This window comes from Xanthomonas sp. WHRI 10207 (assembly GCF_040202975.1).
In the GTDB taxonomy this organism is placed as follows: domain Bacteria; phylum Pseudomonadota; class Gammaproteobacteria; order Xanthomonadales; family Xanthomonadaceae; genus Xanthomonas.
Genome location: NZ_JBEGDX010000007.1, coordinates 115,344 through 230,686 on the forward strand (window position 1 = coordinate 115,344; position 115,343 = coordinate 230,686).

The 115,343-nt window shown below is 64.4% G+C and carries 88 protein-coding genes, 4 other RNA genes and 1 pseudogene (2 of these 93 cut by a window edge); 49 read left to right on the forward strand and 44 right to left on the reverse strand.

Features of this window, described 5'->3' with window-relative positions:
* Both ABQU90_RS19580 and ABQU90_RS19585 read right to left on the reverse strand, forming a co-directional pair.
* A protein-coding gene (locus ABQU90_RS19580) for an ATP-binding protein (RefSeq protein WP_323520837.1) crosses the window boundary here: on the reverse strand, positions 1-689 show its beginning. The gene continues 703 nt to the left of window position 1, outside the view; the window shows 689 of its 1,392 coding nt (coding positions 1-689); its start codon is at positions 687-689; its stop codon lies beyond the left edge, outside the window.
* Positions 686-1,351 carry a response regulator transcription factor gene (locus tag ABQU90_RS19585; RefSeq protein ID WP_323520836.1) on the reverse strand — a complete coding sequence of 222 codons (666 nt, stop codon included), beginning with the start codon at positions 1,349-1,351 and terminating at the stop codon, positions 686-688. Before ABQU90_RS19585 ends, ABQU90_RS19580 begins: the two co-directional genes overlap by 4 nt.
* Positions 1,352-1,742: 391 nt before the next feature.
* Between ABQU90_RS19585 and ABQU90_RS19590 the strand changes: the two genes are divergently transcribed.
* Together ABQU90_RS19590 and ABQU90_RS19595 are read left to right on the forward strand one after the other, a co-directional pair.
* The gene (locus tag ABQU90_RS19590) at positions 1,743-2,417 is read left to right on the forward strand and encodes a response regulator transcription factor (RefSeq protein WP_055852661.1); all 675 of its coding nucleotides are present in this window, start codon (positions 1,743-1,745) and stop codon (positions 2,415-2,417) included.
* A complete protein-coding gene (locus ABQU90_RS19595) occupies positions 2,414-3,778 on the forward strand; it encodes a sensor histidine kinase (protein WP_323520835.1) in 1,365 nt (454 codons plus the stop codon). The genes ABQU90_RS19590 and ABQU90_RS19595 overlap by 4 nt, the downstream gene beginning before the upstream one ends.
* A 75-nt stretch (positions 3,779-3,853) precedes the next feature.
* Here ABQU90_RS19595 and ABQU90_RS19600 read toward each other — a convergent pair whose 3' ends face one another.
* The 3 genes from ABQU90_RS19600 to ABQU90_RS19610 form a co-directional block, all read right to left on the reverse strand.
* Positions 3,854-5,803, reverse strand: coding sequence for a MacB family efflux pump subunit (locus ABQU90_RS19600; RefSeq protein WP_323520834.1), 1,950 nt, complete (start codon positions 5,801-5,803; stop codon positions 3,854-3,856).
* 70 nt (positions 5,804-5,873) lie between these two features.
* Entirely contained in the window at positions 5,874-7,064 is a 1,191-nt protein-coding gene (locus ABQU90_RS19605; RefSeq protein ID WP_202974300.1) for an efflux RND transporter periplasmic adaptor subunit, read from the reverse strand.
* Complete coding sequence (locus ABQU90_RS19610) at positions 7,061-8,446, reverse strand: efflux transporter outer membrane subunit (protein WP_323520833.1); 1,386 nt, start codon at positions 8,444-8,446, stop codon at positions 7,061-7,063. The genes ABQU90_RS19605 and ABQU90_RS19610 overlap by 4 nt, the downstream gene beginning before the upstream one ends.
* A gap of 428 nt (positions 8,447-8,874) precedes the next feature.
* On the opposite strand from ABQU90_RS19610, the gene ABQU90_RS19615 reads away from it, so the two are divergent.
* The 4 genes from ABQU90_RS19615 (at position 8,875) to ABQU90_RS19630 (ending at position 11,808) form a co-directional block, all read left to right on the forward strand.
* Positions 8,875-9,438 carry a class I SAM-dependent methyltransferase gene (locus ABQU90_RS19615; protein ID WP_244907798.1) on the forward strand — a complete coding sequence of 188 codons (564 nt, stop codon included), beginning with the start codon at positions 8,875-8,877 and terminating at the stop codon, positions 9,436-9,438.
* A 6-nt stretch (positions 9,439-9,444) separates the two neighbouring features.
* A complete protein-coding gene (locus ABQU90_RS19620) occupies positions 9,445-10,053 on the forward strand; it encodes a DedA family protein (RefSeq protein ID WP_115560784.1) in 609 nt (202 codons plus the stop codon).
* 545 nt (positions 10,054-10,598) lie between these two features.
* Entirely contained in the window at positions 10,599-10,811 is a 213-nt protein-coding gene (locus ABQU90_RS19625) for a hypothetical protein (protein WP_115584238.1), read from the forward strand.
* 73 nt (positions 10,812-10,884) lie between these two features.
* Positions 10,885-11,808 carry an MlaA family lipoprotein gene (locus tag ABQU90_RS19630; protein ID WP_323520832.1) on the forward strand — a complete coding sequence of 308 codons (924 nt, stop codon included), beginning with the start codon at positions 10,885-10,887 and terminating at the stop codon, positions 11,806-11,808.
* Positions 11,809-11,940: 132 nt separating this feature from the next.
* Here ABQU90_RS19630 and ABQU90_RS19635 read toward each other — a convergent pair whose 3' ends face one another.
* Entirely contained in the window at positions 11,941-13,260 is a 1,320-nt protein-coding gene (locus tag ABQU90_RS19635) for a DNA topoisomerase IB (protein ID WP_323521129.1), read from the reverse strand.
* 57 nt (positions 13,261-13,317) lie between these two features.
* Between ABQU90_RS19635 and ABQU90_RS19640 the strand changes: the two genes are divergently transcribed.
* The 6 genes from ABQU90_RS19640 to ABQU90_RS19665 all read left to right on the forward strand — a co-directional run bounded on the left by ABQU90_RS19640 (position 13,318) and on the right by ABQU90_RS19665 (position 21,129).
* Complete coding sequence (locus ABQU90_RS19640; RefSeq protein ID WP_055852636.1) at positions 13,318-13,698, forward strand: I78 family peptidase inhibitor; 381 nt, start codon at positions 13,318-13,320, stop codon at positions 13,696-13,698.
* Between the two features lie 61 nt (positions 13,699-13,759).
* A non-coding RNA gene (locus tag ABQU90_RS19645) (sX9 sRNA) lies at positions 13,760-13,836 on the forward strand.
* A gap of 210 nt (positions 13,837-14,046) precedes the next feature.
* Entirely contained in the window at positions 14,047-18,519 is a 4,473-nt protein-coding gene (gltB, locus tag ABQU90_RS19650) for a glutamate synthase large subunit (RefSeq protein ID WP_115559389.1), read from the forward strand.
* 128 nt (positions 18,520-18,647) lie between these two features.
* Positions 18,648-20,135, forward strand: coding sequence for a glutamate synthase small subunit GltD family protein (locus ABQU90_RS19655; protein ID WP_115552398.1), 1,488 nt, complete (start codon positions 18,648-18,650; stop codon positions 20,133-20,135).
* Between the two features lie 21 nt (positions 20,136-20,156).
* Complete coding sequence (locus ABQU90_RS19660; protein ID WP_323520831.1) at positions 20,157-20,510, forward strand: hypothetical protein; 354 nt, start codon at positions 20,157-20,159, stop codon at positions 20,508-20,510.
* A 190-nt stretch (positions 20,511-20,700) separates the two neighbouring features.
* Positions 20,701-21,129, forward strand: a complete 429-nt coding sequence (locus tag ABQU90_RS19665) for a hypothetical protein (RefSeq protein ID WP_323520830.1) — start codon at positions 20,701-20,703, stop codon at positions 21,127-21,129.
* 588 nt (positions 21,130-21,717) lie between these two features.
* Here the strand turns inward: ABQU90_RS19665 and ABQU90_RS19670 are convergent.
* Positions 21,718-22,776, reverse strand: a complete 1,059-nt coding sequence (locus ABQU90_RS19670; RefSeq protein ID WP_055852622.1) for an NAD(P)-dependent alcohol dehydrogenase — start codon at positions 22,774-22,776, stop codon at positions 21,718-21,720.
* A 306-nt stretch (positions 22,777-23,082) separates the two neighbouring features.
* On the opposite strand from ABQU90_RS19670, the gene ABQU90_RS19675 reads away from it, so the two are divergent.
* The 4 genes from ABQU90_RS19675 to ABQU90_RS19690 all read left to right on the forward strand — a co-directional run bounded on the left by ABQU90_RS19675 (position 23,083) and on the right by ABQU90_RS19690 (position 28,039).
* Entirely contained in the window at positions 23,083-24,159 is a 1,077-nt protein-coding gene (locus tag ABQU90_RS19675; RefSeq protein ID WP_115559387.1) for a glycoside hydrolase family 5 protein, read from the forward strand.
* A 669-nt stretch (positions 24,160-24,828) separates the two neighbouring features.
* Positions 24,829-25,878, forward strand: a complete 1,050-nt coding sequence (locus tag ABQU90_RS19680; protein WP_323520829.1) for a glycoside hydrolase family 5 protein — start codon at positions 24,829-24,831, stop codon at positions 25,876-25,878.
* Between the two features lie 360 nt (positions 25,879-26,238).
* Positions 26,239-27,351: a glycoside hydrolase family 5 protein gene (locus ABQU90_RS19685; RefSeq protein WP_407078721.1), complete on the forward strand. Its 1,113-nt coding sequence runs from the start codon at positions 26,239-26,241 to the stop codon at positions 27,349-27,351.
* A 244-nt stretch (positions 27,352-27,595) separates the two neighbouring features.
* Positions 27,596-28,039: a PepSY domain-containing protein gene (locus tag ABQU90_RS19690; protein WP_323519655.1), complete on the forward strand. Its 444-nt coding sequence runs from the start codon at positions 27,596-27,598 to the stop codon at positions 28,037-28,039.
* A gap of 280 nt (positions 28,040-28,319) precedes the next feature.
* Here the strand turns inward: ABQU90_RS19690 and ABQU90_RS19695 are convergent, their stop codons facing one another.
* Together ABQU90_RS19695 and ABQU90_RS19700 are read right to left on the reverse strand one after the other, a co-directional pair.
* The gene (locus tag ABQU90_RS19695) at positions 28,320-30,146 is read right to left on the reverse strand and encodes a M28 family metallopeptidase (protein ID WP_323520828.1); all 1,827 of its coding nucleotides are present in this window, start codon (positions 30,144-30,146) and stop codon (positions 28,320-28,322) included.
* 55 nt (positions 30,147-30,201) lie between these two features.
* Positions 30,202-30,858, reverse strand: a complete 657-nt coding sequence (locus tag ABQU90_RS19700) for a DUF4097 family beta strand repeat-containing protein (RefSeq protein ID WP_323520827.1) — start codon at positions 30,856-30,858, stop codon at positions 30,202-30,204.
* A gap of 97 nt (positions 30,859-30,955) precedes the next feature.
* Here ABQU90_RS19700 and ABQU90_RS19705 point away from each other — a divergent pair, with 97 nt between their 5' ends.
* From ABQU90_RS19705 to ABQU90_RS19715, 3 genes are all read left to right on the forward strand, one after another.
* A complete protein-coding gene (locus ABQU90_RS19705) occupies positions 30,956-32,254 on the forward strand; it encodes a murein hydrolase activator EnvC family protein (RefSeq protein WP_323520826.1) in 1,299 nt (432 codons plus the stop codon).
* 494 nt (positions 32,255-32,748) lie between these two features.
* On the forward strand, positions 32,749-34,323 hold the full coding sequence (locus ABQU90_RS19710) for a S41 family peptidase (RefSeq protein ID WP_323520825.1): 1,575 nt from the start codon (positions 32,749-32,751) through the stop codon (positions 34,321-34,323).
* Positions 34,324-34,900: 577 nt separating this feature from the next.
* Positions 34,901-34,976: non-coding RNA, sX9 sRNA (locus ABQU90_RS19715), on the forward strand.
* A 127-nt stretch (positions 34,977-35,103) separates the two neighbouring features.
* Here the strand turns inward: ABQU90_RS19715 and ABQU90_RS19720 are convergent.
* The 3 genes from ABQU90_RS19720 to ABQU90_RS19730 all read right to left on the reverse strand — a co-directional run bounded on the left by ABQU90_RS19720 (position 35,104) and on the right by ABQU90_RS19730 (position 37,208).
* Positions 35,104-36,090 (reverse strand): D-2-hydroxyacid dehydrogenase family protein, encoded by a 987-nt coding sequence (locus tag ABQU90_RS19720; protein ID WP_323520824.1) that lies wholly within the window; start codon positions 36,088-36,090, stop codon positions 35,104-35,106.
* Positions 36,090-36,407 carry a DUF1820 family protein gene (locus ABQU90_RS19725; protein WP_055852962.1) on the reverse strand — a complete coding sequence of 106 codons (318 nt, stop codon included), beginning with the start codon at positions 36,405-36,407 and terminating at the stop codon, positions 36,090-36,092. The genes ABQU90_RS19720 and ABQU90_RS19725 overlap by 1 nt, the downstream gene beginning before the upstream one ends.
* 108 nt (positions 36,408-36,515) lie before the next feature.
* The gene (locus ABQU90_RS19730) at positions 36,516-37,208 is read right to left on the reverse strand and encodes a rhomboid family intramembrane serine protease (RefSeq protein WP_323520823.1); all 693 of its coding nucleotides are present in this window, start codon (positions 37,206-37,208) and stop codon (positions 36,516-36,518) included.
* Between the two features lie 218 nt (positions 37,209-37,426).
* Between ABQU90_RS19730 and ABQU90_RS19735 the strand changes: the two genes are divergently transcribed.
* Positions 37,427-38,767, forward strand: coding sequence for an outer membrane protein transport protein (locus ABQU90_RS19735; protein ID WP_323520822.1), 1,341 nt, complete (start codon positions 37,427-37,429; stop codon positions 38,765-38,767).
* A gap of 361 nt (positions 38,768-39,128) precedes the next feature.
* The gene (locus tag ABQU90_RS19740) at positions 39,129-39,830 is read left to right on the forward strand and encodes a 2OG-Fe(II) oxygenase family protein (RefSeq protein WP_055852961.1); all 702 of its coding nucleotides are present in this window, start codon (positions 39,129-39,131) and stop codon (positions 39,828-39,830) included.
* A gap of 275 nt (positions 39,831-40,105) precedes the next feature.
* Here the strand turns inward: ABQU90_RS19740 and ABQU90_RS19745 are convergent, their stop codons facing one another.
* Complete coding sequence (locus ABQU90_RS19745) at positions 40,106-41,200, reverse strand: PA0069 family radical SAM protein (RefSeq protein ID WP_323520821.1); 1,095 nt, start codon at positions 41,198-41,200, stop codon at positions 40,106-40,108.
* Positions 41,201-41,339: 139 nt separating this feature from the next.
* Between ABQU90_RS19745 and cls the strand changes: the two genes are divergently transcribed.
* From cls to ABQU90_RS19760, 3 genes are all read left to right on the forward strand, one after another.
* Positions 41,340-42,800 carry a cardiolipin synthase gene (cls, locus tag ABQU90_RS19750; RefSeq protein WP_323520820.1) on the forward strand — a complete coding sequence of 487 codons (1,461 nt, stop codon included), beginning with the start codon at positions 41,340-41,342 and terminating at the stop codon, positions 42,798-42,800.
* Positions 42,801-42,871: 71 nt separating this feature from the next.
* The gene (locus tag ABQU90_RS19755) at positions 42,872-43,141 is read left to right on the forward strand and encodes a hypothetical protein (protein ID WP_104615556.1); all 270 of its coding nucleotides are present in this window, start codon (positions 42,872-42,874) and stop codon (positions 43,139-43,141) included.
* 11 nt (positions 43,142-43,152) lie between these two features.
* Entirely contained in the window at positions 43,153-43,920 is a 768-nt protein-coding gene (locus tag ABQU90_RS19760; RefSeq protein ID WP_323520819.1) for a pyridoxine 5'-phosphate synthase, read from the forward strand.
* A 130-nt stretch (positions 43,921-44,050) separates the two neighbouring features.
* On the opposite strand, the gene ABQU90_RS19765 is transcribed toward ABQU90_RS19760, so the two are convergent.
* The 13 genes from ABQU90_RS19765 to dnaA form a co-directional block, all read right to left on the reverse strand.
* A non-coding RNA gene (locus tag ABQU90_RS19765) (sX9 sRNA) lies at positions 44,051-44,127 on the reverse strand.
* A 384-nt stretch (positions 44,128-44,511) separates the two neighbouring features.
* On the reverse strand, positions 44,512-44,919 hold the full coding sequence (locus tag ABQU90_RS19770; RefSeq protein WP_323520818.1) for an ExbD/TolR family protein: 408 nt from the start codon (positions 44,917-44,919) through the stop codon (positions 44,512-44,514).
* Between the two features lie 831 nt (positions 44,920-45,750).
* Entirely contained in the window at positions 45,751-46,164 is a 414-nt protein-coding gene (locus ABQU90_RS19775; protein WP_055852577.1) for an ExbD/TolR family protein, read from the reverse strand.
* Positions 46,165-46,167: 3 nt separating this feature from the next.
* Entirely contained in the window at positions 46,168-46,590 is a 423-nt protein-coding gene (locus ABQU90_RS19780) for an ExbD/TolR family protein (protein WP_005912447.1), read from the reverse strand.
* Between the two features lie 46 nt (positions 46,591-46,636).
* Positions 46,637-47,398 (reverse strand): TonB-system energizer ExbB, encoded by a 762-nt coding sequence (exbB, locus tag ABQU90_RS19785; protein ID WP_005912445.1) that lies wholly within the window; start codon positions 47,396-47,398, stop codon positions 46,637-46,639.
* 85 nt (positions 47,399-47,483) lie between these two features.
* Entirely contained in the window at positions 47,484-48,155 is a 672-nt protein-coding gene (locus ABQU90_RS19790) for an energy transducer TonB (protein WP_033897859.1), read from the reverse strand.
* Positions 48,156-48,308: 153 nt separating this feature from the next.
* Positions 48,309-49,505, reverse strand: a complete 1,197-nt coding sequence (locus ABQU90_RS19795) for a tetratricopeptide repeat protein (protein WP_323520817.1) — start codon at positions 49,503-49,505, stop codon at positions 48,309-48,311.
* 287 nt (positions 49,506-49,792) lie between these two features.
* Positions 49,793-50,599: a M48 family metallopeptidase gene (locus tag ABQU90_RS19800; RefSeq protein ID WP_323520816.1), complete on the reverse strand. Its 807-nt coding sequence runs from the start codon at positions 50,597-50,599 to the stop codon at positions 49,793-49,795.
* 206 nt (positions 50,600-50,805) lie between these two features.
* Positions 50,806-51,642: a CPBP family intramembrane glutamic endopeptidase gene (locus ABQU90_RS19805; protein ID WP_055852571.1), complete on the reverse strand. Its 837-nt coding sequence runs from the start codon at positions 51,640-51,642 to the stop codon at positions 50,806-50,808.
* A 67-nt stretch (positions 51,643-51,709) separates the two neighbouring features.
* A complete protein-coding gene (gyrB, locus tag ABQU90_RS19810) occupies positions 51,710-54,154 on the reverse strand; it encodes a DNA topoisomerase (ATP-hydrolyzing) subunit B (protein WP_115552383.1) in 2,445 nt (814 codons plus the stop codon).
* Positions 54,155-54,268: 114 nt separating this feature from the next.
* Positions 54,269-55,375, reverse strand: a complete 1,107-nt coding sequence (recF, locus tag ABQU90_RS19815; RefSeq protein ID WP_323520815.1) for a DNA replication/repair protein RecF — start codon at positions 55,373-55,375, stop codon at positions 54,269-54,271.
* 1,029 nt (positions 55,376-56,404) lie between these two features.
* On the reverse strand, positions 56,405-57,505 hold the full coding sequence (dnaN, locus tag ABQU90_RS19820) for a DNA polymerase III subunit beta (RefSeq protein WP_055852563.1): 1,101 nt from the start codon (positions 57,503-57,505) through the stop codon (positions 56,405-56,407).
* A gap of 276 nt (positions 57,506-57,781) precedes the next feature.
* Positions 57,782-59,110: a chromosomal replication initiator protein DnaA gene (gene dnaA, locus ABQU90_RS19825; protein ID WP_311240095.1), complete on the reverse strand. Its 1,329-nt coding sequence runs from the start codon at positions 59,108-59,110 to the stop codon at positions 57,782-57,784.
* 242 nt (positions 59,111-59,352) lie between these two features.
* Between dnaA and rpmH the strand changes: the two genes are divergently transcribed.
* From rpmH to mnmE, 5 genes are all read left to right on the forward strand, one after another.
* Positions 59,353-59,493: a 50S ribosomal protein L34 gene (gene rpmH / locus ABQU90_RS19830; RefSeq protein WP_002805908.1), complete on the forward strand. Its 141-nt coding sequence runs from the start codon at positions 59,353-59,355 to the stop codon at positions 59,491-59,493.
* Positions 59,494-59,531: 38 nt separating this feature from the next.
* Positions 59,532-59,969, forward strand: coding sequence for a ribonuclease P protein component (gene rnpA, locus ABQU90_RS19835; RefSeq protein ID WP_082861703.1), 438 nt, complete (start codon positions 59,532-59,534; stop codon positions 59,967-59,969).
* Positions 59,970-59,994: 25 nt separating this feature from the next.
* A complete protein-coding gene (gene yidC, locus ABQU90_RS19840) occupies positions 59,995-61,719 on the forward strand; it encodes a membrane protein insertase YidC (RefSeq protein ID WP_323520814.1) in 1,725 nt (574 codons plus the stop codon).
* Positions 61,720-61,809: 90 nt separating this feature from the next.
* Positions 61,810-64,515 (forward strand): polysaccharide deacetylase family protein, encoded by a 2,706-nt coding sequence (locus tag ABQU90_RS19845; protein WP_323520813.1) that lies wholly within the window; start codon positions 61,810-61,812, stop codon positions 64,513-64,515.
* Between the two features lie 149 nt (positions 64,516-64,664).
* Positions 64,665-66,008, forward strand: a complete 1,344-nt coding sequence (gene mnmE / locus ABQU90_RS19850) for a tRNA uridine-5-carboxymethylaminomethyl(34) synthesis GTPase MnmE (protein ID WP_323520812.1) — start codon at positions 64,665-64,667, stop codon at positions 66,006-66,008.
* 100 nt (positions 66,009-66,108) lie between these two features.
* Here mnmE and ABQU90_RS19855 read toward each other — a convergent pair whose 3' ends face one another.
* Both ABQU90_RS19855 and ABQU90_RS19860 read right to left on the reverse strand, forming a co-directional pair.
* Entirely contained in the window at positions 66,109-69,153 is a 3,045-nt protein-coding gene (locus ABQU90_RS19855; RefSeq protein ID WP_323520811.1) for a TonB-dependent receptor, read from the reverse strand.
* Positions 69,154-69,960: 807 nt separating this feature from the next.
* Positions 69,961-70,803 carry an acid phosphatase gene (locus ABQU90_RS19860; protein WP_323520810.1) on the reverse strand — a complete coding sequence of 281 codons (843 nt, stop codon included), beginning with the start codon at positions 70,801-70,803 and terminating at the stop codon, positions 69,961-69,963.
* Between the two features lie 198 nt (positions 70,804-71,001).
* Between ABQU90_RS19860 and ABQU90_RS19865 the strand changes: the two genes are divergently transcribed.
* Positions 71,002-73,308, forward strand: a complete 2,307-nt coding sequence (locus tag ABQU90_RS19865) for a TonB-dependent receptor (protein ID WP_323520809.1) — start codon at positions 71,002-71,004, stop codon at positions 73,306-73,308.
* 98 nt (positions 73,309-73,406) lie between these two features.
* Here the strand turns inward: ABQU90_RS19865 and ABQU90_RS19870 are convergent.
* A non-coding RNA gene (locus ABQU90_RS19870) (sX9 sRNA) lies at positions 73,407-73,481 on the reverse strand.
* 77 nt (positions 73,482-73,558) lie between these two features.
* Between ABQU90_RS19870 and ABQU90_RS19875 the strand changes: the two genes are divergently transcribed.
* Positions 73,559-74,659: a glycerophosphodiester phosphodiesterase gene (locus tag ABQU90_RS19875; RefSeq protein ID WP_323520808.1), complete on the forward strand. Its 1,101-nt coding sequence runs from the start codon at positions 73,559-73,561 to the stop codon at positions 74,657-74,659.
* Positions 74,660-74,893: 234 nt separating this feature from the next.
* Here the strand turns inward: ABQU90_RS19875 and ABQU90_RS19880 are convergent, their stop codons facing one another.
* On the reverse strand, positions 74,894-75,679 hold the full coding sequence (locus ABQU90_RS19880) for a rhomboid family intramembrane serine protease (protein ID WP_055852532.1): 786 nt from the start codon (positions 75,677-75,679) through the stop codon (positions 74,894-74,896).
* Between the two features lie 386 nt (positions 75,680-76,065).
* On the reverse strand, positions 76,066-77,022 hold the full coding sequence (locus tag ABQU90_RS19885) for a TerC family protein (protein WP_323520807.1): 957 nt from the start codon (positions 77,020-77,022) through the stop codon (positions 76,066-76,068).
* Between the two features lie 265 nt (positions 77,023-77,287).
* Between ABQU90_RS19885 and ABQU90_RS19890 the strand changes: the two genes are divergently transcribed.
* Together ABQU90_RS19890 and ABQU90_RS19895 are read left to right on the forward strand one after the other, a co-directional pair.
* Positions 77,288-78,454 carry a class I SAM-dependent rRNA methyltransferase gene (locus ABQU90_RS19890; protein WP_055852526.1) on the forward strand — a complete coding sequence of 389 codons (1,167 nt, stop codon included), beginning with the start codon at positions 77,288-77,290 and terminating at the stop codon, positions 78,452-78,454.
* A gap of 315 nt (positions 78,455-78,769) precedes the next feature.
* A complete protein-coding gene (locus ABQU90_RS19895; protein WP_115514768.1) occupies positions 78,770-79,090 on the forward strand; it encodes a hypothetical protein in 321 nt (106 codons plus the stop codon).
* 338 nt (positions 79,091-79,428) lie between these two features.
* On the opposite strand, the gene ABQU90_RS19900 is transcribed toward ABQU90_RS19895, so the two are convergent.
* Positions 79,429-81,279, reverse strand: coding sequence for an Svx/AvrXca family virulence/avirulence protein (locus ABQU90_RS19900; RefSeq protein WP_323520806.1), 1,851 nt, complete (start codon positions 81,277-81,279; stop codon positions 79,429-79,431).
* Positions 81,280-81,588: 309 nt separating this feature from the next.
* Here ABQU90_RS19900 and ABQU90_RS19905 point away from each other — a divergent pair, with 309 nt between their 5' ends.
* From ABQU90_RS19905 to ABQU90_RS19945, 8 genes and pseudogenes are all read left to right on the forward strand, one after another.
* Positions 81,589-82,827, forward strand: coding sequence for a dipeptidase (locus ABQU90_RS19905; RefSeq protein WP_323520805.1), 1,239 nt, complete (start codon positions 81,589-81,591; stop codon positions 82,825-82,827).
* An 84-nt stretch (positions 82,828-82,911) separates the two neighbouring features.
* A complete protein-coding gene (locus tag ABQU90_RS19910; RefSeq protein WP_323520804.1) occupies positions 82,912-84,081 on the forward strand; it encodes a glycerate kinase in 1,170 nt (389 codons plus the stop codon).
* Between the two features lie 148 nt (positions 84,082-84,229).
* Entirely contained in the window at positions 84,230-85,978 is a 1,749-nt protein-coding gene (locus ABQU90_RS19915) for a sensor domain-containing diguanylate cyclase (protein ID WP_323521127.1), read from the forward strand.
* A 148-nt stretch (positions 85,979-86,126) separates the two neighbouring features.
* The gene (locus tag ABQU90_RS19920) at positions 86,127-86,519 is read left to right on the forward strand and encodes a DUF2628 domain-containing protein (protein ID WP_115514765.1); all 393 of its coding nucleotides are present in this window, start codon (positions 86,127-86,129) and stop codon (positions 86,517-86,519) included.
* 408 nt (positions 86,520-86,927) lie between these two features.
* Positions 86,928-87,620, forward strand: coding sequence for a hypothetical protein (locus tag ABQU90_RS19925; protein ID WP_323520803.1), 693 nt, complete (start codon positions 86,928-86,930; stop codon positions 87,618-87,620).
* Positions 87,613-88,263: a hypothetical protein gene (locus ABQU90_RS19930; protein ID WP_323520802.1), complete on the forward strand. Its 651-nt coding sequence runs from the start codon at positions 87,613-87,615 to the stop codon at positions 88,261-88,263. The genes ABQU90_RS19925 and ABQU90_RS19930 overlap by 8 nt, the downstream gene beginning before the upstream one ends.
* 356 nt (positions 88,264-88,619) lie before the next feature.
* Positions 88,620-89,033: pseudogene (locus tag ABQU90_RS22845) on the forward strand (XVIPCD domain-containing protein); the annotation flags it as partial.
* A gap of 474 nt (positions 89,034-89,507) precedes the next feature.
* On the forward strand, positions 89,508-91,982 hold the full coding sequence (locus tag ABQU90_RS19945; RefSeq protein ID WP_323520800.1) for a GH92 family glycosyl hydrolase: 2,475 nt from the start codon (positions 89,508-89,510) through the stop codon (positions 91,980-91,982).
* Positions 91,983-92,459: 477 nt separating this feature from the next.
* Here ABQU90_RS19945 and ABQU90_RS19950 read toward each other — a convergent pair whose 3' ends face one another.
* Both ABQU90_RS19950 and ABQU90_RS19955 read right to left on the reverse strand, forming a co-directional pair.
* Positions 92,460-93,875: an amino acid permease gene (locus ABQU90_RS19950; RefSeq protein WP_323520799.1), complete on the reverse strand. Its 1,416-nt coding sequence runs from the start codon at positions 93,873-93,875 to the stop codon at positions 92,460-92,462.
* Between the two features lie 152 nt (positions 93,876-94,027).
* Positions 94,028-94,651, reverse strand: coding sequence for a glutathione S-transferase family protein (locus tag ABQU90_RS19955; protein ID WP_115526521.1), 624 nt, complete (start codon positions 94,649-94,651; stop codon positions 94,028-94,030).
* 277 nt (positions 94,652-94,928) lie between these two features.
* Here ABQU90_RS19955 and ABQU90_RS19960 point away from each other — a divergent pair, with 277 nt between their 5' ends.
* The 5 genes from ABQU90_RS19960 to ABQU90_RS19980 all read left to right on the forward strand — a co-directional run bounded on the left by ABQU90_RS19960 (position 94,929) and on the right by ABQU90_RS19980 (position 99,159).
* A complete protein-coding gene (locus ABQU90_RS19960) occupies positions 94,929-96,461 on the forward strand; it encodes a DNA recombination protein RmuC (protein WP_323521126.1) in 1,533 nt (510 codons plus the stop codon).
* A gap of 548 nt (positions 96,462-97,009) precedes the next feature.
* Positions 97,010-97,390 carry a hypothetical protein gene (locus ABQU90_RS19965; RefSeq protein WP_055852496.1) on the forward strand — a complete coding sequence of 127 codons (381 nt, stop codon included), beginning with the start codon at positions 97,010-97,012 and terminating at the stop codon, positions 97,388-97,390.
* An 84-nt stretch (positions 97,391-97,474) separates the two neighbouring features.
* Positions 97,475-98,026 (forward strand): glutathione peroxidase, encoded by a 552-nt coding sequence (locus ABQU90_RS19970; RefSeq protein ID WP_311239200.1) that lies wholly within the window; start codon positions 97,475-97,477, stop codon positions 98,024-98,026.
* Positions 98,027-98,081: 55 nt separating this feature from the next.
* Positions 98,082-98,324 carry a hypothetical protein gene (locus tag ABQU90_RS19975; RefSeq protein WP_323520798.1) on the forward strand — a complete coding sequence of 81 codons (243 nt, stop codon included), beginning with the start codon at positions 98,082-98,084 and terminating at the stop codon, positions 98,322-98,324.
* A gap of 265 nt (positions 98,325-98,589) precedes the next feature.
* Positions 98,590-99,159, forward strand: a complete 570-nt coding sequence (locus tag ABQU90_RS19980) for a hypothetical protein (protein ID WP_323520797.1) — start codon at positions 98,590-98,592, stop codon at positions 99,157-99,159.
* Positions 99,160-99,477: 318 nt separating this feature from the next.
* On the opposite strand, the gene ABQU90_RS19985 is transcribed toward ABQU90_RS19980, so the two are convergent.
* The 6 genes from ABQU90_RS19985 to ABQU90_RS20010 are packed head-to-tail and all read right to left on the reverse strand — an operon-like array spanning position 99,478 to position 103,592.
* A complete protein-coding gene (locus ABQU90_RS19985) occupies positions 99,478-100,536 on the reverse strand; it encodes an MlaA family lipoprotein (protein WP_323520796.1) in 1,059 nt (352 codons plus the stop codon).
* Between the two features lie 10 nt (positions 100,537-100,546).
* Positions 100,547-100,840: an STAS domain-containing protein gene (locus ABQU90_RS19990; protein ID WP_055852476.1), complete on the reverse strand. Its 294-nt coding sequence runs from the start codon at positions 100,838-100,840 to the stop codon at positions 100,547-100,549.
* Complete coding sequence (locus tag ABQU90_RS19995) at positions 100,830-101,492, reverse strand: MlaC/ttg2D family ABC transporter substrate-binding protein (RefSeq protein WP_115552364.1); 663 nt, start codon at positions 101,490-101,492, stop codon at positions 100,830-100,832. The genes ABQU90_RS19990 and ABQU90_RS19995 overlap by 11 nt, the downstream gene beginning before the upstream one ends.
* A complete protein-coding gene (gene mlaD, locus ABQU90_RS20000; protein ID WP_115526514.1) occupies positions 101,489-102,040 on the reverse strand; it encodes an outer membrane lipid asymmetry maintenance protein MlaD in 552 nt (183 codons plus the stop codon). The genes ABQU90_RS19995 and mlaD overlap by 4 nt, the downstream gene beginning before the upstream one ends.
* Positions 102,041-102,048: 8 nt before the next feature.
* Complete coding sequence (locus ABQU90_RS20005; protein WP_055852470.1) at positions 102,049-102,798, reverse strand: MlaE family lipid ABC transporter permease subunit; 750 nt, start codon at positions 102,796-102,798, stop codon at positions 102,049-102,051.
* Positions 102,798-103,592, reverse strand: a complete 795-nt coding sequence (locus tag ABQU90_RS20010) for an ABC transporter ATP-binding protein (protein ID WP_055852468.1) — start codon at positions 103,590-103,592, stop codon at positions 102,798-102,800. The genes ABQU90_RS20005 and ABQU90_RS20010 overlap by 1 nt, the downstream gene beginning before the upstream one ends.
* Before the next feature lie 395 nt (positions 103,593-103,987).
* On the opposite strand from ABQU90_RS20010, the gene ABQU90_RS20015 reads away from it, so the two are divergent.
* Entirely contained in the window at positions 103,988-104,275 is a 288-nt protein-coding gene (locus tag ABQU90_RS20015; protein ID WP_311239203.1) for a DUF6916 family protein, read from the forward strand.
* A 6-nt stretch (positions 104,276-104,281) separates the two neighbouring features.
* Here ABQU90_RS20015 and ABQU90_RS20020 read toward each other — a convergent pair whose 3' ends face one another.
* The 4 genes from ABQU90_RS20020 to ABQU90_RS20035 all read right to left on the reverse strand — a co-directional run bounded on the left by ABQU90_RS20020 (position 104,282) and on the right by ABQU90_RS20035 (position 106,593).
* Positions 104,282-104,791 carry a GNAT family N-acetyltransferase gene (locus ABQU90_RS20020; RefSeq protein ID WP_407078720.1) on the reverse strand — a complete coding sequence of 170 codons (510 nt, stop codon included), beginning with the start codon at positions 104,789-104,791 and terminating at the stop codon, positions 104,282-104,284.
* A gap of 58 nt (positions 104,792-104,849) precedes the next feature.
* Positions 104,850-105,389: a phage tail protein gene (locus tag ABQU90_RS20025; RefSeq protein WP_115560749.1), complete on the reverse strand. Its 540-nt coding sequence runs from the start codon at positions 105,387-105,389 to the stop codon at positions 104,850-104,852.
* Positions 105,390-105,449: 60 nt separating this feature from the next.
* Positions 105,450-105,977: a phage tail protein gene (locus ABQU90_RS20030; RefSeq protein ID WP_115560748.1), complete on the reverse strand. Its 528-nt coding sequence runs from the start codon at positions 105,975-105,977 to the stop codon at positions 105,450-105,452.
* Positions 105,978-106,047: 70 nt separating this feature from the next.
* Positions 106,048-106,593: a phage tail protein gene (locus ABQU90_RS20035; RefSeq protein ID WP_323520794.1), complete on the reverse strand. Its 546-nt coding sequence runs from the start codon at positions 106,591-106,593 to the stop codon at positions 106,048-106,050.
* 316 nt (positions 106,594-106,909) lie between these two features.
* On the opposite strand from ABQU90_RS20035, the gene ABQU90_RS20040 reads away from it, so the two are divergent.
* Both ABQU90_RS20040 and recC read left to right on the forward strand, forming a co-directional pair.
* Positions 106,910-111,658 (forward strand): putative Ig domain-containing protein, encoded by a 4,749-nt coding sequence (locus ABQU90_RS20040; protein WP_407078719.1) that lies wholly within the window; start codon positions 106,910-106,912, stop codon positions 111,656-111,658.
* 373 nt (positions 111,659-112,031) lie between these two features.
* Positions 112,032-115,343 carry the 5' portion of an exodeoxyribonuclease V subunit gamma gene (gene recC / locus ABQU90_RS20045; RefSeq protein WP_323520792.1) on the forward strand. The gene runs 93 nt beyond the window's last position, so only the first 3,312 of its 3,405 coding nucleotides appear in the window; the start codon lies at positions 112,032-112,034; its stop codon lies beyond the right edge, outside the window.

The window sequence follows — 115,343 nt, forward strand, 5'->3', positions numbered from 1 at the left end:
TCGATCGCCGCATCCAGCCGCTCGAGCAGATGATTGAACGACGCCACCAGCGCGTGTATTTCGCGCGGGAGTTTGGACAACGGCAACGGGGCGAGGTCCAGGCTCTTGCGCCGCCGCAACGCCTTGCCCAGCGCTCTGACCGGCTGCAGCGAGCGGCGCACCACACACCACATCACCACGCCCGCCACCACCACCAACACCGTGGCCAAGGCGAGCGCGTGCCACGCCTCGTGGCGCAGGTCCGCATCCACCACACTCTGCGGGTTGCCGACCTGAACGCTGACACGGCCGGTTCTGTCGGTGACCGAGTACACCCGCCAGTGTTCGCCCTGGATGAGGGTGGTGGCCGCCCCATCGGTAAACGATGGCTGCAGCGCCGAATCGGGCGCGCCAGGCGTGCGTGCCACCATCGTTGTGCGGTTGATCCAGACCTGGAACACCAACTGTTCGCGCGCACCGGTGAAGGTGTCCGGCAATTGCAGGCCCGGGCCGGCCCTCTGGTCGAACCTGCTCTTGGCCGGAATGGTGATCAGCATCTGCGTGGCGATGGCTTCGAGCTTTTCGTCCCACGTACTCTTCAGATTGAGCGAGAGCAGCGTGAGCACCAGCGCGATGACCGCGACCCAGCACAAGGCGATGACGCTGACGATCACCATGAACAATTGCGCAGTGATGGATTGCGGTCTCATCCGGTCGGCTGCCCCACCACGTAACCCAGTCCGTGCACGGTTCTGATCAGGTCCTCGCCCAGCTTGCGCCGCAACTGATGGATGAACACCGCAATGGTATTGCTCTCCAGCTCGCTGGTCGGCCCGTACACCAGGTCCTGCAGACGGTCGCGGGTCAGCACATGGCCGGGGCGTTCGATCAACGCCATCAGGGTGCGGTATTCGTGTGCGCTCAACACTACATCGACACCGGCCTTGCTCACCGCGCGGCGACTCCGGTCCACCTTCACGTCGCCGAAGCTGAAGATCGGCACCACGCTGCCCTGGCTGCGCCGAATGACCGACCGCACGCGCGCCCACAATTCGTCGAACTGGAACGGCTTGACCAGGTAATCGTCGGCACCGGCGTCCAGACCGACGATGCGCTCACTCAGCTGCCCGCGTGCGGTCAGGATCAACACCGGAGTGGGGTCGCACCGGGCGCGCATGCCGCGCAGCACCGACAGCCCCGACTCGCCAGGAAGCCCCAGATCCAGCAGCACTGCCGCATAGGGATGATCGATCAGCGCCACCTGCGCCCCAGCGGCATCCACGACATGGTCCACCTCCCACCCGCCCTGTTGTGCGCCATCGCAGATGGTGTCGCCCAACATGGCGTCGTCTTCGACAAGGAGCAGCTTCATTCGGTGCTGGTCGGTAGGCACTAGGGGGCCACAGCATCCTGGAGTGGGTTTAATTCTGCATTAAGCGGCCCGCGATGGCGGCTGGATTGGGCAGCGTCGTGCGCGAACAGGGCAGTTGCGTCCCAATGTGCCTGTCGGTGCCTGTCGCAGTCGCTCGACAACCGACGCGCTTGCGCCAGGAAAGCGGACATATGCAGGCAGGTAGGCGAAAACGCCGGCCGCAACCCGCCACTGCGGTCGATCGGCTGCACCGCCTTGCGCTCCAGTCCGCCATGCCCCCGCCCGCTGCAGGTGCCAAGTCCTGCGGTAGGCTGGGGCGTCGCATGCCGGGACATGTTCACGACAGGTCGCGGGTGTAGAAGGACCGATCCACCGGGGCAGGAGCGCAACCATGAAGGTGCTTTTGATCGAGGACGAGCCCGAGATGGCGTCTGCCATCCGCGACGTCCTGGCAACGTACAACATGATCGTGGATCACGCCCCGACCTTGGCAGCGGCGGCCAGCGCGGCCGCACTGGGCGCGTTCGACGTGATGATTCTCGATCGGCAATTGCCCGACGGCGATGGCTTGCAGTTTCTCAAGACCCTGCGCGAGCAGGGCAATGTCACCCCCGTGCTGGTGCTCACCGCGCTGGCCGAGTTGTCCGAACGCGTGGTCGGCCTGGACATCGGCGCAGACGATTACCTTGCCAAGCCGTTCGCGGTGGAAGAACTGATGGCCCGGCTGCGCGCACTGGTCCGCCGGCCGGCACATTTGCAGACCGATATTGTCACTGCCGGCAATCTGTCCTACGACTTCGTCAATCGCACCGCCAGCATCGGCGGCGAGGCGCTGGATCTCAAGCGCAGGGAGTTGCTGGTGCTTGAAGCATTGCTCAAGCGCGTCGGACGCATGGTGCCGCGCGGCACGCTGATGCAGGCGGTGTTCTCGATGGACGACGACGTGCAACCGAATGCGCTGGACACTCATGTCTCGCGGTTGCGCCGCAAGCTGTCCGATGCGGGTAGCGCGCTTGCGATCAATGTGGTGCGCGGCGTGGGCTACATGTTGAGTGTGAGCGCATGACCTACAAGCCGCCGTCGTTGCGATGGCGTCTGGTGCGTGGCCTGGCCGCCGCGCAGACCGCCATGATCGCGCTGGCCGGCGTCGTCATCTTCGTCCTGGTCATCCAGGCCACGATGGAGTTTCCCAACGGCAACCTGACCTACGAGTTGCAGACCCTGGAAACGCTCACGCGGTCGGTCGCGCACGACCGCACGGGTCGGCTGTACATGCGCCCGAGCGCAGACATGTCCGAGCTGCGTGCCAAGTCGACCACGTTGTGGTTCATCGTCACCGACAAACACGGGCAGCGCCTTGTGGAGGGAACGCCGCCAGCGGCCATCCGGCCGGCGCTGTCCGCATTGCCGTTGGTGGAGTCGGCAAGCTTCGATGTGGGCGGTGCCAGCACCACCGACACGCGTGCAAGCGTGGCCTGGGTGGAGTCGGATGCCGGGCAGGTGCAGATCGCATTCTGGGCACGCGGGCCGGTGAGCACTTGGGAACTGCTGCGGCTGGCCTCGCCGGTGCTGTGGCAAACCCTGTTGATCATTGCGCTGGTCTCGGTGTCCACCATGCTGGTGATGCCGCTTGCGGTGAAGCGCGGCCTCAAGGGGCTGGACAAGGCCGCGCAAGAGGCCAGATCGATCGATTTTCATCGCACCGGCATGCGCCTGGGCCTTGATCAGGTACCGGCCGAAGTGGCGCCCTTCGTGCAGGCCATCAACGACGCCCTGGCGCGCCTGGACACTGCGTTGGCCAAGCACAAGCGGTTCATCGCCGATGCCGCGCACGAACTGCGCACCCCCGTGGCGATTCTGACCACGCGCCTGTCCGCGCTGCCGGCCAGCCCCTTGCGGACGCGGCTGATGGAAGATGCCGTCCGCCTCGGCGCATTGACCGGGCAGCTGCTGGACATCCAGCGGCTCGACTCCGACACCATCGTGTTTTCGCGTCTGAATCTGGCCACGATCGCAGAACGCGTGGTACTCGATCTGGCGCCGCTGGCATTCGCCGCAGGCTACCAGGTGGCGTTCGAGACCGATGCTGCGGTGGTGCCTGTCGATGGCGATGAAGTGTCCATCGAGCGCGCACTCACCAACCTGATCCAGAATGCGATCAGCTATGGCGGGCGTCAGGGAACGATCACGATCCGGGTCTCGGCAGCAGGCACGGTGGATGTTGCCGACGAAGGACGCGGGGTCAAGGATTCCGAGCGCGAACGCATCTTCGAGGCGTTTCATCGCGACAGCAAGGACGGCCGTGGCGCCGGCCTGGGACTGGACCTGGTGCAAACCATCATGCGACACCATGGCGGCAGCGTCCTGCTGGTCCCGGACACCGCAGCGGGTGCCTGCTTCCGGCTGGTGTTTCCTGCGGCGGTGTAGTGCCGGCATCCCTACGCTGTCTTGCCTGGACATGACCGCAGCGGGGCTTGTTCATCCACGTCACCGCACCGCACATCAGCTGCGCGCAAGCGCCTTGATCGGATCCAGGCGTGCCGCACGCCGTGCCGGCAGAAAACCGAATACCACGCCGATCGCTGTGGACACGGTGAACGCGCCGATGATCGACCACTGCGAGAACACCATTCCGAAACTCGGGCTCACCCAACCGACGAGGACGCCCGCACCCAGTGCCAGCGCCACGCCCAAGGTGCCGCCGACCAGACAGACCAGCGTCGCTTCGATCAGGAACTGGCGCAGGATGTCGGACTGACGCGCACCCACCGCCATCCGCACGCCAATCTCCTGAATCCGCTCGGTCACCGACACCAGCATGATGTTCATCACCCCGATGCCGCCGACCAGCAACGAAATCAGCGCAATGGAGGAAATCAGCAGCGTGATGGTGCGTGTGGTCTGTTCGACGGTCTTGCGCACGCTGTCGGAATTGGACAGAAAGAAATCCCGGCGCCCATGCCGTTGCAGCAGCAGCGTGTCGATACCACGCTCGGCCACCGCGCTTGGCACCTGCGTCGAGACACGCACCGTCAGGCTGCGCACGCGTGCATCGCCGGAGACGCGCGCCATCACCGTGGTGTAGGGCAGCCACACGTTGAGCGAGGTGTCGCCGGCAAACCCCGAGGTCGGCCTGGCAGTGACGCCAACGACCCGCAGCGGCACCGATCCCACCAGAATCACCTTGCCCAGCGCCGATGTGCTGCCTGGAAACAGCGCACGTTGGGTCGCCTGGTCGATGACCGCCTCCGGCGCCCTGGCCTGGATCGCATGCGCGTCGAACCCGCGCCCCTGCGCGAATGCGTAGCCACGCACCCGGAAAAACTGATCGCCGACGCCGGTGATGCTGGCGGCGACATCGTGGGGCCCATAGCGCAGGCCGGCGCTGGTGGAGATCGAGGGCGTGGCGCTGTCCACGTACTCCAGCCCGGCGATGGCGACCGCATCGTCGGCACTCAACGTACGCACCGTATCGGCCGCACGATCGCCGATGCTCGCCCCCGGCATCACTTCGATCGTATTTGTGCCCAGCGCATCGATGTCGGACAGGATCGACCGCCGCGACCCTTCGCCGAGCGCAACCACCGATACCACCGACGAGATGCCGATGATGATGCCCAGCATGGTCAACAAGGTCCGCAGGCGATGGTTGAACATCGAGCGCAGCGCCATCTGACCGGCTTCGGCAAAGCGCCCCAGCAGGTCTGCCAGGCGCCCCGCTCTATCGGCGACCACGGCGTCCTTGATCGCGGTGCGAGGGGTCGCCGGACGCAGCTGGCGGTCGGCCACGATCTGGCCGTCGCGGATCTCGATGATGCGTTGCGCATGCGCCGCCACCTCGGGGTCATGCGTGACCAGGATGATGGTGTGACCTGCCGCGTGCAGCTCCTGCAGTACCGTCATGACCTCCTTGCCGCTGGCTTGATCCAATGCGCCGGTCGGTTCGTCGGCCAGAATGACCTCGCCGCCATTCATCAGCGCGCGGGCGATCGACACGCGTTGTTGCTGCCCGCCGGACAGCTGCCCCGGCCGGTGGTGCAGCCGTGTGCCCAGCCCCAGACGCTCCAGCAAGGCCTGCGCGCGCGCGCGGCGCGCACTAGCCGCGGTCCCGTTATAGATCGCAGGGATTTCGACATTGCCGATCGCATCCAGCTCCCCCAGCAGCTGATAGCGCTGGAAAATGAAGCCGAAGTGGGCACGCCGCAGACGCGCCAGGCTGTCCGGATCCAGTTGACCAATGTCCTGCCCGGCGACCTGGTAGCTCCCGCGCGTCGGGCGATCCAGGCAGCCCAGGATGTTCATCAAGGTGGATTTGCCCGAGCCCGATGGCCCCATGATGGCGACCATTTCCCCGGCGTGGATGCGCAGCGTGACATCGCGCAGGATCGCAACGCTGCCGTCGGCAGACGGAAACTCTTTGCAAAGCGCGCTCACTTGCAACAGTGCGGGCATGACGCAGGCTCCAATGATGGATGTGGGCAGGCGGTGCATGAGCGCCTGCCCGTGACAACGCGACGACGCATCAAGGCGTCTGCGCAGGCGTATCGAGATCGCTGGTGATCACCCTCTCGCCCAGCTCAAGGCCTGCGATCACCTGTGCGTTGATGCGGTTATTGAGCCCCACACGGATGCGGCGCATCTGCCGCCCGCCATCGGCGGTCAGCACGTGGACCACATAGCTTCCATCGGCGGTGCGCTCGCCCAGCGCACCACTCGGGATGAGGCGTGCAGCGCGTGCGCGTGCCAACACGATCGTGGTTTGCGCGGTCATGTCGATGCGCAAGGTGCGATGCGGATTGGGCACATCGAAGATGCCATTGAAGTACACCGCATTGGACGCGGCACTGCTCGCCTGGCCCGCCACGACGCCGGAGGCATCGCTGGCGATCGTGGTCGGACCCGGCTCCAACGCAGACAGCACCGCGCGATAGCGGGTGTCGGGCTCGCCCAGCAAGGTGAAATAGACGCCCATCCCGGCCGATACCCGGGTGACATCGGCTTCGGAGATCTGCGCCTTGACGGTCATGGTGTCCAGACGGGCGAGCTTGATGATGGTCGGCGCGCTCTGGTTGGCATTCACCGTTTGTCCCTGCTCGGTGACGATGGCCACCACTTCGCCATCCATTGGCGCCACCACGCGTGTGTAGCTCAGATTGAGCTCGGCGGTGCTTGCCGCGATCGTGGCTTGCTCCCGCTCCGCGCGTAAGGCCTGGATGTCTGCCCGCACCGTCGCCAGCGTGGCTTCTGCCGCCTCGGCATCGACCCTGGCCACCGCATCATCTGCCATCAAGGCGCGCTGGCGACGGTCCGCCAGGGTGGCCTGACGCAGGCTGGCCAACCGTGCCGTCAACCTGGCGTCGGCGCTGCGCACTTGCGCCTGTGCGGTGCGCAGCGCGTTCTGCTGCGGCAACGCGTCGATCTCGGCGATCGGCTGCCCTTTCTTGACCGAGTCTCCAAGTTTGACGTGCAGGGCCACTACCTGGCCGGTGACCTGCGCGCCAACGCTCACCAACTGCGAGGCGTTGATCCTGCCGGTCGCCAGCACGGTCTCTTCGATATCCCCCAGCACCACCGCCGAGCTGGCCACCTGCGGTGCAACCGGTGGAGAAAAAAACTGCACCTTCACCAGCCAGCCGACGAACAACGACAGCACCACAATCGACCACCAACGGTAGCGCCCTAGGCGCTGCAACCACAGCATCGAACGGCTCATGGCGCGCTGCCTCCCCGCGTGGGTGCCTGCATCCATTCGCCACCCAGCACGCGATAGGCGGTCACCAGGTTGCTGTCGCGTAACAGGGTGGTGTCCAGCAAGGCCTGCTGCGCCGCATACAACGCACGCTCGGCATTCAGCAGGTCGACCAATCCGGTCTGCCCGCGCTCGTATCTGGCGGCGGCAATGCGCGCCTGCTTGCTTGCGGCGTCGATCAGTTGCGTCTGCGCCTGCAGTCGCGCAGCGATGCTCCCGCCGATGGCCAACGCATCGGCCACATCGCGGAACGCGATCTGCAGCGTCTTCTGATACTGCGCCTGGGCGATTTGGGTATCGAGCTCGGTCACCTTCAGGTTGGCGCGGTTGGCGCCGTGATCGAACAGTGGCACCGCTGCGGAGGCAGCGATGTTCCAGCCACCTCCGCCAAGCAGCGTGGACAACGCCGTGCTGGTGTTGCCGTAGCTGCCGGTCAGGGCAATGCGAGGGAAGAATCGTGCGCGCGCAACCCCGATATCGGCATTGGCGCCGATCAGCGCATGCTCTGCGGCCATGACATCGGGGCGACGCAGCAGCAGTGACGACGGAACCCCTGCCGGCAACGGACCGTTGAGCGACAGTGCTGCATGACCACGCGCGTCGGCATCGGGCAACAGCGTCTCGGGTACCTCGGCACCAACCAGCAAAGTCAGCGCATTGCGATCTTGCTGCAGCTGCGCTTCCAGGCCAGCCTGCTCGGTGCCGATCTGCGCCAACGCGGTGTCCGCCTGCGCCAACTCCAGCCCGCTGATGGCACCCTGGTTGTAACGGGCCAATGTCAACTCGTACACCCGTTGCAGATTCCCCGCGGTCTTGTTCACCAACGCAAAGCGTTGCTGATCAGCATCCAGTCTCAGCCATGCAGTCGCCACTTCGGCGATCAGGCTGAGCGAGGCACTGCGTCGATTCTCATCGCTCTGAAGAACATCCTGCAAGGCCGCTTCTTTGAGATTTTTCACGCGTCCAAAGAAGTCTAGCTCATAGCTGGCAAACCCGAGCGATACCGAAAGTTGACCTTGCTGACGACTGGCATCGACGCCGCTACCGTCCAGTGTCACTGTCGGCAGCGTCTCGGCGCCACGCAACCGGTAGCTCGCCCTGGCGCGTTGCACATTCAACATCGCAAGCGCCAGGTCCTGATTGCGCTCCAGTGCAAGCGCGACGGTATCGCGCAGGCGTGGGCTGGCGAACACCTCGCTCAGCGCCGTGGGTGCGAAACCATGTTCGGAGGTCGTTTGCTGTTGCGGGATCCGTGGCGGCGGCCGCACGTACTGCGGCGCCAGGTTGGCGCAGCCACCCAGCGCCAGCAACGCCATCGCATAGGCGATGTTGGCTGAAAGTCTCATCGTGTTCTCAAACGTCGTTATGCAGCGGTAACGTGCATCGCATGTGGCGCGTATCGAGGCGGCAGTGCGACAGCACAGGCAGGAGTCGGTTGCAGCGCATGCTGGCAGCGCTCTCTGTCGATAGCCTGTCTGCTGTCGTGTTTAGTCCACCGTTAGCCAGTGCATTCAGCCAACGGCAGCCATCGTCGGTCGCTCGAGGTGTTCGTTACCGCGCAAGGTTGCGACGATGCATCGCTACCGAGTTGTAGTCGATGCTGATGCGTGGCTGAACTTTCAATCACGGCTCGGCATCAACGACAGACTGCGGACAGATTGATGCCCTAGCCTTGTGATGCCGACTGCGTGTCATCCATCGATCGGATGACTGTTGCGTTTCGCAGATTGGCCTAACTCTTTCAACGCTGTGAGGATAGATGGCACGTTCGTATATGGCTTCGTTTCTTCGCGAATGGATCACGGCCCCCTGCTCCGTTGCGGCAATCCTTCCTTCCGGACGTGCACTGTCCTCCATCATCACCTCCGAACTCTCGGAGCGTACCGGGCGGGTCCTGGAACTTGGTCCGGGTACCGGTGCGTTTACCCGGGCGATGATCGACAAGGGCGTGCGCGAAAAGAACCTCATCCTGCTCGAATACAACCAGAGGTTTGCATCGCTGCTCACGCAGCGCTTCCCGCACGCGTCAGTGCTGCAGATGGATGTCACCGATCTTGAATCGGTACCTCGCTTCGATGGAGCCTGCGTCGATGCAGTGGTCTGCGGCCTTGGCTTCTTGAACATGCCAGCACATCAGGTGGCCGCCATCGTGCGTGGCGCCTTCCTGCATCTCAAACCGGGCGGCCGCATGTATCTGTTTACCTACGGCTTCAAATGCTCGGTGCCAGCGCACATTCTCGATGCGCTCGATCTGGAGGCCGTCAAGATCGGGCGCACGTATTGGAACGTCCCGCCAGCGACGACCTATCGTCTGCAGCGCCGTGCGTACACAGGCTAGGCCACCATGCAGACCAACGACGTATTAACGCTGGTGTTGAGCTTCGGCCTGCCAGGCGTGCTGGCGATGTCCTACCTCGAAAAATTCATCCCGGTGATCCCCTCCTATCTGATGCTGATGGTTGTCGGCATGACTGCCGAGAGCGTGCCGGCGCTGCTGGCGGTGTGGGCTATCAGCGTGGCCGGATCGGTACTGGCGACGGTCAGTTGGTACGAGATCGGCCGTGCGCTCGGTAACGATCGCGTGCGCGCCCTGGTACGCAACTACGGCCGTTTCGTGTTTCTGCGCATCGCTACTTACGACCGCCTTGCGCTGTCGTACCGACGCAACGATTTCCGGGTCACGCTGGCCGGTCAGGCGATCCCGGTGGCACGGATCTATCTGGCCTTGCCGGCAGGCGTGATCCGGGTGCGCTTCTGGACCTTCCTGCTCGCCGCAGCACTTGGAATTGCCGGCTACAACCTGTGCTTTCTGTTGGTCGGCTTCTGCCTGCGCGGAACCGGACATGATCCGCTGATCACCGGCATGGTCATCGCCGCAGCGCTGGTCGCATTGGAATGCGTGGTGTTCTTTTCGATACGCAAGAAGTCGCGCGCCAAGTCGGTGAACGTCTAGTCGGCTGGCGTGTTCCGCAGCGGTGATGACATCGGCCCGCTTCGCTGGTTGCGCGCGGTGTCCTTGCATGCTCCGACATTGATGGCCATGCGTACTTAGGGTGCGATTTAGCGCTGCACAGCGCTCACGAGCACTGACGTGGATGGGCAAAGCGCATTGCAATGTATCGGCAGCACGCCGGACGAAGCGTATGACACGCATGCCGTGCAGTGATGCATGTCGTCCACCCGCATCGCTGCATGTCCAGCATGTGCTATCCGGGAAATCGAGGCGTATGCGCGATACCACGCCACGCGTTACCTGCCGCGTCTGTGCCGGAGCCGATCGAGTCGTCCGGCGCACGCTTGCAGACGGCATTCGTGAACGCATGCCTACCAATGGCAAGCGATCAAAAAACTCTTAAAACGTGATCCGCAGCGAATCCATAGGATCACTTCCAGCAACCTCGCTGCAGCACCGCCACCTCGCCATCGCATCCATCTGGCCGCTCGTCAGAGGCCGATGCGGTGTCGAGCGACTGCAGCCTCATCTCTTCGGAGCGCAGCATGATTTCCCAACGCCCCTCCACCGTTTCACGGCGGCCGTCGCCCACCAGCAATCGGCAGGCATGGCAGGACCTGCCAGATCTGCAGCATCACCACGCCAGGCGTCAGCGGCTGACGCAGCTGCGCTGGATGGCCGGCATTGCCGGCGGCGCAGTCGCCGTGTTGTGGGCCGGCCCCTTGCTGTGGTCATGCATGTGCCGCCTGCTGACCTAGGGCGATCACGCAGCTGGTCGCGGTTGTGTCGTGCCCTTCTCCCTTGCATCACTTACCCCACAAGGACCCTGCAATGACGATTCCCCGTTACCTGGTGGCTGCCGGCACGCTGCTGTTGCTATCGGCCTGCGCGAGCCGCCCCGTCGCGCCGCAGACATCGATGCGGACCTCGATCGGCCCGGCGTCGACGGCAACATTGGTGATGCCGCCCGCTGCGCAGCCGCTGCCTGGCCCGTCCGATCAACAGCTGGTGGCGAGCGATCGCCCCATCGATAGCGATGGTGGCAACGCAGCGCCGGCATCACCGGATGCAGCACTTGCCGCTCCCGCCGTGTCTGCAGCGGCCGCTCCCATCACCAACGCCGAGCAGGATGCACAAGCGCTCTACAGTGCCGCACCGGTGCGCGACCCGTGGGAGGGTTACAACCGCAAGATCCACGCATTCAACAACGGTGCCGACAAGGTGCTGTTCCGTCCCGTCGCAGTCGCCTACGACAAGGTCACACCCAAGCCGGTCAAGACCGGCATCCGCAACATGTTTTCCAATTTCGGTCAGCCGGGCACTGCGGTCAGTCAGGTGTTGCAGGGCCGCCCGGTCAAGGCGACGCAGTCGCTGGGTCGGTTCGTGGTCAACAGCACGCTTGGCGTGGCCGGGCTGTTCGATCCGGCCACCCGCTTCGGCATGCCCAAATACAACGAGGATGTCGGACAAGCATTTGCGACATGGGGCTGGGACAACTCGCGCTACTTCGTAATGCCGATCCTAGGACCAGGCACGGTACGCGATACCTTTGGTCGCGTCGCCGACCAACAGCTGACGCCGATCAACTATCTGGACAATGCGCGCGTAGCCAATTCGCTGATGGGCCTGCAATTGGCCGACGGCCGCGCACGGATGCTGCCGATGGACGCGCTGCGACGCGATGCCGTGGACGATTACACCTTTGTGCGCGATGCCTGGGCGCAGCGCCGTGAAAAGCAAATTGCAGACGACTGATCGCCGCCAACACGAGGCGTGCGCGGTAACTCAGCGTAGGCGTTCACGCGCTGGATCAGCAGCTTGCCAGTCACAGCGAGCAGGCTGTGGCTCCCAACGACCTCACCAGCGCTCTCGCAAAGATTCGCAGCATCACGCAGCACGCTTACGGCGGCTGGGCTTGGGATTGGGATTGGGCTTCGGCGTAGCCGCCTTGCCTGGCTTGTTGGCCTTGCGTTGCTTGCTGCGCGAGTCGGTCAAAAAGCGCAGCGTGGCCGCTTCCCACTGACGCTCGCCGCGCACGCCGCTGGCCATCGCCTGCAGTTGCCCGGCGCGCCAGCCTTCGAACACGCAGGGGTCGATGTAGGCCTTGCGACACACCGATGGCGTGTTGCCCAGCGCATCGGCCACCTCGCGGATGACATCGTTCTGCACCTGCATGAGCGCGCGCTCGCTGCTGCGCTCGGGCAACGGCAAACGCGCCAGGCGCTGCAAGGCGGCCAGCGTGCCGCCCCAGGTGCGGAAGTCCTTGGCGGTGAAATCCTCGCCCATCGCTTCGCGCAGATAGTCGTTGACCTCGCCCGAATCCACCGGCTGCAGCTGGCCGCCGTCGTCGCGGTATTGAAACAGCGATTGCCCCGGCAGCTGCTGACATTGCCGGATCAGTTTGACCAGATGCTTGTCGTCCACTTCGATGTCGTGATCCTGGCCGCTCTTGCCGCGGAATTTGAGCCGTGCACGCCCGCCTTTCAAAAATTCCATGTGGCGGTTGCGTAGCGTGGTCAGCCCGTACGAGCGATTGCTGCGCGCATATTCGGCATTGCCCACGCGCACCAAGGTGTCGGCCAGCAGCGCGACCACAATCGCCAGCACCTTCTCACGCGGAAAGCCGGGCAGTGCCAGATCGCGTCGCAAGCGCCGCCGCAGTTTGGGCAGTGCCGTGCCGAAGGCGATCACGCGCTCGAACTTGCCTTCGCCACGCACCTGCGCCCAATCGGCGTGATAGCGGTACTGCTTGCGCCGCCGCGCGTCGCGCCCGGTGGCCTGCAGGTGACCGTTGGGTTTGGCGCAGATCCACACCTCGGTATAAGCCGGCGGAATGGCCAACGCGCGGATGCGCTGCAAGGTGTCGGCATCGGCGATGCGCTGCCCGTCGGCACTGCGGTAGCTGAAGCTCTTGCCCGCCTTGCGCCGGCTGATGCCTGGCTGCTGATCGTTGACGTAGGTCAGCCCCGCCGCCCGCGCGGTGGCTTTGGCCTGTGCCACCGCAGCCACGGTGGCGACGGCGGCCGTTGCGACGACCGCACCGGTGGCGGCGGTGGCGAGCGTGCCGGCGGCACTGGCCGTGGCGGCGACATTGCGAAGAACACGTTTGGCTTTCATTGCGCACGGATCGAAGGACTGGCACCGATTGTTGGGCCGCGCAGCGCTAGGCCGCGTCAACGCAACGACAACGCCGTGTGGGCAAGCGATGCCCGCGGCGCAACTTTGTGCTTATGCTTGGGCATCCCCCCTTTGCTGGAGTCATCGATGCGCGCTGTCCTGCCTATTGCCCGTCTGGCTTGCACCTTGGTCGTGCTGACTGCATTGACTGCCTGCAACAAACCGCAACCCGATGAGCAGGAAGCCGTCGCGGCCAACGCACAACAGGCGGCCGAACAAGCCTCCGCGCCGGTGCCGGATGCAGCGCCGGAAGCGCCGCCGATCGGCAGTTGCGACGCCACCCAGGTGCAGTCGCTGGTTGGCCAGCCCATCACCGATGCGGTGGGCGAGCAGGCCCGCAGCGACGCCGGCGCCAAGTCGGTGCGGGTGCTCAAGCCCGGCCAGATGGTGACGATGGAATTCAACGGCGAACGGCTCAATGTCGAAGTGGACGCCAAGAACATCATCACCGCGGTGCGTTGCGGCTAAGAGCAGCTAACAAACCGACTGTGCGCACCGCCAAGCGGGCGCGGGCGGTGCTCGGTGCGGCATGGTCCACGCGTACACGCAGGCTCTGAGCGCGCCGTCCACACCCACCTGACGACTGCTCGTTACGTTTTGTTAGCCACTTTAAGGCTGCGCTGGCGCCTGTCTCCCGACAGGCGCCAAGCCAGCTGGCACAAGGGATTGCGACAGGCCTCGTTGCAGCTGTAACGGTGTATTGCGGCACCGCATCAACTGTGGTCTAGTCGATCATCCGGTGACCTCTTCGAAACGCTCCACGGATCGAGCGGTGCAACGTCGTCGCCGCTCTCCCAAGATCGCAAAGAGGCAGACATGGCCCCCCGCACTCGCCAAGGGCTCAACGACTACGGTCTCTACAACAGCGCGCGCGACGAACGCGACGCCTGTGGTTTTGGCATGGTCGCCCAGCTGGACGACCAACCTTCCCGTTCGCTGGTAGACACCGCGATTGCGGCGCTCTCGCGCATGACCCACCGCGGCGGTGTGGCGGCCGACGGGCTCACCGGCGATGGCTGCGGCCTGCTGATCCGCAAACCCGATGCATTCCTGCGCGGGCTGGCCCGCGATGCCGGCATCCCACTGGGCACGCGCTATGCGGCCGGTGTGGTGTTCCTGCCGCTGGACGAGGCCGAGGCAGCGCGCTGTCGCACCGAACTGGAAGCGCAGCTGCACACTGCCGGCGTGCAGTTCCGCGGCTGGCGCGTGGTGCCCACCGACGACAGCGTGTGCGGCCAGCTGGCGCGCGACACCCTGCCACGCATCGAACAGGTGTTTGTCGATGCCGGTGCCGAACAGACCGAAGACGGCTTCACCCTGGCGCTGTTTCTGGCGCGCCGCCGCGCCGAGCAGGCGCTGCGCGAGGTGGAGAACTTCTATGTCACCACGCTCTCGCCCAACGGCATCAGCTACAAGGGCATGGTGCTGCCGGACAAGCTGAGCACGTTCTATCCGGACCTGCAGCGCAGCGATCTGTCGTCCAGCGCGATCGTGTTTCACCAGCGCTTTTCCACCAACACGCTGCCGCGCTGGCCGCTGGCGCATCCGTTCCGCCTGCTCGCGCACAACGGCGAAATCAACACCATCGAGGGCAACCGCCGCTGGGCGCAGGCGCGCAGCAAGGTGTGGCAGACCCCGCGCTTCGATATCGCCGAGTTCGATCCGGTGATCTCCATGCACGGTTCGGACTCGCAGAGCCTGGACAACATGCTGGAGCTGCTGATCGCCGGTGGCATGGACCTGCTGCAGGCGCTGCGCATCCTGGTGCCGCCGGCGACCCAGTCGCTGGAGTTCAAGGACGCCGATCTGGCTGCGTTCTACGAGTTCTACGGCCTCAACACCGAGCCGTGGGACGGCCCGGCCGGCATCGTGGCCTGCGACAGCCGCTATGCCGCCTGCATGCTCGACCGCAACGGCCTGCGCCCCGCGCGCTGGATGCTGACCTCCGACCGCCACTTCCTGGTGGCCTCCGAGGCCGGCGTGTGGGAGCTGCCGGCCGAGCGCATCACCCGCAAGGGCAAGCTGGGCCCGGGCGAGATGATGGCGATCGATCTCAAGCGCGGCGACCTGCTCGATTCCGATGCCATCGACCGCATCAACCGCGCACGTGCGCCGTACAAGCAATGGCTGCAGCAGGGCGTGACCTATCTGCAGACCGAGCTGATCGACCCCTCGCTGGTGGAAGAACCCTTCAGCGAGCAAACCCTGCGCAGCTACCACAAGCTGTTCCAGCTCAGCACCGAGGAAGTGGAGCAGATCCTGCGCCCGCTGGCCGAGACCGAGCAGGAAGCCACCGGCTCGATGGGCGACGACACCCCGATGGCGGTGCTCAGCCGCCAGACCCGGCCGCTGTACGACTACTTCCGCCAGGCGTTCGCGCAGGTCACCAACCCGCCGATCGACCCGCTGCGCGAAGGCATCGCGATGTCGCTCACCACCCAGCTCGGCAAGGAGACCAACATCTTCCATGCCGGTGCGGAGACGGTGAACCACGTCATCCTGAATTCGCCGGTGCTCAGCCAGCGCAAGCTGCGCCAGCTGCTGAAGATGGAGCAGTACGTCGCCCGCAATCGCCTGATCGACCTGTCCTACAGCGTCGAAGAAGGGCTGAAGGCCGGCCTGGAGCGCATCTGCCAGGAAGTGGAAGCCGCCGCCCGCGACGGCGCGGTGATGCTGCTGCTGTCCGACCGCTACCCGGTGCCGGACCGGCCGATGGCGCATGCGCTGCTGGCCACCGGCGCGGTGCATCACCACCTGTGCAAGGTGGGCCTGCGCTGCGACGTCAACCTGATCATCGAAACCGGCACCGCGCGCGATGCGCACCACATGGCCTGCCTGCTCGGCTTCGGCGCCACCGCGGTGTACCCGTATCTGGCCTACCAGACCCTGTTCGATCTGGGCCGGCGCGGCATCCTGCAGCTGAGCAAGGGTGGCGAGCAGTCGCAGATCGGCCGCCGCTACCGCAAGGGCATCTACAAGGGCCTGTCCAAGATCATCTCCAAGATGGGCATCTGCACCATCGCCAGCTACCGTGGCGCGCAGTTGTTCGAGATCGTCGGGCTGGACCCGGACGTGGTGGAGCTGTGCTTTGCCGACACCCCCGCACGCATCGGTGGCGTCAATCTGGGGCGGCTGGACACCGAGGCGCGCGAGCTCACCGCACGCGCCTGGAACGACCAGCTCAAGCCGGAAGTGGGCGGCCTGCTCAAGTACGTGCACGGCGGCGAGTACCACATGTACAACCCCGACGTGGTCATGACGCTGCAGCGCGCCACCCGTACCGGCGATGCTGACGACTGGCAAAAATACGTGGACGCGGTGCATTCGCGCCCGGCCTCCACGCTGCGCGATCTGGTCCAGCTCAAGCGTGCCGACACCCCCACCCCGCTGGACGAGGTGGCCCCGGCCGAAGATGTGTTGCGTCGCTTCGACACCGCCGCGATCAGCCTGGGCGCGTTGTCGCCCGAGGCGCACGAAGCGCTGGCCATTGCGATGAACCGCCTGGGCGGGCGCAGCAATTCCGGCGAAGGCGGCGAAGACCCGGCCCGCTATGGCACCGAGAAGCGCTCCAAGATCAAGCAGGTGGCCTCCGGCCGCTTTGGCGTGACCCCGGAATACCTGGTCAACGCCGAAGTACTGCAGATCAAGGTTGCCCAGGGCGCCAAGCCCGGCGAAGGCGGCCAGCTGCCCGGCCACAAGGTCAACGAGCTGATCGCCCGCCTGCGCTATGCCAAACCCGGCATTGGCCTGATCAGCCCGCCGCCGCATCACGACATCTATTCGATCGAAGACCTGGCCCAGCTGATCTACGACCTCAAGCAGGTCAACCCGACCGCGCTGGTGTCGGTGAAGCTGGTCGCGCATGCCGGCGTCGGCACGATTGCCGCCGGCGTGGTCAAGGCCGGTGCCGATCTGATCACCGTGTCCGGCCATGACGGCGGCACCGGCGCCAGCCCGGTCAGCTCGATCCGCTATGCCGGCGTGCCGTGGGAACTGGGCGTGGCCGAGTCGCACCAGGCGCTGGTGGCCAACGACCTGCGCGAGCGCACCATCCTGCAGACCGACGGCGGCCTGAAGACTGGCCTGGATGTGGTCAAGGCCGCGCTGCTGGGCGCCGACAGCTTCGGCTTCGGCACCGCGCCGATGATCGTGCTGGGCTGCAAATACCTGCGCATCTGTCACCTCAACAACTGCGCCACCGGCGTGGCCACCCAGGACGAGCGCCTGCGTGCGAACTACTTCACCGGTCTGCCGGAGCGCGTGGAGCACTTCTTCCGCCTGCTGGCCGAAGAAGTGCGGCAGTGGTTGTCGTACCTGGGCGTGCGTTCGCTGGATGAGATCGTCGGCCGCACCGATCTGCTGGAACAGCTGGAGGTCTCCCCGCGCGCAGGCGTCAAGGTCGATCTGTCGCGCCTGCTCACCCATGCGCGCTACGACGGCAGCCATTGCGCCGCCCAACGCCTGTACGAATCGCCGGACAGCCTGGCCACGCAGATGGACGGCCTGCTTGCCGATGCCATCGCCAACAAGACCGGCGGCGACCATCGCTTCTTGATCCACAACACCGACCGTTCGATCGGTGCGCGCCTGTCCGGCACCATCGCGCGCGCGCACGGCAACCACGGCATGAGCGATGCGCCGTTGAACCTGCGCTTCCGCGGCACCGCCGGGCAGAGCTTCGGCGCGTTCAACGCCGGCGGCCTGCAACTGGAGCTGGAAGGCGAGGCGAACGACTACGTCGGCAAGGGCATGGCCGGCGGCCGGCTGGTGGTGCGTCCGCCGCGTGGCGCGCGCTTCGAGGCGCGCAGCACCCCGATCGTCGGCAACACCTGCCTGTACGGCGCCACCGGCGGCGAGCTGTTCGCCGCAGGCCGCGCCGGCGAGCGCTTTGCGGTGCGTAACTCCGGCGCGCTGGCGGTGGTGGAAGGCGCCGGCGACCATTGCTGCGAATACATGACCGACGGCGTGGTGCTGGTGCTGGGCAAGGTAGGCCTGAACTTCGGCGCCGGCTTCACCGGTGGCCTGGCCTACGTGCTGGATATCGAACGCGACTTCGTGGACCGCTACAACCACGAGCTGATCGACATCCACCGCGTCTCCGCCGAGGGCTTCGAGAACCACCGCCAGCATCTGCACACCCTGATCAGCCGCCACCGCGAGCTGACCGGCAGCATCTGGGCGCAGCAGATCCTGGACGAGTTCCGCGACTACATCGGCAAGTTCTGGCTGGTCAAACCCAAGGCCGCCAGCATCGAGTCGCTGACCGAGTCGCTGCGGCGCGCCGCCTGAGTTTTTGCACCCCTCTCCCGCCCGCGGGAGAGGGGCTGGGGGTGAGGGCAGTGGCCCGCAACCCTTATCCGCCCCTTAGGGCACCTTCTCCCTTACACGGAAGAAGGGAATCAGCCACGGATTTTCTTATGAGCCGCAAGCAAGCCTTCCAATTCCTCGACCTGCCGCGGACCATGCCCACCCGCATCCCGGTGGAACTGCGCACGTCCGGCGACTGGGGCGAGTTGTACGGCAAGTTCGACAAGGCCGACGCGCAGTACCAGTCCGGCCGCTGCCTGGACTGCGGCAACCCGTACTGCAGCTGGAAGTGCCCGGTGCACAATGCCATCCCGCAATGGCTGCAGCTGGTGCAGGAAAACCGCATCGAAGAAGCCGCCGCGCTGTGCCATTCCACCAACCCGCTGCCGGAAGTGTGCGGGCGCGTGTGTCCGCAAGACCGTCTGTGCGAAGGCAGCTGCACGCTGGAAGAATTCGGTGCGGTCACCATCGGCGCGGTGGAAAAGTACATCGTCGACACCGCCTTCAAGATGGGCTGGCGCCCGGACCTGGGCAACGTGCAGCCCACTGGCTGGCGCGTGGCGGTGATCGGCGCCGGCCCGGCCGGGCTGTCGTGCGCGGACAGGTTGGCGCGCGCCGGTATCGAAGCGGTGGTCTACGACCGCTACGAGCAGATCGGCGGGCTGCTGCAGTTCGGCATTCCCAGCTTCAAGCTGGACAAGTCGGTGATCGGCAAGCGTCGCGAGATCCTCGAAGGCATGGGCGTGCAATTCCGCTTGGGCGTGGAGATCGGCAAGGACGTCAGCATCGAGCAGTTGCTGGGCGAATACGATGCCGTGTTCCTGGGCACCGGCGCCTACCGCTACACCGATGGCGGCCTGCCCGGGCAGGACCTGAAGAATGTGCTGCCGGCGCTGCCGTTCCTGGTGCAGAACAGCCGCATCGTCAGCGGCAACGACCCGCACGGCCGCCCGATCGCCGGCTGGGAAGACCAGATGGCCCTGCCCGACCTCAACGGCAAGCGCGTGGTGGTGCTGGGCGGCGGCGACACCGGCATGGACTGCGTGCGTAGCGCCATCCGCCTGGGCGCGGCCAAGGTCACCTGCGCCTACCGCCGCGACGAAGCCAGCATGCCCGGCTCGGCGCGCGAAGTGGCCAACGCGCGCGAGGAAGGCGTGCGCTTCCTGTTCAACCGCCAGCCGCTGTCGATCGAATCCGGCGCCGACGACGAAGCCATTGGCGTCACCGTCGTGGAAACCAGACTCGGCGAACCCGATGCCAACGGGCGCCGCAACGCGGTGCCGGTGGAAGACAGCGAATCGCTGCTGGAAGCGGACGTGGTGATCATCGCCTTCGGCTTCTCCCCGACCCTGCCCGACTGGCTCGCCTCGCAAGGTGTGGAAGCTGGCAGCAACGGGCGCATCGTCGCTCCGGCCGATACCAACAACGGAGACCGCCTGCCCTACCAGACCACCAACCCGCGCCTGTTCGCCGGCGGCGACTGCGTGCGCGGCGCCGACCTGGTCGTGACGGCCGTGGCCGAAGGCCGCGATGCGGCGGCAAGCATCGTGCAGCTGCTGGGCGTCAAAGCGCAGGTCAAGGAGCCGGCTGCGGCTTGAGGCTGAGGGATACTAGGCCCCATGCTCAGGTCACTCTTTACCTGTTTGCTGATCTTCACTGCCGGTAGCGCTGCGGCGGCGCCGGCCGCCACATGCCAGGAATCGGACAACCTACGTCTTGATGGCTTGCCCCTTTCCACCTTGCAGATGGAAGAAATTGGTCTCAAGTACGCGGCTGCAAATACAAAGGCGCCGCAAGTGCCATTTGCTTATGGCAACAAAGAGTGGCTGTGGCTCAAGAAGCAGTACCGCTCCGGTGATTACTTCGTGGCTTATGAGCAGCTTTGGCCGGCGAGTGGGAAGCCGTTTGCCTGGGGGTACGCGCTTGTTCGAGGAAAATGTGTCCTTGGAGTGCTGAACACTCGAGTCTCATAGGCCTAACACCTCTTCTGATCGAAACGCGTTCGTGGCGCAATTTACTTCAGGGGCGGCTTCTACTCCGCGCTGCAATACCTGTTTCGCTCAGGTCGCTGTTGTGGATAATGCCCGTCGACGATTCGTCCGGTCGACGCTGTTTCGCGGGTTGGCTCAACTCAACTGCTGTGCCATGAGATCAACACGCTTTATGCGCAAATTCCTGAAGTACGGCACATTGACCTTCATGGTGTTTTGCACGCTTTTTGTCATTTTTGGTGTAGGTAGAGGCGTGGTAAACGGCTGGAAGAAATCGGCGGCAGAACGCCAATCAGCGGGGGGTATGCCACGAGATGTCTGGCTTTCGCGGTTCAAGTCTGTGGCGTTATCCGGTCTATGCACGGATTCTCCTTTGCAGCGGTCTTTGAATGGAAGTCGCCAGGACTGTCTCGTCGTCGTCGAGCCACTGTTTGAGCGCTGCGCCACGAGTAAGCTGATTGCGATTCCCGCCGTCATCGGTTCGCGCGAAGACGCACAGCGGTATGGCTCGCTCATGGGCGAGTGTATAGCGGCCAATCATTTCGGTGGCAGCCATCTGGACGCGTTCAACCGCTCATTGCAAATGACCAAGCAACCCTAGTCAGTGAACGACGCAATGACGTCGCCAAGCGTAGCCATGGCGTTAGGTGTTAAACCATCGTGGAAAGTATGTCGCTAAATTCCGTTTGGTTCTTCGCGGCAGTGTCGCCACTGATGATTTGGGCCGCGCATCGTTTTTTCTGGAGCAGACATGCACGGCCTAGCGTCCGTTCCCGTGTCGTACTCCGAGCCGTCTTGGCATTCAGCATGGGGGCAGCACCAGCATTGCTGGTCTGGAAAGCGCTGGTGACTGGTACGGTAGCGTGTCGCCGCTGTAGCGCCGGTTTTTATTCAATTTCTGATGCGGCGTTTGGTTACTGGTTTACTGTTTCAATTCTTTATTTCGCTGCAATCGCATCCTTGTCTGCCTTCGTTTTCAGTATCTCTTTCCTCGTAGGCGGATCGCGACATCTGACAAGACTCCGTCCAGACAGTAGGCGCAGCAAAACAGTTCGATGCACATAGGGGTTGGGACATTAATTTTTTTGCTGGTCGATAGCTCCGCGGGTGACACGACGGACCCAGCCACCGCTTGCGTCATACAACAACGCAAGCGGTGACTGACATCACAAGCTATTGCAACCGCAAATCAGGCCGCCTTATCCAGCGTGGCCATATCGATGACGAAGCGGTACTTCACGTCGCTCTTGAGCATGCGCTCGTAGGCCTCGTTGATCTGGTCGGCGCGGATGGTTTCGATGTCCGAGACGATGTTGTGCTTGGCGCAGAAGTCCAGCATTTCCTGGGTCTGGCGGATGCCGCCGATCAGCGAGCCGGCCAGGGTGCGGCGCTTCATCACCAGGTTGAACACGGCCGGCGACGGGTGCGATTCCTCGGGCACGCCCACCAGCACCATGGCGCCGTCGCGCTTGAGCGCATTGATGAACGGGTCCAGGTTATGCGGTGCGGCCACGGTGTTGAGGATGAAATCCAGGGTGTTGTACTGCGCCGCCATCTGCGCTTCGTCCTTGGAGATCACCACTTCGCTGGCGCCCAGGCGCATCGCATCGGCGCGCTTGTTCTCTGAGGTGGTGAACAGCACCACGGTGGCGCCCATCGCCTTGGCGATCTTCACACCCATGTGGCCCAGGCCACCCAGACCGACCACACCCACCTTCTGCCCCGGGCCCACCTTCCAGTGCGCCAGCGGCGAATAGGTGGTGATGCCGGCGCACAGCAGCGGCGCCACGGCGGCCAGGTTGTCGGTATGCGAGATGCGCAGCACGTACTTCTGGTCGACCACGATATGGTCGGAGTAACCGCCGTAGGTGTTCTCGCCGCCGCCGAACATCGGGCCGTTGTAGGTGCCGGTGAAGCCGGCTTCGCAGTACTGCTCCTCGCCTTCCTGGCAGGAGGCGCAGCTGCGGCAGCTGTCGACCATGCAACCAACGCCAGCCAGGTCGCCGACCTTGAAGCCGGTGACGGCGCTACCGACGGCGGTCACACGGCCGACGATCTCGTGGCCCGGTACCACCGGATACCGCGTGTTGTGCCATTCGTTGCGTGCGGTATGCAGGTCCGAGTGACACACGCCGCAATAGGCGATGTCGATCTGCACATCGTCAGGGCCAGGCGCGCGGCGTTCGAACGCGAACGGGGCAAGCGGCTGGTCGGCGGCTTGGGCGGCAAAGGCGTGGGCTTGGCTCATGGGAGGCTCCGGGCGTGATGTCATTCGCATATGCGAACAACAGAAGAAAATGGAAGCGGTAGCTTAAGACAGGGGCCCGTCGCGCTCCTGCGACAGTGCGTCTTGTGTGTCGTGTTGCGGACGCTACCGGAGCAGCATCATGCGCTGCGCAGGTGTTCGATCCCGATCAAATCCATGTTGCACGGCGTGAATGGGGCGCTAACGCCTGAGCTTCTAGGCTCATCAGGTACCCGATCGCCCTGCACCATCCCAGCTGGCCGTGCCCTCCCCCCGCGGCCACCCACGTCGATGCCGAAGGAGGCTTCCATGTTCCGCGCTCCCAAAAAATTCCCCAGTCTGCGTAGCGCTGCGCTCGCACTGACCTTGCTCGCAGCAATGCCGCTGGCGCACGCCAAAGAGCCCAATGGTCCGAAGAAGGAGTCCACTGGCCTGAAATATGTCGGCGTCAATCTGTCCGGCGCCGAGTTCAACTCGCGCAAGAAGCCCGGCACCTTGTTCAAGGACTACACCTACCCGGCCGCCTCGGATTTCAGCTATTTCGCCGGTAAGGGCATGAATACGATCCGCCTGCCGTTTCTTTGGGAGCGTCTGCAACCCGAGCTCAACGGCGAGCTGGATGCGGCGCAGTTGGGGCTGATCAAGAAATCGCTCGAAGCGGCCAAGGCGAACAAGCAGTTCCTGATCCTGGATCTGCACAACTACGCCAAATACAACGGCAAGCGCATCGGCACCGACGAGGTGCCCCCTGCCGCACTGGCCGATCTGTGGCGCCGGCTGGCGCTGGAGTTCAAGGACGACAAGGCGGTGATCTTCGGGCTGATGAATGAGCCCAACGGCATCTCCGCAACCGACTGGGCCACCGCTGCGCAAGGCGCGATCAACACGATCCGCAAGACCGGCGCTCGCAACCTGATCCTGGTGCCGGGCACCGCGTATACAGGCGCGCACAGCTGGCGCAGCAGCAGCTACGGTGTCTCCAACGCCAAGGCGCTGGCCATCCTCAAGGACCCCGGCAACAACCTGGCCTTCGAAGCGCACCAGTATCTGGACAACGACTACAGCGGCACCAAACCGCAATGCACCAGCGACAGCGTGGGCGAAGAAAAACTGCGCGGCTTTACCGACTGGCTGCGCGAGAACAAGCAGAAGGGCTTTCTGGGCGAATTCGGCACCGCCAACAATCCGGTCTGCGACAAGGCGCTGGAAGGCATGCTGACCTACATGGAAAAGAACAGCGACGTGTGGCTGGGCTGGACCTGGTGGGCCGCCGGCGCATGGTGGAAGCCGGATTACTTTTTCACCGTGCAACCGGGCAAGGACGGCAGCGACAAACCGCAGATCAGGATTCTGAGCAAGTACGCACGCCGCGCAGGCAAGCACTGACGGCAGCGGTCTAAATCAATAAGACACGGGCGACGCTGGTAGGTCGCCCGTTTTTTTTGCGTCGCGTTGCAGTGCTCATGGTTAGCGCTGGATATCGGGCGGGACTGCGGCTGATTGATGACAGCCATGCGGTGGACGAACGTTGGCGCGATATGGACCTCGCCACGCCGCTGCTGCAGGTCAGGTTTCGGTGGATGCAGCTGCCGTTGTCGCCGGGAGCGTTGTCTCGAAGATGGATGCACCGCCATCGACCACGATCATGGCAGTGGGTCGCGCGCTGCGCGCGCAAAGCACAATCGCCCTACTCCGTGCTACGCGATTGCAGTGCTCGGCGCATGCAGGCACGCATGCGTCCGCGCGTTGCGTCATGCGTGTCCGTGCACGCCAGCATTGGCGCAGTCGCTGTCATCGCATCAACGCCGATGCATTGATGCGACCAATACCATTGCGAAGTTGCAGCAGAGCCGCTGATTCAAGGCGTTCTGGCAACACGCGCAGTGCATCGACAAAAACAGCTCGCAACTGCGAAGCACTGCACAGCTTGATGCAGTGATACCTCGCATCCGTAGTTGCGCGCGGTAGATGCGCATAGGCTGAGGTCGATGCGTTGTGCTTGCGAACAACTGCGATGCAACGCATCTCCCCCCGTAGATGCTTCAGGAGTTCCCCATGTCCCCCTCCCCCACCTGGCCGCGCCAGCTGCTGTGCTGTGCGCTGGCCGTGCTGTTGCTGGCGGCGCTTCCGCGTGCGCAGGCACAAAGCGGTGCGCTGCGTCTTGCAGGTATCAATCTGTCCGGCGCAGAAATCGCCTCGGCAAAACGCCCCGGCGTCGTCAATGTCGATTATCGCTATCCAACTCCCGGCGAATACCAGCACTTCGCCAACACCGGCATGAACGTGGTACGCCTGCCCGTCTTGTGGGAGCGGCTGCAGCCCAAACCGCAAGGCCCACTGGACCCCGCACAACTTGCGCTGATCCGGCAGGCCGTGGCCAATGCCAAGGCAGCGAACATGGTGTTGATCGTGGATATCCACAACTACGCCAAGTACTACGGGCAGAAGATCGGCACCCCGCGCGTGCCGATCAGCACCTTCACCGATGTGTGGAAGCGGTTGGCGACGGCCTTCAAGAACGATAACGCGGTGATCTTCGGGCTGATGAACGAGCCCTACGACATTGCGCCGCAGAATTGGGCCGCCGCCGCACAGGCAGCGATCGACGGCATCCGCGCCACCGGCGCCAACAACCTCATCCTGGTACCCGGCGCGCTGTGGTCGGGTGCGCACAGTTGGTATTCCACCATCGCCGGGCAATCCAACGCGGTTGCGCTGGCCTCTCTCCGCGACCCGCTCAATCGGTACGCCATTGAGGTGCACCAGTATCTGGATACCGATTCCAGCGGCACCAGTGCCGGGTGTGTGAGCGCTACCATCGGTGCCGAACGCTTGCGCAGCTTTACCGGTTGGTTGCGTACCCAGCGCAAGCGTGGGTTCTTGGGCGAATTTGGCGCCTCAACCAACCCCACCTGCATGCGCGCGCTGGATGGCATGCTGCGGTATCTGGAGGCAAACCGCGATGTCTGGCTGGGTTCCAGCGCCTGGGCCGCCGGCGCCTGGTGGCGTGGCGATTACCCCTTTACGTTGCAGCCCGATCGCAATGGACGCGACAAACCGCAGCTGTCCATCCTGAGTGCGCACGCACGTCGCATCGCGCGCTGATTCAACCCTGCGTGCTTTGCCAGCGGTGCCGTTTTCGCGACGGCATCGCTTTTGTGGATATCGGAAATGACCGCGCCACCGAGATGGCGCCATGCAACTGGCACATTGCCAAATTCCGCCAGCATCTCGGCACATACCCGTGCGTATCGCGAGAATCACGGCTCTTTAGTGATAACCGATATGCACGCATAAACGTGCTCTTCCATATTAAGTGCGCAGTGGTTCGCACTTCTTACCGTATTCATTGATTTACCACTCTTTGGCACACGTGATGCATCGCAACACGCAGATGCAGCGCACCTTGCGCCGATCGCACGCCATTGGGGCGGCGACGCATCTTACCCGCCCAGGAGTTGCTTCATGTCACGTCCATCTTTTCCACTACGCCACCTTGCTGCGTGCGCCCTGTGTTTCATGTTGCTTGTCGGGACGTCGTGCGCGTACGCGCAGACACGCGCACTGACGCATGCCGGCGTCAATTTATCCGGTGCCGAATTTGCGTCATCCAAGAAACCCGGCGTGCTTAACAAAGACTATATGTACGCATCGGCCAACGATTACAGTTATTTTGCCGGCGTCGGAATGAATACGATCCGCTTGCCGATCTTGTGGGAGCGTCTGCAACCCAGTGCGCGCGGCGAGCTGGATCCGGTGCAGCTGGCCCTGGTGCAACAGGCGGTGGCGCGTGCCAAGGCCTCGGGCATGTATCTGGTCATCGATATTCACAATTACGCCAAATACTACGGTTACAGGATCGGCGGACCGGAAGTGCCGGTGGCCACCTTTACCGATCTATGGCGCCGTCTTGCAGTGGCATTCAATGGCGACAACACCGTGATCTTCGGGCTGATGAACGAGCCCAACAATATCTCGTCCAGCGAATGGGCCGGCACTGCGCAAGCGGCCATCGATGCGATTCGCAGGACCGGTGCCAACAATCTGATCCTGGTGCCCGGCGCCTTGTGGACGGGTGCGCACAGCTGGTATTCGCCCACCAGCGATGGCTACTCCAACGCCACTGCGCTGGCGGCCATCAATGACCCGCTCAACCGGTACGCATTCGAAGTGCATCAATATCTGGACGCCGATTCCAGCGGCACCAGCAGCGTCTGCGTCAGCTCCACCATCGGCGCCGAGCGTTTGCGCAATTTCACCGAATGGCTGCGCACCAATCGCAAACGTGGCTTTTTGGCCGAATTCGGTACTGCCAACAACCCTGTCTGCAATGAGGCGCTGCAAGGCATGCTCGGCTACATGGAAAGCAATGCGGACGTGTGGCTGGGTTGGACGTGGTGGGCGGCAGGTTCGTGGTGGAATCTCTCCTACGCCTACAACGTGCATCCGAACAAGGACGGCACCGACAAACCGCAGATGACGATCCTCTCGCCGCAGGCCGCAAGCGCAACCCGTACACCCGGCACCGCCGCTGCACGTCTAGCTGCACCTGCACCTGCAGCGCGCACCACGCGCTGAACACACGACACGACAAGCCGCCGCAAGGCGGCTTTTTTTATTGGATGACTTGAGCATCGTGGTCCACGTCTGCAATGCAATGCCGGCGCACTGGAATCAAAATGTAAATCCAACGTGCAGAAGCGATGAAGAGCGACCACGACTTTCAGTTAACTGAACTTTTCTAACTGAATTTTCCAGGTTTTCACCCAGCCACGATCCAAGGGCGGCGAGCATGGCGGCACTTCACAGCAGGAGCCTTCTCATGGCACATCGCATGATGACCACCGCATTGATCGGCGCGCTGACGCTTGTTTCGCATGGCGCGTTTGCGCAGGACGCCGCCAAGCCGGCCAAGGCGCTCACCTCCAACGAGGTGACCAGCATGTTGACCGCCAAGGGTTACACCAAGGTGCACGACGTCAAATTCGAGCACGGCGTGTGGACCGCCGATGCCCGCAGCGGCGATGGCAAGGATGTGGATGTCCACATCGATCCGGTCACGGGGCGCGTCTATGGCGACCAGACCGCATCGCGGCTGAGCGAAGCCGACGTCCGCGCGGCGCTGTCCACTGGCGGCTACGCAGACGTGCACGATCTCAAGTTCAAGGATGGCCTGTGGAAGGCCGATGCAAAGCACAACGGGCAGAAGGTCGAGTTGCACGTGGATCCCGACGATGGGCATGTGGTCAGCGTCGACAACGATTGAGTGCGCTTGAACGCGGGTGCATCGGGCGGGCAGGTCAGGGCGCTGGTTGAGATGCACAGTGAGCAGCAGTTGTAGCTAGCATCGAATCTGATGCGACATTTAGCGACGTCGCGGGGTCTGTTGGCCAACGCTCTATCGCCACCCACGAAACACGACTGACAACAAAGGGCCTCCAATCGGAGGCCCTTTGTCTTGCACGCAACTCGCTTCAGCGGCCAGCGCCGGCACAACAGCGCAGGCTGCATCCCTCACCGCACGAACAGCGAGCTCCTTGCACGCCTCACCGCGCAGGCGCGGCGTTCTTTGCATCCGCCTCCTTGGCGTTGTTTGGTTTGGCATTCTTCGGATCGGCGTTGCCTGCGACCGGCTGCGCTGCCGCGGCGCCAGCGCCCGGCTTGCCGGCCAGCATGCGGTCGCGCGCAGCCTTGAACGGATTGCCGGGATACCAGTTGGGCCAACGGTCGCCCGCGGCCACGTCCTTGCCGACGCCATACACCGCTTGCAGATCTTCCATGGTGCCGTCGAGCTTCCAGGTCGCCGCATCGTACTCATCGCCCGGCGCGTGATAGCGATTGCGGCCGTAATCCTGGGCGGCCGCACGTCCGGCTGCGGTGCCACCGTCGCGCAGGTCTTCGCCACCATCGGCATACAGCGCCGGCACGCCGGCCTTGGCGAAGTTGAAGTGGTCCGAGCGGAAGTACGAGCCGCTTTCCGGCGTGGCCTCGGCGTGCAGCGTGCGTCCCTGCATCGCGGCGATCGGTTTGAGGATGTCTTCCAGTTCCGAGCTACCCATGCCCACCACGGTGACATCGCGTGCGCGCCCGGCCACCGACATTGCGTCCAGGTTGATCACCGCAGCGATCTTGTCCAACGGGAAGCTCGGGTTGGCCACGTAGTACTTGGACCCGAGCAAGCCGGATTCTTCCAGCGTCACCGCCACGAACACCACCGAGCGCGCGGGCTTGGGGTCCTGATGCGCAAAGGCGTCGGCAATTTCCAGAATGCCGGCCACGCCGGTGGCGTTGTCCACTGCACCGTTGTAGATGTTGTCGCCGGTTTCGCCCGGATGCTTGCCCAGGTGATCCCAGTGCGCCATGTACAGCACCGCCTCATCGGCATGGCTGCTGCCGGGCAGCACACCGACCACGTTGCGCGAGGTCTTTTCGGCGATGCTGCTCTTCAGATCTACCGACCAATTGGCCTTCAACGGCACCGGCTTGAAGCCGCGCTTGCTGGCATCCTTGTAGGCCTGTGCCAGGTCCAGCCCGGCGTTGGCGAACAATTGCTTGGCGGTGTCGGCGCTGATCCAACCCTGTACCGGCAGGCGCGGGTCCGGGTCGTCCTTGGCCGGCAGATCGTATTGCGGGCCGGACCAGGAGTTTTTGACCACGTCCCAGCCGTAACTGGCGCCGGGCGTGTCGTGCACGATCAACGCCGCCGCTGCGCCCTTGCGTGCGGCCTCTTCGAATTTATAGGTCCAGCGCCCGTAATAGGTCATGCGCTTGCCGTCGAACAACTTGGCATCGCCGGTATGGAAGCCAGGGTCGTTGACGAACATCACCACCGTCTTGCCCTTCCAATCCTGGCCGGCGTAATCGTTCCATTGCTGCTCGGGCGCATCCACGCCGTAGCCGACAAATACCAGCTCGCTATTGTCCAGCTTGACCTCGGGTTGGCCGGTGCGCGTGCCCACCACGATGTCGGTGCCGAAGGCGAGGGTGCGGGTCTGCTCGCCGCTGCGCAGGCTGGGGGCGGTGGCCGCGTCGGCGGTGGTTTCCACCATCGGCACTTCCTGAAACCAGCTATCGCCATTGCCCGGCTGCAAGCCGATGCGCTGCATCTGGTCGCGGATATAGGTCACGGTCTTTTCTTCGCCGGGCGTACCCGGGCCGCGTCCTTCGAAGTCGTCCGAGGCCAGCGTCTTGACCAGCTCGGCAAAGTCGCCGGTGCTCAGCTCCGGCGAAAACGCGTGCCGGCTGACCGGTGCGCTGGGCGTGGCATCGGCCGGCGTTTGCGCCGCCGGTGCGGACGGCGCGTCGGTCGATTCGCGTTTGCAACCGGCCAGGGCCAGGGTCGCGGCCAGACACAACAGGATCTTGCGGGGCATCGGAACTCCTCGTGCAACGGAGTTCCGATCTTAGAACGTGCGCGTGGTGAGCGCGTCAGTCCTTGGGCGCCACGTCCGAATCAAAGCTGCGTGCGGTGGCACCCGTGACCGCGCCGATCTTGGCGGTGCGATGCACGTACAGATCCACATCGCGCTCGAAGTTGAGCGGCCCATCGACCACCGCCTTGGGGCCGATCACCACGCGCGGTTTGCGCGAGGGCTTGAAGGAAAAGCTGAAGTTCGGCTTGGTCACCTCGATACCGCCATGCACATGCGAGCCCACGCCAACGGTGATGTCGCCGTTGACCGTCTCGATGTCCTTGCCGAGCTCGGTTTCGACCAGGCCGATACTGCCGTTGACGGTTTCCACGCCACCGCTGACCTGGCTGCCGCGCTCGACCAACACGCTGCCGTTGACCGTTTCCAGGCCCCCGGAGACGGTGACCTTGCGGCCCAGCGAAATCGCGCCGTTGACCGTGGACACGCTACCGGTGCGGGCCCCATCGCCGATCGTGATACCGCCGTTGACGGTTTCCACATCCTGGGTCTGCGCACCGGCGCCGATCTCGATGGAGCCGTTGACCGTTTCCAGGCCGCCGTAGGTCTTGCCGGCCTCGGCGCTGATGCGGCCGTTGACCTTGCTGATGCCTTCTTCGGCCCAGGCGGTTGAGCAGGCCAGGGACAATGCCAGGAGGAGATACTGGAGCTTCATGCTGAACCTCGCGCGGTGGCGTCTGTCGTGGGCGTGGCGGCGATCACACCATGCTTGGCTACAATCGCGCACCTGCCTGAAGTCACTGGACCTTTCGTTGCCCCCTTCGCCTGCACCGCTGCCGCGTCTGCCGCTCGTCTCCGCCACCGGCGTCGGGCGCAGCTGGCTGGCCACGACCGCGTTGGTCTGCATGCTGCTCGGCAGCAGCGGCGCGGGCGCGCAGAACCAGCGCGAGACCGAGCGCAAACTGCAGCAGCTGCGCGATGAGCTCAAGACCATCAGCGCCGACCGGCGCGAGCTGGAAGGCAAGCGCGGCACCGCGGCGCAGCAACTGCGCCAGGCCGACGAAAAGGTCGCCAAGACCTCGCGCGCCCTGAGCGAAACCGAAGCGGCGATGCGCGCACAGGAACAGCATCTGTCCACGCTGCAACAGGACCGCGCGCAATTGCAGCGCGGCCTGCAGAACCAGCGCGTGCAGCTGGCCGCATTGTTGCGCGCCGCCGATCAGGTAGGCCGCAACGCGCCGTTGAAGGTGTTGCTGTCGCAGGACACGGTAGGCGATGCCAACCGCATGCTCGCCGATCACCGCTACGTGCAGAACGCACGCGCGCAGCGGATCCACGCGCTGACCACGCAGCTGGATGCGCTGACCAAGGTGGAACAGGACATCGCCACCCGGCGCCAGGCGCTGGATGCGGCGCGCGCGCAACAAAAGGCACAGGCGGCCACCTTGCAGAAGGACCGCTCGCAGCAGGCGGCTACCGTGGCGCAGCTGGACGATCGCTACAAACAACGTGCCGAGCGCGAAAAGGCGCTGGGCCAGGATGCCAAGTCGCTGGAGCAACTGCTCGCCAATCTGCGCGCAGCCGCGGCCAAGGCCGAAGCCGAACGCCGCGCGGCTGCAAAGCGCGCGGCCGCCGAAGCCGCCGCACAGGCCAAGCGCGGCAAGACCGATCGCCCGGAGCGTCCGGGCAAGACCCCGCCCAAGGTCGTCGCTACTGCGCCGGCGCCCAAGGTCGGTGGGCTCAGCTGGCCGGTGGCGGGCAACCTGCTGGCACGCTTCAACGCCACACTGCCCGACGGTCACACCAGCAAGGGCGTGCTGATCGGCGCGCCCAAGGGCAGCACGGTCACCGCGGTGGCCGACGGCACGGTGGTGTTTTCCGACTGGATGACCGGCTACGGCATGATCCTGATCGTGGACCACGGCAACGGCTACATGAGCCTGTACGCGCACAACGACACCTTGCTGCGCGATGCCGGTGCGGCGATCAAACGCGGCGAAGCGGTGGCCAAGGTCGGCAGTTCGGGCGGGCAGGGCGTGCCGGCGCTGTACTTCGAATTGCGGCGCAATGGGCAGCCGGTCGACCCATCGAGCTGGTTGCAACGGCGCTAGTCGCTGCGTGCGGAGAGCGGGTGCCGACACGGCGCATCGCGGAGCTCGCTGCCGTGCTCGCTGGGTGATCAGTGTTTGTGCGTCCTCGCAGCGCGCCGCGGTCACCGCTGCGGCCAGGCGCTGCTCACCAGCACGTGGCGGCGACATTGCAGCGCTGCAGCGCGTTTTGCCGTTGCGGCTTTGCCGGCCACCCCGGCAATGCTTTCATCGCGGCACCGTCCGGCTGCACATCGAAGCAGCGCATGGCGCCCCAGTTGGCGGTTGGCGGCCGGATGCGAGCAGACACCTGTGCGCTGCACGCTCGCCGCACTCGAGTTGCAGATGCCCGGCCGCCCCAATGCGTCACACATCCGTGCTTCGGTCGCCAGCTAGCTGGCCGCCACCGAACTGCCCACGCAACACACGCGTAATTCAACGCGGATTTACCGCTGCTTCGCGCATAATCCGGTCAGCTCCGTCGTGCGGAGCGTCTTATCTCTTTGTCGGAGTGCTTCATGCGCGTAGCCGTCCTGTCCGTTGCCCTGTCGCTGGCCTTGTTCGCGTCGCCTGGTTGGGCGCAGACCGCCCGTCCCGCCGCCGCCCAGGCCGCTGCGGACGATCCGGAAGCCAATGAAGCCGCTGTCTCCAAGGTACCGCTGGACGAAATCCGTCGCTTCGTGGCGGTGTACAACGCGGTCAAGCAGGCCTATGTCGACCCGGTCGAAGACAAGAAGCTGATGCACGCCGCAGTGCGCGGCCTGCTCTCTGACCTGGACCCGCACAGCACCTATTTCGACAAGGAAGATGCCGAAGCCTTCGACGAACAGGCCACCGGCGCCTATGACGGCATTGGCGTGGAGCTGCTGCAGCAACAGGACAACACGCTCAAGGTGATCGCGCCGATCGACGACACCCCGGCGGCGCGTGCCGGCATTCGCGCAGGCGATGTGATCGTGGCCATCGACGGCAAGCCGATCGACGCCAGCAAGGCGATGGAGCCGCTGCGCGGCGAATCCGGCAGCAAGGTCACCCTGACCATCGTGCGCGACAAGGCGCCCAAGCCGTTCGATGTGACCCTGCAGCGCCAGACCATTCGCGTGGCCAGCGTGCGCAGCAAGCTGCTGGAGCCGGGCTACGGCTACATCCGCATCAGCACCTTTCAGGCCGATACCGGCGCCGATTTCCAGAAGAACCTCAAGCAGCTGCAGGCCGGCGGGAAACTGCGCGGGCTGGTGCTGGATCTGCGCAGCAACCCGGGCGGTCTGCTGACCTCAGCGGTGCAGGTGGCCGACGATCTGCTCGACAAGGGCAACATCGTCAGCACCCGTGGGCGTATCTCGATCAGCGACGCCAAGTTCGATGCCACTCCGGGCGATCTGCTCGGCGGCGCACCGGTGGTGGTGCTGGTGGACGCCGGCTCGGCCAGCGCCTCCGAAGTGCTGGCCGGTGCGCTGCGCGACAACCAGCGCGCGCGCATCATCGGTAGCCGCACCTTCGGCAAGGGCTCGGTGCAGACCGTGCTGCCGCTGGACAACGGCGACTCGGTCAAGCTCACCACCGCGCGCTATTACACCCCCAGCGGCAAGTCGATCCAGGCCAGCGGCATCGTGCCGGAAGTGATGCTCACTCCCGAACCGCAGCCCGGCGATGCCGACGTGCCGGCCAGCCTAGCCGATTTCAGCGAAGCCACCTTGCCGGGCCATCTGCGCGGCGATGCCGAGGGCGAAGAGGGCTATAGCGCCGGCGATGTATTGCCTGGCGATGGCCCGATCACCGCAGCGCTGGCCGAGCTCAAGCAGCCCGGCTCGGCCGCCAAGGCGCAAGCCGCACTCAAGGCAAAAGCCCAGTCCGCACAGAAGGCGAGGGCGGCCACCAAGGCAGCCTCCGAGCCGAAGCCGGCAGCAGCGCATCCGGCGAGCACCGACAAGGCCAAGCCAACTGACCCAGCCAAGCCGGCAGCGCCAACGGAAAAAAACAAGCCAGCCACCCCGGCTGACCCGGCCAAGCCGGCAGCACCTGCCGACAAGCAGACACCTGCCGAACCGGCCGCGCCTACGGATAAGCCGGCACCGGTCGAACCGACCAAGTAAGCGCAGCGAACAGGGTGCGAGCGCGGGTCGGCCGGATGATGCCGGCGACGCGCTCGTCGTCCGCCGCACGCACGATGGTGCGCGCAGCGTGCCCGATCAAGTCTTGTCCATGCATTGCATGACGCGCGGTGCGTGCTGCGCGATGCGTGCTGCGTGCTGCGTGCTGCGTGCTGCGAATTTTAAGCCGCATCCCTCAGTGACTGCAGTGCAGTGACTCCAGTGCAAAGCACGCGCTGTGCGCGCTGTGTCTGCGACGAACGTCATTGTCTGAGTCAGTGACAGCACCGATCGCTCGCACGGCGCCGGACGCTGTTCGATACGGTAATCGCTATAGCGCAGGAAACTTCGCTGCGCACCACACCCAGATCTTCGCGGGTAAACGAAGGCCGCGTACGTGCGTCATTCAATCACCCGCTCGCTCAGACATGCGTTGATCGGGCGATCATCGCTCTGTGAGGATCGACTAGTCGCATGGATTGCCAGCGGCATGCAGCGCCGTGTCGGGCGCCGGTTTCAGTGCAGCTAACGAAGGGACTGTGCAGCCGCCATGCGGCCGGTGCTCGGTGCTCGGTGCGGCATGTACCACGCGTTCACTCCGGTTCCTCCGCGCCGTCCACGCCCACCTGACCACTGCTCGCTACGTTTTGTTAGCCGGGCTTCGTCCTACGCAATCCAGCGCCTTTTGCAAACCCCTCCATGCGTTCCCGTGCGCATCGCTGCGCCATTCGCGTGCATAGGTATTCGTGCATGCGTGTTTCGACTCACCACGCCAAACACGCGCTAGCGCGTCATCGCCAGCACTTCCGGATTGACCAGATTGCGCGGGGTGCCCGCAGCAAAGGCCAGCACATTATCGAAGGCTGCTTCGAAATACAGCGCGTAGCTGTCGCGTTCCACGTACCCCAGGTGCGGTGTGGCCAGCAGGCGCGGGTGCTGCAGGAGCGGGTCGCGCGGGTCCTGCACCGGCTCGCGCTCGAACACATCCACCGCCGCCTGCCCCGGCCGACCGGCATCCAGTGCGGCCAGCAATGCGCCGGGTGCGAGTAATTCGGCGCGGCTGGTGTTGACCAGCAAGGCATCGGGGCGCATGCGGCCCAGATCCTGCGCGGTCACCTGATGGCGCGTCTGCGCGGTGAGCCGGCGATGCAACGACAGCACATCGCTGCGCTCGAACAGCTCCTGGCGACTGGCCGCAATCGCGTACCCATCGCGCGCCGCCTGTGCGCACGATGCTTCGCCGCCCCAGACCAGCACCTGCATGCCGAACGCGCGCCCGAACCCGGCCACACGTTGACCGATGCGTCCATAACTCCAGATGCCCAGCGTGCGCCCACGCAGCGATCGGCCCAGACCGGGGTCGCCCACCGCCTGCCAGCGGCCCTGGTGCAACGCGCGCTGATACTCGGTCAGGCGGCGGCTGGCCGACAGGATCAGCGCCCAGGTCAGCTCGGCCGGCGCCACCGGCGAGCCGACGCCCTCAGCCACCGCCACCCCGAACTCGGTACACGCGGCCACATCCACATGCGTGCCTACGCGCCCGGTCTGGCTGATCAGCTTGAGCCGCGGCAGCCGCCGCAACAGCGTCGCATCCACGCGGGTGCGCTCGCGGATCAGCACCAGCGCATCGGCTTCGACCAGGCGCTCGGCCCATTCGTTGGGATCGGTGGCCAATGCACCGAGCACCTGCACATCGTGGCCCTGCAGCCGCTGCAGACAGGGCAGCTGACGCACTGCGCCCTGGTAATCGTCGGGCACCAGAATGCGCATCAACGTGGCTTGGTCGGCACCGGAAAGGCCACCACCTTGTCGCCGGTGGTGGCATCGCGGATCACCGACTGGCCTTTCTTTTCCACTTCTTCGATACGCACGATGCTCTGCATCGGCAGATGCAAGGTCTTGGTATTGCCGAACTCTTCGCGCAGGCGTTCTTCGGTGGGATCCACCACCAGGCCGTCGTGCACGTCGAACACCAGCTCGCCGATCTGGTTGAAGCCCCACAGATGGCTGCCGGTCACTTCGTGCGCGTAGAGCTCGTACACCTTGCCGTGATTGAGAAAGGTGACTTTGTACAAGGGCTTGGACATGCGCCGATTATAGGCGCGCCATCGCGATGGACGCAGCGTATGCGCGTTGACCCGCCACACGCACACGCGCAGCCACGCGCGCGCGTCCCCGGTGCATCGCTTGCCGCGCTAAAACCCGTGGCGCTTGCGCAACCGTCGCGCGATGGCCGCGCGCACATATAGCCCGTAGACGATGCCGAACAGGAAGCCGGCGATGTGCGCCGACCACGCCACCATGCCGAACGCTGGGCCGATGTAGGCGAACACCACCTGCAGCAGTGCCCAGGCACCGATCAGCAACGGTGCCGGCACGCGGATGAATTCCAGAAACAACCCCAGCGGCAGCACCACGCCCAGCTTGGCGCCGGGAAACAACGCCAGGTAGGTGCCGATCAACGCCGACACCGCGCCGGAGGCGCCGATGATCACCCGGTCCGGTGTGCCGATCGCAAAGATCGCCGCCAGGTTGGAGGCCGCCCCGCCCACCAGAAACAGCAGCAGCAAGCGCCACGGTCCCAGGATGCGCTCGGCCGGCAGCCCGAAGATCAGCAGGAACACCAGGTTGCCGAGCAGATGCGACCAATCGGCGTGCAGGAACAACGCCGTGAACAGCCGCAGCACGCTGCCATCGCGCAAGGTCGCCCACCAGTCGCCCAGATTGGAGACGCCACTGGACAGCGCGCCCCAGTCCAGCCACAGCGTATTGCGCGCTTCGCCCGGCCGGCTGATCGACCACAGATAGGCCAGCCACACCGTGGCGAACAACAGCGGCACCGCCCAGCGCGGGGTGGATTTCTTGCGGGAGGGGAGGGAAACGAACATCGGAGACGCACAATAGCCGGTCCACGGGCCTGAACCCAGCCCCAATCCAACCGCGTGTTCAGGACGCAAGTCGTTATTGTTCGGTTAATCGTGGTGGGTATACTGCGTACGGCGTCGTATGTCGGGGGGGGGTCTCCGGCGCGCTCCAGGCACTGGATTGGTGCTGGGCGCGGGCGCTGAACCGACCATTGCCGTCTTTATCCGGAGAGCTACAACTCATGTCTACCGCTTCCACTCTGAGCCGCGCCACCCTGCTGGCTGTTGGTATCGCTGGCGTTCTGGCCGTTGGCCAGGCGCACGGCGCCGCATTCCAGCTGAAGGAAAACAGCGCCAAGGGCCTCGGCCGCGCATTCGCAGGTTCGGGCAGCGCCCCGGACGACGCCTCGATCATCGTCAACAACCCGGCTGGCATGCGCCAGCTGGACGGTCGCCTGTTCCAGGCCGACGTCAGCGCCATCCACTTCTCGGCCAAGTTCAAGCCCGAGAGCGGCAACTACGCCAACGGCGCCCCGGTGTCCGGCGGCAACGGCGGCGACGCTGGCACCATCGCGCCGGTCCCGGCGATGTATTTCCACGTGCCGTTTGGCGAGAACAACAACATGCACCTGGGCACCTCGCTCACCGTGCCGTTCGGCTTCAAGACCGAATACGACCGTGACTGGGTGGGCCGCTACCACGGCACCAAGACCGAGCTGCAGGCGATCGACTTCAACGTCGCGTTCTCCTACGACGTGAACCCGTACGTGTCTTTCGGCGCCTCGGTGTTCGCCGAGCGTCTGGATATCGATCTGGCCAATGCGGTGGACTTCGGCAGCGTGCTGGCCGCGCGTCGCGTGCCGGGCTTTGCGCCGGGCAGCGCCGACGGCTACTCGCGCATCAAGGGCAACAGCACCGAAGTGGGCTTCACCCTCGGTGGCTTGTTCAGCATCGACGAGAACACCCACATCGGCTTCAGCTACCGCTCGGAAGTGGAGCACAAGATCACCGACGGTGATGCCGACTTCACCACGCCGGGTAATGCCGCTGCCGTGCTGGGCGTCGCCGCACCGGGCACCTTCATCGACACCAAGGGCCGCGCCACCGTCACGCTGCCCGCCAGCGCCACCGCCAGCTTCACGCACAACGTGAACGAGCAGTGGTCGATCATGGCCGACGTCACCCGCACCGCCTGGAGCAAGTTCGACCAGGTGACCGTGGACTTCGCATCCAATCAGCCCAACAGCGTGCTGGACTTCTCCTACCGCGACACCACCTTCGCCTCGATCGGTGCCGACTACCGCATGAGCGACACGCTGACCCTGCGTGGCGGCCTGGCCTACGACCAGACCCCGACCACCGCCGAGCACCGTGACGTGCGCGTGCCCGATGCCAGCCGCAAGTGGGTCTCGCTGGGTCTGAGCTGGCGTCCGTCGCAGCAGGCCGAATACAACTTCGGTTACACCCACCTGTTTGTCAGCGACCCGACCAGCGACACCCGCAGCGCCACCGGCGACCGCCTGGCGGGTAGCTACGATGTGCAGGGCAACATCCTGGCTGCTTCGATCAACTACAAGTTCTGATCGTCGCAAACCGTGTTGTGTGATGAAAAACCCCGCTTCGGCGGGGTTTTTCTTTGGTCGGCTGTGCGTTGGCATGGTGCGGGGGCACACTGGGCGGCTGGGCCGATAAGCTGCATCGACGGACGCGTCGCGCGGTGATCTTGCTGCTGGCCGTTCGGGGCTACGTCATCTCCGCAATCACAGCGCGATGCCGCCGACATAACAAAGCGACGGCGATCAGTGATGGGCGACATTCCGCCAACCCAGCACGGTGATCGAAGGCGCGCGGACTTCCGAACGTCAATGCATGAGGCTCGACGCATTGGAAATCCTTTGATCACGCTGCTTACCGAAGCGCGTTTACATTGCTATGGTCGTGTGCATGAGCCAACCCGACTTTATCCAGATCACCGACAACGCCGTGGCGGCCGCCGATTGCGCGGCGATTGTGCAGCGCATGCGTGACAGTCAGCAGCTGCATCCGGGCCGCATCGGTGGCGGCGTGTTTCCCGAACTCAAACACAGCCGCGATCTGCGCATCAGCGGTGTGGCCGAGTGGGCCGAAGTGGAAAGCCGCCTGCAACAGGCGGTGTTCGACGGCGTGCTGACCTATCTGCGCCAGTATCCGCAGGCGCTGATTTCGCCGTTGATGCTGCAGGTCACCACCGCCGACGGCACACCGCATCGGCTGGTGGCCGAGGACATCGCGCAGATGAGCGACCAGGCGCTGGGCGATCTGGCGCGCACCTGCCTGCGTCCGGGCGCGATTAATCTGCAGTGGTACACCGCCGACCAGGGCGGCTACCCGTATTGGCACTGCGAGCTGTATCCACGCGATGCCAGCGCCGACACGCTGCATCGGCACCTGCTGTGGACGCTGTACCTCAACGAAGACTTCGAACAAGGCGAAACCGAATTCCTGTTCCAGCAACGCAAGGCCCGCCCGCGCACCGGCAGCCTGTTGATCGCCCCGACTGCCTTCACCCACACCCACCGCGGCAACCGCCCGGTCGGTGGCGACAAATTCATCGCCACCAGCTGGATCCTGTTCCAATCGGCGCAGGCGCTTTACGGCGGGGAATAGGGAATAGGGAATAGGGAATAGGGAATCGCAACGGCAACGGCAACGGCGGCGCGTCGTTGCTGTTGCCTGGCGGCTTTCATTCCTATGGCTGATTGCTACTGCCAGAACAGCCGTCTGGAGTGACACGCGCTGCCGTAAGTGACGGCAGTACGTTCGATGCGATCAACCAGATCGCCCCAGACATCGCAAACGTTTCATATCAGCCAAGCGGAACTGATCGGTAGAAGCGCCACTGCCGTTACGAATCCCCAATCCCAACTCCCCAATCCCGGCAGCTAAAACAACTGCCCCTGCGGCGAGTCGGGCACCGGCTTGGCCGGCGGAGCGGGGCGGCGGAAGGCGCTGCAGTCCAGTGCCGGCATCGCGCGCGTCTCGAATCCTGCGCGGCGATGCGCGAGCGCAAAGCGGCGCGCCAGCAGGTCGGCATACACGCCTTGCCCACGGAAGCGGGTGCCGAAGGTGCTGTCGTAGTCCTTGCCGCCGCGTAGCTGCTGGATGGTGCTCATCACATGCGCGGCGCGCTGCGGGTGATGGGTCTGCAGCCAGTCGCGGAACAAGGGCGCCACTTCGTGCGGCAACCGCAGCAGCACATAGCCGGCACTGCTCGCGCCCGCGTCGGCAGCGGCCTGCAGAATCGCTTCCAGCTCATGGTCGTTGATCCACGGGATCACCGGCGCGGCCATCACGCCCACTGGCACGCCGGCCTCGTGCAAGGTGCGCATCGCGCGCAGGCGCGCATGCGGTGCGGAGGCGCGCGGCTCCAGCTTGGCCGACACCTGCGGGTCCAGCGTGGTCACCGAAAAATACACGTTGACCAAATTCTCGCGCGCCAACGGTGCAAGCAGATCCAGATCGCGTGTCACCAACGCATTCTTGGTGATCAGCGTGAACGGGTGCCGCGTTTCCCACAGTACTTCGATCAATTGCCGCGTCAGTGCGCGCTTGCGCTCGATCGGCTGATACGCATCGGTATTGATGCCCAGCGCGATCGGGCTGGGCACATAGCTTGGCCGCGCCAACTCACGCCGCAGCAGGTCCGGTGCGTTGGTCTTGGCGAACAGCTTGGTCTCGAAATCCAGCCCGGGCGACAGATTGAGATACGCGTGCGAGGGCCGCGCAAAGCAGTAGCTGCAGCCGTGCTCGCAGCCGCGATATGGGTTGACCGATTGCGAGAAGCCGATGTCCGGCGACTGGTTGCGGCTGATGATGCTGCGCGCGGTTTCCTCGGTGACCTGCGTGCGCAGGACGCCCGCAGCGAACTCCTCGCTGTCCTCCACGTGCCAGCCATCGTCCACCGCCTGCTCGGTGGTGACCTCGAACCGTCCGGGCAGATAACCGGTCGCACCCCGGCCCTTGATTGCGCTTGCCATTGACGCATCGTACGACCGGCGGGTCTCACACGCCGCGACCAGGCGTTCGACACAATGAAGCTTTCAGGCCGGTGTCGATGCGCCACCGCATTGGCGCCACGGTCATCGCAGCAAGGCGGACGCGCCGTAGAATCCGCGCATGCTCGCATTTGCTCAGGGCGCGTGGGATTGGCTGGCCAACATTCCCCATCTCGAAGCCCTCCTTCTCGCCGCCTACGTGCTCTACCTGCTGTGGATCGCCAGCTGGATCGTGCTGCAGAAGCGCGAGCCGGTGGCCACGCTGAGTTGGGTGCTGTCGTTGGCCGCACTGCCGTACCTGGGGCTGCTGATCTATTACTGGCTTGGCCCGCAAAAAGTGAAGCGCCAGCGGCTGCGGCGCGGGCGCTCGCGTTCGGGCATGGAAAGCTACAGCAGCGTCTGCCCGCCGGATGCCGATTGCACCGAGCTGGCCAAGATCGCCCAGTCCACCACCGGCCTGGCGCCGAGCAGCGCCACCGAAGTGCATTGGCTGGTGGATGGCGCGGCGACGTATGCGGCCATCATCGAAGCGATCCGCAGCGCTCGCGACCACGTCCATCTGGAGTACTACATCTTCCAGCCCGACCACAGCGGCACTGCGATCTGCGATGCGCTGATGGAACGCGCCCGCGCCGGGGTGAAGGTGCGCCTGTTGATGGACGCGATCGGCTCCTCGGCGATGACCCGGCGCGCGCTGCGCACGCTGCGCGATGCGGGCGTGGAAACCGCCTGGTTCCATCCGTCGCAGTTCCTCAAACCCTTCAAGCGGCCGTGGCTGAACCTGCGTACCCACCGCAAGCTGCTGGTGGTCGATGGCCGTATCGGCTTCACCGGCGGCATCAACGTCACCGACGAAGAGAACGAGCAGGTGCGCAGCGATGCGTACCGCGACCTGCATGTGCGCCTGCAAGGCCACGTGGTGCGCAGCCTGCAGCTGGTCTTCCTGGAAGACTGGCTGTATGCCACCCGGCAGGAGCGCGCCGCCTTCCACGGCCAGCAGCTCTGGCCTGAAGACGTGCCCACGCGGGCGCAGGGCACGGTGGATGCACAGGTGCTGGTGTCCGGCCCGGATTCCTCGTGGGAAGCCATCCACCGCCTGATGGTCGCCGCCATCCACGAGGCCAAGCACCGGGTCTGGCTGGTCACGCCGTATTTCGTTCCCGGCGAGGCCGCGCGCATGGCGCTGACCTCGGCCGCGTTGGGCGGCCTGGACGTGCGCCTGCTGGTGCCGCGCGTCAGCGACTCGCGCCTGGTCACCTATGCCGCGCGCTCGTATTTCGACGAACTGCTCGAAGCCGGCGTGCGCATCTACGAGTACGGCCCGCGCATGCTGCACACCAAGGCGCTGCTGGCCGACGACGAGGTCTGCATTGTCGGCAGCGCCAATTTCGACAGCCGCAGCTTCCGGTTGAATTTCGAGCTGTCGATGCTGTTCCGCGACCAGGCGGTGTCCGCCGAGCTGGCCGGGATGATCGACACCGACATGCAACAGGCGCAGGAAGTGCGCTTTGTGCATCGCCGTCCGCTCTGGCGCTCGCGCCTGCCCGAAGCCTTCGCACGGCTGCTGTCGCCGTTGCTCTAAGCCGCGCCCGTCCCACGTGGAACCAGAGCGGGCGCGGCGCTACACTGCCGCCACTCATTGGGGAGCTCGTCATGCACTGGCTGTTTCTGCTTATGGCACTGGGTGCGCTGGTGCTGGCTTTCAGCACGCCGCACGTTTGGTTGCTGGTGGTGTCGCTATTGGTGGCGTTGCTGTTGCTGCTGTTGTGGACCCGCGGCTGGTTCGCCGCGCGCATGGACGATACCCAGCGCGACACCAGCAGCATGATCGACCCGGCCGAGCTGCGCCGGCTGCGCGAGCTGGCCGAGGCCCGCAAGGCCGCAGCGCTGGCAGCAACCCGCGACGGCGAGCCGCAAGCGTAGAGAACGATGTCGTGACCACCCAGCTCAGCGTCAACGTCAACAAGATCGCGGTTGTGCGCAACTCCCGCGGTGGGCACGACCCGGATGTGGTGCAGGCGGCCCGCACCTGCATCGCCGCCGGCGCGCATGGCATTACCGTGCATCCGCGTCCGGACCAGCGGCACATCCGCGACGACGACGTGCTCGCACTGAGCGCACTGACGCGCGAGCACGGCGTCGAGTTCAATATCGAAGGCAACCCGTTTGCACCGCCGCGCGCCGGCTATCCCGGGCTGCTGGAGCTGTGCGGTGCCACACGCCCGGAGCAGGTCACCCTGGTACCCGACAGCGATGGGCAGCTGACCTCCGACCACGGTTTCGATTTTGCGCAGGACACCGCGCACCTTGGTGAACTGATCGCTACGTTCAAGGCGCTCGGCAGCCGCGTCAGCCTGTTTGTGGATGCCGGCAATCCGCATCTTGACCAGGCTGCCGCACTGGGTGCGGACCGTATCGAGTTGTACACCGGCCCGTACGCGCACGCGCATGCCAGCGGGCAGCCGCAGACCGAACTGGCCCTGTTTGCCGACGCCGCGCGACTTGCCACCGCCGCAGGCTTGGGAATCAATGCGGGGCATGATCTGTCGCAAGCCAACCTTGGCGATTTTCTCGCCACCGTGCCCGGGGTGCTGGAAGTGTCGATCGGCCACGCGCTGATCAGCGAGGCCTTGTATACAGGCCTGGATACGACCGTGCGGGCGTATGTGCAGCTGCTGCGAGGCGTCGGCACGCAGATGTAGGCCACTGCGCGCGGTTTTCGTAACGGTATTTACCTATTCGGTGTTTGGTTTGCCAACCTTGCGCGGCGCACTGGCTGGTGGCGGTAGACCCTGCGCATTGCAGCGACGCTTGCGTGCACCTTCCGAAAGCTGCCAACAGAACGTGGTGAGCAGTCGGCAGATGGGTGTGTACGGCGTACTCAGAACCGCAATGCACCCGTGGTACCTGCCGTACCAAGCACAAGCCGCGCCAGCTGGTTGGCTGCGCAATCGATCTGTTTGCCGCGCTAGTCTGTTAACCGCTCTAGGTCTGCCAAATGCTCACGCAACGCCATCCTGTCGGTTGGCCGAAGACAGGCCAGCGCAGGGTGGAACGCCGGCTGGCACCACGACGAGCGATGGACAACCCGCCACTGCTGCTGAGCATCAACCCACACAGCGTGTAACAGCCGGCCCATCACGCTGCCAACGATGCGCTACGGCAAGCCAGTGAGATAGACGAACGGTGCTGCGCTGCCTCCGCATTCATTGCGATGCGGCTCACGCAGCGCATCGAGAGACGCCGCGTGAGCCTGTTGGTGGCCTGCACCGCACGGCGCAGGCGCCTGCGGTCTATTGCACGAAAGCGATGCGCTCTACCTGCGCATTCTTGGCTGCTGCCAGCACCTTGGCCAGAACCGCATATTCGGCCTCCTGGTTGGCAGCGATACGTAGCTCCGGCTGATTGCCGGCCGTCTCGCGCATCTGTTCGATCAAACGCGGCTGCAGATCCTGCAAGCTCACCGGGCTGGCATTCCAGAACACCTGGCCGTCGGCATCAAGCCGCAAGGCAATCGGTGCAGGCGGCTCCAGCGGCACGCGCGGCTGGCGGGTGGACTGCGGCAGATCCAGCGTCATCGTGCGCGTCACCATCGGCGCGGTGACGATAAAGATGATCAACAACACCAACATGACATCCACCAGCGGTGTGACATTGATCTCCGCCAGTGGTCCCCGAGTCCCTGCTGTACTGAAAGCCATGACTGCCTCCGGTGCTGTGATCGTGGGTGCTGCATGGCCGAGCATACACCTGATAAGCCGCCATGGAATACGCATCGAGACAGGTCTCAGCACTAACGGCCTTGAACGTGGGAGCGGGGTGTTTCTGCGAAGAACCACGTGTCCAGGCAGACGCACAGCCGATGGCATAAACGTGTGGGTTCGTGGTCCGGCCGCATGCAATGTGTTGTTGCTAACTAGCTTCCAGCTGATCGCCTAAACGTGTTGATCCGTGATGCGTACACATCTGAGGTTGCTCTCTAGCTGGCTTTTAGTTGGCTATACGCAACGCCAGACGTCTGTACACGCATGCACTGTCTTGCCCGCATGATGGGTAACCACCACCACTTCAATGAGCGGTGCGGATTAAGTAAAGAGAATCTCGAAGCGAGAAAGCCGCCTTCAGTTGCATTAGATGTCTACCCATCCGACGTTGCTCTTTAGCTGGCTTTTATTTGTCTCTACGTAACGCCAGACGTCTGTACACGCATGCACCGTCTTGCCCGCATGATGGGTAATCGCCACCACCTCAACGAGCGGTGCGGGTTAAGCCAAGGGAATCTCGAAGCGAGAAATTCGCTTCGGTTCGCACGTATCTGCAACGAATAATCCACTGCATCAAACCGCTGCTGCAGACTCTCGGTATCTCGCACTGCAAGGCGAAGTGTCCATCTGCTGTGCGCACGCGATCGCGTCGGTGAGATCGCAGATTCTCAGGCACCAGCCCATAGGAGCAGGCACAAAAAAACGCCACCGTTTCCGGTGGCGTTGCAGTCGCGTCATGACTGTTGTGTTGCGGTATTGCAGATGCGTTTACTGCTGCATGAAACCGATTTTCTTCATCTGCGAGTTCTTCGCAGCGGCCAGCACCTTCGCCATCACCTCGTACTCCGCATCCTGATTTGCATCGATGCGCAGTTCCGGCTGATTGGTCGGATCGGCCTGGACCACTTCTTCCATCTTCTGCTGCAACTGATCAACCGGCGTCGGGCTGTTGTTCCAGAACACCTGGTTGCTGGCGTCGATACGCAACTCGATCGGCGGCGGCGGCTCAGTCGTCTGCGGTGGCGGGTTCAGCACCCGCTGCGGCAGATCCACGGCGATCGGATACGTCATGATCGGCGCGGTCACAATGAAGATGATCAGCAGCACCAGCATCACGTCCACAAGGGGCGTGACGTTGATGTCGGCCATCGGCCCACGGCCTCCACCAGTACTAAATGCCATGGCTTACTGCCCCTTCACTTTGGTTGCAACAAAACCGACGTCCAGCATGCCCTGACCCTGCGCGATCTTGGTGATCTCGTTGATCGTACGCATTTTGGTCGTGCGGTCGCCGCGCAGGTTGAGCGGCGGCTGCGGGGTCTGCTGTGCTGCGGTGGACAGGCGCGACTCCAGGGCTTCCTTGGAGATCGGCTCGTCGTTCCAGTACAGCGACCCATCTTCCTTGACGGCCAGAGTGATCGGCGCGGCGCGTTTCTCCGCATCTTCCTTCTGGATCAAGTTGGCCTCTGGCAGCTCCACCTTGACCTTGTGGGACATCAGCGGTGCCGTAATGATGAAGATGATCAGCAGCACCAGCATGACGTCCACCAGGGGCGTCACATTGATGTCGGCCATCGGGCCACCGCTGTTTCCACTACTGAAGGCCATAACGGGCTCCGTCTAAATCGTTGCGAAGGCGTTCTTTACTACCGGATTAGCGAACGCGCGAACCGGTGGCGAAGAAGTCGTGCAGGTCGTGTGCAAAGGTGTCGAACTTGGCGATCACCGAGCTGTTGACCTTGGAGAAGAAGTTGAACGCGAACACGGCCGGGATGGCGACGAACAGACCGATCGCGGTCATGATCAGCGCTTCACCCACCGGGCCGGCAACGGCGTCGATGGAGGCCGAACCGGTTGCACCGATCTTGATCAGCGCGCCGTAGATGCCCCACACGGTACCGAGCAGACCGACGAACGGCGCGGTCGCACCGACGGTGGCCAGCAGGGTCATGCCCGACTGCAGCTTGGTGCTTTCGCGGGTCACGGCCTGACGCAGGGCGCGGTCGACAAACTCCGAACGGCTCAGGCTCTCGCCCAGACCACCGGTGCTGCCTTCGGCACGCTGGTGGTGAGCAGCAGCCTGGGCTGCGTCCAGCGCGATCTTCGAGAACGGCTCGGAAGCCGGCTGTTCTTCCATGGCGCGAATCGCGTCCTGCGCATTCGGGGCATCCCAGAACGCGGTGGTGACGCGGTCAGCCGCGCTCTTCAGGCGGGTGGCGCGGAAGATGTTGATGACAGTCCAGTACCAGGAGGCGGCGGACATGGCGATCAGGGTGATCAACACGACCCAAGACACGGCAAAGTCGCCCGGGCTCGAGGTCATTTCGGTGATCAGGTGCTCGAAGCCCATCTGCGAAAGTGCGGCCGACGGATTGGAGCCCCCTGCAGCGGCGGCGATAAAGAATTCCTGCAGCATGACGCTTACCTTTGTTGTGTGTGGTGATGAAGGGTGGAGCGAAAGGAAGACAGGATCCTGGGCCGGCCGTGGCCGGCCCGTGGGATCAGTTCAGAGCAAAGTTGACCGGGACGCGGACACGTCCGGCGGCTTTCTGCCCGTTGACAGTGGAGGCGTTGAACTTCCACTTGCGTGCTGCGTCCATCGCGGCACGGTCAAGGTCGCGGTTGCGGCTGGACTTTTCGACCGACACATTGGTCACGTTGCCGCTCGCATCCACATCCACGATCAGGATGACCTCACCTTGGACGCCGGCACGGAACGCTGCTGGCGGGTACTTCGGCGGGTTCATGTTCTTGGACGAGATATCGACACTGGCGCCGATGTCACTCGGCGGTTGCGGCGGAGACGGTGGGCTCGGCGGCGTGACGATATCGCTAGGACGCGGTTCGGGAACATCGACGACCGGTGCTTCCGGCGGCGGCGGAACCGGTGACGGCTTCGGCGGCGACAGATTCTTGACCGGCGGTGGCGGCTTGTCTTCCGGCGGCGGCGGCGGCGGCGGCGGCGGGGGAGGAGGCGGTGCATCCACCAGGGTAACCATGGTGGTGCGCTCCTTCTCTGCCGGAGCCTTCGGCGCCACTGCAGGAATCAGCAACATCATCAGTGCAGTGAGGTGCAGGGCAATTACAAAAGCAATACCGATAATGCGGGCCCAGCTCAGACCCTGGTTCCCGGCATCATAGTCATGCCTGTGGATAACGAGTTGTTCCGTCATGCGCCAATGGCTCTTTCAGTGGGGGCCCGGATCACTGTGATGATCCCCAGGTTTTCGGACGGCTTTGACACCGCAGGAACTCCCAAGCTTATACCAATCCCGAGTCCTGTAACCACTAAAAACACAGGGATTTCGGGGGTTTATTTTCTTTTTTTACTTCAGGTTGATGATCTTCTTGGCGTCTTCGGGTTTTTTAACGCCCTTGGCGATCGCCTGCTGTGCGGCCTGCTTGGCCTCCGGGATGCGACCTTCCGAATGCAGCACCTTGGCCAGATTCAGATAGGTCTCGCCGTCCTTGGAAAGCGGTGCGGCTTTCTGCCAGTTCTCGATCGCCTTCGGCACGTCTTCGCCGTAGTAATAGGACTGAGCCAGCGCAAGGTATGTCTGATAATCGGGCTTGAGGATGCCTTTTTGCATACCTTCATTGATCACCGCGATGACATCCTTTTCCTTGTTCTCGGTGTTGGCGTAGATGGAATACAACTGCTTGTATTCCTTTTCTTCGGTCAACTGCCCGGCCGCGCGCAGCTTGTCCATGACGCCGGCGGCCTTGTCCATCTGATCGGCCTGCATGTACATGCTGGCCAGATTGAGCTGGGCCTTCTTGTCGTTGGGCGTCTTGGCGGCCAGCGCCTCGGCGGCAGCCACGGCTTCACCGGTCTGACCGGCTTCGGCGTAGGACGCCATCAGGAGCTGGTTCCAGGTGTCCTTCGGCTCGGGCGAGGCGGCGATGGCCTGCTTCAGCACCGGAATCGCTTCCTTGTAGCGCTCGGCCTGGTACAGCGCCTGCCCCTTGAGGATCAGATCTTCCGGACGCTGCGACTTGCTCTCGTCCAGATACTTGTCCAGCGTGGCCAGACCTTCGGCCTGCTGGTCGTCCTGCATCTGCAACTGCGCCAGCATCAGCATCGACTGGAACTGGCCGTTGTTGTCCAGCGCATTCAGGCCAATGGCCTGCTGCAGGTACTTCTTGGCGCCAGCGGTATCGTCCAGGTTGTAGGCAGCCTGCGCAGCGAGCTGGGCGGCGAGCGCCTTGTCGGCTTCGTTGGCAGCGCTGTTGGCCAGGATTTCATCGGCCTGGCTGCGCACGCCCGGGTAGTCCTCGCCCTTGTTGAAGGTTTCGATCAGCTTCTGCAGCTTGCTGCTCAACTTGGACGACGGCTTGATCGTCGGTGCCTGACGGGTCGACTGCGGGTACAGCTCTTCGGCCTTGCTGTTGCCCTTGGACTTACGCGCGGCACGCTCGGAAGAGCGGTCCGACTGCGCGACCGCATCGGTGACGACAGCCCCGCCCAGGGACGCTGCGATGAACAGGGACAACAGGGCTTGCTTGCGGTTGAGCAGTTTCATGTTTCACCTCGGACGAGCCGCCGTTGGGCGGTACGAAAAGCGGAATGGAAGCTGTACGAAAAATCTGAGCCGGCAAACTTAGCAGAAAGTCTCAGTTCCCGAAAACGGTTTCCATGTTGTGGTGCGTCAATCGGGACAGGAGACAGTTGCTTAGGGCGGCTAACGGTAAGACATCGGAAGTGAGCGTGCGGTGGGCACTGCGCGCCGATGTAAGAGGCGGATACAGCGCCAACCTTGGCGATTTTGAATGCCCGATAGCATCGATTGCAGCGTCACCGCGGCAGGACCTAGCCGCATCGTGGGGCGCGTCCGGCCTGCCGTGCCTGCTGGTACACCGGTTCGAGCTGGTTGACGTCGGCCTGCAGCTCGCGGATGCGGTTGGTCGGGTCGGGGTGGGTAGACAGCCATTGCGGCTGACGGTTGCCGCTGGCAGCCATCATGTTCTGCCACAGCGTGACCGCCTGAGCCGGGTCGAAGCCGGCCTGCGCCATCAAGCGCTGACCGACCACGTCGGCTTCGCTCTCCTGGGTCCGCGACCCGGGCAGCAGGAACACGGTCTGCGCGGTCATGCCGCCGACCTGATTCACCGCGCTGGCCGCGCCGTCGCCGTAGGCCGCACCAGCGAGTGCGCCAATGATGCCCAGGCCGGTCTTTGTGCCGAGCTGGCGGGTGATGCGCTCCTCGTGGTGGCGCGAGATCACGTGCCCGATTTCGTGTCCCAGCACCGCAGCCAGTTGGTCCTGGGTCTTGGCAACGGTGAAGATGCCGGTGTTGACCCCGACCTTGCCGCCAGGCAGGGCGAACGCATTGGCCTCGTCGTCGACGAACAGCGCCGTCTCCCACTTGGTGTCGCGCCACTGCGGCGGCAACTGCGCCACCAGTGCATTGACCACGCACTGGACGTAAGCATTCTGCTTGCCGTCGGTGCTGACTTTTTCCTTGGCCTTGGTCTGTGCGAACGACTGCGCGCCCAGCTGGTCGAGCTGTTCTTGCGACACGCCACCCACCACCTGTCGGCGGCCGGTTGGCGACGTAGTGGTGGCACATGCCGTCAACGCGAGGACGGCAACAACGATCAACAACCTAGCTTTCATTCGATCCCCCTGAATCATGCGGACCATTTTGGCAGGCTCGTCTTAACTTTTCGTCAAACGGCCTGGATCGGCCAGCAAAACGTGGCCAACGGCCATCAGATAAACGCTAATGGCGCGCTCGGCATCGCGATGTGCGGGGGGGGGGGCCGGACGGATCGCAGGCACTGACCGCAACGGTCTGACACCGGCCGAGTCGCAGCGCTGGCTTACCCGATTCCGAAAAAGTACAGGGCAGCCAGAGCGGTGGCGTTGTTGACGCCGTGCGCGGCGATGGGCGCCCACAGCGTGCCGGTGCGCCAATACAGCCAGGCAAATGCCGCGCCCATGCTGCCGTAGATCAGCCAGAGCTGGGCGATGGCGGCCGGGCCATTGCCGCTGATGCCGGGGACTTCATGCACCAGCGCAAACAGTGCGCCGCTCAAGACGATTCCCAGCCAGGGGCGGCCGGCAGCCAGCAGGCGGCCAAACAGGACGCGACGGAACAGGAGCTCTTCGTAGGCCGGAGCGATGACCACCGCAAACAGCGCCAGGGCCAGCGGCCACTGCTGGATGGCTTCTTCCATCAGCGGCAGGTTGGTGGGTACGGGTTTGATGCCCAGTGCCGAGGCGGCCACGCTGACCAGATTGCTGAGCACAAAGACCGCGGCGGCGATCAAGGCGGTCCAGCCCCAGGTGGAGGTCCGTCGCGCAGCCGCCCGCGAGGCCGCCTGTTCGACGGACGTGGCGCGGCGACGCCAGTAGTACAGCAGCACCGCTGGGGTGGCAGTGCTGACCAGGGCAGTGAGCAATTGCACCATCACCCCGGGTTGGCCGATGGCGGCCATGACGTCGGCGGAGGAGGGCGTCAGGCCCTGCGCCTTGGCGGCCTGCGCATAGCCGATGCCACGTATCGCACCCCAGATCGCAAAGCCGGCCACGCTCAGGCTGAGCAACAGGCCGACGGCGATCAACACATCGATCGCGAAACCGAGCAGCACGGGCGGCAGCGGAGAGCGGCCGGCAGCGGGGGGCGGTGCCGGTAGGGTGGAAGGGTCTGTGCTCATCGTCGTCCTGCGGACACCGGGCCGCCGGCACAACGCTGCTGCGTTGTGCCGGTGCGACGCGGGCGGCTCAGATATCCAGGTTGGACACCTTCAGCGCGTTGTCCTCGATGAAGTCGCGACGCGGTTCCACCACATCGCCCATCAAGGTGCTGAAGATCTGGTCGGCGGCCACAGCGTCCTCGATGCGGACCTGCAACAGCCGGCGCGTGTCCGGGTTGACCGTGGTTTCCCACAGCTGCTCGGCATTCATTTCGCCCAGGCCCTTGAAGCGCTGCACCTGACGGCCGCGCTTGGCCTCTTCCAGCAGCCAGGCATGTGCCTGCGCGAAACTGGTGATCGGGTGGGTCTTGTTGCCACGCACGATCTGCGCGCCTTCCCGGATCAGGTCGTTCAGTGCCAGCGACACTTCGCGCAGCGGACGCAGCTCGCCGCTTTCGAACGCGCCCATCGGCAGCACCTGGGTGAATTCCTCGCCCATGTGCCGGCGGATGGCGACCAGGGTTGCGGCGGTGTTTTCCGTGGCCGGATCGAAGCGCAACTGGTAACGCGCGGTGCCCAGGGTGCCGCGGTTGAGCACAGCCTGCAGTGCGTCCAGGGTGGGATGCACATCGCCTTCGGCCTGCAACTGCACCACATCCAGCGGCGGCAGGTCGATCAGCGCGGTCAATAGGGCCGGGTCGTAACGATGCGCATTGCGGGCGATCGCCTCGTTGGCGCCGGTGTACAGCAGCAGCAGCTTCTCCAGCGCTTCGCCAGTGATCGGCGGCTCGTCGGTGGCGGGAATCAGCGCCGCGCCTTCGACCGCATTGCTGGCCAGGTAGGCATTGAGCGCCGCGTCGTCCTTCAGATACAGCTCGCTCTTGCCCTGCTTGAGCTTGTACAGCGGCGGCAGGCCGATGTAGATGTAGCCGCGCTCGATCAGCTCCGGCATCTGCCGGTAGAAGAACGTGAGCAGCAGGGTGCGGATGTGCGAGCCGTCCACGTCGGCGTCGGTCATCAGGATGATGCGGTGGTAGCGCAGCTTGTCCGGGTTGTACTCGTCGCGGCCGATGCCGGTCCCCAGCGCAGTGATCAGCGTGCCGACCTGGTCTGAGGCCAGCATGCGGTCGAAGCGCGCACGCTCGACGTTGAGGATCTTGCCGCGCAGCGGCAGCACCGCCTGGTTCTTGCGGTTACGGCCTTGCTTGGCCGAGCCACCTGCCGAGTCACCCTCGACGATAAACAATTCCGACAGCGCTGGATCCTTTTCCTGGCAGTCGGCCAGCTTGCCCGGCAGGCCGGCGATGTCCAGCGCGCCCTTGCGGCGGGTCAGATCGCGCGCCTTGCGGGCGGCTTCGCGCGCACGCGCGGCATCGACGATCTTGCCGGTGATGGCCTTGGCTTCGTTCGGGTTTTCCTGCAGGAACTCCTGCAGGCGCGCACCGAAGGCGTTTTCCACCGCCGGGCGCACGTCCGAGCTGACCAGCTTTTCCTTGGTCTGCGAGGAAAAGCTGGGGTCGGGCACCTTCACCGACAGCACCGCGATCATGCCTTCGCGCATGTCGTCGCCGGTCAGCGCGACCTTGGCTTGCTTGGCGATGCCGTTCTGCTCGATGTAGTTGCTGAGCACGCGTGTCAGCGCGGCGCGGAAGCCGGCCAAGTGGGTGCCGCCATCCTTCTGCGGGATGTTGTTGGTGAAGCAGTACATGGTTTCCTGGTAGGCGTCGGTCCATTGCAGGGCCACGTCCACCACAATGCCGTTGTGCTCGCCGGTTACCGAGATCACGTTGGGGTGCAGCGGCGACTTCAGCTGCGCCAAATGCTCCACGAAGCTGCGGATGCCGCCTTCGTAATGGAAATCGTCGCGACGGCCTTCGCCGCGCTCGTCGATCAGCGCGATCTTGACGCCGGAATTGAGGAACGAAAGTTCGCGCAGGCGACGCGCCAGGATGTCGTAATGAAACTCGACGTCGCTGAAGATCGCCACGGCCGGCTTGAAGCGCAACGTGGTGCCGCGCTTGGTCGAGGCTTCCAGCTGCTTGAGCGGGTACTGCGGCTCGCCCAGCGCGTATTCCTGCTGGTAGTGGAACCCGTCGCGCCAGATGTCCAGCCACAGGTGCTCGGACAGTGCGTTGACCACCGACACGCCCACGCCATGCAGGCCGCCGGACACTTTGTAGCTATTGTCGTCGAACTTGCCGCCGGCATGCAGCACGGTGAGGATCACCTCAGCCGCCGAGACGCCTTCTTCCTTGTGGATGTCGACCGGCACACCACGGCCGTTGTCCGACACCGCCACCGAGCCATCGACCAGGATTTTCACCACGATGTCGTCGGCGTGGCCAGCCAAGGCTTCGTCGACGGAGTTGTCGACCACTTCGAACACCATGTGATGCAGGCCGGTGCCGTCATGGACATCGCCGATGTACATGCCGGGGCGCTTGCGGACGGCTTCCAGGCCACGCAGCACGGTGATCTTGCTGGAGTCGTAGGTGCCGTTGGGAGTAGGCGAGGTGTTCTGTTCGTCGGTCATGCGTGTGCCGTTAGCTCCACAACACGGAACGGAAACGGCAGGAGCCGCATCGCACCGTGGGAAAAGGGGGATAGCCCGTCAATTATACCAGTCGGCCCGCTCTGGCCGTCGGGCTTAGTCAGCCGCGACTTGAGGCGCGATCGTGCCGTGTTCCACGTGGAACCGGTGCAGAATTTCGCCCGCATCGGCCAGGCCGGGCGGTGTCTCCGTCGCCGTGATCAGCACTTGTGCTGGTGCAGCGGCCAGACGCTGCAAGACGCTGGCCTGGTGGTGCCGATCAAGCTCCGAGCCGAGGTCATCCAGCGCAATCACGGGCCACTCTCCGCGTTCGTGGGCGAAATCCTCAGCTTGCGCAAGCAGGCACGCCAGCGCGGTCAGCTTCGCCTGGCCTCGCGATAAGGCGTCCTTGCCGGGAACGGCGTCGAAACGGGGTGCCCAGTCGGCGCGATGCGGGCCTTGCGAGGTGTAGCCATTCTGGCGGTCGCGTTCGCGCGCCAGTAGCAATGCATCCGCAAGCGAGACCTCATGGCGCTTCCAGCCTGGCGAAAACTCCAGGGCGGACAGGCCCAGCGACGGCGCAATCGCAGTGGCGACCGGAATCAGGCGCTCCTGCAGGCGCTCAAGGTAGCGCAACCGTCTGGAGGTCAAGGTTTCTCCTGATTCGGCAAGCTCGTGATCCCAGGCATCCAGCATGCGCGGCTGCGCCCCCTGTTTGAGCAGGGCATTACGTTGTTTGAGCGCTCGCGCATAGCGCCGCCAGAGCGCGAGGAAGTCAGGTTCCACGTGGAACAAACCCCAATCCAGGAACCGGCGGCGCGGCTCACCGCCACCGCTGATCAAGACGTGGCTTCCCGGCTCGAACGTGACCACGGCCAACGCGGCGCACAGCAAACCAAGCTGCGCGACATCTTCGCCATCCAGCCGCCCCGTCCATTCCTGCCCGCTATGGCGAAGCCCGGCACGTCGTGTGCGTTCTGCAGCCTCACCCGTGCGTTCGCGCCATTCGACGAACACTTCCAGATCGCTGGCACCTTGCTGGATCAGTCCATCGCGCACTCGCCCACGAAAGCTGCGCCCATAGGCCATCAGGTGCAATGCCTCGAGCACGCTGGTCTTGCCTGCGCCGTTGTCACCGGTCAGCAGGTTCAGGGAACTGGCGGGGTAGAGGTCGACTGTCTCGAAGCGACGAAGCCGATGTATGGACAACCGCACTACGTGCATCGATCAGTCTGCTCCGGGCTGTGATCCGGGTCCCCGGCCGGTCCGCAGCATACGTGATTGGTCCACCACCCGCGCGGTAGCACCGAGGACGCGCGACAGGACTTCCTGGGGATAAGTTGGGGACAAAATCGGCGCTTGGATGGGTGGTTGGTCTTATCCACAGGTTGCAGGGGCGAAGACGGGGGTTAAAACACAGGGTTTCGCGCCCATAAAAACCATTTAAAACAATAGCTTGACCTACTTTTAGGCGAAATCTAGCCCTACCATCACCACCAAGCTCTTAAGTTATTTCTATTTTTTAAAGCAAAGCTTGATGTGCATAAGTCGAAAACTGCCGTTTCGAAACAGCACGGTGAGCGTTGTTGAGTGAACCTCGGTACGCGCCAGTGTTCCCCGTTGAACGGGTTTATTTTCCAGGTGCGAATTCACGAAAGAAACGTCAGGCCCGAAATTGCCCGGTCTCGTGGAGAGATGAGATTCGTACTGGCTGGCGCTGCTAGTCATGTGCCGACCTCACGCAGCCGGGACCTACAAATTACTTTTTGCAATGAATCTGCAATGCATGCGCTGGCAAACGGCTCCCAATCGGAGCAATGACCCCTGGTGGTAGTAGCAGGGCAGTAAACATCCGCAGCGCGTCCTTGCACGACATGCGACGCAAGGGTCTGCCAAACGCAGGTGCGACGCTCGCTGATGGCGGCTAATACTCTTGAGCCGCCCACCGGCATGTCCCCGCCCGCGCCGTGGCAGCTGTGAGCCGATTCAAGCAGCAAAGCCAGCTGTGGATCCACGAGATGGTTTGGGGATGCGGGAATCTTCGCCACTGACGCGTTGGCAAGAGCCCCGCATCCATCCCCGCTGGGTGGGCCTCCGGTAAGCACGTAACAGCCAACCTCTGACCAAAACACTGATACACGCTGTCCCACACCCAGGCAAAGCCTTACTGCGTCTTGCCTGCGCGCTTGCGAGCACGAGGCAAAAAAAAGCCCGACTCTCGCCGGGCTTTCGTGTTCCACGTGGAACGCAACGTCAGAGACGCAGCGGCATGACCACATGGCGGGACTTCTCACTGCTTGCCTCGCGCACCAATGCAGACGAATTTGCGTCGCGCAGCTGGATCACCACATGCTCGTCGCGCAGTGCCGACAACGCATCCAGCAGGTAGTTCACGTTGAAGCCGATCGCCAAGTCGTCCACCTTGGTGTCTGCCTCGATCTCTTCCTGCGCCTCTTCCTGCTCGGGGTTGTGCGCGCTGATTTTCAGCTGCCCCGGAGACACCTCGACGCGAACGCCGCGGTACTTCTCGTTGGACAGGATCGCAGCGCGCTGCAACGACGCACGCAGCGCCTCGCGGTCGACCTTGACCTCACGGTCGGCGCCAATCGGAATCACTGCTTCGTAATCCGGAAAACGGCCATCGATCAGCTTGGAGGTAAAGGTCACATCGCCACGCTTGACGCGGATATGACTACGCCCGACTTCCAGCTCGACCTCACGGTCGGCCGCTTCCAGCAAGCGCAGCAGCTCGGTCACGCCCTTCCGCGGCACGATGATCTGGCGCTTGGCGCCGCCGGACTTCTCCAGCTCGGTTTCGCACAACGCCAGACGATGTCCGTCGGTGGCCACGCAGCGCAGCAGGCCATCGCGCAGGTCGAACAGCAACCCGTTGAGGTAATACCGCACGTCCTGCTGGGCCATTGCGAACGCCGTGCGCTCGATCAGCTCCTTCAACGCTGCTTCCGGCACGGCAACGCGTTCGGTCGCTTCGACTTCGTCCACAGACGGAAAGTCGTTGGCTGGCAGCGTCGCCAGCGTAAAGCGGCTGCGCCCCGCCTGCACGGTGACCTTGTCGCCGGTCTGCGAGATGGTGACGCGGCTGCCGTCGGGCAGGGCACGCAGGATGTCGAACAACTTGCGCGCCGGGATCGTGGTTTCACCATCCTGCGCGTCTTCCACCATCGTGCGCGAGATCATTTCCACTTCCAGGTCCGTGCCCGTCAAGGACACCTGGCCGTCCTTCACCTGCACCAGCAGGTTTGCCAGGACTGGCAGGGTTTGACGGCGTTCGACCACATTGACCACCTGGGCCAACGGTTTGAGGAAGGCTTCGCGCTGCAGTGTAAAACGCATGTGGTTCCGTGCCCCTATGCTTTAAAAAATAATGGATAAATCAAAAGCTTGGTGGTGATGGTAGGGCCGTTTTCAGCGGATAACCACCATAACTCTCTGTTTCCAAAAGAATTTCAGCACCTGAAAGCCGTTGGACTAGTGCCCCTGGTCTGCTAGGAAAACCTGTGGATAGTTTTCCGCCCGGATTGCAGGGCAACGTTATCCACAGATTCTCCCGCATTTGACCCCAACTCATCCACGCTTTTTTCCCGGCATGCCGAGAAGGGCGTCAACGACTCACTCGCTGAGCTTGCGAATCAGCTTTTCCCAGTCCTCGCGCAGCTTGCCGTCGGCCTCCATCAGCGTGCGGATCTGCCGGCAGGCATGCAGCACGGTGGTGTGGTCACGCCCGGCAAACGCGTCGCCGATCTCGGGCAGGCTGTGCTCGGTCAGTTCCTTGGCCAGTGCCATCGCGACCTGGCGTGGGCGTGCCAGCGAACGGGTGCGCCGCTTGGAGAGCAGGTCCTTCATCTGCAGCCCGTAGTAGTCCGCCACGGTCTTCTGGATGTTGGGGATGCCAATCGCCTGCTGCTGGGCCCGCAACAGGTCGCGCAGCGTCTCTTGGGCGAACTCCACGGTGATCGCACGGCCGGTGAAGTTGGCGCGCGCCACCAGCGTGTTGAGCGCGCCTTCCAGATCGCGCACGTTCGAGCGCATCTTCTTGGCGATCAAAAACGCCACGTCGTCGGGAATGTCGGCACCGCGCTCGCGCGCCTTGGCCAGCACGATCGCGGCGCGGGTTTCGAAATCCGGCGGATCGATCGCCACCGACAGGCCCCAGGCCAGACGCGACTTCAGCCGCGGCTCCAGGCCCTCGACTTCGCGCGGGTAGCGATCGCAGGTCAGGATGATCTGTTGGCGGCCGTCGAACAGCGCGTTGAAGGTGTGGAAGAACTCTTCCTGCGTGCGGTCTTTACCGGCAAAAAACTGGATGTCATCGATCAACAGCGCATCGATCTGCTGGAACTGGCGCTTGAACTGGTCCATCGCCTTGTCCTGCAGCGCCCGGATCATCGCGCTGAAGAACTGCTCCGAGCGCAGATACATCACCTTGGCGGCCGGATTGGCCTGCCGCAGCGCATTGCCGGCCGCGAACATCAGGTGGGTCTTGCCCAGCCCGGTGCTTCCGTACAGCAGCAGCGGGTTATGCGCACGATCGCCTGGCTTCTGCGCCGCCTGGATGGCAGCCGCCAGACCGAGCTGGTTGCTACGGCCTTCGACGAAATTGGCGAAGGTGTAGTGCGAATCCAGGTTGCCGGCAAACGGCACGATCGGTGCAGCGACCGGCACGCTGGGCGTGGCCATCGGCGCCGGCAACGGATCGGGCGCACGGGGGCGCGAGCCCACTGCCAGCGCCACCTCGCCATTGCCGGCGAAATACGCCAGCAATTCGCGGATGCGCGGTAGGTAGCGTTCACGGACCTGGTCGACGATGAAGGCGTTCGGCGCGTACAGCACAATGCTGTCGCCGCGGTCTTCGGCCTGCAGGGGTTTCAACCAGGTGTGGACATCTTCGGGCGGGAATTCAGCTTCAAGACGTTCCAGACAGCGGGGCCAAGCATCCATCAAAGTGTGATCATCTGTTGCTGGCTGCGGCGCGCAGCAAGGCGCCGTGCACGCAGCCCGGAAGTGAAAAGAGGATGGACCAGACTAGCACCGCAGGCAGGCTTTTCCCAGAGTTATTCACAGGTCCATCCACAGGGCGTGCGCAGGCTCACGGTTGGTAAAGCAACTAGGGAGTTGACCCGGACCGGGGAGGTCCTATAGAATTTCCGGTTCTATTCGTCTCCATCCATGCAGAGGGCCCCATGGCCACCAAGCGTACTTTCCAACCCAGCAACCTCAAGCGAGCACGCGACCATGGCTTCCGCGCACGTATGGCAACCGCCGACGGCCGCAAGATCCTGGCTCGCCGCCGCGCCAAGGGCCGCAAGCGCCTGAGCGCTTGATTGCCGCGCCGCTCTCCGCGGCCGAGGCAAGTCCTACCGTGAACGCATCGAACCCGTGCAGGCGATTTCCTCGCTCTGCGCGGGTTCGTACGCGTGCGCAATATACGGTCGTCTTCGATACCGCGCGTCGCACCTCGGATCCGCTGCTCAGCCTGCATTGGCGCACCGGCGATACGCCGCCGCGCTTGGGCATGGCGGTGTCGCGCAAGGTGGACACGCGTGCGGTCGGACGCAATCGCATCAAGCGCGTCCTGCGCGATGCCATGCGGCATCTGCTGCCCGAACTGGCCGGTGGCGATTACGTCATTGTGGCCCGCTCCGCAGCTGCCAAAGCGACCAATCCACAGATTCGCGACGCCTTCGTGCGCCTGCTGCGCCGTGCCGGTGCATTGCCCCTACCTGCTGCGCCCGGCACAATGCCGCCCGCCAGGACGATGCACCCATCCTCCCTTTCCCCGACAGAGCCGGAACTGTAGTTCCGACTGAGCGAGTTGCTGCCCGATGAACCAGACCCGTGTTTTCCTGATCTTTGCCTGGCTGATGGTCGCGGCGCTGCTGTGGATGGAGTGGGGCAAGGACAAAGCGGCCGCCAATGCACCTGCCGCAGTCGCCACGCAATCGGTACCGGCTGCGCGCGACCCGGATGCCAGCGCGCCGGCGGCCAATGTGCCCGCCGCCCAGGCCATCCCGCAGGCAGGCGTCCCGGGCGCCGCACCGGCGGCCACCAGCACCACCACGGCCACCCCGGCAGCTGCCGGCGCTGCGCCGGTCGTCACGCTGACCTCGGACGTGCTGCGCCTGAAGCTGGATGGCCGCAGCGTGCTGGATGCCGAACTGCTGCAGTTTCCGCAGACCAAGGACGGCACCGCGCCGGTCGATCTGCTGACCGAAGACGCTGTGCACCCTTACAACGCCACCAGCGGTTGGGCCAGCGAACATTCGCCGGTGCCCGGCTTGGGCGGCTTCCGTGCCGAACAGCCGGGTACTGCATTCGAGCTGGCCAAGGGTCAGAACACCCTGGTGGTGCCGTTCGTCTGGAACGGTCCCAATGGCGTGTCGATCCGCCGCACCTTCACCCTGGAGCGCGGCCGCTACGCGATCTCGATCAAGGATGAAGTGATCAACAAGAGCGGTGCGGCGTGGAACGGTTATGTGTTCCGCAAGCTGAGCCGGGTGCCGACCATCCTCAGCCGCGGCATGACCAACCCGGATTCCTTCAGCTTCAACGGGGCGACCTGGTACAGCCCGCAAGAGGGCTATGAGCGTCGTGCGTTCAAGGATTACATGGACGATGGCGGCCTGAATCGCCAGATCACCGGTGGCTGGGTCGCGCTGCTGCAGCACCACTTCTTCACCGCATGGATCCCGCAGAAGGATCAGGCCTCGCTGTACGTACTGAATCAGGATGGCCCGCGCGACGTGGCCGAACTGCGTGGCCCGGCCTTTACCGTGGCGCCCGGCCAGACCGCCAGCACCGAGGCGCGCCTGTGGGTGGGCCCGAAACTGGTCAGCCTGATTGCCAAGGAAGACGTGAAGGGTCTGGACCGCGTGGTCGATTACAGCCGCTTCTCGATCATGGCCATCATCGGCCAGGGCCTGTTCTGGGTGCTGAGCCACCTGCACAGCTTCCTGCACAACTGGGGCTGGGCCATCATCGGTCTGGTGGTGCTGCTGCGTCTGGCGCTGTATCCGCTGTCGGCCGCGCAGTACAAGTCCGGTGCCAAGATGCGCCGCTTCCAGCCGCGCCTGGCGCAGTTGAAGGAACGCTATGGCGACGATCGCGCCAAGTATCAGCAGGCGACGATGGAGTTGTTCAAGAAGGAAAAGATCAATCCGATGGGCGGCTGCCTGCCGCTGCTGATCCAGATGCCGATCTTCTTCGCGCTGTACTGGGTGTTGGTGGAATCGGTGGAGCTGCGTCAGGCACCGTGGCTGGGCTGGATCCAGGATCTGACCGCGCGCGACCCGTACTTCATCCTGCCGGTGCTGAACATTTCCATCATGTGGGCCACGCAGAAGTTGACGCCGACCCCGGGCATGGACCCGATGCAGGCCAAGATGATGCAGTTCATGCCGCTGGTGTTCGGCGTCATGATGGCCTTCATGCCGGCCGGCCTGGTGTTGTACTGGGTCGTCAACGGCGGCCTGGGGTTGTTGATCCAGTGGTGGATGATCCGCCAGCACGGCGAGAAGCCGAGCAAGATCATCCAGGCCAACGCCAAGTAAGTCTAAGAAAGGTTCAAGAAGGCCCGCCGCAAGGCGGGCTTTCTGCATGCAAGCCCCTCTCCGTTTGTCGCCATTGCCAAGGACGCCGTCGTGAAGCCATCGCCGTTGCATCGCCTGTTGCTGTGCGCAAGTTGCGCGGGACTGCTGGCGCTGGCCGGCTGCGGCAAGCGCGATGCCGGTACCCAAGCATCTGCTTCGGCGCCGCCGGCCAGCGGCACTGCCACTGCCGCCGCACAAACGGGCGACGCCGCCAAGGCGCGTGCGTTGATTGCACAGCTGCGCGAACAGCTGGATCGGCACCGCCGCATCATCGTGTTGCTGGCCGATGAGGACAAACAAAGCCCGCGCGATCGCGCCACCTCCAGCAGCGTGGGGCAGCAGCTGTTCCATGAAAATCTGGAACAACGCGAACGCATTGCCGCCGCGTTTGAAACCGTGCTGAACTCGCGCGACTCAAGCCGCTTCGCTGCGATCGCCACGGTACTGGACGAAGTGGAATCGGCGCCGGATCTGTTCGATGCCGACCGCCTGGCATTTCGCGAGGTGCTGCGCGAGCTGCATGCGCGTATCGGCAAGGATTCGGCGCTGCCGGCAGTCAAACTGCATCAACGCATCGGCGAGGATCTGGAGGCGCTGGACGAGATCGAGCGCAGCTACAACACCGAACTGACGCAGATTTTCAGTCGCTTCGATCGCACCCGGGCCATCGTGCCCAAGCGCGAAAAGTGGGACGACTACGTGGCGCATTTGCGCACCTTGTACACACGCGAAAAGATCCTGCGCGACCATGGTGTGGTGGAGCCGTATCCGTTCTCCGCGCGTGATAGCGACAGCGAAGTGTTCGGCCGCGATCTGCCGCCCAAGACGGTAGTGCTGACCTTCGACGACGGCCCGCACAAGGCCTACACCGAAGAAATTGTGGCCATCCTCAAACGCTACGACGTGCCCGGCGTGTTCTTCGAAGTGGGGCGGAACCTCGGCAGCCTGGACGCCGATGGCAAGCCCAAGCTGGCGCCATTGTCCAAGATCAGCCATACGCTGATGGAGGAAGGCTATGCGGTGGGCAATCACAGCCTGACCCATGCGCAGTTGTCCAAGACCACCGGCGATGCATTGCGTAGCCAGGTGCTGGATACCGACACGCTGTTGCGTGCGGTGGACGACAAGCGTGCGCCGCTGTTCCGGTTTCCGTATGGCGCGCGCAATGCCGAAGGGCTGCAGCTGCTGGGCGAAGCCGGCCTGAAGTCGATCATGTGGAACATCGATTCGCTTGACTGGGCCGACCCGGTGCCAGAGTCGATCGTGCAGCGCGTGCTCGACCAGGTGAACAAGGAACAGCGCGGCATCGTGCTGTTTCATGACATCCACGACCGCGCGGTGAAAGCCTTGCCGCAGATTCTGGACCGGTTGATCGCCGATGGGTATCAGTTTGCCGGCTGGAACGGCCGTGATTTTTCGGTGGCGCGTGCACCTAGTGCCGTGGCCGACGCAACGGTGACCACCGGCTATGCCAAGTCGTGGGCGATCGTGATCGGCATCGACGACTACGCGCACTGGCCCAAGCTCGAATATGCAGCCAACGATGCGCAAGCGATCGCCAGCACCTTGACCGGCCCGCTGGGATTTCCGTCGTCGCAAGTGATCGTGCTGAAAAACAACGAAGCCACGCGCAACAATATCCTCGCCGCCTTCCATGACCGGCTTGGGGAAGGGCGCGCGCAGACCAACGACCGCGTGTTCGTGTTCTTCGCCGGCCACGGCGCCACGCGCCGGCTCGCCTCCGGGCGCGACCTGGGCTACATCATTCCGGTCGACTCGGACCCGGAGCATCTGGCCAGCGATGCGATTGCGATGAGCGACCTGCAGAACATCGCCGAAAGCCTGCAGGCCAAGCACGTGCTGTTCGTGATGGACGCGTGCTACAGCGGGTTGGGTCTGACGCGCGGCGGGCCGACCTCCAGTGCGTACTTGCGCGAGAACGCGCGCCGCATCGCGCGCCAGATGCTCACCGCCGGCGGTGCCGATCAACAAGTGGCCGATAGCGGGCCGAACGGGCATTCGGTGTTTACCTGGGTGCTGCTGCAGGCGCTGGCCGGCAAGGGTGATCTCAATGGCGATGGCTTGATCACCGGGACTGAGTTGGCTGCGTATGTCGCACCGGCAGTGTCGGCGGTATCGGCGCAGACGCCGGCATTCGGCAGCCTGCCGGGATCGCAAGGCGGCGAGTTCGTATTCCAGGTGCCCAGCGGTGAAGAATTCCTGACCGCCGATACCGCGCAGTTGTCGGCCGATGCGATCGCACTCAACGGACGCGTGGATGCCGCGCGTCCTGCTGCTGCGACTACCGGCGCTGCGGTGGCGGCTGCGCCGGTCACGGTCAAGACCTTGCAAGGTGGCGAAGCCAAGCTGGTCTTGCCGACCGCAGTGAAGAGCAGCGATCGTCAACGCGCGCAGTTGGCCAACGAGCGCGGTTTGCAGTTGTACAAGGAAAAACGCTACGCCGAAGCCGCCGAACAATTTGCCGAAGCCTTGAAGCTGCGCCCGGATTTTGCGCTGGCTGCGAACAATCTTGGGTTTGTGTACTACCGCCAGGAGCGCTTTGCCGAATCGGCGCGCTGGCTTGAAAACACGCTCAAGATCGATCCATCGCGCGCGGTGGCGTATCTCAATCTTGGCGATGCCTACGCCAAGGCCGGCGATCGCGACAAAGCGCGCAAGGCGTATTCCACTTATCTGGAACTGCAGCCGCAAGGCAGCGGTGCGGCGCAGGCGCGCGCGCAGTTGCAGACGCTTTGATGCACTACGGCGGGCACACCATCCAGCACGGGCCTGCGCCCAGATGGACGCGTGTGAGCTAACGCCCGAGCATCGGCCACACGGCTGACGGCTGTGCAGGTGTTTTGATCGTCACCCATTCGGTTCCAATCCACGCAAGAGCAGTGCCCATGTCCTCTTCCACGTCCACCATCGTTGCCATCGCCAGTGCTGCCGGAACCGGCGGCGTGGGCATCGTGCGGCTGTCCGGGCCGCAAGCGGTGCAGATCGCAACGCAGCTGGGCATTGCGTCGTTGCAACCGCGGCACGCCCAATACGCGCGCTTTCGCGATGCTCAGGGCGAGGTCATCGATGACGGCATCGCGCTGTGGTTCAACGCGCCGCGCAGCTTTACCGGCGAAGAGGTGGTGGAGCTGCAGGGGCACGGCAGCCCGGTGGTGTTGCGCCAACTGGTTGCACATTGCGTTGCACTGGGGGCACGCCAGGCACGCGCCGGCGAGTTCAGCGAAAGGGCGTTTCTCAACGGCAAACTCGATCTGACCCAGGCCGAAGCGATTGCGGATCTGATCGCTGCCGGCGATGTGCGTGCGGCGCGTGCCGCGCGGCGTTCGCTGGACGGTGTGTTCTCGCGCCGCGTCGATGCAGTGAGCGACAGCCTGACGCGCTTGCGCGTGCATGTGGAAGCGGCGATCGACTTTGCCGACGAACCGCTCGATACATTGGGTGGTACGCAGGTGCGCGAAGGATTGCAGCAGGCGCGCACATTGCTGGCGCAACTGCTGCGCGATGCAGAACGCGGGCGCAAGCTACGCGACGGTCTGCATGCAGTGTTGATCGGCCCACCCAACGCGGGCAAGAGTTCGTTGCTCAACGCGCTGGCCGGCAGCGATCGCGCCATCGTCACCGATGTGGCCGGCACCACGCGCGACACCTTGCATGAAGCGATCCAGCTCGATGGCTTCGAATTGACGCTGGTCGATACCGCCGGACTGCGCGATGGCGGCGATGCAATCGAACGCGAAGGCATGCGCCGCGCGCGTGCCGAATTGCAGCGTGCCGATCTGGCGCTGGTGGTGCTCGACGCACGCGACCCGCAAGCCGCGCGCGAGGCGATTGGCGATGCCATCGACGCCGTCCCGCGGCAGCTGTGGATTCATAACAAATGCGATCTGCTGGACAACAGCGCACCGCTGCTCGATACCAATGCAGTGGCGGTTTCGGCAACCACCGGCCAGGGATTGGAACAGCTGCACACCCGCCTGCGCGAGCTCGCGTTAGGCGATGGCGTTGAAAGTGTGGACGGCGAATTCTCCGCACGCACCCGGCACGTGGATGCATTACGACGTGCCGAGCAACATGCGGATGCGGCCGATCTGGAACTGGGATTCGAACAACTCGAACTGGCTGCAGAAGAGCTGCGCCTGGCGCATGCAGCGCTGGGCGAGATCACCGGCAAGCTGAGCGCCGATGAGTTGCTGGGCAAGATCTTTTCGAGTTTTTGTATCGGTAAGTGAAGCGCCTCTGCGCGATGCGCCGCCAAGAGCCTCGTGAGCCGACAAATAAAAATCCGGCCTTTTCAGGCCGGATTCGTAACGCACACAGTGATGCGACACTTTAAAAGTCGTAGCGGGCAGTCAACCGGAACGAGCGCGGCGTCTGATAGTTCTGATCGTTCAGATAGTTCGGGCTGATCACATCACGCGAGGCTTCACTGAACTCGTCGTACTCGGTGACTCGGTCGTTGTTGAACAGATTGAACACGTCGAGCTTGATGCGCAGCTTGTTATCGGCCCAGTTGGGCACATAAGCGGCGGCCAGATCGAAGGTCCAGGTCCACGGCGTGCGGCCTTCGTCGCCACGTTGGCGTAACACGCGGGTACCGTCTGCGTTCAAGCAATAAAAGCTCGAGCCGCCGTAGCCGCTCAGGGTGCCCTGGTCAGGCTGCGGGATGTCGTCCAGCGGGATATAGCCCTGGCAATTGATCGGGCGCCCGGACTGCAGCACCAGATTTCCGCCAAGCTGCCATTCCGGCGTGATCGTATAAGCACCGAACAGCTTGAGCGTGTGCTGACGATCGTTCGGGGTCGGCCCATAGGTGCCATCGGTGAACAGGCGGTGGTCGAAGTCCTGGGTGAGGCCGGCGTCCTCCTGTTCCAGCGTGGAATTGACGTAGCCTTCCACGTTGCCGCGTGTCCTGGCGAACGTATAGGAGCCCTGGAAGTTGAACTTCTCGCCAGTGCGCTCCCAGAAGAACTCCAGAGCGGTATGCAGGCGGCGATATTCCGGCAGGCCAAGATACGAGGCCGGCAAGGTCGCCAGTTCCAGTTCGCCATCGCCATTGAGATCGACGTTGATGGTCACATCGCTGCCGGGATTCAAGAAGTAGCAGCTGGGCACCGAGCCCGGATCGAAATCCGGAAATCCATTATCCGCCGCCCAATCGATCCACGGATTGGTGGTGCAGGTGTCGTCCATCCCGGACTTCACTTCGCGGCGGATCATGCGTACACCGGCCATCCAGTTTTCCGTCAACTGCAGTTGGCCACCGAGGATGATCTCGTCCTGGTACATCGGCGACAGGTTGGTGGACGCGACAGAGGCCGGATTGGGCGCGGTGAGCGAGCCATTGGTCTGGGTCTGGCCGATTTGCGCGCCTTGGCCCACCGGCGTGCCATCGGCTTCGCTCCAGCCATTGACGAAGTACCAGTTGGACACAGTCGATTCGGCGCCGGTGGCACGGATACTGGAGTTGGTCGCCACCGGGATGTAATAGCGGCCTGCGGTACCGAACAGCTTCAAGCTGGAGTCGCCCAGCACATCCCAGGAGAAGCCCAGGCGCGGGGCCATTTTGTAATCGGATTCGATCCAGGCAATACCATCGCCGTTCTTGTTTTCGAACTTCTCACCGCGCAAGCCGAGCACGGCGAGGAAGTTTTCGGTGACCTGCCAGTTGTCTTCCAGATAAAACGCGCTGTTGGTGTTTTCGTATGTGGAGCTACTGGTCTGATAGACACGCGAGCGTGCGTACAGCGCATTGCGCGGAACCAGCTGGCCGTTGACCGTGCGACCAGGCCGGCCCGCAAACGCACCGGTGGCCACCGAAGTACCTGGCACCGTGTAATACGCCCAGTTGATGCCACCGGCGTAGGTCCGGCCACGGTGACTGGATTCGTACTTTTCCTGATCCACGCCGAAGCGCAGCCGGTGATCGCCCAGTACCCATTCGCCATCGACACGGAACGCCTTGCGGATGTCCTCGTCCGGCTCTGCGTCGGCGTCGGCGATGGTGGAGATCGTGCCCGGGTTGCAGCCGATGTACCGGTCGATCACGCTGGTGGTCAGGCCGAAGCTATAGGCCCACGGGCATTCGCTTCCGGCCGGGTCGGCCGGCAGGCGGGAGTCGATCAGATTGCTCAGGTAGCCGTATTGCGCCGACAGCGTGAAGTTGTCGGTGAAGTAGCCGGTGTACTTGAGGATGCCGATCTTGCCGCCGTTTTCCATCTCGTACTGCTCGATCGGCACCTCGTGCCGGCCAACGTTGTAACGGTTATCACCGTTGGCGTCGGTGGCGTATTCGTACGTGCGGTATTTGGTCTTGGCCTGGTTGTAGATGCCGGTGAATTCGACCAGGTTACTGTCGTTGATATACCAATCGAGTTTGACCATGCCCTGCGGGGTCGTGTCACTGACGCGCCGGCTGGTCAGCGCGTAGAAGTTGTCTTGACTCTCCTGGCGGCCTTCCACCATTGCAAAGAAGAACAAGCGGTCCTTGATGATCGGGCCGCTGGCATAGGCAGAGTAAATGGTGCTGTCGAACTGATCATCGCTGCGGTACTGGTACAACGGGTCTGCCGCATCAGGGTCACGCTCGCGGACGTTTTTACCTGCCGCAGCGCCCCAGTCCGGCGCCCATTCCACGCTGCCGCCGTAGTGCCATTCGTTGGAGCCTGCCTTGGTGACGATGCTGACGATGCCGCCCAGCGAGCGGCCGTACTCGGCGCCGTACCCACCTGTTTTGACCTGCAGCTGGCCGATGCTCTGGAACGGCAGATTGGCGAACGACAGGAACGTGCGCATGTTGGTGACGTCGAAGCCATTGATGTAGTAGCCGTTTTCGGCCACCGACGATCCGCCGAACGAGGCAAGGTTGCCCGCACCCAGCCCGCTATCGCCGCGAACCGCGCCGGGCGCGAGCAGCGCGACCGAAGAGACGTCGCTGGCCACCGGCAGCGAGACCATCTGCTCGGCGGTGAACACGGTGGTCGATTCCACCGAAGAAACGTCGATGGGGTTGAACGCCTGCGCGCCCACCACTTCGATCCGGTCAAGCGTTTTGGCCTGACTGCCGAGCATCACTTGCGAGCCGCTGCCAACCTTGACCTCGACCTCGCGGCTCACTCCATCGGAGGTGATGATGTACTTGCCCGGAGGCAACTGACTGAAGGTGAATCTGCCATCTGCGGCGGCGGTCGCCGAGCGGCTCACGCCCGTCTGCGGGCTCTGGATGGCGATGGTGCTGCCGGGCTGCCCACTACCGAAAATGGAGCCAACCGCGCTCTGCGCCTGCACCCCACCGATGACGCACATGCCCAGCGCCAGGCTCAACGCGCTGCGCTTGATGTTGCGCGATAACGAACTACGAACCCCTGGACGCGTCATTCCTCTCTCTCCTGATGAATTCGGTCACGGATACTGCAGACGTGGGACTCGACTGCGAGTGCAGTCGAGGGGGAGCTGGGTTTCAGGGCACGATGTCGACAACCTGAACGGATGTCACATTCCTGAAGCCTGTCTGAAGATTAATCGAAGATGTACGGAAATGTCATCATCCGGCAACGATTGCCAAATTCAGTGCTTCTGGGCCGAGATTCGGACGCGCAGATGCTGTAAGGGAATGAAGTGTTCAGCCGTGAGGTACCAGCGCTAGACAGGCGGCAACGCTGCAGGGAGCCGGGTCGTCGAAGCGGAGCGATGCCAGGACCCGTGGCATGCAGCGTCAGACGCCGTAAGAGAGGCGTCGCGCTTGCCAAGGCGGTGTGTGGATCCCCGATCGCCACGCTTACTGCATGATCAAGAAGGCGTAGCGCGCCGATAAGGGCTGCAAGGCCGCTTCACGACTGCGTTGAGAACGCGCAGGTGCTGCTGCACCCCGGGTTATTGGGGCGCCTGCCGCAAGGTCCACGATGCTGCCCGGCCTGGCGCCGGTTCTGCGTGCTCGGGCGGTAGGCCTGCTGCGGTAGGTCTGCTTTGGTCCGCGTACCAGTGGCGCATAGGCCCACGCTAAGGCGCAGTTTTCCGCGTTCCTCGTGCATGACGCGGCTCTTCGCTTTGTTGGTGTCGCACGCGCATCGGCCGCAGGTCGGTGGGCTGGCGCCGGCCGACGTTCGGTAAGACCGCTGCGCACAGGCCAGCGCACTTCAGACCGGCATGGCCGTTCCAGTCAAACAGGGCAACGTGCGCTGTTGCCTACATCGCGCCCGGCAACACTGTCTGCAAAGCCGCCGTTTCCGCTGCGCATGTGGCCGAATCCGCAGGCTTGGCCTTTGCGATTTCGCGGCGTGCAGCGATCAGATCCTTTTCAAACCCCGGGTTGCCGTGCAATGCGGCGACGGTGGCTGCGCCCATCATTCGGCCTTGCAGGACATCGCTTTGCCAGTGCACGTTGCAGACCAGGCGGCTGTCGCCGAAGGCGCGGCCGCGTGCCAGGAGCGCATTGCGTTGGGCGGGAGCGATCTCGGACAGGATCAGGCCCCAGGTCCAGCCGATGGCGGTGTGGCCGGACGGGTAGGAGCCGTTCTTGCGCAGTGCCGCATCGTCGGCAGGGGTGCACATCGGCTGCGCGTTGCGCATGAACGGGCGCTGGCGCTGATAGCGCGCCTTGGCGGCGCTGGTACTGCTGCTGGCGTCGCGCATGCTGCGTTCGAGCAGGCGCAATAGATGCGGCGTGCTGGTCTGGTCGATCTGCACGCCCAGTGCACAACTGAAATGGGCGGCGGCGTCGGGAAAGCTCAGCACCGCGTCGCGCGCAGCCAGATCCCAGCGCGGTGTGCCGCGCAGCGCGAGCATGGCTTTGGCGATCGCCTCGTCATTGGCGAGCGCGGCGCTGCCGTCCTGCGGCGGCGTGGGCACCAGCTGCAGGCTGTCGGGCAGCTGCTGTTTTTCCAGGTATCCACGCGCGTCGGTGGCAAGCACCGAATCCGCCGGCTTTGCCGGTTGCCGGGCACTGGCCACGCCGCTGCCGATCACCAAGGCAGCAATGGCGACGCTTGCCAGCGTGCGTTGTGAGTGGCGGGCGATGCGGTGGGCCATGGACGATTCCTCGAAAGCAGTACGACGGGAAGAGTCGCGCAGATTACGACCTACAGATGACACGCGCATGCCAGCACAACGCAGCGACAGCGCGGCATGCGCAGCAGCTGTCTCGGCACTGTCATCTGAGCGTCGCATCGACGCAAGACAGCTGTCGCACGCTTGCCGTCATCTTTTGACTCGTCCCCCACGCCACTCATGCCCAAGACCCATCTCTTAAGTGCTGCCGTTCTCACCGCGCTTGTGTTGTCGCCGGCCGCGCATGCCGCCGATACGCCGGCCGACGTGTCTGCCGACACCGGCTCCACCGTGCAGCAGCTCGATGCGGTGTCGGTGATTGGCCAGGGCGAAACGCGTCAGGTGCAGCGCATCACCCAGCAGGACATTCCGGTGCTGCCGCCGGGCACCAGCATCCAGAAGCTGCTCAACCGCATGCCGGGCGTCAACGTGCAATCCAACGATGCCTTCGGTGCCAATGAAGAATCGCAGACGATCAGCCTGCGCGGCTTCAACGGCACGCGTCTGGGCTATACGCTCGACGGTCTGCCGCTGGGCGATAACGCCTATGGCAACTACAACGGCCTCAACATCAGCCGCGCGTTGATCGCAGAAAACTTTGGTGGCGTGGAGCTGGCCTCGGGCATCGGTGCGTTGGGCACCGCGTCCACCAGCAACCTCGGCGGCACCATCCAGTACTACTCGGCCGACCCGTCCAGCGTGTTCGGCGGGCAGGTCTCGCAGACGCTGGGGTCCGATGCCAACCGTCGCACCTTCCTGCGCGTGGATACCGGCGATTACAACGGGTTTTCTGCGTATCTGTCGGGCATCGAAGCCACCGCGGACATGTGGGCGCGTCCGGAATCGCCGACCACCACGCGCCAGTTCAACGCCAAGGGCGTGTACCAGTTCGACGGCGGCAAGCTGACGGCGTTCGCCGATACCTCGCGCACCTCGCAGGCCGATTATTCCTATCTGTCCAAGAGCGGCATGGCACGTGGTCTGGGCTGGGACTGGAATCTGTACGCACCAGATTGGAACCGTGCACTGGCCGCGGCGTACTGCGCACCAGCCACGCGCAATGCCGCACGCTGCGGCTTCAGCGGTGGCGTGGATAACGTCGACGATGCTTACTACCAGAGCCGTGCGCTGCGCGACGACGATCTGTTCTATGTCGCCGGCGACTTCCAGCCCAACGATGCGATCAGCCTGCACACGCAGGTGTATCACCATGAAAACAAGGGGCAGGGCCATTGGTGGTCGCCGGGCCAGGCCTCCAATCCGGGCACACCGCAGGCACTGCCGATCTCGATCCGCAGCACCAATTACTGGATCAACCGCACCGGCGGCATCGCCTCGCTGGGTTGGGATCTGGGCCCGCATCATCTGGAAGCCGGGCTGTGGTACGAGCGCAACCACCACGATGTGGAGCGCAATTTCTACTGGATCACCGGGCCGGTGGACGACGACAAGTTTCTGCAAAATCCCAACCGTCGGCTGTTCTCGCAGAACTACGTGATCACCACCCGGCAGTTCTACGTGCAGGGTAATTTCAAGTTTCTCGACGAGCGCCTGAGTCTGGATCTGGGCATCAAGAGCCCGAGCACCGAAATGGCCGCACGCGAGACGCCGGGCATCGCGGTGGAAGCGCCGGTGGCGACCGGGTCGATCAAGGCCAGCGAGTCGGTGCTGCCGCAGATCGGGCTGGGTTATCGCCTTGCCGAAGGCCAGGAAGTGTTTGCCTCCTACGCAGAAAACATCGCTGCGTTTCAGGGCGGCGGCGCCGGTGGTCCGTTGCTGGTGACCCAAGCTTCGTTCGATGCCAGCGTCGGTGCGCTGGAGCCGGAAAAGTCGCGCACCGTTGAAGCCGGTTACCGCTTCGTGCGTGATCGCTTCGAGGCCTCGCTGGTGGGCTATGACGTCACCTTCGACAATCGGCTGCTCTCGCTCAATCCCTGCGCCAGCATCCAGCAGGGCACCACGCCGGCCTGCACCACGCGCTTCTTCAACGTGGGCTCGGTGAGCAGCCGCGGTGGCGAACTGACGGTGATCTGGAAGCCCACCAGCTACCTGCAGTGGTACAACTCGGCCTCGATCAACCGCTCCACCTACGACGACAACTACGTGCAGAACGGGGTGACCATTGCCACCGCCGGCAAGACCACGGTGGATACGCCCAAGCGCATGTTCGCGAGCGAAATCGCCTTCAATTACGCCGGTTGGAACGTCAACCTGCGCGGCAAGTACACCGGTGAACGCTTCTATACCTATACCAACGATCAGGGCTTTGGCGGTTACACGTCATTCGATGCCGGTGCCGGCTATGAGTTCGGACAGGTCAGCGTGCTGCAGTCGCTCAAGCTCTCGCTCAACGTCACCAACCTCACCGACAAGCGTTACGCCTCCAACCTCACCGCGTTCGCCAACAGCGATCCGAATGGGCGGCAGTTGGCGTTCCACGCCAGTGCGCCGCGGCAGGTGTTTCTGACGCTGGATGCCAAGTTCTGAGGACGGGATTTGGGAGTGGGAAATCGGGAATCGTAACAGCGGGTCTGGTTGCTGCTTTATTGATTTCCGATGTTGATCGACGTGAATAGTCTTAGAGTGGCTGACACCACCTAGCGAGTGATTGTCGGGCGGGTGCGGACGATGCGGAGGAAGCGGGATGCACGGGCGTGCATCTCTGCTTGATCGTCGGCCAAGCTGGCCTCGCGATGACGCGGTGGTGTTGATGGCTGCTTTTTCGTTGGAGAGAGGCATGATGCAGTTCCACCGTGCGTTGGTGTTGGGAGCGATGATGGTCGGCATGAGCGTGCCCGCGTTGGCCGAGGCACCGTTGGCCAAGACGGTGCAGATCTTTGCGCACCGTGGCGCCAGTGCGTTGCGTCCGGAACACACCTTGGCTTCTTACGCCAAGGCGATCGTCGATGGCGCCGATTTTGTCGAACCAGATCTGGTGTCCACCAAAGATGGCGTGCTGGTGGCGCGCCACGAGAACGAGATCGGTGGCACCACCGATGTGGCCAGTCACCCGGAGTTTGCTGCGCGCAAGACCCGCAAGACCATCGATGGGCAATCGATGGAAGGCTGGTTCACCGAAGACTTCAGCTTGAACGAGTTGAAGACGCTGCGCGCGCGCGAGCGGTTGCCGCAACTGCGTGGCACGCGCTGGGACGGGCAGTTTCAGATCGTGACCTTCGACGAGATCATCGATTTCGTCGCGGCCGAATCTGCCGCAACCGGGCGCACGATCGGGCTGATTCCGGAGATCAAGCATCCGAGTTATTTCAGTGCGCTCGGTTTGCCGATGGAAGACAAGGTGCTGGCCACCTTGCACGCGCATGCGTATACGCGCACGGCGCCGGTGGTGATCCAGTCGTTCGAGACCGGCAATCTGCGGTACCTGCGCGGCAAGATCGGGCGGCAAAGCAACATCCGCCTGCTGCAGTTGCTGGGTGGGGCGCAGATGCCGTTGCCCGATGCGGGCAAGGGCGACGCGCCCGGCACCTATGCGCAATTGATGACCCCGGCCGGGCTCAAGCAGGTTGCCAGCTACGCCGATGCGATCGGGCCGGACATCCGCGCCATCATTCCGCTGGACGCGCAGCAATGGCTGGGTACGCCGACCAGCCTGGTGCGCGATGCGCATGCAGCCGGATTGCAGGTGCAGCCGTATACGTTCCGTCCGGAAAATTACTTTCTGGCCGCCGATAACCGCAGTAGCGGCGCGGTGACCGAGCGTAACGACGCAGGTGCCTTGGCCGAGCTCAAGACCTATCTAGACACGGGCATCGATGCGTTCTTTGCCGATGATCCGGGTCTGGCGCGGCGTGCGTTGCGCGGGCAAGCACCGCGATAGGTAGCGCGTTCGTAGGAGCGCGCCTGAGCGCGACGGGCATCACCGGGGTAGCTGCATCGCGCGCGGGCACACTCGCGCGGGATGCGATGACGACGCACTTCGTGTTGCAGCAACGCTCACGTTGCGTGATCCTCGGACACCTATCGTGCCTGGCATCGTCGGTAACGCCCCGTCGCGCGCAGGCACGCTCCTACGGGAGCTCAGCATCGTTTCGATCATCGTTTCATGCAGGTACTAAGTACCTGGTGGGCGCTCGCGCGGCGGGAAATGCAGTACCACGTTTTCCGAGCCGTCGTCCTGGCGTTGCCACAGCACCGGTACCTGACGCGGCGGCGGTGGTTCCAGCATCGCGTGCTCGGCGTCGCGCACTTCCCAGGCGGCGTCCTCGTCCTCATCTTCCCAGCTGTAGCGCGGCTTGGCTTGCTGCGGGTCGCGCAGGCGTAGCAGCAGCGCGGCGATCAAGCCGGCCACCGCGCCGCCCAGATGCGATTGCCAGGACACGCCGGCTTCGTGCGGCAGGATGGTCACCAACATGCCGCCGTAGAACAGGAAGGCGATCATGCTGGTGGCGATGGCCGGGCGGTCGCGCCTTAGCAGGCCCAGCACAAACACCAGAAACATCAGGCCGTGGGTGACGCCGCTGGCGCCCAGGTGGCGGCTGCCAGGCTCGCCCAGCAGCCACGCGCCCAGCCCCGAGCCCAGCCACAGCAGCGGCAATGCCATGGCGGTGGCGCGCGGGTACACGCTGCCGGCCAAGGTGCCCAGAATCAGCAGCGCCGCCGCATTGGCGCCCAGATGCGCGAGCGAGCCGTGCAACAGCGGCGCGGTGAGGATGCCGATCAGCCCGTCGGCCTGCAGTGGCGCGACCGCCCAGGCGCGCCAGTCGAACATGCCTTGCGCGGTGAACACCGCCACCAGTAGCAACACGGCGGCCAAGCTGATGTTGAAGGCGCGCAGGACCCGCGAGCGGTCCAGGCGGCTCTGGGTGGTGGCATCGGAGGCAACAGAATGCGGTGTCATACATTCACGGATGGCGGCGTGGTTTTGCCTTTGCAAGCCCCGTGAGCGCGGGATAACCGGATCCGGCGACGGGACAATCCCGCCGCCTGCCGGGCTGATGCAACGCCCGGCAGGCAGGCCGCGGCGGCAAACAATTCACCGCAGAGGATCGGGTGGCAACCAGGGCGCGGCGCCGATGTTCCGGTATCGCCTGTGGTGCGCTGCGGCCCAGCCGAGCAGTGGGCGGCGTAGCCACCGATCAAGGCCGAAGACCACGACCCGGCTCAGTGGCAAGAGACGAAGCGAAACCGCGGCGTCCCTTGCACCACCATCTGCAGCAAAGCACAACTCCGATTGCCGATTGCCGATTGCCGATTGCCGATTGCCGATTGCCGATTGCCGGCCGGTCAGTGCCCGGCAGGCTTGGCCGGGCGCAACAGGCTCAGCATGATGGTGGCCACCAGGATCGTGACCACGACCGCCAGCGAGACCAGCACCGGGATCTTGTACAGATCGATGATCATCATCTTGGTGCCGATGAACACCAGGATCACCGCCAGGCCGTACGGCAGCAGGTGGAAGCGGTCGGCCATGCCGGCCAGCAGGAAGAACATCGCGCGCAGGCCCAACACCGCAAACACGTTGGAGGTCAGCACGATGAACGGGTCGGTGGTGATCGCAAAGATCGCCGGGATGCTGTCCACCGCAAAGATCACGTCGATCACCGCAATCAGGATCAACACCACAAACAGCGGGGTGAACCAGCGCTTGCCATCCTTGATCACGCTGAGCAGGTTGCCGTGGTACTGCGGGCTCAGGCGCAGATGACTGCGCATCCAGCGCAATACCGGGTTGGTCTCCAGATCCGGCTCCTTGCCGGCAGAGAACCACATCTTGATGCCGGTCAGCAGCAGGAACGCACCGAACACGTACAGCAGCCAATGGAACTTGGCCAGCAGCATCGAGCCGGCGAAGATCATGATCGCGCGCAGCACGATGGCGCCCAGTACCCCGATGATCAGCACGCGCTGGCGCTGTTCTTCGGGCACGCCGAAGTAGGTCATGACCATCAGGAACACGAAGATGTTGTCGACCGCTAGCGATTTTTCGACCAGGTAGCCGGTCAGAAACTGCAGCCCGATCTGATCGGCCCGCGCATCGCCAATGGTGCCCTGCAGGTACCACCACAGCCCGGCATTGAAGGCCAGCGCCAGCAGCACCCAGCCGATGCTCCACCAGGTGGCTTCCTTGAAGGTGACCTTGTGGGCGCCGCCATGGCGCATCAGCACCAGATCGATCAGCAGCGCGGCGATCACCACCGCCCCGAAACCGCCCCATAACCAGACATTGCCAATGGTTTGCATAAAAGAATCCCGAAAAGTGAAACGACCTGGACAGCCGGTTGGGCTGAGGCCTTGTGACACGGAAATCGTGGATTCCGGGTGACGGACCTTCGCCTGCGCGGCGAAGGTCTCGCTCGCAACCGGCCAGACCGGTTGCCGTTGCACCGGAGCGTCTGCCGGAGCAGGACTCGTAATGACGGCGACAACGTTGGGAGCTACTCCCCTTCTGGGGCCGATTCTGCGTGCCGGGGACGGGCACGTCAATCCAGCCGGATACAATAGGTGAATGAATACTCCTGTCCCCGTCGTCCGACTCAAGAATGCGTGGCGTTCCAGCCACCCGTGGATCTTCCAGAAGCTGGTCGAAAAGCCCATCGCCAAGCCCAAACCCGGCACCATCGTCGATGTGGTCGGCGTGGATGGGGAATGGATCGGCCGCGGCTTCTACAACGGCCACTCGCGCATCGCCGTGCGCATCCTGGAAACCGACCAGTCGGTGCCGGTGGATGCGGGCTGGTTTTCGCGCAAGATCGCCGCGGCGGTGAGCCTGCGCCGCGACTGGCTCAAGCTCGACGGTGTCTCCGACGCCTGGCGCGTGGTGCATAGCGAAGGCGACGGCCTGTCCGGCCTGGTGGTGGACCGCTATAGCGACCTGGTGGTGGTGGAGTTCTTCGCCGCCGGCATGTTCCGCCATCGTGAGTGGATCTACGAAGCGCTGCGCGAGCAGTTCCCGGGTTGCCGCTTCCACAGCTTTGCCGACGAACACGTGCAAAAGCAGGAAAGCTTCGACTTCCACAGCAACACCACCACCGAAGCGTCCGTGATCACCGAGCACGGCATCAAGTTCCGTGCCGACCCGGCCGGCGCGCACAAGACCGGTTTCTTTGCCGATCAGCGCGACAACCGCCAGTGGCTGAGCGAGCAGGTGGAAGGCAAGACCGTGCTGGACCTGTGCTGCAACACCGGTGGCTTTGCGGTGTATGCGGCCGCGCGCGGTGCGGCCGAGGTGCTGGGCGTGGATATCGACGAAGACGTCATCGCCATTGCCAAGGGCAACGCCAAGCTCAACAACGTGCGCCCCAAGTTCGTGCAGGCCGATATCTTTCCGTGGCTGCGCGATGCGGCCAATCGCGGCGATCAGTTCGATGTGGTGATCCTGGACCCGGCCAAGATGACCCGCGACCGCGAACAGGTGATCCCGGCGCTGAAGAAGTACCTGGACATGAACAAATTGGCGCTGGGCGTGGTCAAGCCCGGTGGCCTGTTCGCCACTTTCTCGTGCACCGGCCTGGTGGCCGAGCAGGAGTTTCTGGACATGCTGCGCCGCGCCTCGTATTTCTCCGGCCGCACCATCCAGATCCTGAAAGTAGCCGGCGCCGGCCCGGACCATCCGTTCATGGCGCACGTGCAGGAATCGCGCTATCTCAAGGCCGTGTTCTGCCGCGTGATGTGACAGCAGTAGTGATGAGGCAGCGGACGATGCGTAGCGCCCGCTGCGCGGTTGGGCACCGGCGGCGGCATTGCAGTCGTGGCGGCCCGATGACGGCGCCGCTGTGTGGCTGCGTTGCACTGCAGGTAAGCGGTGCACGGCGGGTGCTCGCATCTGCCGCCGCAGCGCGTAGCGTGCGCTGTTCCATGTGATGCAGGTGAGGCGGTACGCTCATCGTCATCGCGCAGCGGATGCAGGTCTGTGCACGATGGCAATGGGTGATGGCTGCGCACTGCAGCCGGGACTTCAACGCAGACATTCACTAGGGAGCGGCAGCCGATGACGTCCAGCGACGAAGACGAACGCAAGGCCTTGCGCCGGTTGCTGCGCGAGATCGAGCGGCCCAATGCCAGCCTGCTGGCCAGCAACTGGCCGGTGTTTGGCGTGTGGCTGCTGTTTTCCGGGGCGTTTATGTATCTGTTCCAGACCGGCACCGGCTCGCCGCTGCACCCGTTGCTGCTGGCGCTGGGCTCCACCTGTCTGGGCGTGTTCGGCGCGTGGATCGTGTTCCGCTCGGTGTGGGCGCGGCAATGGCCGCATGTGCGCGAGCACATCGATGTGGAAAGCCTGCGCGCACGGCTGGCCGAACTCGACGATTGAGCCTGCGTTGGACGTGCAGCGTGCACGGCAACGTCGATGTGCAGTGCTGGTGTGCCTGCGGCCGTAGCGCTGCAGGCAAGCGCACGCCTGCATGCGATCGCTCTCAACCCCACTCGTCACACAGGACCACGCGCTGCTTTCAACAGGTTGCAACTGTGGTGCGGTGACGTGGTTAAAACAGCCAAATCAGACGCGAGGCGCAATGCCAAACAAACGGCACGTGCCAGTGACGCGCGCAAGCGGCGTAAGCGTTGCGTGCGTCCACCGATGGCCGTCCCTGGCCTGTGTGTAGAGTCTTCTTGCGCTGATGCGCAGCTACTTGCTGCAGCTGCGCAAGATCACCAGCCGGCTGGCCGCGCGGTGATTTCCGGCACCGCCTGGCGCAGGTCTGCACCAAACTCCGGGTTGGTCATCGTGGCCGGATCGACAAACCCGTAGAACACGCCCTGGGTGGGCGAAGCGCCTTGTTCTTCGACATCGCCACGCAGCTGTGCGGTGCCGCCGACGTTGATGGCGCCGAACGCACCCGGGCCCATGAACACGGTATGCGCCTGCGCAGTGGCACCGATGGTGGCGCCCGGATGCCACACGGTGAGCCCGCCGAGCACCGCATTGCCCTGCACCGTGCCGCCCATTACCGTGGCGCGGTCATCGATGCGTGCATTGCCCAGCACATTGCCGGCCAGCACGCGTGCGCGTGGCCCCACGTAGGCGGTGGAGGCGACATTGGCGGTGTTGGCGACCCAGCCGCCGCCGTTGGCGTGACGACGTCCCACCGGGGTGGGCGTGGGCGCATTGGGCTGGCTGCCGGCTGGCGCGGCATTGGTCAGCGTCACGCTCCACGGGTAGCGGTAGATCGCGTAGTACGACTGGTCCCACTTGATCTGCTGCATGGTGCTGGGCGCGCCCATCACCATCAGATACACCGCGCGGTCGCCGCTCTTCAGCGGCATGCTGACGCTGGCGTTGGCGCCGCGCTGCAGCGTGCTGTAACGCGCCTTGCCGGCACTGTCGATGGCTACCACGCCCCAGCGCCAATCCGAGTCCGGGGTGGGAATGCTGGACGGATCGTTGAGCAGGCCGGGCAGGCTGGTGACCGCTGCTGCGCTCTGCACCTGGCCCTCGAAGGCGACCTGGATCGTGGTGGCGCCGCTGGCGGGGATCAGCTGTACCAGGTTGTAGCCCCAGCGCTGCGGTGCCCATTCGAACGGCACGCGATAGCGGTTGGCCTGGCCGGCCACCGGGTCGAGCACGGTCATGCGCAACGCGCGGTCGCGGTTGTCCCAGTCCTGGGTGCGCTGCGGGTCGAACGACAGATTGCTGCCGTAGCGCGCGCGATACAGCACGCCCTGGTCGCTGCCGTCGGGATTGGTGTAATCCCAGTTGACGTTGCGCATGGCCCAGTCGCCGAACACATCGTTCAGTTGTGCCTGCGTCCAGCCCATGTTGGTCTTGATGACCGAAAACGGATCGGCGGTGCGACGCGCCGGGTTGTCGATGCGCGGCGCCTTGCTCCACATGTCGTTGATGATGGCGTAGCCGTAGCGGTTCTTCAGATACTCCATGAACTGCCAGTTGCAATAACGGTCCCGCGTGGAGCCCAGATACACGTGCGGGTAGTTCACCAGCATGCTGGAGCAATGCACGTCGCTGCTGTGGAATTCCGGCAGCTGATGGGTCATCCAGTTGGCGTGCGATTCCCAGATCCAGCCGGTGTATTCGGACTCCTGCAAGCCGCCAGCCTGGTACTGCAATGCATGCGTGAGTTCGTGCGCCAGACCCCAATGGTCGCGCAGGCCGCCCGGCGCCATCCACATGCCCATGCCGCCACTACTGGTGGCACCGCCGCTCAGGCCAAAACTCGGGTCTAGATGCAGGTTGGCCTTGTACTTGGTGGCGACAGTGCAAAACGGCTCGGGAAACTGCAGGCGATTGATGAAGGTGTCCCAGACCATTTCCAGATGCGCGCCGGCCGCGCGGACATCCGCATCGGAGACACCGTTGCCATTCCAGCGGAAGGCGAAATGCGCGGTTTCGTAGCGCACCGGCGGCATGCCGATTTCATTGACGCGTGCCGTCCAGGTGCCGGCGGTGCAGGCCGCACTCGCGGTGGAGGCCGCGCCAAGGCCGGTGGCGATCAAACCAAGGGTGAGCAAGCGCCGGGGCAGCGCACGCGATGCGATGGACATAGAGGGATCTCGCCAAGAAGGGAAGGTGTTGCGCACACCCGCACGTCGCGCGCTGAAAGCACGGCGATCTACGGGTATCGGGAGTGGGGGATGCCGCCAGCGACGGCCGCGCAAGTGTGCGCAGCGCCGACCGCCGCGCAATTGCTTTGGCAGTGTATTTTTTAGAACTGCAACGCGTTCGGCGCTCGCGGTGTGGCGCTGGTTGAACTTGTGCGTGCCATGACCGGGCCATTTGCGTGCACAACGCGCGGCCAGCGCGCGGTCGCGCTGCGGCTATGATCGGATGACCCCACCTGCCTGCGAGCGCGCATGAATCTGCAACTGCGATGTGTGGCCGTGTTGCTGAGCCTGGCTGGCTCGGCGCATGCGCTGGAGTTTTCCAAGGCCGAGCTGGCGCGCGCCACTGCGCTGCAAAAGCGCCTGGTCACCCTGGATTCGCATCTGGATACGCCGGCCAATCTGGAGCGGCCCGACTTCGATATGTTGCAGGCGCATGCCGGCAATCGCCTGTCGCAAGTGGATTACCCGCGCATGGTCGATGGCGCGCTCGATGGCGGGTTTTGGGCGGTCTACACCGGCCAGGGCAATCGCAGCGCCGCCGCCCATCTCGATGACCGCGATGCCGGGCTGCAGCGGCTGATGAAGATCCATCAACTGCTGGCCGCACAGCCGCAGCGGTTTGCGTTTGCGAGCACGCCCGCCGATGCAGCGCGCATCAAGGCCGACGGCAAGCGCGTGGTGTACATCAGCATGGAAAACGCCAGCCCGCTGGTCGCCGACCCCACGCTGCTGCGCTTCTATTACGCGCAGGGGCTGCGCCTGATGAGCACAGTGCACTTTCTCAACAACGAGTTCGCCGACTCGGCTACCGACCCCAAGGGTCCGGAGTGGAAGGGCTTGAGTCCGGCCGGCAAGCAACTGGTGCAACAGGCGCAAGCGCTGGGCATCGTGATCGATCAATCGCACGCCTCCGATGCGGTGTTCGATCAGTTGATTGCGCTATCGCCGGTGCCGATCGTGCTCTCGCACAGCGGCGCGCGTGCGGTGTACGACCATCCGCGCAACATCGACGATGCACGCTTGAAGGTGCTGGCCGAGCACGGCGGGGTGATCCAGGTGAATTCCTACGGTGGCTATCTGGTCGACAGCGGTGCCAGCCCCGAGCGCAAGGCCGCCGAAAAGGCGCTGACCGATCAGTACGGCGGCTGGGAACACGTCAAGATCGCCGACGGCACCGCCCTGAGCGCCGCACTCAAGGCGCTGGATGCGCGCTACCCGATCAAGCGTGCCACCGAAGAGGATTTCTTCGCCCATCTGGAACACGTGCTGGCCGTGATCGGGCCCGACCACGTGGGTATCGGCATGGATTGGGATGGCGGCGGTGGTGTGGTCGGGCTGGAAGATGTTTCCAAGCTCCCGCGCATCACCGCCTGGCTGCAGCGCAAGGGCTATACCGAAGCGCAGATCGCCGGCATCTGGGGCGGCAACCTGCTGCGGGTGATGCAACAGGCGCAGGACTACGCGGCCAGGCAGGCCAAGGCGACGTAGGGTGATGTACCGCACCTTGCAGGTGGCATTGCCGCAGCGCATCGCCGCGGCCGCGCCTTGTCTTTTATCGCAGGCGCGTCGCTGGTGAGAGTCGTCATCGCCCCGGATGCGTACAAGGAGAGCCTGTCCGCGCGCGCGGTGGCCACGCAGATCGAAGCCGGGTTTGCCGAGGTGTTCCCGCAGTGGCACTACACCACCGTGCCCATGGCCGATGGTGGCGAAGGCACCGTGGATGCGTTGGTCGCTGCCACCGGCGGGCGGGTGATCGCATGCACGGTCAGCGGCCCGCTCGGCACGCCGGTACAGGCCTTCTTCGGTCTGACCGGCGACGGCGCCACCGCGGTGATCGAAATGGCCGCCGCCAGCGGGCTGGCCCTGATACCGCCAGCACAGCGCGCGCCGTTGCATGCCAGCACCGCCGGAGTGGGTGCGTTGATCCTGGCCGCGCTGGATGCCGGCGCGCGGCGTTTCATCATCGGCATCGGCGGCAGCGCCAGCACCGATGGCGGCGCCGGCATGGCACAGGCGCTGGGCGCGCGGCTGCTGGACGCGCACGGTGCGCCGATCGGCCCCGGCGGTGGGGCACTGGCGGCGTTGGCGCGCATCGACACCGCTGGCCTGGACGTGCGGCTGCAGCAGTGCCACGTCGAGGTGGCCTGCGATGTCGACAACCCGCTGATCGGGCCGACCGGTGCCTCGGCAGTGTTCGGCCCGCAAAAGGGCGCCACCCCGGCGATGGTGCGCCAACTCGACGCCAACCTGCGGCACTACGCCGATGTGGTGCAGCGCGAGCTGGGCGTGCGCCTGCACGCGCTGCCTGGCGGCGGCGCGGCCGGCGGGCTGGGCGCCGGGTTGGTGGCATTCCTGGGCGCGCAGTTGCGTCCAGGCGTGGAGGTTGTCGCCCAGGCGCTGAGGCTGGAAGCGCTGATCGCACAGGCCGATCTGGTGATCACCGGCGAAGGCCGTGTCGACAGCCAGAGCCTGCGCGGCAAGACTCCTGTGGGCGTGGCACGCCTGGCGCAGCGGCACGGTATCCCGGTCATCGCCATTGCCGGATCGCTGGGCAACGGCGCTGAACAGCTGCACGCGGAGGGCATCGCTGCGATGTTTTCGGTGGTGCCTGGCGCCTGCACGATGGAGCAGGCATTGGCCGACGCTGCCCGCAATGTCCGCGTCACCGCACGCAACCTGGCGGCAGCGCTGCAGGTGGGCGGCGCGCTGATGCAGCGGTCTGCCGCCGATGACCGCGAATGAGGAAACACGTGGACCAGGCCAAGCGGGCGCCCACCCCCTGCACAGCGGCCGCAGCGCATCCCGTGTTCCGGTGCACGAAAGCGCTGATTGGCACTCATGCCCAGTCCGCTAGACTGGGCGGATTGCACGGGCACGAGCGAGCTTGCCGTTGAATCAGCGCGATACCGTTGTGTCATCCACCACCAGCGAAGCGCAGCGTCTGGCGCGGCTGGCGTTGTTGCAGGTGATCGATACCGAATCCGAACCGTTCTTCGATGCCCTGGCAGCCGCCGCACAGGCTATCGCCGGCACGCCCATCGCGCTGGTGTCGCTGGTGGACGAGCATCGGCAATGGTGGAAGGCCAACATCGGCTTGCCGGGCGTGTCCGAGACCCCGCGCGAGCTGGCGTTCTGCGCCCACGCCATCCAGGGCGATGCGGTGATGGAGGTGCCCAACGCCCCGGCCGACCCGCGCTTCTCCAGCAACGCCCTGGTCACCGATACACCCGGCATCCGCTATTACGCCGGCGCCCCCATCGTGCTGCCCGATGGCCTGCGCATGGGCACGGTGTGCGTGATCGACCAGCGCCCGCGTCAGCTGCAGCCGGCCCAGCTGGCAGCTCTGCAACAGCTGGCCAAAGTGGCCGCCGAAGGCCTGGAGCAGCGCCGGGTGATGCTCGAACGCGCCGACATCAACGCCCAACTGCAGCAGCGTCTGCGCGAGAGCGAAGCGTTTCTGGAGCGTACCGGGCGGGTGGCCGGCGTCGGCGGCTGGGAAGTGGATGTCGGCACCAATACGCTGACCTGGTCCGACGAAACCTGCCGGCTGCACGACTTGCCGCCGGGCTACCAGCCCACGCTGGGCGAAGCCATCACGTTCTATCCGCTGGAGGCGCGCGCGGTGATCACCGAGGCGGTGGAACTGTGCGTGCGCGACGGCACGCCCTGGGATCTGGAGCTGCCATTGATCAGCAGCACCGGCCGCCGCCTGTGGGTGCACAGCACCGGCGCGGTGGAACATGTCGACGGCCGCATGCGCCTGATCGGTGCAATCCAGGACGTCACCGACCGCCATCGCGCGGTGGATGCGCTGGCCGCCAGCGAGCGCAAGTTCCGCAAGATGTTCCAGTACAGCCTGGGGCTGATCTGCACCCACGACATGGATGGCCACCTGGTCAGCGTGAACCCGGCGGCAGCGCGCTCGCTGGGCCGCAGCGTGGGAGAGATGGAGGGCCGCTCGCTGTTCGAGCTGATCCGCCCGGAGCGGCATGACGGCGTGCGCGGCTACCTGTCGCGCATGGTGCTCGACGGCCAGGATTCCGGCGTGATCGAGCTGGTAGCCGGCGATGGCAGCCTGCGCCACTGGAAATACCACAACGTGCTCGACGTTGAGTCTGACGCCACCATCGTCCTGGCCCACGCCCAGGACGTCACCAACCAGCATCAGCAGGAAAAACAGCTGCTGGAATGGTCGTTCACCGACCCGCTGACCAACTGCTTCAATCGCCGCTTCCTGGACGACCTGGACAGGCGCGATGCCAGCGTGCGCTGGGGCTGCGTGGTGGTGGACCTGGACAAGTTCAAACTGGTCAACGACACCTACGGCCACCAGCGCGGCGATGAAGTGCTGGTGCAGATGGCCTGGTTTCTCAATGCCCCGTTGCGCCGGCAGGACCACCTGGTCCGGCTGGGCGGCGATGAATTTCTGGTGCTGCTGCACCAGGCCAGCGAGCAGCAGCTGCAAGAGCTGGTGCGCACCTACACGGCGGCCAGCGACGATGCGCCGATCCTGTTCACGCTGGGCACGGCCTTGCGCCAGGAAGGCGAAGCGCTGACCGCGGTGGTCGACCGGGCCGACCATTCGCTTTACGCCATCCGGCGCGCGCGGCGCGGGTCCGGGATCGGCCAGCAGCGTTAGCGGCTGGCCGCGTTGGACGTTCGGGTGGCCAGGCAAGGCCGGTTGCGCGTGGCTGGCGCCCTGCAACGCTGCAGAATCTGCCCCGAAACACGTGCTCCTGAATACGCGATCGCCTATCATGTAACCGTTTTCAACTACATGGATTGGAATGGATACCTTCGATCGCACCCAACTCAGCCCCAAGTGGCAATTTCGCTTCGACTTCTTCGACCGTCACGGCAGCCCCAAGGAGCCGTCCTACAAGGAGGCGCTGAAGACGCTGAGCTTCGGTGACAAGGTCAAGATCGGCATGAATTTCTATGCCTTCTTCTTCGGCTGCATCTATTTCTTCATCATCGGCCTGTGGCGCAAGGCGTTGAGCCTGATTGGCATCAGCCTCGTGCTGGGCATCGTGGCCTCGTTCCTGCCGGCCGCGTTTCAGAATGTGCTGTGGCTGCCGATGTCGTTATTGACCGGCATGATCGCCAACTACGCCTATTACCTGGACAAGGCCAAAGGCAGCACCAGCTGGAACCCGTTCGAAGGCATGCGCTGGATCTGACGTCACCGCAACACCGCAGCGCCGGCCCCTCCCGCCGTCGCCAACGTGTGGCCAAGCCCGGTCTGATGACCGGGCTTTTTTGTGGCGACGAAAAAGCAGGCGAGGCGTCGCTTGTCTGCGCGCCCCGCACTGATTCAAATCTACCGATTAGCCCTGACCTTCAGTTGTGGCACCTCCGCGCTTATCGCTAAATCCGCCCAATGCAAGGCCGCGATGAGGTCCTGGCTGAAACAACTTCGGACCGGCTCCTCGCGTCAGCGACGCCGAGAGCGCACATCAAGGAAAACACCAGGAAAACGAAGCTATTTGCAGGACTGCAACAAACATCCTGCTGAGGGTCAGGGCTAATCAGGCAAATCTATGGCTTGGCAGTAAGCTATCCAGACTTCAAGCACCGGAGTGTTGGCCATGGATTCTCTTCGCCAAGGGCACCGCATTGCCAAAGTTGTTTCGACCAGCGCTTTGCTGCTGGTATTGGCCGCATGCGCGGAGCCGTCGAATGCCCATCAGGAGAAAGCCATGCAGGATGTCACCTCCGCCGACCTTAAGCGCGAGCAGGACCGCATCGCCGCACTTGTCGATGCCGCCGCTCCTGAGCGTTCGGCGCCAATGATGACCTGGGACGGCTATCCCGCATTGCAACCAGGGGCTGAGCACACCCCAGAGCAGCTTCTGCAGCAGATCGAGGCACTCGCCAAGGCTCTCCATGTCCAAGCAGACTCCGACCCGGCCAATGTGGAGCGCGTGTTGGGTATTGCGCTTCCTCCCGACGCCAAACATGAGCGCAGAGGGGTGAGTGGCAAGGTGGGAGAAGGCACTTACGAGTGGGCGGTGTGGAAGCCGTCGCCCAAGCACCCCGGGCACCGGGTGCAACTGACACTCACCCCGACCGCCTGCCTTGCCTACGAGGCGCTGAAGAAGCAGATGGAGGCTGATCGGTTCCAGGTGTATGTGCCCACGTTTGGCGATGATCAGCGAATCACGTTCCACAAGGTCGTCGGCCCGTCGCTTGGGCTCTACATTGCCGCGACTCCTGACCGACGGGACGCACCGACCTGCGTGACGATCGTCCGCTTCGAGATGGAGCGCAGCGATGCCTGATACCCGCATCGAGCGCATGCTCCAAGAGACCGAACAGCAATCGTCTCTGTCCCCAAGTGCAGCCAAGGACCTCCGCGAGGCGGTGGAGTCATCGCCTTATCTGGTTGAGGTGATGACCAAAGCCATCGACAACGGCGACCTTGAGCACATCAAGTTCGCTCGCACGCCCAACGAAGGTGGGCACTACAACCACGGCGAAAAGACGATCAGCGTCAACGCCGATGTATTGCAGCGACCGACCCGGTCAGAGCGGATAGACCAGCTCACCGGAGTCCTAGGGCACGAAACGGGGCACGCTTTGATGGCCCGTTCCAATGAGATCAGCACCTACAAGCTGTCCTATCGAATCGATGAGGCGCTCAAAGAGGGTGCGCGCTACGGCGAGGCAACGGTGGAAATCACTCCTTTGGCAAAGGAATACATCAACGCTTCCCGGGAAAATGAAGCGCTCGCCGAACTGGTATCGATGAATTCGGTGGCCAGTCGGGTCAAGCACCAAGACCCAGACGTCAGCCAAGCCGAACTGCTTCAGCGCCTCGACCCGACTACGCCCTGCGTCACGAACGGGCGGTTGGCTCCAGGCATTCAGATGGATGCCCAGGCATCCAGCACACCGACAACCGCATCGACAGCCTTGCGGTAAAAGCCGTGGCGAGTTGTCAGTTCGATCAGTCCGGTAAAGGGCTGGGCGCGTTAGGGCAGTCTGACTACAACGCCCTTTACTTGTCTTACGTCGTGTCCGCCGGGGCTGCCGTATCCCGTGACTTGGACAGGGCTTCCAGCCAGTCGATTCCGAGCCTTGGCCTCAACCTGAAAGAGCTTGGCAGTTCGGTGGAAGAAGTCCAGGCGGCGGGGACTTCCTTGGGTGGACAGGGGAAAGCTTTTGGATTCACCGACACTTCCGACGGGCAGCTACGTGCCACCGAGGTGCGGCAGATCGGAAAAGGCGGCGTCGGTCAGCCGGACACGGTGCCCCAGTCCGTCTCCCGCGACCAGGCCGTGCTGGCCGACAGCCCCGCTCATGCCGACCATCAGACCTATGCCCGCATTCACGACTGGGTCAAAGGCACGGGGAACTGGAGCGACGAGGAAAGCAAAAATGTTTCGGCTGCACTTTACAAGCAGCAGACCGAAGACCCGTTGCTGAAGCAAGTAGACCAGGTCACCGGGGGCCTAGGCCGGGATGGGGCCCACAACGTCTTTGCGGTCTACACCCCACATGGAATGGGGGTCGCGCCAATGTTCCACACACATGTCGATGGCCGCCAAGCCGCGCAAGAACCGGCACAACAGAACCTTCAGCAGGCCGAAACCATCAGGCAGGATCAGGTCCGCCAGCAGGCGTTGGAACAGACGCAGCAGCAAAATCAGCAGCAGGAGCAGGGGCCAAGGATCACCATGGGCGGTCCTTGAAAGTGCTCACCGACGTGGCCGCCTCTAACTGAGAGATCACCGCCAGCCACGCCCACCTGCAATCGCTTAACGCGCCAAGCGCCTGATCTGCCCGAGCGTTGGCCTGCAATGGCTGCTGGTCGACAACCTGTTACTGCGCGGCAGTTACGCCATCAGTTTCCGTGCCCCCCACATGCATTCCCGGCTCGGCCAACCCAGCTCGGCGCAGGTGCGCACCCTGGATCACTCCCGTTGCATCGCCAGACGGGCACAGCCGCTTTTCGGAATCGCGGTGTTCGGAATCGGCATGCACCACTTGTAGACTCGGACTCCGGTACGCCGTCAGCACGCAACTGGCGAGGATTCACCTTAGTTCTACCGGCTGTTCCTAGTCGTCGTTCGAGCACCGTCGTCATGCTGATCGCCGCGTCTTGCAGCGGTCGGTGCGCGTCATTCCACCTGCGGCCTCGGCCGCTCTCCCCCGAGGTGTCTTGCATGCTCTCTGCCGTTGCATCCGATCGCTCTTCGTTGCCTATTCCATCAACCTCGCTGTGGCGCCGCGCCGCTGCCCTTTGCCTGCTCGGCATGGCGGTTGCGCCGCCGCTGGCCGCGCAGGACCCGGCGCAGGTCAACACCTTCATCGGCAGCAAGGACGACGGCAATACCTATCCCGGCGCGTCCGCCCCGTTCGGCCTGATCCAGGTCAGCCCGATCGGCGCGCACTACGCCGGCTGGCGCTACGACGACCCCAGCATCCGCGGCTTTGGGCATTCGTTTTTGTCCGGCGCCGGTTGTTGGGAGCAGGGCGGGCAGGTGTCGATCCTGCCGGTGACCGGCAGCATCGGCCCGGGTGGCGATTTCGACACCGCCGACGCCAAGACCTTCGACCAGAAACGCTATGCAGCGCGCTACACGCATGCCGGCGAAGTGGGCCAGGCCGGTTATTACAAGGTGCGGCTCACCGATTACGGCGGCATCGACGCCGAAGCCACTGCGCTCACCCGCGCCGCGGCCGAGCGCTACACCTTCGCGCCTGGCGCCGACACCGGCCACCTGCTGATCAACGTGGCCCAGGCCAACGACCGCCACGTGGTGATCGGCAGCCAGGTGCAGCTGGTCGGCGACCGTGTGGTGGAAGGCAAACTGGTCACGCAGAGTTTCTGTGGCGGCCACGAATACACCACCTGGTTCCGGCTGGAATTCGATCGCCCGTTCACCGCGCACGGGGTGTGGGGCGAAGACGGCGGCGTGCCCGGCGCGCGTCACGGCATGGGCGGCGAACTCAAACCCAATGGCGCCTGGCTCAGCTTTCCGCTGGGCAAGGGCAAGGACGCGCGCGCGGTGACCGTGGTCAGCGCCATCTCGCATGTCGATGCCGACGGCGCACGCAGCAACCTGCGCGCCGATGGCATGCAGGGCGGCATGCTGCTGAGCCTGGAGCGGATGCGCCAGCGCGCGCAGCAGGTCTGGCGCACCGAACTGGCCAGCCTGCAGCTGGACGGCGCCAGCAAGGACGACCGCAGCGTGGCCTACACCGCGCTCTACCACGCTTTGTTGCAGCCGCTCACCGGCAGCGATGCCGATGGCCGCTACCGCGGCTATGACGATGCGATCCATCGTGCCGAGGGCTGGACCTACTACGAGTACTTTTCGCTGTGGGACACCTATCGCTCGCAGAACCAGTTGCTCGCCTTGCTGCGCCCGCAGCGCGCGCGCGACATCGGCCGCTCGTTGCTGGCGATCCATCAGCAAGGCGGCTGGCTGCCGCGCTGGGGCTACGCCAACTACGACACCAACATCATGACCGGCGACCCGGTGACGCCGTTCCTGGTTGACCTGTGGCGCTTCGGCGCGCTACAGGGCAACGAGGCCGAGGCCTACGCCGCGCTACGGCAGAACGCCTTCGGCCAACCGCCGATCAACTCGCGGCATTCCGGGCGTTCGGGCAACGCGAGTTATCTCGCCAATGGCTTCGTGCAATACGACCGCGCGTTTCCGTCCAAGGGCATGGACGTGGACCCGCACCACGGCGGCTCGGCCACGCTGGAATACGCCCTGGCCGATTGCGCGCTCGCACAGATGGCCCAAGCCCTGGGCCATGCCGACGACAGCACGCAACTGCGCGCGCGCGGCGGCAACTGGCATCACGTCTGGGACGCCACGGTGCGCGATGCGGACACCAGCTTTGCCGGCTTCCCGCGTCCACGCCTGGAAGATGGCAGCTGGTACGCGCCGTCCAACGACCAGTACAGCCCACGCTCGCAACATGGCTTCCACGAAGGCACTGCCTGGCAATACCAATGGCTGGTGCAGCAGGACATCCCTGGCATGCTGCAGGCCATGCATGGCAGCGACCAGGCAGGCAAACGCCTGGACACCTTCTTCGCCTACGACGACCTGCTCAAGGACCCGCTCAACGGTGCACGCACGCATTGGGTGGTCGGCCCGTACAGCTATTACAACCAGTACCGCTACAACCCCAACAACGAGCCCGACCTGCACGCGCCGTGGATGTACACGCTGATCGGCCAGCCGTGGAAGACCGCCACCGTGGTGCGCGCCGCGCAGCAGTTGTTCACCAACGCGCCCAACGGCGTCACCGGCAACGACGACCTCGGCACGATGTCGGCCTGGTATTTGTTCAGCGCCTTGGGGCTGTATCCGGCGGTGCCGGGCAGCGGCGAGTTCCTGTTGCATGCGCCGCGTTTCAAGCGCGCCACGCTGGATCTGGGTAACGGCAAACGCCTGCGCATAGACGCCCCCGGCGCCGATGGCCGCGCGCTGCAGTACGTGCAGGGCGTGCGCTTGAACGGCACGCCGCAGACCAAGGTCTTCCTGGATTGGGCGCAATTGCAGCAAGGCGGCACGTTGTCGTTTGCGCTCACCAAGCAGGCGCCCACGCAAGGCTGGGGCACGCAAGCGGATGCACTCCCAACCTCGTTCTGCGCCACGCCTGCAGCCGCGCCTTGAGCCAAAGCGTCTCCCCTGGTTGCGGGGAGTGCGAGGGAAAGCCCTGACGTTGTCGGAGCATGTGCTAAAGCCCCTCTCCTGCGGGGCGATAAGGCACAGCTTGCGCGCCACTGGCGCGCGTGCCTGGGAGCGCCCGCGCTGCTAGCGCGGGCTGGGGCGCGGAGCGGGGGTTGGGGTGAGGGTACGGAGCGGGGGTGAGGGTAAGGAGCGAAGCCCCTGACCAAGTTGGATAACACCAGGCTTCGCCCGTCCCCTCATCAGGCCCTTCGGGCCACCTTCTCCCGATGGGAGAAGGGAGAGGTCAGCGCGCATCCGCAAGCAGTCGTGCAGCACAGGACTGCTACCGCCAAGACTTTCCCATCGACGATTCAACCTTGAAGGCGCGTGGCGACGCGTTCGTCATGCATGGCACTGAAAGATATCTGGGGCGCCCCTCATCCGGCCCTTCGGGCCACCTTCTCCCGATGGGAGATGGAACTACCCAACCTTCGCCAAGCGGCTATTCCGCCGCCCATACGCCAGATAGACCACCACGCCCAACACATTCCACAGCAAGAACCACAGCTGCGTCTTGCTCGGCAGGCTCCAGAACAGATACAGGCAGCCCAGGATCGCTACCGGTCCCACCACCCAGGCCAGCGGCGTGCGGAACGCCCGCGCACGGGTGGGTTCGCGCACGCGCAACACCAGCAAACACGCCGCCACGGCAGTAAACGCAGCCAACGTGCCGGCATTGGCCAACGCGGCGATTTCGTCCAGCCGCGCCACACCCGCCAACGCCGCCACCAGCACCGCGGTGAACAAGGTGATCGCCACCGGCGTGCCGGTGCGGGCGTTGACCTTGGACAAGCCGCGCGGCAACAGCCCGTCGCGCGACATCACAAAGAAAATCCGGCTCTGCCCGTACAGGAACGCCAGCAGCACCGTCGGCAGCGCAATGATCGCCACCGCACCGATCACCAACGCCGCCTTGCCGTGGCCCAGCTCGCGCATGATCAACGCCAACGGCTCCGGGCTCTTACTAAACACGGTGAAGCTCAACGCGCCCACTGCCGACAGCGCCACCAGCACGTAGATCAGCGTGCAGCCGATCATCGAACCGACGATACCGATCGACAGATCGCGCCCCGGGTTCTTGGTCTCTTCGGCGGCAGTGGAAATCGCATCGAACCCATAGAACGCAAAGAAGATGATCGCCGCTGCCGCCATCACCCCGCGCTCCACACCGTCCGGCCCCATCGCCTTGGAGAAGCCATACGGCATGAACGGCTGCAGGTTGGCGCTGTTGAAGGCCGGCAAGGCGATCGCCACGAACACAGCCAGCGCAATGATCTTCAGCACCACCAGCACCGCATTGAGCGTGGCGCTCTCCTTGGTGCCGGCCATCAACATGCCGGCCACCAAAAAGGTGATCACCACCGCCGGCAGGTTCACGATGCCGCCGGCGTGCGGCCCGGCAATCAATGCATGTGGCAGCTCGACTCCCACCCACTGCAGAAACCCGACGAAATAGCCCGACCAGCCCACCGCCACGGTGCTGACCACCAGCGAATATTCCAGCACCAGGCTCCAGCCCACCACCCAGGCGATGCTCTCGCCCAAGGCGGTGTAGCTGTAGGTGTAGGCGCTGCCGGCGGCCGGCATCATCGTGGCCATTTCCGCATACGCCAGCGCCGCGCAGGCGCACACGATGCCGGCGGCAACGAAGGACAGCAGCACGGCCGGGCCGGCCTTGTCCGCGCCCACGCCGATCAGCGTGTAGATGCCGGTGCCGACGATCGCCCCGATCCCCAGCGCAATCAGATGCGGCCAACTCAGGCTGCGCACCAGTTGCCGGCCGGCCTCGTGCACGGTGACCTGATCGATGGATTTGCGCCGGAGCCAAGACGACATGCGGACCTCGAAGGAACCAAAAGAATCGCCGAGTGTCGCCCAACGCGCTGCAGCAAAGCTATCGGTGGTGATGCGATTCGGGTTGAGGCGATGCGGCTGCGTGTCCGGAAGCTACGCAGACAGATGACCCATAGGCCGCCACAACGGCACCGCTAAGCCACCCCATTACACCCATGCCGCTGAAACCCGGCGCGCAGTCCGAGCTGCGCGTAATACGCCTCCACCGCAGGCAACTCCGGCCGATCGATCGGGCTGGCAAACCAGCGCTGCGTCGATAAGCCCAGCACGATATCGGCCAGGGTGAAGTTTGCCCCGAGTACGAACGGACCGCCGCGCTGCAGCTGTGCGTCGAGCATGGTCATATGCCGATTCCACTCGCGCACGCTGGCTGCAATCGCCTGCACATCGGTATGCGCCGCACTGCCACGCACCGTCGCCATGAACGCGTAACGCCAGGCGTTGTTGAGCTCGGTGGCCTGCCAATCCATCCATTGCTCGACCAGTGCACGTGCAGCGGGCGCACTCGGCAGCAGATCGTCGCGGTGGCTGCGCGCGGCCAGATACCGGCAGATGGTGTTCGATTCCCACAGCACCACCGTGCCATCGCGCATCACCGGCACCAACCCATTGGGATTGAGCGCGCGAAACGCCGACGTGTCCACCGAGGCAAATCCGCTGCCATACGCATGCAGCGTGTAGTCCAGCGCCAACTCCTCGCACAGCCACAGCACCTTGCGCACATTGATGGAGGTCGGCTTTCCGTAGAGTTCGAGCATGGTCTGTCGCAGATTTGGCAGGCTGCTCACCTTAGCGTGTCATCACTTTTTCGCGCAGTGACCCAGGCAAACCCCTGCACGAGCTCGACGCCCGCGTCGCAGCTACCGCCGCGCGCCGAGTGCGAACCTGCGCCAACCCACCGGGCACCGCGCCATGCCCCCGCACCGATGCATCCAGTCGCCAAGCCACTGGCGCAGCTGTTGCGACCGGCCCCGTTACACTGCGCGCATGTCATCCGAATCCCTGATCCTTCTCGGACTGCTCGTCGTAGTCCTCGTGCTGCAGTTGCTCGCCCTGCTGCGGCGTCCTTCCACCACCGGTCTGGAGCTGGCGCTGCGCGCCGAACAACGCGACGGCCGCGGCGAACTGCGCGAGCAACTCGAAGGCCTGGCGCGGCAGCAGGATGCGCGTCTGGAAACCTTCGCGCGCAATCTCACCGAGTTGTCCACCCGCACCGATCAACGTCTGGACCTGCTGCGCGATGCCCTTGGCGAAGATGCCCGCAAGGCGCGCGAAGAAAGCGGCCTGGCCCAGCAACGCACCGGCGAATTGCTGACCCTGCGGCTCACCGAACTACGCACCCAGCTCGAAGGCTTCGGCCAGCAGCAGGAAACCCGCATCCACGTGTTCGGCCAGCAACTGACCGACCTGATCGCACGCACCGACACGCACATGGCCGCGTTGCGCGAAGCGCTGGCCGAGGATGCGCGCAAGGGCCGCGCCGAAGCCGGCGAGTCGCAGCAACGCTTCACCGAAGCGCTGAGCCAGCGCCTGAGCGAACTCACCCAGCGCAACGAACTACGCATCGGCGAGATGCGCGCCACGCTGGAACAGCAACTGGCCAGCCTGCAAAGTGACAACGCCAGCAAGCTGGAACTGATGCGCGCCACCGTCGACGAAAAACTGCAGACCACGCTCAACACACGCCTGGATGCGTCCTTCAAGCTCGTCTCCGAGCGCCTGGAACAGGTGCAGCGCGGCCTGGGCGAAATGCAGCAACTGGCCACCGGCGTGGGCGATCTCAAGCGCGTGCTCAGCAACGTCAAGGACCGTGGTGGTTGGGGCGAAGTGCAGCTGGAGAACATCCTCGAGCAGACGCTGACGATGGAGCAGTACGCGCGCGGCGTGCGGGTCAAACCCGAGAGCGCCGAAGCGGTGGATTTTGCGATCCGCCTGCCCGGGCGCGGCGACGACACGGTGGTGTGGCTGCCGGTCGACGCCAAGTTCCCGCGCGAGGACTACGAACGCCTGATCGACGCGCAGGAGAAGGGCGACCTGGACGCGATCAAGCAGTCGACCGCGCAGCTGGAGCGCGCCATCCGCGTGCAGGCCAAATCCATCAGCGACAAGTACGTCAGCCCGCCGCATACGACGGATTTTGCGGTGATGTTTCTGCCCACCGAGGGCCTGTACGCCGAAGTCATCCGCCGCGCCGGCCTGGTCGATCTGCTGCAGCGCGAACATCGCGTGGTACTGGCCGGCCCGACCACGTTCACCGCCCTGCTCAACAGCCTGCAAATGGGCTTCCGCACGCTGGCCATCGAGAAACGCTCCAGCGAGGTCTGGCAGGTGCTTGGCGCAGTGAAGAGCGAGTTCGGCAAGTTCGCCGGCATTCTGGAGAAGGCCGAGCGGCAGATCAGCACCGTCGGCAAGAGCCTCGGCGAAGCCAGCCGCAAGACCCGCACCATCGAACGTCGCCTGCGCGGTGTGGAAACCTTGTCCGGCGACCAATCCCAAGCGCTGCTGGACGCTGCCGACAACGGCAACGACAACGGCAACGACGACGAAATCGGCGACGAGCAAGAGTGATCCACCCGCAGACGCCAGCCAACAGACAGCAAACGTAGGAGCGCACCCGGGCGCGACAAGGCATTACCGGTAACGCCTCATCGCGGCCAGGTCCGCTCCTACACTGCCAGCCGCAAGACGCGCACGATCGAGTGCGGCCTGCACAGCGCAGAAGTAGTTCGACCGCAAACGGCGATGCAGCAGCGCCCCTACCCAAGAGACAGCACACCGTAGGTAGGAGCGCACCCGGGCGCGACAAGGCATTACCGGTAACGCCCCATCGCGGCCAGGTCCGCTCCTACACCGCCAGCCGCAAGACGCGCACGCCTACGCAGCGCAGAAGTAGTTCGACCGCAAACGGCGATGCAGCAGCGCCCCTGCCCAAGAGACAGCACACCGTAGGAGCGCACCCGGGCGCGACAAGGCATTACCGGTAACGCCTCATCGCGCCCGGGTGCGCTCCTACAACAGTAGGGTTGAGGCGTCATCTTTCTGCGTCCTATGCCAAGCACACCACGCAGACATCGGCATCGCGATCCTGCGTACCTGACCTTTCAAAGAGAACTGGCATGTCGACCCGTTGGATCTACGCGGCACTGTCCGCGCTGCTGCTGGCTGCCTGCAGCAACTCACCTGCGTCTCGCGCAGAGGCCGCATCCGCGAGCACGCCCGCATCGCAAACCGCAAACGCCGACGCAGCCGCCTGCACCGCAAAAGGCGGGCAGCTGCGCCCGGTGGGCCGCATGCAGATTCCGCGTTGCATCGTGCCGTATGCCGATGCCGGCAAGACCTGCACCGACAAGGCCGATTGCAGCGGCGATTGCCTGGCCACCAGCATCGTGCCGGCCGGTACCGCCACCACCGGCACCTGCCAGCGCGACAGCGATCGCTTCGGCTGCCGTCAGGCTGTAGTGGGTGGCAAAGGCCAGGCGGCGCTGTGCATCGATTGACCGGCTGATGCGCGCGCGGGCGACATCGCTCGCGCGCGCCCGGCGGTTTATGCTCTGGTGCTTCCCGCCAATCAGGACGCACCCATGACTTCCAGCATCCACGCCATTGCGGTGACACGCATCGATGGTGCACCGGCCACCCTGGCCGACTACCGCGGCAAGGTACTGCTGGTGGTCAACGTCGCCTCCAAGTGCGGCCTCACCCCGCAATACGAAGGCCTGGAAGCGCTTTACCGCGACAAGCATGCGGCGGGCCTGGAAGTGCTGGCGTTCCCGGCCAACGACTTCAACGGCCAGGAACCCGGCAGCGAGGCGGAGATCGCCCAGTTTTGCCAGCTCACCTACGACGTCACCTTCCCGATGTTCTCCAAGATCGCCGTCACCGGTGCAGACACCCATCCGTTGTATCAGGCCCTGACCAGCGCGCGCCCGAGCGCCACCGGCGATGGCCCGATGCGCGAGAAACTCGCCGGCTACGGCATTGCCGCAAACCCCGCACCGGGCGTGCTGTGGAATTTCGAGAAATTCCTGATCGGCCGCGACGGCACCGTCATCGAGCGCTTCGCTCCCGATGTGCCGGCAGACGATGCGCGCCTGCGCGCAGCCGTGGATGCCGCATTGGCTGCGGCTGCATAACGCAGGCAGCCGTCCTTCAATGCCAGGCAAGACACGCGTTCGAGCCGGTGTTCTGATGCTGATCTTGATCAGCGTGCTTGCCTGCGTCACCGGTCTGGCGCTGTGGTACCACAGCCGCCTGGCCAATCCATGTCCTGATGGCGCGCTCATCAATGGCGAGCCGGCAACATGCTTTTACCGTATCGAATGGATGGAAAAGTGGCCAATGTTTGCGGTTGTGCTTGTGGTCGGCTTTGCGTTTTGCCTGTTGGCTTCCTGGCTATCGTTCAAAATCCCAAGCCTCCGCAAACGGATGTGACCACGCGCAGATGATGCGTCGATTTTCTTGCGATTGAAGATGACAGTAACCGCCTGCATCGAGCACGTCCTGCCAAACCAGGCATGCGAATCAAGCGCGGCCGCGGCGAGGCAGGCGAAATGATGGAGATCCGCGCGACGCCAACGAATCACCTACGCCTCGCAACGACAGCGCACCAGCAGTAGACGCGGCGTTGGGAGACGAGCACTTGCTGCGCCGGCTGATAACGAGCGACTGGCCTGGCGTCTTTTCGAAGGAACCCTGGATGACCGACGACCTCACTCAGCTTTTTGATCGTGCGACCATCACGCGCACGGCATCTGCCGACGAGATCTCAGACCTCCAAGCGCAGATCGGCCCGCTGCCGCCTTCCTACGCGCTGTTTGCACGCACATTCGGCTACGGCACGACCAACGGCCTTTTCGTCATCGAGATGCCCTTCAGCATGTTCGGCAATGACGGTCTGCTCGTCCGAGGTGTCGAACTCCACGATCAGGTTCATTCGCTGGTCGACCACTACCGGGAAGACGGCATCGCGATCGGCGATCTCGATTGCCTTGAACCCTATGACGACGAAAGCCGTGACATCGCCCACTTCTTCGACGCGCTTCGTTTCTACGGCAGCAGCATCAACGGTGAGTATCTGTGCTGGCGCCGCGACCAGGACAATTTCAAGTTCTATGTCATCGACCGCGCCTGCTTCTCGATCCGTTGTGCCGGAACGAGCCTCATCCAGTTCATCCGCAAAGCGCAGACCAGCGAGATTAGAACAGTGCTTGGTTCCGGTTATCAGGCACTGCCGCGCACCTTCGAAGGCGCCACTGCCGAGGGCTGAGTACAACGTCATCCGGGTCTGCTGCGGACGGGCAATCTCAATGGGTTTCAGATCTAACGGCGGCCAGTCATCTTTTGCGCTCACCGCCGGTGCGCAGCCGCTGCTCGGCACCGGCATACACCACCTATGCGCTCCGGTGCCGAGCGCACGACTGACGGCTACTTGCCGGGTGGTGTTGGCCGCGCTAAAAACACGCAGCGATCAAGGCGGACGTGCTGGACACTGGCGCACGTCATCAGCTGCATGATCTTCACAACGCAAAAAAGCCCGGGATCGCTCCCGGGCTTTCGCATGCAGATCACACCACAGCGCAACCGATCAACGAATCCACTGCGGAATCGGCATCGCATCCACCGGCACGGTGCTGTCCTTGTCTTCGCGCAGATAGTCCGGCAGTTCGCCGTCTTCGGTACGTCGGCTGCGCAGGTCGCGCACGATCTGATAGTTGCGGCGCTGCATCCAGGCATCGCGGGTCAGCGCGTATTCGTCGGGAGCCTGGTCGCGCAGCGAATCCAGCGACATCAGCTGAGAACGCGTATCCACCAGCTGCAAACCCTGCAGGGCAAAGCGCGCACCGCCATCGTCGACCTGGCGCACCCACGACAGCGGAATATCGCCACCCAGGCCAACGGTGTCGCGCACGGTGCGTGGGCCAAACAGCGGCAGCTCGAAGTAACGCGAGTTACGCCAGCCCCAGGCACCCAGGGTCTGACCGAAGTCTTCGCTGCGGCGCGGAATGCCGGCTGCGGAGGCCGGGTCGAACAGACCGGCCACGCCCAACGTGGAGTTCATCACAAAGCGCCCCAGCGACTGCACCGCAAAGACCGGGTGGCCCTGCAGCAACTGGTTGACCATGGTCAGCGGCGTGCCGAGGTTGTCGAAGAAGTTGGTCACGCCCAGTCGCGCCGGTTGTGGCACCACCTTGGTGTATGCCGTCGCCAGCGGACGCGCCACGCCACGGTCCACCGCCAGATTGAAGCGATGCATGCCGCGGTTGTAGCGCTCCCACGGGTCGTAGGCGGGGGCGCCTGGCTGCGCAGGCGCGCCATTGGCACCGGCCTGCGGGGTCGTCGCACCGTACAAGGCATCGAAGTCGTCTTCGGCCGAGGTGGGCGCACCTGCAGGTGCAGCACCGGCATCGCTGCCGGCAGCGGACTGCTCGGCAGGCGCGGCGGCCACGCCGGCAGGCAGTGCATCGGGTGCGGCGAAACCCGCAGCGGCCGGTTGCGCGGTCACCCCGGCATCGTCACGCACCGGTGTTGCTGGACTGGGCGCGGTATCGGCATTGGCCGACGGCGGTGCCGACTTCGGCGCGTGGCTGGCGCAGGCGCCCAGCAACAGGCAGGCCAGCAAGGGGAGGGTGCGTAACTGGGTCATGGCGTGGCGCTCAGGCCTGAAAATCGAGAGTGGGGGACAAGCGATAGGCGGCGCGCAATTCGTCCAGACCGGACGTCTCACCCACCACCGCCGCAGTGCCGTTACCGCGCAACCGCGCGGCCAGTTCGGCCAGCATCGCAACGCCGGCACTGTCCAGGCGTTGTACACCTGTCAGGTCCAGCGTGCGCACGCCATCCAACTGGGCGATCGCCTGCGGCCAGGCCGCAGTGACCGCCGCACGGTCGAGCACGCCGGTCAACGCCAGCGTGTCGCCGTTGCGTTGCACGGTGCTGTTACTTGCCATTGGCCGGTGCCGCGCCAACCTGCAGGTTGCCGCTACGCAGTTCCGCGGCGACCTTGGCGATGCCCTTTTCGCGCAACGGGCCGTCGAACTGGGTCTTGAAGGTCTGCACGTAGGAAATGCCTTCGATCATCACGTCGAAGATCTTCCACTGGCCACCGCTGTTGCGCATCAGGTAGTCGACCGGGGTCGGGTCGTTGCCGGCGCGCAGCAGGTCGGTGGAGACCTTGACGCCGCGGTTGCCCGGCAGCGCGCTCTCGGACTTGGCGCGGAAGGTCGGCTTGCCTTCGAAGTTCAGCAGCGCGGTGCCGTAACGCTGCATCAGGTTCTCGGCCAGCGCGTCGGCAAACAGCTTGATGTCCGCATCCGAGGCGCCACGGCCGTGCACGCCCAGCACCAGACGGGCCGAGTAGTCGCGGTCGAAGGCCTTGTTCAATTCGCCATTGATGTACTGGCGCAGGGCGGCCGGATTGCCGCGGAACTCGGCGCGGCGCTGGTCCAGCGTGGTCAGGATGCGGGTGCTGCTATCGATGACGGTCTTGGTGGCCGCGCCTTGCGCAGGCGCGCTGGCGGCGGCGGGCTGGGCCAGTACGGTGGCCGGTGCGCACACCAGCAGTGTCGAGGCCAGGATGGCGGAGAGCAGGGTGGTTTTCATTGGTGGTGAGGTTCCGTAGAGGGAGAAGCGGGCTGGGCAGGCGCCGGCGCCTGACCATCGGTGGCGGCCGGGGCATTGCTGCCACCACTACCGCCACCACTGAACATGTACTTGCCGACCAGCTGCAGCAGATCCACTGCCGGCTGGGTGAAGCCGATCTCTTCGCCCGGCTTGAGCGTTTCCGGGTCGCCGCCCGGCTGCAGACCGATATAGCTCTCGCCCAGCAAGCCGCTGGTGAAGATGCCGGCCGAGGTGTCGGCGGGCAGATCCTTGTATTTGGTGTCCAGCGACAGCGTCACCACCGAATCGAACTTGGTCGGATCCAGGTTGATCTCGGACACCTTGCCGATGGTCACGCCGCCGATCTTCACCGGCGCCTGCGCGCGCAGCTGGCCGATCTGGCTGAAGCGCGCGATCAAGGTGTACTGGCTGGAACCGAAGCCCCAGCGCTGATTGGTTGAAGCCACCGCCAACACCAGCAGCGAGGCCAGGGTCAGCAGCAAAAAGGCGCCAACGGCGAATTCGAGTCGTGGTCCACGCATGGCCATGGGCTATCTCACCTAAACAACATTGCAGAAAGGACGAAGTTGAACATCAGCACCAGCAGCGAGGCGTTGACCACCGCGCGGGTGGTGGCGATCGAGGTGCCTTCGATGGTCGGCTCGGCATGGAAGCCCACATAGGCGGCCACCAGCGCAGCGGTGCCGCCGAAGATCGCCGACTTGAGCATCGCCACGCCGAAGTCGTCCCAGAAATCGACGCTGTTGCTCAGCCCCGACCAGAATGTGCCGTTGTCGATGCCCAACACGTGTACGGCTTCGAAGTAGCCGCCGGTAATGGCCAGCGAGCAGAACACGCCGGTCAGCAGCGGCACCGTCAGCACCGCCGCCCAGAACCGCGGCGCCACTGCCTTGGCCACCGGGTCGATGGCCATCAGTTCGAGCGCCTTGATCTGATCGGTGGCGCGCATCAGGCCGAGTTCGGCGGCGATCGAGCTGCCGGCGCGGCCGATGAACAACAACGCGGTCAGCACCGGTGCCAGCTCGCGGTAGAGCGACAGCCCCAACAGCGTGGACAGCGCATCCGACGCACCGTAGGTGGTCAGCGTGCGGTAGCCCTGCAGCGTCAGCACCAGGCCGACGAAGGCGCCGCCCACGGCGATGATCGGCAGCGAGCGCGCGCCGACCTTGTAGATCTCGCGCACCAGCTCGGCGATGAAATCGCGCGTCGGCAGCGAGCCGCGCAGCACGGTCAGCGAAAACAAGCCGGCGCGGCCGAAAGCGCGGATCGATTCAACCATGGCCATCAGGCAGCACTCCGGTCGCGGCGCGGTGCGGCATCGAAGGCGATCGGGCCATCCGGCTGGCCGTGCAGGAACTGCTGCACCAACGGATCGGTGCTGTCCTGCAATTGCGCCGGCGTGCCGGCGAACACGATGCCGCCATTGGCGATGACCACCGCCTGGTCGCAGATCGGCAGCGTCTCGTGCACGTGGTGGCTGACGATGATGCTGGTCAGACCCAGGCTGTCGTTGAGGCGCTGGATCAGGCTCATAATCACGCCCGAGGCGATCGGGTCCAGCCCGGTCAGCGGCTCGTCGTAGATCATCAATGGCGGGTCCAGCGCCAGCGCGCGCGCCAGCGCCACACGTCGCGCCATGCCGCCGGATAACTCACGTGGCCAGGCATCGGCGGCAGCAAGCAGGCCTACGGCGTGGAGCTTCATCTGCACCAGCCGCTGCAGCACCGGCGCCGGCAGGCGCGTATGCGTGCGTAGCGGCAGTGCGACGTTATCGGCCACGCTCAGGTCGGTGAGCAAGCCGTTGCCTTGCAGCAATACGCCGACATTGCGGCGCATCTCCAACAACGCTCGGCTGCCATGCGGGATCGGGCTACCGAACAAGGTCACCGTACCGGCGACCGGGCGCAGTTCGCCGGTCAACGCCGCCAGCATCGTGGACTTGCCGCTACCGGAAGGGCCGAGCACGGCAGTGATGCTGCCGCGCGGCACATCGAGCGAAACGTCGCGCAAAATCGTCCGCCCGCCGCGATCGATGCGGACACCGGACAACTGCACGACAGGAGAGGCGGACGCCGTCATCGAAGCCTTTAACAGAATTCCAACGCAATAGAGTAGCCGTCACACGGCTGAACATAACCGAACCGCTGCGTGCAGTATTGTCGCATTCATGCGGCAAGCGATGTGGCTGAGCATGTCGCCATCTGCGTAACAGCGTGTCCCGTAACGCAGGGACTGAAGCACTGCATGTCATTGCTGTTCAACGTACGCAGCAGTAGGGTAATTAGCGTGCGATCGCTCGGCACACTTGGCGATACCTGCACCGTCGTGACGTTTCTCGCGGTCAGGTGTTTCGTCTGAGGTTTCCTGCCGGTCCTTCCGATCTGTCGAGTGCGTCGCGTTGTTGGCATCGCCGTCTTGTGGTGCCAGCGCAAAAGACGCGAGGATCCATCTCCATCGTCGCCAAGGAATCATCCATGGAGTTGCTGACGCTTGAACACTTCGCCGGGAGTGTCAATGAAACCTTCGCTGCGTCATTGAACGAGGGCGAGGTGCCGTTTGTGTTGGTGGAAGCGCGGCCGCTGCAGGACGCACGCAACGCGCAACGCGCCCCGTTCTCGCTGTTGTTCCGCAATGGCTCGGCGTTTCTGTTTCCGCAGCAGACCTATCAGATGCGCCATGCGCGGCTGGGCGAGATCGGCATCTTTCTGGTGCCGGTGGCACGCGAGCGCGATGGGTTTCTGTATCAGGCCATCTTTAATTGAGCGCGCTCAACTGACCAGGTGATCGTGCGGATGCCACTGCATCTGCAGATGGGTCTGGTTGCTGCTGCCTGCAACGAATCCATGGCGGACATACAAGCGCTGCGCGGCGGGGTTGGCGTGCAGCACATGCAATGACAGCGCGCATCCCGCCTCGCGGGCGCGTGCCTGCGCGTGGGCAAGCAGGTGCGAGCCGATGCCGCGGCCACGCCAGTCCGGCAGCAGACTGATGTCGATCAAGGTGTGCTGGGGCGCAGTGCAATGCAGATAGAGCCGGCCGATACGCGCATCCTCCATCTGCACGATCAGAAAGTCGGCATCAGCAAAATGCTGCCGGTAATGCGCGCGCTGCAGGTCGAATTGCTGGTCCAGAAACGCACGCTTGGTCGTGTCCGGCCAAGGCACCTGCGCCAGCTCTTCGCGACGGGTGCTGGCATACAGATCCCGCAGCCAGGGCAGATCGTCGTCCTGCTCGGGGCGCAACGTGATGCCGTGTGCGGTCAGCACACGCAGTGGCATTGAGCCTGGTCGCATGCTCGCCAGGGCAACGGATGCACCTGCAGCGTCTTGCATGGCGTCAATTGAACGCGGGATAGGTGCCGGACAACGCAATGCAGAAATTCACCGCCAGATACGGCTGACTGTTCTCGTGCGCCATGCCGTTACCGGTGGGTAGCAGCGCCGTCTGCGAGAACTGGGCATCGGGCTGCTGTACCGTGACGAATGGGCGTGCCGTGCTGCTGCCCAGTGCTGAAAGCGCGGCGCCATTGGCAGGCGTGCCGCTTTTCTTGGTCGAATCCGATTGCGTAAACGCGTTGATGCCGTGCTGGTGCGGCGGAATCTCCGTGGTCGACAGGCTCACTGCGGCCGAACCGAAGCTATTGCCCAATTGCCGGCTGCTCAATCCCCCGCCCATGCCCTGCTCGCAGCCGGCACGTCCGCAAAAATTCGGCAGTTGGAACGTGGTTGAGCCATTGCCGCCGTAAGCGACACCTAGCAGCGAGTACAACGTGGTGTTCTGCTGCACCGGTAATGTGGCGCCGTTGCACAGCGCCCAGCCGACGGGATTGAAGTCGAAACCGAACAACTGGATTTCGCCGATATAGGGCTCGGTCATGAACGCGGTCCTCCTGTAGAACGTGCAGGCACCGCGACGAGCGCGGTGCGGCGAATGGGCTCAGCTCTGCTGCGGGAAAATACCGGCAGTGGAAATGCAGTACTGCACCGTCAAGGTGGGCATGGTGTTCTCGTGCGGCTGACCAGCACCGGTGATCGTGGTCGAATTGGTGGCCATCGGCGCCGCCGTGGCGCCGGTGATGTCGGTCGCGTAGAACACGTCGCCGGTGACCGTGCCGGGCAACAGGCCGGCTGGCGCGGTGGCGGTGGCGGTGGCGGTTGTGGCGACCAGTGTGTGCGTGTGTGCTGGCAACTGCAGCTGCGTCAGTGCAACCGTTTCGGTGCCAGCCCTCTGGGCAATCACGTAGTTGCTCAGGCCCGGCCCCTGGCCCTGATGGATCGGAACGCGTCCACGCAGATCCGGTACTCCAAAGGTGTTCTGGCCGTCGCCGCCATACGTGGTGCCGATCAACATGAACAGGGTTTCGTAATCGGAGATCGGCAACAGGCTGCCGTCGCATGCCTGCCAGTCTTGCGGGGTGCGGCCGAAGCCGAACATGCGGATTTCGCCAATGAATGGAGTGGCCATGGTGTCCTTCCTGGTCGATGGTGCGATGCGCGCCGCTGTCGGCTTGCTGCTGGTATGAGGTACAGACGGCCTAGCCGCGCGAAGGAAAGATGCCCGACAGCGCGATGCAGAAATTGATCGTGGTGTACGGCTGCAGATTCGGATGCGGTTGGCTGCCGCCGACCGGATTGACCGTTGCCGCGTTCATCGTCACCAGTGTTCCTGGCGTCGCATACAGCGCGGTGGCCGGACCGGAAGTGCTGGCATTGTTGCCGAAAGAGCGCCCGCTAGGGCCACGGTTGTTGCCCGCAGTGCTGGAACACTCCAGCGAATGGGTGTGTGCTGGCAGATTGGTGGGCAGCAGCGAAACGCTTTCGGTGCCGGCGCTCTGGCCTAGCGGTGGCGGTGGCGGTTGCCAGTTTGGATCAGCCGAAGGCGCAAAGCCGACCGGCGTGCGCCCCCGCATGTCGGGCAGCGCGAAATTGGTGCTGCCGTTACCGCCGAAGCGGGTGCCAAGCAAGCTGAAGAGTGCCTGATTCTGGTTGACTGGCAGTAGCTGCCCATTGCACTGCGCGAAATATTTTGGCGCGAAAACGAACCCGGTCATCATGATCTGACCGACGAAAAACTCGTTCATGCGGATTTCCTTCCCGTAAGTGCAACACCGACCGCGTGTCGGGTCTTCACTTACAAATACCCGTCGCGTTCGGATTGAGCAAGTCTGAATTATTGAAAACTGGAATGAAGTATTAATTTTCCGTTCTTTATTTCGCAGTCAGTTCCTGTTCAAATACGCTCGCGATGTCGGAGGAGGAAACCTCCGGGGCGGCATTGCCTTCAGGCACGAGGATCGTTGCCGGCGCCGGGGATGGCGCGCTCCAGGGGTGTGGACAGTGAACAAGCAGCGTAGGTTTTTAGCGGACGCCACCGGCGGCCGTGCCCGTTTGGCCGTGATGTTTGTCCTGTTCGCGATGATGCTCCTGGCGCCAGGCTGGGCGATGGCGCAAGCCTCGACCTATTGCCCGACGCTGAACGCTACCGTGGTGCAGGGCGGCTCGGTACAGATCGATGTGACGACCTGCGATGGCACCGGTGCGGACGATATCGGGGTTGGCTGGAACGGCGTGCAACCTCCGCACGGCATGCTCATGGTGCCCAATCCGAGTGGCGCGCAGGGCACGCAGATCGTCACCTACACCCACAACGGTGACAGCGCCACCAGCGATACGTTCCCCTTGGAAGATGGTCGGGGCGACATCATCACCGTCAACATCACCATCACCCCGTCGCTGTCGGCCAGCATCGCGGTGAGCCCGGCCAGTCGCAACGAAGACAGCGGCGCATCGTTCACCTATACGGTGACGCTGAGCCAGACCAGCGGTACGGCCACCACGGTAAACCTCAGCCGTAGCGGCACCGCCACCAACGGCGTCGATTACACCGGCTCGGTGAGCAGCGTCGTGGTGCCCGCCAACACTGCCTCGGCCAGCTTCGCCGTCACTCCGGTCTCCGATACCTCGGTGGAGGCAGACGAGACGGTCGTGGTCAGCGTAGCCAGCGGCACCGGCTATGCCGTCGGCAGCCCGTCCAGCGCCACCGCAACCATCCTCAACGACGATCTGCCCACCGCGTCGATCACCTTGTCGCCGGTCAGTGTGGCCGAGGACGGCGCCACCAATCTGGTCTACACCGTCACGCTCGACCAGGTGCCGGCGAGCGCAGTGTCAGTCGCTTACAGCGTTGGCGGCAGCGCGACCTCGGGCACCGACTACGCGGCCGTGAGTTCGCCGCTGGTGATCGCCGCCGGCCAGACCACGGGCACCATCACCATCAACCCGACCGCCGACAGCACCGTCGAACCCGACGAGACCGTCGACATCAGCCTGAGCGCAGGCAGCGGCTACAGCGTGGGCTCGCCCAACAGCGTCACCGGCACCATCCTCAACGACGACCAGCCGTTGCTGTCGATCAACGACGTCTCCGTGAACGAGGGCAATGCCGGCACCACCAATGCCACCTTCACCGTGTCGTTGAGCCAGCCGGCCGGCGCCGGCGGGGTCAGCTTCGACATCGCCACCGCCGACGGCACCGCTACCGCAGGCGTGGACTACTCCGCTTCCAGCCTGACCGGGCAGACGATTCCCGCCGGCAGCAGCAGCTATACCTTCACCGTGCTGGTCAACGGCGACACGCTCAGCGAGCCCAACGAAACCTTCTTCGTCAACGTCAGCAACGTCGCTGGCGCCGCCGTCAGCGACGCGCAGGGTCAGGGCACCATCGTCAACGACGATACGCTGCCTGCGTTGTCGATCAACGATGTCAGCGTGAACGAAGGCAATAGCGGGACTACCACGCTCACCTTTACCGTGAGCCTGAGCGCGGCCAGCGGCCAGACCGTGTCGGTCAACTACTCCACCGCCGACGGCACCGCCATTGCCGGCAGCGACTATGTCTCCCGCTCGGGTACGCTGACCTTCGCGCCGGGCGTCACTGCGCAGAGCCTGGTCGTCACCGTCAGCGGCGACAACACTGTCGAACCCAATGAAACCTTCACCGTGGGCCTGTCCAGCGCCAGCAACGCGTCCATCGCGCGCGCCACCGGCACCGGCACCATCGTCAACGACGATGCGGTGGTCACCGTCGCACCGGCGTCGCTGCCGGCAGCGACGGCAGGCAGCGCATACAGCCAGACGGTGTCGGCCAGCGGCGGTACCGCGCCTTATACCTTCGTGATTACTGCCGGTGCGTTGCCACCCGGGCTGACCTTGAGCGCTGCCGGCGTGCTGTCCGGCACTCCCACCGCCTCCGGCAGCTTCAACTTCACGGTAAGGGCGACCGACAGCGGCGCCCCGACAACCGGAAACCGCGCCTACACCCTGGTGGTTGCCGGCGCCACCGTCACGCTTCCGGCGACCTCGCTGGCCGCCGGCACCGCCGGTCAGGCCTACACGGCGGCCATTACGCCGGCGAGCGGCGGCATCGCGCCGTATACCTACACGCTCAGTGCCGGTGCGCTGCCGGCGGGTATCACGCTCAACAGCGGGACCGCTGCGCTCAGCGGCACGCCCACGGCACCTGGTACCTACAACTTCTCCCTGACCGCCACCGACAGCACGACCGGTACGCCGTCCACTGCCACTCAGAGCTACACGCTGACCATCGCCGCGCCCACGATCGTGCTGGCGCCCACCACGCTGCCCGCTGCAACCCGTGGTACGGCATACAGCCAGGCGTTGAGCGCCAGCGGCGGCACTGCGCCTTACAGCTACACGATCGCCGCTGGCGTGTTGCCGGGTGGCCTGACCCTGGCCGGCAATGGCACGCTGTCGGGCACGCCGACGGTGGAAGGCACCTTCAACGTCACGGTTGAGGCGAGCGATGCCAACAGCTTCACCGGGACGCGGGCGTATGCGTTGACAGTGGCCGGCCCGACCCTGCTGCTGCCCGCATCCACCTTGCCGGCAGGCACGGCAGGGCAGGCGTACACGGCAGCGATCAGCCCGGCCACCGGCGGCACTGCGCCGTACAGCTATGCGCTGAGCGCCGGCGCGTTGCCGGCGGGCATCGTGCTGGACACCGCGACCGGCGGGCTGAGCGGCACGCCGACGGTGTCGGGCAGCTTCAACTTCACGCTCACCGCGTCCGATAGCACGCCCAGTCCTGCGGCGCAGGCCTCGCGTGCTTATGTGTTGACCATCGGCGCAGCCACGCTGGTGATCGGGCAGAACACGCTGCCGCCGGCAGTCACCGGCACCGCGTATAGCCAGACCTTGACCGTGTCCGGTGGCGTGGCGCCTTACAGCTTTGCGGTGACCAGCGGCACCTTGCCGGCTGGTTTGACCCTGGCCGCCAATGGCACGCTGTCGGGCACGCCCAGCGGTGAAGGCGTCAGCAACTTCACCATCACCGTGACCGATGCCAGTGCCGCCAGCGCTGCGCAGGCCTATAGCTTCAGCGTGGGCAGCGCCGCCCCGGTGGCGGTTGCAGACACCGCCGCGACCATGGATGGCACGGCAGTGACGGTGGCGGTGACCGGCAACGACACCGGCACCATCACCGCGATCGCCATCACCACCGCACCCACCAACGGCACTGCCGTGGTCGATGGCTTGCAGCTGGTCTATACCCCGACCGCCGGTTTCATCGGCACCGATGTGGTGAGCTACACCGCCACCGGCAGTGGCGGCACCTCGGCGGCGACCACGCTGACCATCACGGTCAACGCGCGGCCGGTTGCGGTGTCGGTGACCGCAGAGGCGGTGCCCGGCGAGGCGCAGCAGGTGGATATCACCCGCAACGCTACCGGCGGGCCGTTCGTGGCCGCCGCGGTGGTCTCGGTGCTGCCGGCCTCGGCCGGTACCGCCACCATCACCCGTGTCGGCGGTGCCGCCACCGCATCGGCGGCACGCGCTTCCGGTCTGTCGCCGGCCGCGACCGCGATGGCCGAAGTGCCTACCTTTACGCTGACCTTTACGCCCAACCCGGCATTTGTCGGCCAGGCGACGGTGCAGTTCACCTTGTCCAACGCGTTCGCCACCTCGGCGCCGGCCAGCGTGGTGTTCAACATCGCACCGCGCCGCGACCCGAGCCAGGATGCGGAAGTGCGTGGGTTGATCGATGCGCAGTCCGAGTCCACACGGCGGTTTGCGCGCGCGCAGATCGACAACTTCCAACGCCGTCTGGAGGCCACCCATCGCGGCGGCGGCAGCTTCAGCAATGCGGTGAGCTTCCAGCCCACCTCGCATTGCCGCCAGGCCGAGCGCGGTATCAGTGCGCAGCCGTGCAGCCCGGACACGCAAGATGCCGATAACGACTTCCGCGATGCGCCGGCAGTGGCGTCCAGCGGCACCGCGCAGGGTCAAGGGCAGGGCGATCTGGGTCTGTGGATCGGTGGTGCGATCCGCTCGGGCAGCTTGAACCGGCAGGCCAGCAGCAACGGTGTGGACTTCCAGACCGACGGCTTGAGCGTCGGTGCGGATTACCGGGTGGCGCAGTCGCTGGCGATCGGTGCAGGCCTGGGTTGGGGCCGCGACGACAGCGACGTGGGCAACAACGGCAGCCATAGCAAGGCCAACGCGTACACCATGGCCGTGTATGCCAGCTTCCATCCGGGCAAGGCGTTCTTCTTCGACACCCTGGTCGGTTACCAGCTGTTGTCGTACGACCTGCGCCGCTATGTGACCGACGATGGCTCGCTTGCCGAAGGCAACCGCGACGGCAAGCAGTGGATCGCGTCGCTGTCGACCGGTGCGGACCTGCAGCGCGACAGCCTGCAGATCACCCCGTATGCGCGGCTGGATGTCTCGCGCGCCACCCTGGACGGCTATAGCGAAGACGGTGTGGCACCGTTCGCGTTGCGCTATGCCGACATGGATGTGGCCACCACCACCGGTAACCTGGGCCTGCGTCTGGAATGGCGCCGCGAAGTGAGCTGGGGCCGCCTGACTCCGCAGCTGCGGGTGGAATATCAGCGCGACTTCCAGGGCCGTGGCGATGCCACCCTGAGCTATGCCGATCTGTCTGGCGGGCCGTTCTATCGCACCGGCCAGAGCGCGTTCGATCGCAACCGCTTGATGGTGGGCATCGGCGCGGCATTGCTGACCGAACAAGGCCTGTCCACGCGGCTGGAATACCGCGGCATCACCGACGGCGACAGCGGCAACGACCAGACCTGGATGATCAATCTGGAAAAGAAATACTGATCGCGCCGCACGCGCCGCAGTAAAGGCAATGCGATGGGCCGGGCACTGCTCGGCCCATCGCGTTTGTGGCGCGTGCAGGAGTGGCAGGTAGGGCGCACCGCGGTGCGTGTCGGTTGCGGTTGGCTTACATGCACAGGGCAGGCGACAGGTCGCGCTCAGCATGGCTCGCATGACGCTGCGTAGGCTTCACTTAAGCAGGCGATGGCGACACCGATCCCTGCCACTGGCCGTGCTCGCCTGATCGCAGTTGCCATGTTGCGGATGTCGCGCCTCTGCGTAGCACGTGGACGCACATCGACTGGCGGGCATCGACTGGCGCGCATCAGGCAGGTCGACAGCGCATTCCCTCGCCATCCGGCACAATGCCGCACGCATGCACGCCACCTCCGCGCCCGATTTTCGTCTCTATCCTTCCAATGCGCTGGATACCCTGGCTGCCTTGCTCGCGCAGGAGCTGCGTCGGTCAGTGCCCGGGCAGCCGGTGTTGCAGCCGGAGGTGGTGCTGATCCCGCAGGTGGCGATGCGGCGTTGGCTGCAGTCCACGCTAGCCGCCGAGCATGGCGTGGCGGCCAATCTGGAATTTCTCACCCCGGGCGAATTCGTGGCGCGCGCGCTGGAGCGCAACCTCGGCCCGGCCGACGATGACCTGGACATGGCGACCACGCAGTGGCGCCTGTACGCGACGCTGCAATCGGATCTGGGCAGCGACGCCGCGCTGGCGCCGCTGGCCGGCTATCTGGCCGATGGCGATGTGCTCAAGCCATGGGCGTTGGCCGGCGAGTTGGGCAACGTATTCGAAAAGTATCAGGCATGGCGACGCGACTGGCTGCTGCGTTGGGAAGGTGGCGCCGATCCGGACGATCCGCAGGCACGGCTGTGGCGCAGCATCGCCAGCGGGCGGCAATACCGCGCGCGTCGCATCGGCCAGTATCTGGACCGTTACGCGCGCGCCGATGGGCCGTTGCCGCAGGGCTTGCCGACGCGCCTGTTCGCCTTCGCCATCCTCAATATCTCGCCCGACGTGCTGCGCGTGCTGGCCACGCAAGCGCGCGTGGGCACGCTGCATTTCTATCTGCCCACGCCCACGCAAGGCTACTGGGGCGATCTGCAGACGCTGTGGCAGCGCCGCCGCGAAGACGGCGCAGTGCAGCTATTCGTCGATCAAGTGCAGGAAAACCCGTTGCTGCAGGCGTGGGGAGCGGCCGGGCGCGATTTCATGGCGCTGGTGGGCGATTACGAGGTGGTGCATCCACTGGCCGAGATCGCCGCCTACGCCGACCCGCTCGACACCGGCCGTCGCGCACTTGCCGATGGCGGCGTGGGCGACAGCCTGCTGCGGCGGATGCAGAGCGATCTGTTCCATCGTCGCGCACCCGCCGTGCCTGCGGCATTGCCGGCGGTGAATCTGCACGACCCCAGCCTGCAAGTGCATGCCTGCCACACGCGCTTGCGCGAGCTGCAGGTGTTGCACGACCAGTTACGCGCCTTACTCGACGACCCGCGCTTCGACCCGCCCTTGCAGCCGCGCGAGATTGCGGTGCTGTCGCCCAACATCGACCCGTATGTGCCGTATCTGGAGGCGGTGTTCGGCAGCCATGGCAGCGACGATGCATTGCCGTACGCCTTGGCCGACGCCAGTCCGTTGGCGAGCGAGCCGTTGGCCGAGGTGTTTTTGACCTTGCTCAAGTTGCCGATCGCACGCTTTGGGCTGCATGAAATCCTCGATTTGCTGGCCAGCGCGCCGATCGCCGAGGCCGCCGGGCTGGACGACGCCGGGCTGGAACGCTTGCGCACCTGGCTGCACGCGGCCGGCGCGCGCTGGGGGCTGGATGCGTTGCATCGGCGTCAGCATCAGGCGCCGGGCGATGACGCTTACACCTGGCGTTTTGCGCTGGACCGGCTGCTACTCGGCCATGCCAGCGGCGCCGACGACGACATCGATGGCGTGGCGCCATGGCCGCAGCTGGAAGGCAGCGCACTGACCGCACTCGACACGCTGATGCGGTTGCTGCGCGTGCTCGAACGCCATCAGTCCGTGCTGGCCGAGCCGATGCCGCCTGTCGACTGGCGCGAGCGTTTGCTCGAGCTGCTGGATGCGTTGATTCCCACCGCGCCATCGGCCCCGCGCGCGCAGCGCGCGCTGGATCGGTTGCGCAGCCTGATCGATCAATTCGCCCGCGATGCGCAGCGCGCGCACTACGCCGGCAAGGTGCCGGCCGAGGTGGTGCGTGCGCATTTTGAAGCGATACTGGGCGAGTCGGACACGCGTGCGCCGCTGCTGACCGGCGGCATCAGTTTCGGCCGCATGGTGCCGATGCGCTTGCTGCCGTTCCGCGCGATCTGTTTGCTCGGCATGAACGATGGCGATTTCCCGCGCCGCGACCCGGCCGCCGGGCTCAATCGGCTCACCGCAGAATTGGGCACCGAGCGTCGCCGGCATGGCGACCGTTCCACCCGCGAGGACGACCGCTTTTTGTTTCTGCAGTTGTTCGCCTCTGCGCAGGACGTGTTCTATCTGAGCTATCTCGGCGCCGATGCGCGCGATGGCAGCGTGCGCGAGCCGTCGGTGCTGGTCAGCGAATTGTTGGCGAGCGCGGCGCAGTACCACGCCCACCCAACGGCGATCGACACGCTGGTGGTGCATCACCCGTTGCAGCCGTTTGCCGCCGCCGCATTCGGTGCGCTGGGCGATGACGGCGCAGACCCGCGGCGTTTCAGTTATCGCCGGCAATGGCGCCCGGCCGTGGACAGCCTCACCGGCCAGCGCCAGCCGCTGGCGCCGTGGGTGGCCGATGCGCTGCCGGCCGATCACATCGCCGTGCCCACCAGCGTGTCCATCGACGATCTACGCCGCTTGTTCGGCGACCCGGCCGGGCAGTTTTTGCGCCATCGCTTGGGCATGCGCTTGCCCGACCCGGCCAGCGAAGACAGCGATCTGGAACCGCTGCTCGCGCCCACGCGCGGGCTGGATCAATACGGGTTGCAGCAGCAGGTGTTCGAGGCGGCGTTGGCGGGTGAAGTGGACGGGTTGTACGAGCGGCTGCGTGCACGCGCTTTGCTGCCATCGGGCCCGCTCGGCCGCCGTCAACTCGACGAGCGTGTGGCGCAGCTGCGCCCGTATGCCGACGCGTTTCGGCAATGGCGTGGCGATGCGCCGGCGCAGTCGCGCCGCTTGCAGGTGCAGATCGGCGATATCGACGTCCACGGCCGCGTGCCCGGCTGGTATGCCGATGGCGTGGGGCGCGTGCAGGTCGGCGCGCTCAGTGGCCGCAGCGCGATCCGCCACGGCCTGGAATGGTTGCTGCTGCGCGCCGCCGGCGAGCGCGTGCCGTATGTGCGCTTCTTCGAGCAGGACGACGGCCTGGGCCCGTATCCCATCGATGCCGAACCGCTCTCGCAGACGCAGGCGCAACATGCCTTGGGCGAGCTATTGCAGCTGTATCGCCACGGTCTGCAAATGCCGCTGGCGTTTGCGCCGTACAGCAGTTGGAAATACCACCAGGCCGCGCGCAGCGACGATCTGGACAAGGCCATCAAGGACGCCGCCGGGCAATGGCAGGCCAGCTTCGGTTGGAGCGAGTCGCACAGCCCGGAACTACGCTTGGTCAATCGCGGCCGCGACCCGTTTGCCGATGCGCAGCGCTTTACCGACTTCGCCACCACTAGCCATCGCGTGTACGACCTG

What these genes read in the sequence shown, in the direction of transcription:
- ABQU90_RS19585 (WP_323520836.1), bottom strand. Translation starts at nt 1,351, where the DNA reads ATGAAGCTGCTCCTTGTCGAAGACGACGCCATGTTGGGCGACACCATC.
- ABQU90_RS19590 (WP_055852661.1), top strand. Translation starts at nt 1,743, where the DNA reads ATGAAGGTGCTTTTGATCGAGGACGAGCCCGAGATGGCGTCTGCCATC.
- ABQU90_RS19595 (WP_323520835.1), top strand. Translation starts at nt 2,414, where the DNA reads ATGACCTACAAGCCGCCGTCGTTGCGATGGCGTCTGGTGCGTGGCCTG.
- ABQU90_RS19600 (WP_323520834.1), bottom strand. Translation starts at nt 5,803, where the DNA reads ATGCCCGCACTGTTGCAAGTGAGCGCGCTTTGCAAAGAGTTTCCGTCT.
- ABQU90_RS19605 (WP_202974300.1), bottom strand. Translation starts at nt 7,064, where the DNA reads ATGAGCCGTTCGATGCTGTGGTTGCAGCGCCTAGGGCGCTACCGTTGG.
- ABQU90_RS19610 (WP_323520833.1), bottom strand. Translation starts at nt 8,446, where the DNA reads ATGAGACTTTCAGCCAACATCGCCTATGCGATGGCGTTGCTGGCGCTG.
- ABQU90_RS19615 (WP_244907798.1), top strand. Translation starts at nt 8,875, where the DNA reads ATGGCTTCGTTTCTTCGCGAATGGATCACGGCCCCCTGCTCCGTTGCG.
- ABQU90_RS19620 (WP_115560784.1), top strand. Translation starts at nt 9,445, where the DNA reads ATGCAGACCAACGACGTATTAACGCTGGTGTTGAGCTTCGGCCTGCCA.
- ABQU90_RS19625 (WP_115584238.1), top strand. Translation starts at nt 10,599, where the DNA reads ATGATTTCCCAACGCCCCTCCACCGTTTCACGGCGGCCGTCGCCCACC.
- ABQU90_RS19630 (WP_323520832.1), top strand. Translation starts at nt 10,885, where the DNA reads ATGACGATTCCCCGTTACCTGGTGGCTGCCGGCACGCTGCTGTTGCTA.
- ABQU90_RS19640 (WP_055852636.1), top strand. Translation starts at nt 13,318, where the DNA reads ATGCGCGCTGTCCTGCCTATTGCCCGTCTGGCTTGCACCTTGGTCGTG.
- gltB (WP_115559389.1), top strand. Translation starts at nt 14,047, where the DNA reads ATGGCCCCCCGCACTCGCCAAGGGCTCAACGACTACGGTCTCTACAAC.
- ABQU90_RS19655 (WP_115552398.1), top strand. Translation starts at nt 18,648, where the DNA reads ATGAGCCGCAAGCAAGCCTTCCAATTCCTCGACCTGCCGCGGACCATG.
- ABQU90_RS19660 (WP_323520831.1), top strand. Translation starts at nt 20,157, where the DNA reads ATGCTCAGGTCACTCTTTACCTGTTTGCTGATCTTCACTGCCGGTAGC.
- ABQU90_RS19665 (WP_323520830.1), top strand. Translation starts at nt 20,701, where the DNA reads ATGCGCAAATTCCTGAAGTACGGCACATTGACCTTCATGGTGTTTTGC.
- ABQU90_RS19670 (WP_055852622.1), bottom strand. Translation starts at nt 22,776, where the DNA reads ATGAGCCAAGCCCACGCCTTTGCCGCCCAAGCCGCCGACCAGCCGCTT.
- ABQU90_RS19675 (WP_115559387.1), top strand. Translation starts at nt 23,083, where the DNA reads ATGTTCCGCGCTCCCAAAAAATTCCCCAGTCTGCGTAGCGCTGCGCTC.
- ABQU90_RS19680 (WP_323520829.1), top strand. Translation starts at nt 24,829, where the DNA reads ATGTCCCCCTCCCCCACCTGGCCGCGCCAGCTGCTGTGCTGTGCGCTG.
- ABQU90_RS19685 (WP_407078721.1), top strand. Translation starts at nt 26,239, where the DNA reads ATGTCACGTCCATCTTTTCCACTACGCCACCTTGCTGCGTGCGCCCTG.
- ABQU90_RS19690 (WP_323519655.1), top strand. Translation starts at nt 27,596, where the DNA reads ATGGCACATCGCATGATGACCACCGCATTGATCGGCGCGCTGACGCTT.
- ABQU90_RS19695 (WP_323520828.1), bottom strand. Translation starts at nt 30,146, where the DNA reads ATGCCCCGCAAGATCCTGTTGTGTCTGGCCGCGACCCTGGCCCTGGCC.
- ABQU90_RS19700 (WP_323520827.1), bottom strand. Translation starts at nt 30,858, where the DNA reads ATGAAGCTCCAGTATCTCCTCCTGGCATTGTCCCTGGCCTGCTCAACC.
- ABQU90_RS19710 (WP_323520825.1), top strand. Translation starts at nt 32,749, where the DNA reads ATGCGCGTAGCCGTCCTGTCCGTTGCCCTGTCGCTGGCCTTGTTCGCG.
- ABQU90_RS19720 (WP_323520824.1), bottom strand. Translation starts at nt 36,090, where the DNA reads ATGCGCATTCTGGTGCCCGACGATTACCAGGGCGCAGTGCGTCAGCTG.
- ABQU90_RS19725 (WP_055852962.1), bottom strand. Translation starts at nt 36,407, where the DNA reads ATGTCCAAGCCCTTGTACAAAGTCACCTTTCTCAATCACGGCAAGGTG.
- ABQU90_RS19730 (WP_323520823.1), bottom strand. Translation starts at nt 37,208, where the DNA reads ATGTTCGTTTCCCTCCCCTCCCGCAAGAAATCCACCCCGCGCTGGGCG.
- ABQU90_RS19735 (WP_323520822.1), top strand. Translation starts at nt 37,427, where the DNA reads ATGTCTACCGCTTCCACTCTGAGCCGCGCCACCCTGCTGGCTGTTGGT.
- ABQU90_RS19740 (WP_055852961.1), top strand. Translation starts at nt 39,129, where the DNA reads ATGAGCCAACCCGACTTTATCCAGATCACCGACAACGCCGTGGCGGCC.
- ABQU90_RS19745 (WP_323520821.1), bottom strand. Translation starts at nt 41,200, where the DNA reads ATGGCAAGCGCAATCAAGGGCCGGGGTGCGACCGGTTATCTGCCCGGA.
- cls (WP_323520820.1), top strand. Translation starts at nt 41,340, where the DNA reads ATGCTCGCATTTGCTCAGGGCGCGTGGGATTGGCTGGCCAACATTCCC.
- ABQU90_RS19755 (WP_104615556.1), top strand. Translation starts at nt 42,872, where the DNA reads ATGCACTGGCTGTTTCTGCTTATGGCACTGGGTGCGCTGGTGCTGGCT.
- ABQU90_RS19770 (WP_323520818.1), bottom strand. Translation starts at nt 44,919, where the DNA reads ATGGCTTTCAGTACAGCAGGGACTCGGGGACCACTGGCGGAGATCAAT.
- ABQU90_RS19775 (WP_055852577.1), bottom strand. Translation starts at nt 46,164, where the DNA reads ATGGCATTTAGTACTGGTGGAGGCCGTGGGCCGATGGCCGACATCAAC.
- ABQU90_RS19780 (WP_005912447.1), bottom strand. Translation starts at nt 46,590, where the DNA reads ATGGCCTTCAGTAGTGGAAACAGCGGTGGCCCGATGGCCGACATCAAT.
- exbB (WP_005912445.1), bottom strand. Translation starts at nt 47,398, where the DNA reads ATGCTGCAGGAATTCTTTATCGCCGCCGCTGCAGGGGGCTCCAATCCG.
- ABQU90_RS19790 (WP_033897859.1), bottom strand. Translation starts at nt 48,155, where the DNA reads ATGACGGAACAACTCGTTATCCACAGGCATGACTATGATGCCGGGAAC.
- ABQU90_RS19795 (WP_323520817.1), bottom strand. Translation starts at nt 49,505, where the DNA reads ATGAAACTGCTCAACCGCAAGCAAGCCCTGTTGTCCCTGTTCATCGCA.
- ABQU90_RS19800 (WP_323520816.1), bottom strand. Translation starts at nt 50,599, where the DNA reads ATGAAAGCTAGGTTGTTGATCGTTGTTGCCGTCCTCGCGTTGACGGCA.
- ABQU90_RS19805 (WP_055852571.1), bottom strand. Translation starts at nt 51,642, where the DNA reads ATGAGCACAGACCCTTCCACCCTACCGGCACCGCCCCCCGCTGCCGGC.
- gyrB (WP_115552383.1), bottom strand. Translation starts at nt 54,154, where the DNA reads ATGACCGACGAACAGAACACCTCGCCTACTCCCAACGGCACCTACGAC.
- recF (WP_323520815.1), bottom strand. Translation starts at nt 55,375, where the DNA reads ATGCACGTAGTGCGGTTGTCCATACATCGGCTTCGTCGCTTCGAGACA.
- dnaN (WP_055852563.1), bottom strand. Translation starts at nt 57,505, where the DNA reads ATGCGTTTTACACTGCAGCGCGAAGCCTTCCTCAAACCGTTGGCCCAG.
- dnaA (WP_311240095.1), bottom strand. Translation starts at nt 59,110, where the DNA reads ATGGATGCTTGGCCCCGCTGTCTGGAACGTCTTGAAGCTGAATTCCCG.
- rpmH (WP_002805908.1), top strand. Translation starts at nt 59,353, where the DNA reads ATGGCCACCAAGCGTACTTTCCAACCCAGCAACCTCAAGCGAGCACGC.
- yidC (WP_323520814.1), top strand. Translation starts at nt 59,995, where the DNA reads ATGAACCAGACCCGTGTTTTCCTGATCTTTGCCTGGCTGATGGTCGCG.
- mnmE (WP_323520812.1), top strand. Translation starts at nt 64,665, where the DNA reads ATGTCCTCTTCCACGTCCACCATCGTTGCCATCGCCAGTGCTGCCGGA.
- ABQU90_RS19855 (WP_323520811.1), bottom strand. Translation starts at nt 69,153, where the DNA reads ATGACGCGTCCAGGGGTTCGTAGTTCGTTATCGCGCAACATCAAGCGC.
- ABQU90_RS19860 (WP_323520810.1), bottom strand. Translation starts at nt 70,803, where the DNA reads ATGGCCCACCGCATCGCCCGCCACTCACAACGCACGCTGGCAAGCGTC.
- ABQU90_RS19865 (WP_323520809.1), top strand. Translation starts at nt 71,002, where the DNA reads ATGCCCAAGACCCATCTCTTAAGTGCTGCCGTTCTCACCGCGCTTGTG.
- ABQU90_RS19875 (WP_323520808.1), top strand. Translation starts at nt 73,559, where the DNA reads ATGATGCAGTTCCACCGTGCGTTGGTGTTGGGAGCGATGATGGTCGGC.
- ABQU90_RS19880 (WP_055852532.1), bottom strand. Translation starts at nt 75,679, where the DNA reads ATGACACCGCATTCTGTTGCCTCCGATGCCACCACCCAGAGCCGCCTG.
- ABQU90_RS19885 (WP_323520807.1), bottom strand. Translation starts at nt 77,022, where the DNA reads ATGCAAACCATTGGCAATGTCTGGTTATGGGGCGGTTTCGGGGCGGTG.
- ABQU90_RS19890 (WP_055852526.1), top strand. Translation starts at nt 77,288, where the DNA reads ATGAATACTCCTGTCCCCGTCGTCCGACTCAAGAATGCGTGGCGTTCC.
- ABQU90_RS19895 (WP_115514768.1), top strand. Translation starts at nt 78,770, where the DNA reads ATGACGTCCAGCGACGAAGACGAACGCAAGGCCTTGCGCCGGTTGCTG.
- ABQU90_RS19900 (WP_323520806.1), bottom strand. Translation starts at nt 81,279, where the DNA reads ATGTCCATCGCATCGCGTGCGCTGCCCCGGCGCTTGCTCACCCTTGGT.
- ABQU90_RS19905 (WP_323520805.1), top strand. Translation starts at nt 81,589, where the DNA reads ATGAATCTGCAACTGCGATGTGTGGCCGTGTTGCTGAGCCTGGCTGGC.
- ABQU90_RS19920 (WP_115514765.1), top strand. Translation starts at nt 86,127, where the DNA reads ATGGATACCTTCGATCGCACCCAACTCAGCCCCAAGTGGCAATTTCGC.
- ABQU90_RS19925 (WP_323520803.1), top strand. Translation starts at nt 86,928, where the DNA reads ATGGATTCTCTTCGCCAAGGGCACCGCATTGCCAAAGTTGTTTCGACC.
- ABQU90_RS19930 (WP_323520802.1), top strand. Translation starts at nt 87,613, where the DNA reads ATGCCTGATACCCGCATCGAGCGCATGCTCCAAGAGACCGAACAGCAA.
- ABQU90_RS19945 (WP_323520800.1), top strand. Translation starts at nt 89,508, where the DNA reads ATGCTCTCTGCCGTTGCATCCGATCGCTCTTCGTTGCCTATTCCATCA.
- ABQU90_RS19950 (WP_323520799.1), bottom strand. Translation starts at nt 93,875, where the DNA reads ATGTCGTCTTGGCTCCGGCGCAAATCCATCGATCAGGTCACCGTGCAC.
- ABQU90_RS19955 (WP_115526521.1), bottom strand. Translation starts at nt 94,651, where the DNA reads ATGCTCGAACTCTACGGAAAGCCGACCTCCATCAATGTGCGCAAGGTG.
- ABQU90_RS19965 (WP_055852496.1), top strand. Translation starts at nt 97,010, where the DNA reads ATGTCGACCCGTTGGATCTACGCGGCACTGTCCGCGCTGCTGCTGGCT.
- ABQU90_RS19970 (WP_311239200.1), top strand. Translation starts at nt 97,475, where the DNA reads ATGACTTCCAGCATCCACGCCATTGCGGTGACACGCATCGATGGTGCA.
- ABQU90_RS19975 (WP_323520798.1), top strand. Translation starts at nt 98,082, where the DNA reads ATGCTGATCTTGATCAGCGTGCTTGCCTGCGTCACCGGTCTGGCGCTG.
- ABQU90_RS19980 (WP_323520797.1), top strand. Translation starts at nt 98,590, where the DNA reads ATGACCGACGACCTCACTCAGCTTTTTGATCGTGCGACCATCACGCGC.
- ABQU90_RS19985 (WP_323520796.1), bottom strand. Translation starts at nt 100,536, where the DNA reads ATGACCCAGTTACGCACCCTCCCCTTGCTGGCCTGCCTGTTGCTGGGC.
- ABQU90_RS19990 (WP_055852476.1), bottom strand. Translation starts at nt 100,840, where the DNA reads ATGGCAAGTAACAGCACCGTGCAACGCAACGGCGACACGCTGGCGTTG.
- ABQU90_RS19995 (WP_115552364.1), bottom strand. Translation starts at nt 101,492, where the DNA reads ATGAAAACCACCCTGCTCTCCGCCATCCTGGCCTCGACACTGCTGGTG.
- mlaD (WP_115526514.1), bottom strand. Translation starts at nt 102,040, where the DNA reads ATGGCCATGCGTGGACCACGACTCGAATTCGCCGTTGGCGCCTTTTTG.
- ABQU90_RS20005 (WP_055852470.1), bottom strand. Translation starts at nt 102,798, where the DNA reads ATGGCCATGGTTGAATCGATCCGCGCTTTCGGCCGCGCCGGCTTGTTT.
- ABQU90_RS20010 (WP_055852468.1), bottom strand. Translation starts at nt 103,592, where the DNA reads ATGACGGCGTCCGCCTCTCCTGTCGTGCAGTTGTCCGGTGTCCGCATC.
- ABQU90_RS20015 (WP_311239203.1), top strand. Translation starts at nt 103,988, where the DNA reads ATGGAGTTGCTGACGCTTGAACACTTCGCCGGGAGTGTCAATGAAACC.
- ABQU90_RS20020 (WP_407078720.1), bottom strand. Translation starts at nt 104,791, where the DNA reads ATGCCACTGCGTGTGCTGACCGCACACGGCATCACGTTGCGCCCCGAG.
- ABQU90_RS20025 (WP_115560749.1), bottom strand. Translation starts at nt 105,389, where the DNA reads ATGACCGAGCCCTATATCGGCGAAATCCAGTTGTTCGGTTTCGACTTC.
- ABQU90_RS20030 (WP_115560748.1), bottom strand. Translation starts at nt 105,977, where the DNA reads ATGGCCACTCCATTCATTGGCGAAATCCGCATGTTCGGCTTCGGCCGC.
- ABQU90_RS20035 (WP_323520794.1), bottom strand. Translation starts at nt 106,593, where the DNA reads ATGAACGAGTTTTTCGTCGGTCAGATCATGATGACCGGGTTCGTTTTC.
- ABQU90_RS20040 (WP_407078719.1), top strand. Translation starts at nt 106,910, where the DNA reads ATGTTTGTCCTGTTCGCGATGATGCTCCTGGCGCCAGGCTGGGCGATG.